Below are 115,343 nucleotides of genomic sequence, written 5' to 3'. Positions count from 1 at the left end.
AGGTGAACTGATCTACAGATTCGGGGGCAGTGAGAACTTTTTCTTAGGAACTCGTTACAACACCGTAACATCCGATGACCCATCAGGATCAGAGATTACCATTGACAGGTTCCAATTGGGCGGAGGTGTGTTCTTGACCAAGAACATTCTGGCCAAAATAGAATACGTAAACCAACAATACGACGGATACGATACCACAAGTATCTTCCACGAAGGGGAGTTCAAAGGACTTCTATTGGAAGCTGTCATCAGTTTCTAACCGATACAATTGATTTTAAAGGGCCTGGGACAGCAATGTCCTAGGTCTTTACCCTTAAAACTAGTATTTTAGTTATCATGTTGACCTCAATGCCACATATCACAAAAACTATATTCTTCGGATTACTTTTTTTTATCGGGCTAAGCTTCAACGACCCCGAAAGAGAAACCAAGGTTAGGGTAGCCCCGGAAAGCGAGGTGGTGATTTCGGGTACTACCAATGTAAATCAGTTTAGTTGCGTATACAATTTAGAGGAACTGGAAATGCCCATCAGATTGATCTACGATGAAAAAACCGAGCATATTGTCTTTAAAAATGCAGAACTGAAATTGGTGAACGATTGTTTTGATTGTGGCGGAAAGGCCATCAACAAAGATTTTAAGGAATTGCTCAAAACAGAACGGCATCCAAAGGTAAACTTGAGACTACTCTACGTAGACCCTCCTGCAGCAAATAAAGGAAGGGTAGATGTAGGTTTGGAAATAGAAATAGCAGGGGTTAAGCGTACTATTGAAACCCAGCTCTATTGTGAGCAAACAAAAAACATTCAGGTAAAGGGAACCTTGGAGCTAAAGTTGAGTGATTTTGAACTGGAAGCGCCCAAAAAAATGTTGGGCATGATCAAGGTAGACAACGAAATCAAGGTTAATTTGGCCATACAAATGAGCGAGATATAGAATTATCTGTTTTTTCTGGTAATGAAGAATCCGTTGAGTACATAATTACTTAACGGATTTTTTAGTTTTACCCATATTTCATAAAACCAATAATCAGTATCTTGTAACCACATAGAAACTAAAATTAACTTCAAACTTTAATGATGAAAAAAATACTAGTTACAAAAGGGATTCTTCCTCTGGTCTCAATGTTTTTTGCTACAACATTTTATGCTCAGGAGAGCTTTGGTGGACTTGCCCTTTATACCGTACGAGAAAATATGGGAGAAGATGCAAAGGCGACCTTGCAGAAAGTTGCTGATGCAGGTTATGCCTACATTGAAGCAGCAGGCTATGCAGATGGAAAATTTTATGGAATGACCCCGCAGGATTTTAAATCTTATGTGGAAAGTCTTGGACTGACTCCGGTAAGCACACACATGGGAGGTGTTACGTTGGAAAATGCGGATCAGCAGATAGCGGATACAAAGGCAGCTGGGTTTGAATATTTCACTATTCCGGTACCACCTATGGGCATGTTTACTTTTGATCCAGAGAACCGTACTATGGGTATGAAAGGCACCATGGAAGACTTTGCTGAAATTTTGACCACAATCGGGAAAAAATGTGAAGCAGCCGGTTTAAAACTGCTTTACCACAATCATGATTTTGAGTACAAGGACAATGAAGATGGAATAAAACCAATTGTTTATTTGTTGGAGAATACCGATTCAAAATATGTCAACTTTCAAATGGACCTGTATTGGGTAACCAGAGCGGAAGCAGACCCAGTATCCTATTTTGAAAAATATCCAGGACGCTTTAAATTATGGCACGTTAAAGATATGGACGAAGAAGGTAAATTTGCTCCAGTAGGTGAAGGTACCATCGATTTTAAAAGGATTTTGGATAAAAAGGATACCTCTGGAATGGAAAAGTATTTTGTTGAGCAAGATATGACTTGGGACAAAAAACCTTTGGAGGTTATCAAAATTAGCCATAAGGGGCTGAAAGAGATAGGTTTCAAATAAAAAATACGGTAACCGATTGTGATGTCATTTGATAAAAATGGCAAGAAATCAAAAAAATATTTTTTACAATCGGTTACATTAGTATCTTTGCACCCGCAAACTTTGGTCGCGTAGCTCAGCTGGATAGAGCATCTGCCTTCTAAGCAGACGGTCGAAGGTTCGAATCCTTCCGCGATCACTAAGAATAACAAGCCTTCACAGATGTGGGGGCTTTTTTTGTTTCTCCTTCCTGCAACATACCCGCAACATTTTACGTTTTGCGATTATGAACAGTTCAGAAGAATATCCACTTTCTTTCTTTGAGTATGTAGTCAACGAATCCAATATGGTTGAAGTTTTAAATAATCAACTTCAATATTATGGATTCATTACCTATAGTTTTGACTTGCCCAATAAGTGTATACATTACATGGAACAGAATGATAATGGGGAGTATGTGAATGGCGAAATCAGTATGGAAAGCCTTTTGTTGCCAGTTGTAAGAAGAAAATTCAATCAATCCAAAGAATTGATGTACTCAATCTTTTTGAAGAGTCGACGAGATACCAATAGAAACTTTTTATTATATCAATTCAATACTGTTCAATCAATTGTTTCAAAAAACAAAGAATTTATAAAGAACTTCCCACTATTTTTATTACCTCTGAGAGGTATCGTCGATTATATTAATCAAAGACTCAAAGAACCATCAGAAGAAGAATTTCTTTTGGATGAATCAGAAATTAGGGTCAATATTTCAGGTGATTTAAATGTTACCGATAAATCTGAGGACGAAATTATCCATGAGATTTTTGACTTTATGAAAGGGCGAAATGAAAAAAAAGAAGAGATTCTTAGCAATAATGATTTCAATACTTTGATTGAGTTAATTTCTCATCTAGTGCAAAAGGAAGAAGTACCAGAGGTAGACCATCAAATTTCCCCTAAAATTTCCAATGACCAACTACGTTTTTCTTTTTGGGTACTTCATGATAAACTGTACACATCAAAAAGGATTAGACCCTATTTTTACGATTTTGTCAAGGAAGTATTTTCAAATTTTAATAAAAGTGAAGTTTCTTCCATTAAAAAACAATTTGGAACTACTACAAGGGTAGTAAAGGACTCTTTTTTACCTCAAATTATCAGTAACTACCTATAGAAAGTCCAAAATCTTATTCTCCTACAAAGCTTCTACAATATTTGTAGATATCTACAGTGCATTGATTTCTCCTGCATAAAGTCATCATTAACATTTGCAGCAATTAATTCAGAGTTCTCCCCGGGATTCAAATGAGGGCTCTACTAAAATGTTATTAAGATGAATATAAATCATAAAAAGAAAGAAAATCTCCAACAAGTGCAGTTAATAGCGCATAAGGAGATTTTGAGTTTTAGAGAGGCACTGCAATACATGGACGTATCGCAATCTTTTTTATACAAGTTGACTTCAAAAAAGGCAATTGAATTTACCAAGCCCAATGGCGGTAAAATATACTTCAGGAAGTCGGACTTGGATAATTGGATGTTACAGAACGAATCCGGTAGTGCTAGAGTTTTACAAACGGAGGTATATAATCATTTAAAGAAAAATAAAAGATGAGAGAATCAAATATATCATGGACGGATTATACGTGGAATCCATGGATTGGTTGTAGGAAGGTATCTGCAGCATGTAAATTCTGTTATATGTACAGAACATTGGAAAGAAATGGAAGTAGCCCAGCACATGTCTTTAAAAACGTATCTCAATTCAATAAACCTTTATTTTTAAAATAGTTATGAGAATATTTACAGGTTCAATGACAGACTTTTTTATAGAAGAAGCTGATGAATGGAGGGATGATGCTTGGAGGATTATTAAAAGCTGTCCACAGCATGATTTTCAGATATTAACAAAGAGACCTGAACGTATACAACAATGCTTGCCCAAAGATTGGGGTAAAGAAAATTATTCAAATGTATGGTTAGGTGTTACTGTAGAAAGTCAAGATGAAGTGTTTAGAATTCATGAATTGGCAAAGGTTAAATGTGAACTTAGGTGGGTTTCATTTGAACCATTATTAGGACCAATTTACTTATCAAATGAAGAGCTAAATTCATTTCAATGGGCAGTTGTTGGTGGAGAATCAGGGAATCTTACAGGAAAATATCAATTTAGAAAAACGGAATTGGAATGGTATTTATCATTGATGTATCAAATCAGGGAGTCAGGTACAGCATTGTTTTTTAAGCAGTTTGGTTCATGGTATCATCATAATCAATTGAATTTGAAGGATTGGAAAGGCGAGAAATGGTGTCGAAATTTCCCAGATGTTTTTAAGGTTAGACAATTCCCTAGAAAATTGGAAGGAGGTGGTTATGGAATATAGTGGGATTAAGAATGAACTAATCCAACAGGAGGTATACGAAAGTTTACCTCCTGTTCTAAAGGCCGTAACGGAGCCTTTTACTGGTAGGGAGAAAGACATTGTTTTATTGTCATCTCTGGGTGTGTTGAGTGCATGTTTACCAAATGTTCACGGTCATTATGATGGAGATGTCGTATATCCAAACTTTTATGTTCTCATCATTGCTCCTCCTGCTTCTGGCAAGGGAGTAATGAATTATTCGAGAGATTTGATAGAACCTATTCATCAGAAGATACTAATGGATAGTAAAACTCAAATCTCAGCTATTGAGGCGGAAAATAAGAAGAATGGAAGAAGTAAGGACGGAGAAGTACAAGAAGTACCAGCATTGGAAGTTAAAATTGTTCCTGCCAATATCAGTACTGCTGAACTATACTCATTTCTTGGATCTTCCCGACATGGCATATTGATAATCGAGAGTGAAGCAGACACCATGGGCAATATGCTTAAAAATGACTGGAGTAACTATTCTGATGTTATGAGAAAGTCATTTCAACATGAACCTGTTTCATTAAGTAGGAAGATGGATCAGACATTTATAGATGTGAAAGAACCAAGACTGTCAATAGTTATGAGTGGAACACCCGACCAATTGCAGCCAGTTGTTCAATCCAAGGGAAATGGCTTGTTCTCTAGGTTTCTGCTATACACATTTGATGAGCTACAAGGGTTTAAAAATGTCTTTGATAGTAACACTCGCGGTTATAAAGATGTATTTGAACAATCATCAAGATTTGTGATGGAGAGATATGGAAGGTTATTTGAATTGGAAAATTCTGTTGAGGTAGAATTAACTCCTGAACAGCAAGAAACGATGTTGGAGAAGTTCACTAATATTTACGAGGATATTATTGAGAATCATCCCAATTCTTTTTTGCCCAATCTTAATCGACATGGACTTATTCTTTTCCGTCTATGTATGATCTTGACGTCTCTAAGGGAACAAGACCTCAGTTCAGACTCATGGATTTGCAATGATGAAGATTTCGATTGTGCATTGAAGATTACCATTAAGGTACTTCAACATGCTTTGATTGTTCACAACACCATTGATGAAGTGGGATTGTCCAAGGCGGATGACGACTTCTTATTTGGGCTAGGAATCCAGTTTACTAGACAAAAAGCCATAGAGTATGGCGAAAAGTTAGGTATCCCTCAAAGAACGGTTGATGACAAGCTAGTTCAATGGAGGAAAAAGAGGGTTGTGAAGAAAATAAGCCATGGTCTTTATAAGCGAACAACCAATTGAAATGTAAGTCTGTAATTTCTGCAGTTTCTGCAGTTTCAATTCAAACTGCCCCATATTTCTGTGGGGCAGTTATTCAAAAACTTTTAAAAATATGATAAAGGCAACAGTTAAATTTATACTTGACGGGAAACCTATGTCAGATGGAAGGCATGCGGTATGCCTAAGAATACTTAAAAATCGAAAGAAGAAGATAATCAGTCTTGGATTAAAATGCGAGAGACATCATTTCTTTAACGAGCGGTTTACCAAACAACATCCAGACTTTCAGGTAGAGAATGAAGTTCTATTAAATATGAAGTCGAGAGCGTTAAGAATAATCAGGGAGTATCAAATTGAAGGAGAGGACTTTTCTCTTCGCGATTTTGAGCAGCGTTTTAGGCCAGAACAAGACAGTTCTGACATTACAATTCATTCGTTCTGGACTGAGAAGATAAAGGATCTTGAAATCGCTGGTTCCGCAGGAAATGCAAGAGCATACCGTGATGTCAAGAATTCATTCTTTAAGTTTGAGACGAACACTCTACTTCGTTTTAAAGAACTTACCCCGGCTTTATTGGACAAGTATGAAACGTATCTACGCTCTAAGAATAACACCAACGGCGGTATATCATTGAAAATGCGAACGATAAGAGCTCTTTTTAACAGTGCAATTGCAAAGGATGTGATTTCTATTGAGTACTATCCATTTAAAGCGTACAAAATATCTAGATTGAAAAGCGTGCCTGAGAAACGTGCATTGAACTTGAAGGAGCTTTCACTTTTCAAAGAATTGGATACCAACGAGAATCCTCATCTTATTGATGCGAAAAACTATTTCCTTTTTAGCTTCTACACAAGAGGTATGAACTATATGGATATGCTGAAACTAAGATGGGACGATATTCGGAACGATCGGATAGTATATACAAGGTCCAAAACAGGTAAGCGTTTTGTGATTAAAGTTCTGCAACCTGTACAGGAGATTTTAGATTATTATAAATCACTCCCTAATAATACTGGCTATGTGTTTCCTTTATTGCTAAAAGAGAACATGACAGCAATGCAGATAGAACACAGAAAAGATAAAACGTTAAAGAAGTACAACCGTGACTTGAAAGAAATAGCAAAAATTCAAGGTATCAATACAAAAATAACAAGCTATGTTGCAAGACATTCGTATGCAACATTCCTGAAAGAAAAAAATGTTTCTACAGACAAGATATCTGAGTCAATGGGACATGCAAATTTGCAAGTTACCATGAATTATTTGAAGAGTTTTAGTAATGACGATATAGATGAAGCAAATGATAAACTTTTAGAACTATGAAAAACAACATGTTTAGCAGTAACCTTAATCCTGAGGACATGATAGGTAACATGAAGTACTATAATTTCTCTGAAGCTGCAAGTAAGCTCAACGTTGAGGGAGTTGGAAGGAATACTTTATTAAAAATTATGCGTGAAAAAGGAATCTTTGACAGATTTAATGTACCGACACCCGAGTGGGAGCACCACCCTTTTTTTAAGAATGTTGAGAATAAACATTTGACTCCATTAATATCAGAGCATGGTATTAATTATATCAGGAGAAATTTCTTCTAAACTTTAGTGACGGAGAGCGTTTAAGGCCAATTCAGCGATGAGTTGGCCTTTTTTTATGACCAACAATTAACAAACAATAGTAAATCAAATATTATGCAATTAAAACAAAGTAAAAGAGAGAACGTAAAACTACGTTTGGGAATTTCTGGGCCGAGTGGGTTCGGCAAGACATATAGTGCCTTACAGCTTGCTTATGGGCTTACTGGGGACTGGACCAAGATTGGTGTCATAGATACCGAAAACTCGTCTGTATCTCTCTATTCACACCTCGGCACATTCAATGTCCTTGACCTTTACCATCCTTATTCACCTGAACGTTACATAGAAGCTATTGGGGTTTGTGAGGAAGCTGGAATGGAGGTCGTAATAATTGATTCCATTACTCATGAATGGAATGGAACAGGAGGATGCCTACAGATACACGAACAGTTGGGGGGCAGGTTTCAAGATTGGGCCAAGGTCACACCAAGGCACCAATCATTTATTGATAAAATTCTTTCCTCCAAGTGCCACATTATAACAACAACTAGGCGGAAGGTTGACTATTCCTTGGATATGGGTGGCAACGGCAGGGCAAAAGTAGTGAAACACGGTACGAAAGAAATTACCCGAGAAGGGTTTGAGTACGAGTTGACCGTCAACTTTGAATTGGTAAATGACCAACACCTTGCGAAAGTATCAAAGGATCGTACTGGACTGTTCAATGGCAAACCAGAATTTGTGATAAACTCGGCAACGGGAAAAAAACTATTGCAATGGTGTCGTATCGAACCTTTACCATCAAAGAGTATAAATACAAGAATCAAGGAGTGCCTCTCTGTTTCAGAGTTGATGGGTTTGTACAAACAACATCCCAACTACCAGAAATCCCATCAGGCACAGTTCAATCAAAGGAAGTCTGAACTTGAGCAATTGTCCAACCCCAATAACTTTAGTCAAAATGGAACTAGTGTCAACCAATAGGCGAACCCGAACCGTGTCATCCGATAATTCCAACGAATCAGTTGAGTTAATAGGTATAGAGGTACAGGGCGATAGCCTGCAATATCAGCAGAAGCCATTCATTGAGGCCAATACACAGGAAGTCTCCATGTTGGAATTGAAGAACGATTGTATCATACCAGTATTTTCTAAGGACAATGAGCGGACTATCTCTCACCAGGAGTTTATCGAAGCTGCACTGGACAGTATTTGTTCAGCGTATCCGCAGCATAGTATCAATGCTCCTGAGATTCGAGTTAGTCATCAGATAAAAGGAAGAACTCCTGATGCCATTCACAAGCCAGCCAAGGAGTTACTTGATCATGAGCGAACGCAGTATTTTGAACGTATGGCATTCATCATACGGATTCCTTCCATTGTGGAGACAGTACATGGGAATCAGTTGTCTTTGATAGTCGGTGGTGTGCGTGCCTATAACCATGAGAATCTGTATTCCAAAAAGAGCATGGAACGGTTCAAGTTTTTCATTGGATTTCAGAACATGGTGTGCTGTAACCTTTGTGTATCAACAGATGGTTTTAAATCAGAAGTTAGGGTAGGTAGTTTTGCTGAACTAAAGAGTAGTATGATGGAACTTATCCAAACCTACCAAATGGAGCAACATTTATTGGCAATGAAGGAGTTTCCGAATTATGGTCTCTCTGAGTCACAATTTGCCCAACTGATAGGAAAATGCAGATTGTACAATTATTTGCCTAAAGGTACTCGACAAGGGCTTCCAGATTTGTTGCTCAATGATGGTCAAATTAGTTCAATGGCCAAGGACTATTATCTTGACGAGTCTTTTTGTAGGGGAGAGGATGGGAATATCAACCTTTGGAATGTATTCAATCTATTCACATCAGCAAATAAGTCATCTTACATAGATACGTTTCTTGATAGGAATACCAATGCATTCAATTTTACACTCGGCTTAAAAGAAGCCATTAGTGGTGATTCTGACTACTCTTGGTTTTTGAGTTGATGATTGGGCCACCTGAAATATGGTGGTCCAAAATTCATTGATAGTGGATGAAGAGTTACTCGTCTAACTTCCACAAAATAGGTTATAGAAATTTTCTAGGCTATCCATAGTTTTTTTATATCCGCCAAATCTGCCTAAATATTCGGGATGATAAAATTTGTTGTCTTCAAATTTATGTTTTAGGTAGGTATTTTGTCCGTTGGCGATAAACCCGAATATTTCTTGGGATAATTTTAATGTTTCACTGTTCAAATAACATTCATCAAACCAACCTAGATATACAGGCTTATCCCTGAACTTCGGAATTATATATGAGGGGTCTACATATAAATGCAAGCTATTATTTTCCTGCATTCCTTGACGGGCAAGCTCTATATTTTGATTCTTGATTTGATATAGATTGAACAATTGAATTACCCCATTTAATTCAACTTCTTTATTTAAGTAATATCCGTTAAAGATTCTAGGTAGCCAAGTTTCAATTGTTGGGTCTGTATTGAAGTAGTACCAGTGTTTTTTTGCTTCGATGTCATTTCCGACTAAAGATCTGACATTTTCAAAATCTGAACTTGAAATCGGGGAGACTGGGTTTGCACTACCAGGATTCTTCAAAACAGCAGAACCGATTAATTCCCATGAATCTCCAAATTGAATAATGGTTGTCTTTCGATAGCATAGACTTTGTTCTTCAAAATATTCTGCAAAAACTTTAATAGTATTCATGATATAAGAAATGATTCAGGTTTTAAGCCTCTAGCGGGTTACATTGCTCACATGTCGAGTGAAAATTTCTATCCTTCATCATTTGACATCAACTTATGTAACTCCTTTTTTTTAAGGTTCAGCTTTTTATTCAATTCAACCTTGCGATTAAACTGTTTGGATTTGGCCACAGAAGCTGATAGTTTTTTTATCTCATTTTTCAGTCGATGAATTTCTTGTTGATTAACAACAATGTTGGTTAAGCCTGTATCATGAAGGTCAGGATTATCCGTAAGTTGAACGCACAAATCCTTGAATACCACATCTAAACTTTCACTTAAGTTCAATTTAAATGGGTTGTTTTCAATTGACTCCCAGTCTGAAGAAAAAGTCCAATCAATGACTGCAATATCATCATTGGTGGGATGGGGGTGTTTGGAAGCAGTTGATATGTAAAATTCTTTCTTGTATTCTACCCAAAAAACAATATTATAGGGTATCGATTTATTGATGATTTCCAAAAGTGTTGAAACGTCAGACTTCATCTTTAGTTCTACCCTGAACAGTTGTATTTCTTGTATTTCATTAAAACCAAGGTTAATTGTTTCCGTGGATAATTTATGTGTCCATGTAATCCGCTGTATGCGGTCGGTGAAGAGTTTTTTTTGTTTGGTGTTGATATAGCTATCAAATGCGTTTTTAGGAACAACCCGGTTCACTACAGTACGAGAAGGAAGGTTGAAATAATTCATTACCGAATAATTAGAAAGGATACCAATTTAAAATCTTCGATGCCTTTTATTTTTTCTTTCAATGCAGTTGTACCTCCGGACTTAAAAAGACTTAGTACTTCCTTCTCTTCTTCTTTTTTAAGTATGGTACTTATTCCTTGCTTTAGCAGTGACGAATATTCATCCATTTGGTGGTAGTCGTCCGTTTCTTCTGCCAATTCTTTACATACATCCTCAATAGGTTCTGTACGATCTTTGGCCAACATACGCATAGCATCTAAAATTTTCTTTGACTCTACATGGTTCAATATTAAGTCGCCGTTCATTTTAATGTATACTAGGTAATATGGGTGAAGCCTATTTAGTTTGTTGATATTTACCGATGAGTTCACATTTTTCAAAACAAATATTACACCGCTCTGCAGTAGTTCAGTTGATTTTACAACAGCATGTAGTCCTTCTGGAATATTTTTGAGTTCGCCATATTGTTTTATCATATTGGATAAATCAACTCTGAAATCATTGAGCCCTAAATCCGTAATACTCACACCTTCTCTTAAATCCTCCAAATCAATAACTTCTTCCTGTAATCTTTGCAACTGTATTTTCCTGTACTCCAAGTCCTTTTCTTCCGTGTTAAGAATATTATCATCCCCCGTACTTGCCATGTTGCTTATCAACATTTTATTTTCAACACGCTGTTTTAAGTTGATGTAGTTGTCCAATGTTACATCTGGCCAGAAATTAACCATGGTTATACTTTCGTTTTTTGAACCAATTCTGTCAACCCTCCCAAATCGTTGAATGATACGGACCGGATTCCAATGGATATCATAATTTATAAGGTAATCACAATCTTGAAGGTTTTGCCCTTCTGAAATACAATCAGTAGCAATGAGCAAGTCGATGGAATCAGATATTGTCGGATACAGTTGCTCCTTATCTTTTGATATGGGAGAGAAACAAGTAAGTAATGCGTTCAGATCTGATGGAATATTTTTAGTAGTGGAAATTCTTCTGGACCCGGTAATTAAAGCTGTATTAATGCCGTAGGCAGACTTGAGATATTTGTGAATATTTTCGTAGAGATAATTGGCAGTATCCGCGAATGCAGTAAACACGATGGCCTTCTTATTGCCTGGATTGAAAGGAGTTTGAGCTTTCAGATTCAATAAGCCAATGAGCTTTTGAAGTTTTACATCTTTTTCTCCTCTAATATCAACAATACTGCCCCATAGATTGTCGAGTATTGCTAAATCTTCACCTAAATCTTCACGCCATCTAGTAGTATCTATATCAGCAATGTGGACTTTTATTTTCTTTCCGATGACTTGTTCCTCATCTGCCCAGTTTGATTCAAAATCATAGTTTTCGTCATCTAGAACTTTGTGTATGCCTTCATATTCATCTGAGGTGCCCTTATCTATTGTGGATAGGGTATCTTCTATTTGGTTGATAATACCTTCCAATGTGATCCTGAACGAGTCTACAGAGCTTTCCAAACGTTTCAGAAGGTTAATTCTCATCAGAATCCGAAGACTTTTTTCTCGGTCAACTTGTGACAACTTACCACCTGAACCGGAACGTACTTCCTTGTCATAAAGGTCTGCATATGCTTGAACTTTACTTGGAAGGATATAATTTAAAGGAGTATAAATAGATAGGTTTAAAAGCGTAAGTTTCTCTGCAATATCAACATAGGTCACATCATCAGATGATGTGAGAGGGCTTTGGATAGAAACTGGTTTGTTGCGGTTCGGAAATTTTCCGATGGCGGCTGTATCGTAGTATGTTGTGATATGTTTTCTTGACCTAGCTATAGTAAGCGAATCCAATATTTCAAAGAAGTCAAAATCCAGCATATCCAATAAGGATTCTGTCGTTCGATTTCCAGCATCTAACTTGCTCCAAATATTGAAAGCTTGTTGTGCTTTTCTGAAAATTTGGTCAACACCACTCTGTGTGTCAAGCTTACTATCAATGATGTCAGGATCTCCCTCATAAGCTAGTGCCAATTGATTTTTGAGATCATTGAATCTATTGTTAACTGGGGTGGCTGAGAGCATCATCACTTTAGTTTCAATACCCTCTTGAACCACTTTCCGTAGTAGGGCTTGGTATCTATTTTCTTTACCAACTACGGTGTTGTTGTTTCGGAAGTTGTGTGATTCATCAATAACAATCAAACCATAATTGCCCCAATTTACATTGGCCAATTCACGGCCATTGCTAATTCCACGTTCTCTACTTAAATCGGTATGAAATAGCACATCATATCTAAATCGGTCTGCTGCTAAAATGTTGTTTTTGTCATTATGGCGATAGGTGTTCCAGTTGGCCTCCAATTTTTTTGGACACAACACCAAAACATCCTTGTTGCGCATTTCGTAATATTTGATGACTCCAAGTGCGGAGAAGGTTTTACCGAGGCCAACTGAGTCTGCCAAGATGCAACCTTTGTATTTCTCCAACTTATTGATAGCCCCTATGACAGCATCTTGTTGAAAGTTATAGAGCTTCTTCCATACTACAGTGTCTTTGAAGCCAATCTGCTCATTGGGAATATTGTCCAGAGACAATTCTTCCAGGAAGTCATTGAATATGTTATATAAAGTTATGAAGTAGATGAATTCAGGACTATTCTCTTTGAATGCACTTTCGAAATAACTTTGAACTTTCTCGGTTACATCCTTTAAATCTTCCTTGTTATTCCAGACTTGGTTGAACCATTCTAAGTATGCCTTACTATCAGGGAAGTCTACCTTTTGAATCAACGTGGGAAAACCTTTCTTTGATGTATAGCCCAAATCAGAAGTAGTGAAGCTACTAACATTAGAATAGGAGGATGCAACTCCATCTTCCTGCTGCACATGAATCATCCCGTTTAAAGGTACATTACTGTGCTTGTTCGACTTAAAGGTTACTTTCTGCTTTACCCATTTTGAACATTCTTTGGCGATAGCTCGTTGGTTGAGTTGATTCATCAATCGAAGTTCAAATTCACCACCACACAACTCCGATTCTTTTATAATATGGGGAATATAGAATTTTCTGCTTTCCTTTTGGAACTTTTCCTCTATGAAGGTAGGAGAGCTAAATATGAACTTAAGCTCTTCTATCTTAGTGAGTTCCTTCCTGAGTGCTTCAAAAGCATAAATGGAAAATGTAGAGGCCGCAATGCTTAGCTTGCTCCCCTTTTTTATCGTTTCTTTTAAATCGTCTCCTAAAAGAGTGTTTACGTTATCGATTAGTTTCATTATCGTTTTTGCACGTTCCACGGAAAAAAGTTGTTACTCAGAACCTCCTTTTCCTTTTGACTAATTTCTTCAACGGTAGAGTGATTCATAATATATAGACCAATTTTGAATTCACCCTCTTCACGTAAAATCGTATTGATTTTAGAATTTATTCTACAGTTGGTTGATTGTCCGGTCTTATAAACATTGGCGGCAGTAATTTTACCATAATCATTAATTCTGGGGCCAAATTTGGTATTTGCACACCTTCCGACATAAACAGGTTTATTTTCGACAATATAGAAATACAGGCCTTTATCCCAGTGATGGCTGGTTGCTTTATAACTACAAAACGAAGAATCTCCATACTTGTTTAAAAACATCTTGTATACATTGTTTTTTTGCTTTTTGAGGTCTGATAACACAGTTCCAATTGGTCTTGAGAGCTGGTCATCCATTTCATGTAATTCAAAGGTCAGAGCCTTGTATTCCCTTTTTTCCAACATTTCCCCTAGACTTCGATTGGTCTTCATTTGGAATACATCTTTGCAGTCAATGGACAAAACACTTATTGTTAATTCCTCTAAAGACCAAATACCGTCGTGTAGGGCAATTTTCATTTGATCTATTTCAATTGTACGATGTCCATCAACTTATCGTAGCTACTTACTTTTTCAAATCTTACTTCTGCACCACTTATCTCTTTGAAGTGCTCTGTAGCACAATGGATTTTTAGTTTTTCTATTTCTCGCAAATCCATGTCTGAATCTGAACCCTTGGTTTCCGTAACAAAGTAAATATGACGTACCTTATCCTTGTCAAAAACAATGGCCCAATCCGGACTATACTTGGCAACCGGGGTGGACACATAAAAACTTTTCGGAAGCTTAGCATATACAATCACTTCTGTACTTGTTTCAAGAGCTGAAGCAAAGTCTGCCTCAATTTTGGAATCAGAAGTTAAAAAGTCATATATATGCTTTCTGAGCAATTCAGATTTTCGTAATGCGAACTTGTCATTTGTGAATACCGTCTTGGCATCATGTCTTTCTTCCGTTTTGTGGTAAACAATATTGTTGATGATCAGACTTGCTTTTACATCATTGATTAGTCTACTGCATTTGCCAATGAACTCTTCAGGATTTTTACGAATGAGTAGAAATTTCTCTTGTTTTATCTTTTTTAGTATTTCAACAATAGTTCGTCGAGTCAGATTGGTTCGTACTTCAATTTCTCCAACAATATCATATAGAGTGTTGGAGTAAAGGTCATTTTTGAGCTTAGTATATTGTCTCTTCGACTCTCTGACCAAGCTTCCTTCCTTCATTTCTTCAGCAGTACCGTCTTCCAATTCCCCGGTTTTGACCTCGTAGACACGATCACCGATATAAAGGTCAGCATCAATCTTGACCCTAGAATCCTCAATGAGTCGTTTGGAATCAAAATGGACCTCGTATATTGTCTTTAAGTTTATCCTTTCCCAAAGTTCCTGGAACTCTTTTTTCTTGAAATTTTTGTTTGTATTTAATACAACGGTTTCTCTCTCATCTTCTGGTTTAAATTCTTCTCCAGAGTATATTGATTCAAGAAGTCTGCAAATGTCTGCCCGATACTCTTCTAGATTGTCGGGTAGGGGTATATCCATTTTCTCTATTTGCTCTTTACCTTTAGCCGTAATCTTATCATCCTCATCCACTATATCGTTCTTGTAAAGCAACTTGTTTAACTTCTTGGATTCATCTTCATTTAGTCTGTGTTCCCTACCATGTTCGTTCTTTACAACTTTCCCTATAAAGTATTCAACTTCTGCTTTTTGCGGTCTATCTTTAAGTGTTTCAGCAATTTCTTTTTGAAGCCCTTTCGCAAATGACTCATAACTTTCCGAAGCAATGACCGTCAACTTGTTTATTTCGTGAACCCTTTCACCAACTAAATCAAAATCTTGACGTATTCCATGGTCATTAACACACAGTCGCATTCCACGGCCTACTTCTTGCCTTCTTCTTGTAAGACTGCCGCTTTCCGCATGTTTCAATGCACAAATTTGGAATACATTTGGATTATCCCATCCCTCTTTCAATGCAGAATGCGAGAAGATAAAGCGGGTAGGCTCCTCAAAACTTAAAAGCCTTTCTTTATCCTTCATGATGAGGTCATAAGCGGAGACATCTTCTGATTCTTCTTTACCTCTCTTGACTTTTGGATCTACAACCTTTCCTTTTTTGTCGATAGAAAAATAACCATTGTGTACATTGGAAACATCATCTCTTTTCAAATATTCTCCGTAGTGTGTAGGCATATAACCCTTGTGTACTTTGGATGGGTCGGTTTCTTTCAGATAATCGTTATACTCTTGTTCAAATAAGTCTAAAAATTCATTCTTAATGTTATTGTACTCTTCTTCAAATATTTGTGCATACTCACCCAAAACTTGTTCTCCTTCTTCGTTGTATATACGATACTTTTCAACTGTATCTATAAAGAACAGAGAAAGCACTTTTATACCTTGTCCAAAAAGTTGTTTTTCTTTTTGTAGATGCGAGAGAATACATTCACGAATCTGTACCCGCCGAAATGCATGTTCGTCCTTGTCGTTATGTATATCACCGGGATAGATGTCCTGACCATTGACTACTATCTTGTTGTGGTAACCGTTTATTTCCGTAACGGTTTGGTTTTTATATGCTGGCATGTTACCCGATTGCTCGTAGATGTTATAACCCTCAGATACCTTTACCCGTTTTTTAGATATGGTGCCAGATGAAGTGCGTTTTTCATGCTCGATGTATGCATAGGGTGGCTTTGTGGTACTTAAACTTATACTTTCCAGGTAAAGATACCCATTGGTACCAGTTGAACCTTTTAGGTTAACACCTTTAACCTGTATCTTCTTAACTAAGCGTTTATTATAAGCATCAAGGGCATCCAACCGATATACCTTGTTATACTCAACTTTATGTGTGGCCGAATATCGCAGAGTAAAAAGTGGGTTGAAGTCCTGCATGCTCTCTAAAGTCCTTGCTCCATCTACGGATTGGGGTTCATCTATAATCAATATTGGATTGGTCTGGGCAATAATTTCAATAGGTTTTCTTGTACCAAACTGATCCAACTCTTGGTAAATACGCCTGGCATCCTTTCCACGGGCATTAAATGCTTGAGTATTGATAATCATAACACTGATACGACTATCCGAAGCAAAGTTTTCAATGTCCTGTGGTCTGCCCGAATTGTAGATGAACGGATTAATTTTATGACCATAGAGTTCTTGGAAATGGTCCTGGGTTACCTGAAAGGATTTATATGCTCCTTCACGAATAGCAATGCTAGGTACAATTACTATAAACTTACTCCATCCGTATTTCTTGTGAAGTTCATACATGGTACGAATGTAGGTATACGTTTTACCTGTACCAGTCTCCATTTCAATGGTAAGGTTGTACCCCAATTTAACACCTTTGGGACGTTCTATTTGTGTGCTTTCATGTAAGTCGTTACCTCGTTGAACTTCTTGTATGTTCTTCAGAATTTGACTTTCCATAAGCTGAATGGAAGAATTTCGGTAACCAATTTCTTCTTCGATTTCAAAGTCTATAGTATGGGCACCGGTAGCGACCTGTTTGGCTTTCTTTATGAGCTCTTTACTACGTTCCAATGTGAAGCGGTTGGTCTTTAAGGGTTGCCCCTCAAAACTATCGACTACAGCATGAACCGCATTTACTTGAAAGCTCTGTTCTTTAAACTGTAGTTTCATGAAGTGATTTTTTTAGTTGATATGTAAGCTTGTTCAGGATGATTGAGCATATCGGGAAATTTATACCTCAATTCACCGGAATCAATCATTGTACTCAGATACTTTCTTTTTATATAGTCTTCTCTTTTTTCGAGCAATTCTGCAATTTCGGCTGCTTTAAAATATGATTCAGCACACATATCTGATACAATTCCTTTTATTAAAGATTCATCATGAACTCGTGCTCCCAATTGGCTTATCCGTTCTAGAATTTCTTGTGGTACACGGGCTTTGAGTGGTCTAGTTATTCCTGGAGGTGGTGTAGTTATTCCTGGGGGTGGTGTACTTAATTCTGGAGGTGGTGTACTTAATTCTGGAAGTGGTGTACTTGGGGCCTGTGGTAGTGTATTAAGTCTATTTCCAGGAACATAATAGGTAGCTCTTCCTTTACCCTTTGGGGAAAGCAATTCCTTTTTACTCAAATCCCTCAATTCTGCACTTGCCCGTAAAGTGTCAATATTGTTGGTCTGTCGGTAGGTTGAATTATCCACCGCTCCCATTTCTTTCACTAAAATTAAACCTCGCTTTTGATTTTCACTCAAACCATAAGAATCAAATCCACTAAGCCATTCAAGATCATCAGTTCCCAAGAAATGGTGTAATAACAAACGGGCTGTGAAGGTGTTTCTACTGTGATCACTTTCAAAAGTTGGGGGTAGAAGATTGGCTTTCTCCATGAGTTTACGCATGGTGTTGATGCCCGAACCCTTCGTTTCTGCCAAGTTGGTTTCATGAAAAACAGCTGCAATGTTTGGATTCCTGTTTTTTGAACCAGGTTCGCCCAAATGATCCTCTGGTTTAAGAGAAAAACCAGGGTTTTTGATTTCCAACCTATTGCCGTACCGTATAATTTGTATAGGTTGATGCTCCCTATAACTTCTATGAATTAGCGCATTCACGATTGCTTCACGCAATACTCTTGAAGGGAGGCCAACACTCTCTGCCTGTAATTCCCCTTCTGGTAATAGAAATCCTTTGGGTAGGTCATCTGTAATTTGACTAAAAACCCGTTGGACCATTTCCAACAATGATCCTCTCATATCAATAGTGGTAAAACGGTTATCCGGATCCTCCACCCATTCATTCCCGGGCACTCTAATATAATCTACCCTAACCATGGGCAGTAATCGACGATGTGCTATTCGACTGCCAAAGAGCAATAGCCCAGCATGGGTTGGGTAATATTTACCTTCAATCTTTTTTGCACATCCCAAACTGTACAACAAATCTTTATCATTGTATTGTAGCTCTTCTGCGTATGGATTAACCTTTTCACGTAGTTTTCTATACAGCGCTATACTATCTTCACTAATATCGTCCCAAGAAGCATCATGAACAATAGAACTATCGAAGGTTTCTTCTTTTTGGAAGAATATGAGAAGGTCATCATCGGTACAACGTTGATCACTACTACCGATTCTCCGATATGCACCTCTTGGTAAACCATCCTTTTGGAAGTAAATAGGTTTAGTTCCCTCAGCAGCTTCTGGAATAAAAACTTTTATGATGTTTTTTCCACCAATATTTTCTACATCTATCTGGGGACGTATCGCAGTATTGAACATACTTGCACACTGGCTGCTTAAATCCAGTTGGAGTTTATCTGGGTCTGATACCCCAGAATTAATATAAGATGGGAAAAGAGACTGTGTTTCTTCCTCTACACCTAATAAAATGTATCCACCTCCTAAACCAGGTTCATTACTGAAGGCACAGACAGTTTCCATTATGGACCTATCAATAGCCGATCCTTTTTTGGCCTCTATATAACTACATTCATCCGAATGATTAAGTTGATCAAGTAATTCTTTTATATCCATATCAAATCACCTTCATTTCCGTTTCTGGGCTCAACTGTTTTAAGAGTTGCTTTACATTGGTCTTTGCGGTATCATCTTTAAAACCATTGTCCTTGAAAACAATACGCAAAGGGGCATCTGCTGCAATGACCTTGGCAAAAGCTTCATCTATGCCGGTATCAAAACAAGCGTAGAGTGAATTTTCTTCAACTTTGAATACTTCTTTCCCAGCTATGGTAGCACGTTCTATTTTTAGTGAAAGTGGCAGCCCCCAATCCAACATTACTTGGGCCAATAAATCATCTGAGGTACGGTCCGGTTTTACATTGTCTGCCAACAAGTCGAGTTGCCCTTGGTCGTACTCTTGTGGAGTATAGAACACATCTTGCATGTTGCTGCTATCAACATGATATACTCGGAAACCATAGTCTATGTCTGCATTTGTTTCTTTTTTTATTGAACTGGCAGCTCTTTGAATTCTTTCTTTCCCTAAATCGGTAATTTTTTCATACCCTTCTTTCCTTGCTAGACTATTTTCTTCTGTATCAATTGGTATTTGGACTTGAATGTATTTTCTCTTTCCGTTATCCTTCGCATTTAAATTAAGAATTGCATGGGCACTAGAACCAGAACCAGAAAAGAAATCCAAAAGAATATCATCAGAATCCAACCTACAACATTCAGCTAAAAACTCTATTAATGATGTCGGCTTTGCAAAAGTGAAAGGGATGTCAATTTTTTTAAGTTCATGTGAAGCTTTCTGATTAATATGATTTTCAATAAAGTTATTGGGAGTTGCGGATGATTTGGCTATTACATCATTGAGATAAGTTTTCGTGAAAACATTCCATTTTGCAGGCTTGCCATCTTGATCCACAAGGTTTGAAGATTTAACTCTTTTTACAACTATTTCATCTTTTTTCTGCAAGTACGATGTATAAGACCATCTCCAGACTTTATCTCTATTTGATTGTGGAGTTATGAACGCTCCATCTTTTTTTTCTGTTGGAAATACATCTCCAGGAGGAATTACAAAGGATCCATCTGGACATTCGATAAAATATCTTTGATTAGGCCGAGGGTCAAGACTTGACATGTAAAGTCTTACTGATTGATATTTCTCACCTGCACGAGATCCGCTTTGATCTGTTTCTTGATACGCAGAATAATTAATTCCTCCAAAGAATGGAGTGCAATACTCACGTATTTTACAGTAAGTTAAGACATGGTCAAAATTTGGAGCCCAATAATCTCCTTTATTGTTTGCTTTCTTTGATATTCGTCCAGCTCCACCAATAAAGTTGATTTCACCAAAAATTTCGTTACAAATTGATCTTAAATTGTGAACCTCTTGTTCACCGATTGATATGAAAATTACACCATCGTCTGTTAATAAATTTCTCGCTAACTTCAGACGAGGATACATCATACTTAACCAGTCAGAGTGATAACGACCTGAAGTTTCTGGATTAGCTATTAGACGCTGATTATATTCATCTTTTTGTCCACTATCAATGAGTTCTTTTTGTAGTTCTTTAGTAAAGTTGTCTTTGTACACAAAATCGTTTCCCGTATTATAGGGAGGGTCTATGTATATCATCTTGATTTTACCTAGATAACTTTCTTGTAAAAGTTTTAAAACTTCTAAATTGTCGCCTTCTAGATATAGATTTTGGGTATTTTCAAAATCAGAGGAGCTTTTTCTTATTGGGCGGAGTGTTTTATTGAGTGGTAGATTGGCAGTCACAATGGCCTCACGTTTACCCGGCCACTCCAAACGATACCGTTCTTTGTTGCCTTCAACTACGGCATGGTTGAGTTCTTGCTTTAAAAGGTCAAAATCTATGGCCTTACCATCGGTTCCTTCGGTTACACAGTTGGGGAAGAGTGCTGCCAGTTTTTCAAAATTCTCATTCACTAAATCCGGAGAGGATAGGTCTAGCTTTTCAATGGATGACATAAGTATGTATCTGTTAATTAGTCAATTGTTGGTGTTCCGAAAAACTTGTAGGGGGATACAACGGAAATCAACTGTTAAAATAGAAATCTTATTCGGGTAGAGCAAACGAAGTCCTTACATATTTACCTTTTATTTCCCATGGGGGTATATATAATCTTTGTATATGGGTGGAACTTTTTGGGAGTGTTAGTTTCTTCGGTACTTGATTTGTTTTTCTTTTTTCTTGGGCCCTTGCCATACTTCTTCCGAACAAGCTCGTTTTTGCTGTATCTAACTTTGTTCGAAGATTTGATTCTTGGTGATTCGCGGGTTATAAGAATGCCAGCTTTAGCCAATGGCAAGACTTGTTCTGGAAGATTTTTTAGAATGTAAGCATTGAGAGCCTTACTTTTTCTAATCTTGGAAAGCTCATTTAATTGCTTTTTGTTCAATCCTTCTTTCTCAAGAATTCTGACAATACTTTTTTTATACGTTGAATCTTCACGTCCCTTCTTTAGAAGCTTTTTCTTTTTCGATTGTTTTGTTGGAGGATAGTCTTTGTGGTCTACATTTAATTCTTGCAATCGCAGCTTGAATGGAGTGAGTTCCGCTAGAAGTCGATCAACATCGATGGAAACTTCTTCTAACTTTTTCCTTTTGGTTGTACATATGTTTTCGATGCACGGAAAAATATTGAAACGCCCCTTACTGATAACTTTTATTAACGAAGGTTTTGGGAATCCTTGTTGAATCAAAAATTCTAAGGTGTCATTTTTTATTTTTTTGAAGGAATCCATATGATTGGGCGATACTATATAAAGCAACGTGACAGTACATTTTTAGTATAAGCACGGTAGATTATTCGATAAAACGCAAAAAAAATATAAAAAATTTTTTTAACCGCCTTTGTTTTTGCGCAAAGTACCCCCTCGCAATACCCCCACCTAATGCTCGCTGGGGAAATACCCCGCCCATCTTTAGATTAATAGCTTTTTTATTGTCAGGTAAATAAAATCAAGGTGATAGCTGATTGTTTTATTGGTACAAGGTGGCTTGGTCTAGAATGGGAATATTCAACTTCAAAAATCAAAAGAAATGGTTAGAATTATCGGTTACAGAGAACGGGAGAACGAAGAAGGAGAATCTTTCTTCCTCTTGGAACTTCAAGGCGGCATAGAGATGGTATTAAGCCAAACTACCAACAGATATTATGCCACTGCCAAGAGAGCGTTTATTTCCTCCACATTTGACGAGAATACCTGTGAAGCATTGATAGGAACAGAAATGCCGGGGAAGATCATCAAGGAAGAATGCGAGCCGTACCAGTACATTATCAAGGAGACTGGCGAGGAAATTACCTTGGCCCACAGATGGGTGTATCTCCCAGAAGGTGCTCCTGAACCCAAAAGAGAACCAAAGACTCCTGTAGAGGCCATAGAGGCCGATGTAAGTACCTTTAGTACCAATGGAGTACATGAACTTGTCTAATAAACAAAGGCATTGCCGTAGGGTAGTGCCTTTAATTTTTTTATGTAATTATGGAATTAGCAGAGATAATGATTTCCTATAAACCTAGGAAGTCCAGCTTAGTGAGACTTAACAATAGTCAACAAATTTATGAACTAGTATTAGGGCATTGGAACAAAGATACTTTGGAACTTCAGGAAGAAATGAAAGTGATACTATTGAACCGTTCCAACCAACTCTTGGGAATCTATGACTTGTCCAAAGGTGGAATATCTGGAACGTTTGTAGACGTGAAGCTTTTGTTGAGTGTGGCATTGAAGTGTGTAGCATCCCATATCATTGTGGTGCACAATCATCCAAGTGGCAACTTAAAGCCCAGTAAAGCAGACGTTGATATTACCAATAAGTTGAAAAAAGCGACAAGACAAGTTGATTTGCTCCTGTTGGACCATTTGATTGTTACCAAGGAAGCATATTACAGTTTTGCGGACCATGGAAAACTTTAAAACTTTTCATTTTGTTCTTAAACGTGAACGTACACTAAAGTTGAATATTTAGCGGTACATCAACGAATGAAAAATTGTTCAGATTAGTATTAATAGCGGAAACTAAAGTAGGTCAATGACCAATGCTTCTAGAGGTAAGTTCAGATTATCGGCAATTTTCTTTAGCGTATAAAGTGTTGGATTTGTCTTGCCCGCTTCCAACCGTGCCATATTGGACTTTTCAAAATCACAGGCAGCAGCAAGATCTTGTTGAGGAATATTGCGTTCCTCTCTGAGTTGCCTGATGCGTTGCCCTATGGCTATTTGTAAATTTTTCTTGTCGAGAGTCAAACTTGGATTATCATAAATGATAAAACAAAAGTGGACTTCAACCGTTCTTAGTTGGTAATCATTAATGATAACCAAAAGAACTAACAAACAGTAAACATAAATTATGAAACATATTTTTTTAGGATTAATAGCCATTTTAATGATGGTAGGATGTAGCAAGGATGAGACCGAATCTGATCTGAGCGAAACCGAGCAATGGTTGGTTGGTACTTGGAATACCAGCGAAGATTTTACAGGCAACAGTTATACATACAATGAGGATGGAACTGCAATCTATGAGAACAACCACAATGGGGATATAACCATGTACGAGGGTGTTTGGGAAATCATTGATGATAATGTATTGATTGAATTCTACCCCGATTCTGATGAGAGCTATGAGAATTGGCAGGAGAACCCAACACTCAAAAGTTATATCGAGTTCACAGATGATTATACTCTTCATACGTCTGATTTTTATGATAATTCAAGTACAAGTACCAAGTACAAAGAATGTGACCCATGTCCACCAAGAGCCCAAGAATACACCATAAATTTTAGTGGCTTTGGGAGTCCAGTTGAGCAATACCCATTGGAGATCACATATTATTTTGATGGCGAAAATGGAGACTTGGTCTCAGCTACAGTGAACTCCACTACCAATACGGACATCATAGAATCCAATACTTTGACTTCTTATGATAAGATTGGGTTCAAATATCAAACAAGCCCGGAAAGTCAAGCTGAAATTAATACGGTAGAGGTACGTGACAAGAACGATGAAGTCATTTTTTCAAGTAGTGATTTGTCCGTTGATATTGATCAGACCTTCATATATGATATATCTGACGACAGTTATTCAATCAATTGATAAATGCCTGAAGTAATCATGGAAGTTTACATATGATGATATAAATAAAAATGAAAAACATGAAGAAGATTTTTAACAACCTCGGAAATGGGGTACTTATATCTATTTTTGGACTAGTAGTTATCATTTTCCCAATCACTGCGTTGATAACACACATCTGGACAGTAGTTATTGCTTTTAAAGAAGGGGGATTTATTAGTGGAGCAATATCCTTTTTTATCCCTGTCATTTCGGAAATTTATTGGATGTTCAAGATGTTCGGAGTAAATAACCTATATGCCTACATCGTATTGGCACATCTTATACTGGCACTTCCATATTCACTCTTCTCTAATCGAAGCTAGTGTATTGGTGGTCAAGATTGATAACATTGCAGAATGGCTAGCTGCCAAAACAACGGAAATAAATCGACTTGTTGAAATAACATCTTGCTTTAAATGGAGGAGATGGAACTCGGATAAATCTATGCATGTCTTTCCATGTGTTTGCCCTCAACGAGAGAATCCTTGTGCCAGCATTGAGTTGTATCATCGTGTGTGGTCCGTTGAGAGAATGCTTAATAATGAGCAGACCTGCATAGAAGCAATTTTAGACCATGATGAGGTAAAGAAGGGTAAAGTTACTGCAGAGCATTGGTTAAAGCTTTACAGCACTCTCTTTGAGGATGTAGTAGTGTTGCAAGAAACGTTCTCGGTTACTCAGACAAAATATCCTGAGAGGACTATTGAGGTGATATTGCCCAAGGATGAGATTAGACATCTGATATACTTCAAAGAACTTTATATTGATGCAATGCAATGATGTTCTAATTTGAAAACTGCAGAAACTGCAGAAGCTGCAATGTTACATATATTGATTTGATTGATGTTTTTGACTGCAACATTCCTGCAACAAATTGGATGAACATTGAAAATCGATGAAAAAAGAAGAAAAACCCAAAAGTTGTAATTACTTCAAAATCAAAACAATGAAAATAAATGTAAAGTATTGAAAATCAATCAGTAGGGCCTTCTAAGCAGACGGTCGAAGGTTCGAATCCTTCCGCGATCACAAGTAAAAACAAGGCCTTGGAGAGTTTAACTTTCTGAGGCCTATTTTTTTGCAAACAATTTGCAAATTGGAGTGAAAGGTTTTTATTGCAACATGACTGATTTTGATGAAGAAGTTGTATCAATGCTTTCAGGGAAGTACTTTTAATTTAAGCTTCTCTTTTTGATAACTCCTCTTCGAATCACAATAAAAAGCAGATAGTAATTTACTGGAGATTCCCCTTATATCGATAGGCTCGTTTATTTCCGATAGATTGGATGAAGTACCCATATTAAACCTACTACATAGCCATAGCCAAACAAACTTTCCAATCTTTTTATGGATTACTTTGAGGTAAATTGTATGGCTATGAATTAAACGTGATGTTTTATGGAAGGTCAACCAAAGGTCATATCCGATAAGCATGGAAAACGTTTACATTATTATTTTCGGAAAGCCCCCAACTTTAACATTTTTAAACACTTATTAATTAGTTGTTTATGATGTTTCCTAAGATTTATTTAAAATTAATCTAATTAAAAGTTGCGACAAAAAATGGTTCGCTATAAATTCGCAGCCTATTATTTAGAATAGATATAAATAAATTCAAAATGAATAAAAGTTACTTGCTATATTTCTTTTTGCTGGGAGCATTCAGCATAACCTTTGGCCAAAATTCTTCCATTCAGGGAAAAGTTATCTCCGATACAGGAGTGCCGATTGCGAATGCCAACGTTATTATATTAAACTCTAATATTGGTACAATTACAGATGACAATGGTGCTTATAGCATAGATAATATTACATCGGGCAACTATATTACCCAAGCTTCCTATATTGGCTATGAAACTATTGAAAACTCAATCATATTAAAGGAAGGAATTGCCTTAGAGCTGAATTTTACTTTAAGTGAATCGACTACACAATTGCAAGGAGTTGAGATAATCGGTAGAAAGGAAAGAAACTATAAAAACACAACTTCTTTTGTAGCCACAAAATCAGCCACCAAACTCGTTGATGTGCCACAGGCAGTGAGTTACGTGACAAAAGAAGTCATACTGGACCAAGCAGCGTTTACGGTTAATGATGTAGTTAAGAACGTTAGTGGTGTTAACCAGTTTTCATTTTATAATGATTTGACGATGAGGGGTTTTCGTGTTCAAGGACAACGAAACAATAGTATACTTTTAAATGGCTCTCGAATGATGACCAGTTTTTGGAGCCAACAGATCATTCCACACGTTGAGCGTGTTGAAGTTATCAAAGGTCCAGCATCTGCTTTGTTTGGAAACGCCTCTCCCGGAGGAACCATAAACACAGTTACCAAGAAGCCTTTGGAAACAACCAAACAATCCATTAGTGCCAGTATGGGCAGCTTCAACACTTTTAGATTATTGTCCGACTTTACAGGACCGATGACCAAGGACAACAAACTACTGTATCGTTTAAATATCGGGTATCAAAATACGGATGGTTTTAGGGACTTGCAATTCAACAAGAATATAGTTGTAGCCCCTTCATTTTCCTTTATTCCAAACGAAAAGACTCGTTTGAACTTTGATGTGGTCTATCAGGACAACAAAGGGCGTTTGGATCGTGGACAGGCAGTTTTTGGAGACGGTGACCTTTACTCAACACCAATAACTACATCTTTAAGCGCAGAAAATGACTATCTGAACGAACAAAACTTAAATGTTACATTATCGTTCCAGCATAAGTTCAATGAAAACATAAGTTTTAACAGTACCTATCTGAACTCCTCCTATGATGAAGACCTATTGGAGCATAGAACCGCCAATAACTTTTTAGCACTTGGTGATGGTTCTTTTGATATTACCCAAGTGGCTATGAGGGTGTTTATTCGTAAGCGATCATGGAACAACCAGAACTTTACGAACTACCTCAATTTTGATTATGACCTTGGTGACATAAAAAACAAGCTTTTGGTGGGGTACGATTATTTTCAACAAGAGCTTGAACCTGGGGGGTCGCAATTAGAAGCAAACGCTTATCTTTTGCAGAATGGAACCGCGACCAATTCGTTCAATGTAGTAAATATTGATAATTATGTACTTGATGACGATGGGAACCCTGTAGCCAATGTAGCTCCTTTTGATTTAACCTCTACGAACGGAAATGCCATGAGGGACATGAGCAATTACGTTTATTCCATTAGAAATTATGATAGATATAAACAAACCGGGAATGGTATTTACCTACAAAACCAGTTCAGCTACAAAAAGTTTAATCTATTGGTAGGCCTTCGGTACGATGATTTTACCGATTACTTAAATTACAATACCAATGCGGAAGAAAAAGTAAGGCAGGACACTTTTTTACCGAGAGTAGGTATGGTTTATAAAGCTACATCAAATGTAAACTTCTATGGTACTTGGGTAAAGGGATATCAACCCCAAACTGCGACCGAGGTAAATAATCCCGAAGCTGGAGGACCTTTTGATCCTTTGACCAGTGAATTGTTCGAAGCCGGAGTAAAATCCGAGTGGTTCAACAAAAGGCTGAGTGCTACTTTAGCAGTGTATACCCTAAACCAAAAAGGGGCCTTGTACAATGCCAATGATTCCAGCAACTCCGATTTATTACAACAGGTTGGGGAAGAAAAATCGGAAAGTGTGGAGGTTGATGTTTATGGACAGATTATGCCCAATTGGAGTGTTATTATGAACTACGCCTACAATCATGCATATTTTACCGAAGCGGATGAATCCACAATCGCTATTTTTGGCAATCAAAAACCAAATGCACCCAGAAATACCTTCAATTTTTGGACGAAATATATCATTGACCGAGGCGATTTTAACGGTCTGGGCTTTGGACTTGGTTATGATTATGTGGGGGAACGAAACGGTTCCATTGTAAGGGACCCGGAGTTGATCCCTGTTTTTCCAAGCTATGGATTGGTCAATACAGCTGTTTATTATCAGGTTGATAAATTTCAGATACAATTGAACGTTAATAATGTGTTCGACAAGACCCATTGGGTAGGAGGATATGATTTCTTGAGAGCTTTCCCTGGGAGACCCCGTAATATTATGGCAACAGTCTCATATACATTTTAGAATTGAAATTATCAAAAAAGAAACTATTTAAAATCCACAGTTGGATTGGAACCAAGTTGAGCATACTATTTTTTATAGTATGCTTTTCTGGTACTATTGCAACCCTTGGCCATGAGCTGGACTGGCTGTTTATATCAGAAATAAGGGCAAAGCCACAAAAGGAGTTTGCTTCTAGAAATACAATTCTCGCCAACCTTAAAAAGCAATATCCAGATGGTCAGGTTTCTTATTGGATGCGTACGGAGGAACCCTACTTGTGCGACATAATCTACATGAAGGACAACGGCAGACAGACCTATGTCTTTGCAAATCCATATACAGGAAAAATTCAAGGGAATGCCAACCTCACTTTTCAACGCTTTTTCAGAGACCTGCACTACTTTTTATTCATGCCTTTTTATCAGTTTGGGTATTTCATCGTGTTGAGCTTTGCCTTTCTACTTTTAATTTCCTTTTTAACGGCTTTGTTCTTCTATAAAAAATGGTGGCGAAAACTGTTTGTACTTGAAGTAAAAAAAGGGCCGCTAGTGTTTTTTAGAAGCCTTCATAGATTGATCGGGTTATGGTCGATTCCGTTTTCCATATTGTTTTCGATTACGGGAATATGGTATTTTATAGAGCGTTCAAACATTGCCGATGTCCGAGCAAAAGTCAATCCCAAACTACCCAAGTTGGAAAACTACACAGTCACGGATAGTGTGAACCTCGCTTATGATATTGATTATGATAAGGTTGTCAATGTAGCACAAAAAGCAATTCCGCATTTAAGGGTGGAAGACATGAACATACCTACTGATTATGAAAGCCCTGTTTATCTAAGGGGCAAATCAGATGTGCCATTAGTTCGGCAGCGTGCCAATAGGGTTTATGTAAATCCATATACTTATGAAGTGACCGAGGTTCAAAATGCTCGAACAATAAGTAAAACTATGTGGGTCAATGATATCGCCGACCCGCTGCATTTCGGATATTGGGGAGGATTGGTAACCAAGATTATATGGTTTTTTATGGGCTTGGGGATATCATCTTTAGTGCTATCGGGTATATGGATTACCTTAAAGCGAAGAGCACATCAAAGGAAGAAGCAGCACAAACCCATTTTGGGCAAATGGAAATTCATAAACTGGGGCATATATATCTTTATAATGGCCAGTATGTATGTACAATTGATTGGTCTTTATCATACCTCAATTACCGGTATGGTCGTTATAAGCTGCGGTTGGATATTGTTTTTATTGCTTACCTACTATGTTTTTGTTTACCGTCTGAACAAGATTGTAAATACAGGGCAGAATAAAATGTGATATTCTGGTTTTATATAATGATTCCTAATTTTCTACGAATCACTATCATTTTTCAGTTAATCAATCTGGCAGGCACTTTATTAAGCTTTTGACCCTATCAGAAAGAAAACCTTTTATCTTTCAACGACACTTAAATACCATTCGTCTACACTAAACTTTGTTTGGGCTAAGGATTGCATTTTTGCACATGTGAAATTCTTTTTTTTGTAATCAGCTAAAATTGGATAAAAATGTACATTTTATTTATCGAGGACGACGCCATCGAAACCATGAAGTTCCAACGCACAATGTCCAAGTTGGAAACCAAGCATAGTTTGATAGAAGCCAAAAATGGGGAGGAAGCTTTGGCATATTTGGAGTCGGGAAAATCTTTGCCAGACATAATTTTGCTCGATCTTAATATGCCCCGGATGAACGGGATAGAATTTTTGGGCATTCTTAAACAGCACGATAAAATAAAATACTTGCCCACCATCGTTCTTACAACGTCCGAGAATAGGGACGATTTGTTGGAATGCTACAAAATCGGTATTGCAGGATATGTTATTAAGCCCCTTAAATACGAAGATTACGAGACCAAGCTAAAAACGGTTATCGAGTACTGGGACATCAACGAACTGGTAAAAGCCTAGTTAAAAACGCAATTTCACAACAAAACTTACCTGTTTGGTAAACGTTTTCCTACTTTTGAATCATATAAGCCAGATTATGAAGGGAATAGTATTTACCGAGTTTTTGGAAATGGTCGAGGATCAGTTTGGATTGGAGACCGTGGATGCCATTATTGAAGCTTCAGACTTGCCCTCTGAAGGAATCTATACCTCCGTTGGAACTTATGATTTCAATGAAATGGTAATTCTGTTGCAAAGTCTGAGCGAAAGGACCAACATAGCCATAGATGATTTACTGTATGCCTTTGGTCATTACCTTTTTGTGAGTTTGGGAAAAGCCCATCCAGATGTGATCAAAAGTTATACTTCCCCCATAGGATTACTGTACTCTATAGAAGATCATATTCATGTACATGTAAAAAAATTATATCCGGATGCAGAGTTGCCCACCTTTAAAATCCTGGACAAAACGGATACCTCCATCTCCATGGTATATGTTTCTTCCCGTGGACTTTACCGTTTGGCACACGGTTTAATAGAAAAGTGTTTCGAACACTTCAACACCTCTTCCAAGGTATCCTTTGAATTGCTGAAAAACGATGGAACCGAAGTAAAATTTGATGTAGTGCAAGATGGAGAGTAACGAGGTTAAAGTGTTAAAAAGAGCTCTGGAACGCCAAAAGAAGGCGAGGGCACAAGCGGAGAAAATCCTTGAAGATAAGTCCAAGGAACTTTATGATACGGCAGAACACCTAAAACGGGCCAATGTACTGCTCGAAAATCTATTGAATGAAAGGACTGATGAAGTAAATGCCGCTTTCCTTAATATAATTGATCCTTATGTGGTAATGGATTTGGACTTCAACGTTATCCGAAGCAATGAATCCGCCAAAGAATTTTTGAAGTTTAATCGTTTAAAAAACGAAGTCAACCTTTCCCGTTACGTTCATCCAGATTTTGCTCAATACACGGCAGAATCCATCCAATCCTTACTGGAAACAGGTATTTTAAAAAATTATAGGGCCAAGATTGTTTTACCGGACAACCAACAAAAATATGTGCAGATCAATGCCAGCCTTATCTATGACCGTAAAGCCAATCCCATTGCTGCTCAAGGTATTATCCGAGACATTACTCAGGAAAAAGATGTTGAAAGTTTGCTTAAAAATCAACAAGAACAATTAAAAGAATCTCAGGATAGGTTGGCCACCTTGATAAAAAACCTCGAAATGGCCGTACTGCTCGAAGATGAAAACCGAAAAATTGCACTTACGAACAAAAAATTCTGTGATATGTTCGGTATCCAAGCCAATCCAGAGGATATGATCGGCGCGGACTGTGCAAATGCAGCAGAAGAATCCAAGGACTATTTTAAGGACCCGGAACAATTCATTGATCGCATAACCGAAATTTTGAAAAATCAAGAAACAGTTCTATCTGATGAATTGCAGATGACAGATGGCAGAATTTTGGAGCGCGATTACATACCGCTATTCAACGATGGCGTTTACAAAGGCCATTTATGGAGCTATCGGGATGTTACACTCACCAAAACCTTTAGACAAAACCTACAGGCTGAAAAAGACAAGTACAGCGGAATTATTGCAAATATGAACCTTGGTTTGATCGAGGTCGATTTAAATGGCCAAATTCAAACTGTAAACCGAAGTTTTTGCAACATAAGCGGTTTTGAAATGAAAGAACTTGTGGGCAGTGTTGTCCATGAATTGAGAACCGCCAATAACAAACAGATAATCGATGATAAGGACATAGCACAACTGAAAAAGGGTCAGGACTCTCATCAAATGGCTGTATTTAACAAGAAAGGCGAACAGCGTCACTGGTTGGTGAGCTCCGCACCGCGTTTTGATGAAGCTCAGCGGGCAATCGGTTCTATCGGCATCCATTTGGATATTACCGAACACATAAAATTACAGCTCGAAAAGGAAAAACTATTGTCCAAATTGGAACAGAGCAACGAGAGCTTAAAGGAATATGCTTATGTAGTGTCCCACGATTTAAAGTCTCCTTTGAGAAGTATTGAGGCCTTGGCAAGTTGGTTGAGCAACGATTATGGGGATTCTTTGGACGACGCAGGCAAGGAATACCTCAAGCTAATCCAAGATAAGATTGAATCCATGGAAAACTTGATCAGTGGAATTTTGGCGTATTCCACGGCCAATACTTCTGAACTTAAAAATACAGAAATAGATTTACACGATGTGGTTTCGGAAATTGAGGAAAGTATCTACATTCCTGAAAACGTAAAGGTGATTGCCCCTGAAAAATTGCCCACGATTATTGCCGATAGAACAAAAATGCATCAATTGTTCCAAAATATTATTTCCAATGCAGTTGTGCATATTGAAAAAGAAAATGGAAAAGTCGAAGTGCTTTATCAGGATAAACATGGCTTTTGGGAGTTTTGCATTAAGGATAATGGTGTAGGTATTCCTAAAAAATACCATAAAAAGATATTTGAAATTTTTCAATCTGCTTCAGACGATAAAAAATCAACAGGGATAGGCCTATCCATAGTAAAAAAGATTATTGATCGTTATAATGGTGAGGTATGGGTGGAAAGTGAAGAGGGTAAAGGAACCGATTTCTATTTCACCCTTGAAAAACAAACATTAAATTCCAATCTACATGAAGATATTGCAAGCCAAAAAGTTATCTAATTCCAAATTTGAATTTGCCTCGGAAAGGATAGATCTAAAAGAACCATTGGTTTTGGTCTTTGGCAATAGATTTATGCTTCAGGACGAGGGGTTGTTTCAAGAAGTAAGGGAACTGTTTCCCGACGGCCATCTTGTTTTTGGGTCAACCTCCGGTGAGATAATGGGGGAGAAGGTCTTGGATGGTACAGTCGTGCTTACAGCTATTGAGTTTGAAAAAGGACACTTTATGGTAAAGAGTAAAAATGTTTCCGAATTTCAACATAACGATGATGCGTTGGGCAGGTGTCTCTCCAAGGAATTTCCAAAAGAGCAATTAAAGCACATTTTTGTAGTATCCGAAGGAAGCACCGTAAATGGGAGCGACCTTATTACAGGTATGGAATATGGAGGTAACGGTAGTATTGGACTGTCCGGGGGGCTTTGTGGGGACGGTGACCGTTTTGAAAAGACGTTGGCTTCCTATAATCAATCTCCAAAAGAAGGAGAAGTTGTTGCCATAGGTTTCTATGGCGAATCGCTCGAGATCAGTTGCGCAAACTTCGGAGGTTGGATACCGTTTGGTCCAGAACGGATGATAACAAAATCAAGAAACAATATTCTGTTCGAACTCGACGGCAAACCTGCTCTTGACCTTTACAAACGTTATTTGGGCGACAAGGCCAGCGAATTGCCAAAATCGGCACTTTTATATCCCTTAAGTGTAAGAACGGATGGAGGTGCCGCCATTGTAAGAACCATATTAAACATAGATGAAGAAAGGAACGCAATGATTTTGGCCGGAGATGTACCGCAAGGATCTAAAGTACAATTGATGATGGCCACTGTGGACGATATTGCCAGCGGTGCACGGTCAGCAGCGAAACTCGCAGTTCAAGGTCGCAATACCGAGTCGCAATTGGCCATTCTGATCAGTTGTGTGGGCCGAAAACTGGTAATGGACCAGCGTACCGAGGAAGAAATAGAGGAAGTGAGCCAGATTGTAGGTAAGCATGTTCCCATATCAGGGTTTTATTCTTACGGTGAAATGGCACCTTTTGCGGGTCATCGCTCTTGCAAGCTCCACAATCAAACTATGACACTAACTTTATTTAGCGAATAATGCACAGCCTGCTCAAAAGACAGCTCAACAAATACTTGCCCGAAGCCTTATGTAATGAAAGCTCTCTGGAAGAACTTTTTGAGGCAATAGGAAAGTCTTACGAGCATTATGATGAAAAATTGTCCATGCTTCAAAGGGCCACGGCAATTAGTTCCGACGAACTTTATGACGCCAATCGGGAATTGGAAAAAGAGGCCGCCCGGCAAAAAAAAGTGCTCAATTCATTGGAAAATGCATTGACCGCATTGCAATCAAACTTTGAGACCCAAGAGGTCACAAAGAATATCGTAGACGAGAACTTTGATGCGGAAAAGTTGGCCAGACAGATTAAGGAGTTGGCTCAGCGTGCATCCGAAATGGGAATAGAGAAGGATGGCCTTTTAAAGGATTTGGCCCGTCAGAATGAATCCTTGAACAGTTACGCACATGTTGTATCCCACGATTTAAAGTCGCCCATTAGGAATATTAGTGCCTTGATTGCCTGGATCGAGGAGGATGAAAGGGATACACTTTCTGAGCAGAGTCAACAAAACCTTTCCCTTGCTCTTCAAAATTTGGAGAAAATGGACAAGCTCATAACGGGAATCTTAAAGCATGCCACACTTGGAAACAAAAACTCATCAAATGTAGAATTCAATTTGGAAGAGCTTTTAGGCGATATTCAACAAAACATTTTTGTACCTAACAACGTTTCTTTCCAATTTCAAGAAAACCTTCCAAAGCTTTGTTTTGATAAATATAAAATTGAACAATTGTTCATGAACTTGATGACCAACGCAGTAAAGGCATTGGAAAACAAAAAGAAGGGAACAGTTCGAATCGATTTCAAGGATAAGGGTGATAACTGGTATTTTGCCGTAGCGGACAATGGAAAGGGAATCCCGGAGGAACACCAAACGGACATATTTGAAATGTTCAACAAACTAGAAAATGATGAAATGGCCACGGGTATCGGTTTGGCATTGGTAAAAAAAATTGTAGGGCTATACGGGGGTAAGGTTTGGGTGGAAAGTTTAGAAGGATTGGGCACTACATTTCATTTTACACTAAAAAAACAAGAACAATGAAAGAGACTCCAAACCTAACTTACATTGACAATCTAGCTGATGGTGATGAAGCTTTTCGCCAAAAATTCATTGGTATCTTAAAGGAGGAGTTTCCTGCGGAAAAAAATGAGTACCTAACAGCGATGGAAAGTTCTTTATTTAGGGGAGCGTCCGAGCTCGTACACAAGATAAAGCACAAACTCAACGTTCTAGGTATACAAAATGCTTACACTTTGGCCGTTCAGCACGAAAACGAACTGCGAAATGGTGAGCATTCCTTAAAACAAGAATTTTTGTCGGTCCTGGAAACAGTGGAACAATACCTAAAAACCATTTAAAAATGAATTGTATTATAGTTGATGACGAAGCGGCAGCCAGAGCAATAGTGTCTCAATTATGCTCCAAGGCTCCTGAATTGAATGTTATGGAGGAATTTGATAGTGCCATAGAGGCCATCAAATTTTTGAACGAATATAAAGTGGACCTTATTTTCTTGGACATCCATATGCCTGGATTTACGGGGATTGATTTTATTCAAACACTCAAAAACCCACCCAAAATTGTAATGACCACTTCCGATACGGAATTTGCCATCGCATCATATGAATACGAAGCGATCGTGGATTATTTGGTTAAGCCCATCACTCAAGAAAGATTTGATAAATGTGTACAGAAAGTCTTAAAAGGCAAGTCATCTGGTTCAAAAACTTCTAGCGGATTTCCTACCGACCAAGAGAATGCCTCGGGAGAAGATCTCTATATAAATATAGACCGCAGGCTCATCAAACTAAAATATACCGAGATATTGCTTATTGAAGCCAAGGGAGATTATATCAATATCAAAACACAATCCAAGGATTATTTGGTACACACCACCTTGAAGAAAATTTTGGACAAACTCCCTGACGACAAGTTTTTACAGATTCATAGGTCTTTTGTGATCAACTTTAATAAAATTATTGATATTGAGGATAATAGCGTATTGATCGAAAAGAGCGTTGTCCCGATCAGCAGGTCCAATAGACCGGAATTAATGCGAAGGTTGAACCTTCTTTAAAAATTCAACACAACAATCTTTTAGCTTATCTACACTTTTTTTCGCTCACCGTTTCATCTAAATTCACTAAGGCAAAGAGAGCTAGTTTTGTGCCAGTGTTAATCATAAAACTTATACCATGAAACAGGTGATGTGTTTAAATTGGTTCTTAAAACATTGATATTCTTACACCTAGGTGTTCTTTATATAGTTGTTATAGGAACAGTTCATCATTATGGATTGATGTAATTGCAAATAGTTATTGGATATGATACGAAACACCTTTCGGGGTGTTTTTTTATGCTTGTCCTTTTCTAATATCCATCCGTCTATAGAAAATTTTGATTCACCGAAGCTACTCCATTTTTGGAGCAGGAAATCAGCAATTTTGAACCATATTCTAAACCTACAATTATGAAACAATTATTACTTCTATTGGCAACCATGCTTACTTTTTCCTGGGCAAGTGCCCAAGAGTATAATTATAAGTTTTTGGGAGACTATACATCTGATGGAACCCCACTATACCTGGATGGTAAGGACGATGTATCACAGGAAACCTTGGATATGATCAACAATGCATTGCCGGAAGGATATCCAGTGCCCGATTACAATCCTCAATATATTACTTCCGGCTATGATACTGATGTTATATTAGTGGAAGATGCAGAAGTCTGGGTCACCTTTGTGGCTGAAGGTGCAGGTTACAAAAACGTATTGGGCTATTATACCTATCAAACCGACCAACCTTTAACAGGAACACCCCAACAAGAGGACATTACCATAATTTTTCCAAACGTATCCGCTTTGTACAGCGGTGGAAGTTTGGAGACCGGACACCGAGTGAAAATAGGTGATTTCAAGGCAGGAACGGGTATTGGATGGGTTTTATTGGCCAATGGATGGAAGGGATATGTAACTTCAGGTCATTGGCAACTGTTCTCCAATCCTGATTTTAATCCTGAAGCAGAAGAATCTTTGAGGTATCACAATGTGTTGTTGAACGACCCGGACAACGAGCGAATTATTTTAGGTTTTGAGGACATTCGAAGGGATTACGCGAGTTGTGATAATGATTTTAATGATGCACTTTTCTACATAACCGCAAGTCCTTACACAGCGGTAAAAACAACCAATTATAATAAAATTACCGACCACGCTCCCGTAACTTCTGGGAACGATGGGGGGCTGGAAAGCAACGGTGACCTCGCTAGCTTGATCGCAAAGCGAAATTTTGACCGAAACAAGGCTAATACTTTTAAGAATAAGCGTGCCTTGCAAAGCAAGTACGATAAAAAGACCTACAAGTCCCTTATGGCCAAATCGGGTAATTTGGATGGTTATTTTCCCAGCATTGGAATGTTTGGCACAGAAACGTCTTATGTTTCAAGTCCAGAGGATTTGCTCAACATTACCAATGCCGATGAGGTATTCGGAATAGATTATTACCAAGATGGCGATAGGGTCTCTGCCGCTTTGGCTTTGAATACAAAGGGTGAGGTGTACAATCACACCAAGACCATTTGCGATAGGCTCAATGATTCCAAATTGAAAGATTTACGGACCATTCAATTGCATGGTCATAGATTAGTGTATTCCGAACTGGAAAGGGCCAATGGCAATGTGGAGTACGCAGTTGTATTTTCGGTACGCGAAGAAGGCTCCCAACGCAGCCTGTATAGTCGTTGGAACTTGGATGAATACCCCGCAGGCGATTATATGAATTTTCAGGTTTGGGGAAACAGTATGGGGCAGGTGAGTACGGTGGTCAATGAAATCCTTATGAATCTCGAGCAAGAAGGCCCTTTGCAAATCAATAATGTTGATAATGTTCTTCCTACTGTCTTTATCCAAAATGGATATTATCAAAACGGAAAATTGCATTTGAATATCATTAATAAGAGCAACGCGAGCTGGCTGTTGCTAGATGGAAATTATAAAACGACCGAACAGCAAACGCTTCAAAATTTAAATAAATACATCGATTTAAGCGGGGAATGGGAGCAGCAGATTACAGTGGATTCAGGTCATCTGTTCGATATGGGATTGTCTATTATCGCGGAAAATTCATATCAGCACGATGCCATTTACCTGGCCGACGGTCCATGGGGTGTTGATTTAAACGCTCAAGTAGATAGCTTGGAGGTTTTTGAGGTAACTCCCCACGAAGCTTGGGAAGTTGACGGTCATGCCGTGGAACGTGGTGTTGTGGTTCAAGGAGAAGTGAAGGAAACAGTAAATGTATTCAGAAATGTTTTGGCTGGAGACCTTCAATTGCCCATTGGGGATTATCAATACCTACAGTTCAACCTTGTCAATGATGTCCCCGTAGAAATAAGTTTGGTGACCGATACTACGAGCGATTGGTCCGAACGTTTACGTTATGCCGTGGAACCCAATACTGAGGCAAAGACAATTAGCTTGGCATTTTCAGAATTCGAAGGTAAATACATTGGTTTTGATCAATTGCGTAGCATAGTCATTTCTATACAGGGCGATTATGAAAATTATCAACCTTTTGAATTGAAAGTGGATAAGGTGGCTTTGACCAAGTCGGCCATGGACCAACCATCTCAAGAGGAAATTGGTATAGTAGAAAATGAATTGGAGCCAGATGAAGAGGCAATTACCACATTTGATGAAGTGGATACAGTTTTGACCCTCAAAAGTTACCCTAACCCTTTTGTTAATTACACCGACATTTCCATTCCTGAAAAAACAGATGAAGTATACGTGCGTGTGGTCAACTTAAGCGGTCAGGTGGTTTATGCAGATACCCAAGCTCCAACAGGTTACGAGAACAGCATTCGTTTGGAGCTGGGCCATCTGCCCAAGGGCATGTACCTCTACCGCATTGGCGATGTGGTCCATAATAAGACGTATAGTGGGAAAATAATACGACAGTAATTGTGGTTTTTATAGGTTGTTGTTTTTTTGATGAAGGCTCCCCTTTTAAGGGGAGTTTTTTATGTATAAATCTGAAATAGAGCATACTGTTCGAATTAAATACCTGTAAATTGGAACAATCTTTGATATTGGAAACCAAATACCAAACCATGACAATAAAAAAGCAGCTGCTTGTCATCTTCTCGATTGCCAATACGAGTGTCATCTCATATTCTCAGACCAATACAACTATTGATCAAAGAATTGAACAGGTTGAAAATAGCCTTGCCCCCTTAGTCCTTAGAAAAGACCAATCTCTATGGAAGCTTAAGGACCGAATGCACAAATACAACACGAAGGGACTTAGCATTGCTGTAATTCATGACTATATAATTGAATGGGCCAAAGGATATGGAGAAACTGGTAACCCAATAAAACCAGATATTACTGAACAGACAGTTTTTCAAGCCGCTTCTATGAGTAAGTTCGTTAATGCAGTGGCAATGATGAGGCTGAAGGAATTAAATAAAATTGATTTGGATAAGGATATCAATCAGTATTTGACATCTTGGAAATTCCCATATAATATAGACTTTGGTGAAGAGCCAATTACTTTACGTCAACTGTTGAACCATACAGCAGGGTTATCCGTTCATGGTTTTAGAGGATACTGGAACTCGGAGCATCTTCCAAGCATTGTTCAAATTTTGAATGGTATAAAGCCATCGAATTCTGAAAAAGTTGTACAGATTTTACCAGCGAATAGCGAATTCAAATACTCAGGGGGAGGTGTCACTATATCCCAACTTATCATTTCGGATAATTCCAAAGTTGCCTATGAGCGCTTTGTAAATGAAAACGTATTCACTCCTTTGGGAATGGACCAATCCTTTTACTCGATAGAATTGGATAAATATCCTGAAGAATTGGCTTTTGCTCATTCTGAAAGAGGTAAACTTTTGAGTAATAATTACAATATCTATCCAGAGTCGGCAGCAGCGGGCTTATGGACAACGCCAACTGATTTAGGAAGGTTGATCATCGATTTTCAAATGTGCCTCTCTTCTGGTAATGGTAAAATACTAGCAAAGGATTCGGCGACTGAGATAATAGAACCAACACTTGAGGGAAGCATTTCGGCACTAGGCCTTTTTCGTGAAATAAAAAATGAAACATTGTATCTGCAGCATTCCGGTGCCAATAGGGGATTTAGGGGCAAATTCATCTTTAGCGCTGATAATGGAAATGGGGTTGTCGTTATGTCCAATGGCACAAATACGGAGATTATTGAAGAAATCATTAGAAGCGTAGGGTTGGTATACGAGTGGCCTGGTTTTGAGACCTTAACAGTTTCAACCACTGTAGAGCTCAATGATATTGACTTGAGAAAATATGCCGGAACTTATATAAAAGGGAATAGAGCGATTGAGGTACGTTTAAAAAGGAACAAGTTGCTCCTAGAAGAAAAAGGTAAATGGAAATCAAACCTAACCTCTTTGAACGGTACTACTTTCGTAGTCGACATTGTAAAACCTCTAGCAACTATTGAATTTGTTAAGGATTCTGATGGAAAAGTTGTTAAATGTATCATGGAGCAAGGTGATAAAACAGCGTGGGTGAAACAGCATTGAAGCATAGCTTTTCCTTTATTGGGGTACAAATGTAAAAAGCCTGATTCATTTTGATCAGGCTTTTATTGTATTGCTAAAATTGATTTATCTGCTTGCGACCTTATCAAAGAAAAACGGTTGTTTTTTTAACGACCATTTCAGCTGAAGGCCTATTTCGGTAAACTGGAAGCCAGCAGCTGTGGCCGAAGCAATATTGCTGTACTTGCCATAAAAACCACCGCTTAATCTTTTGGAGAATTGATGTTTCACGTTCATTTCCACTCGAAATATGGAGGTCATGTCGCCATCTTCTACCTGTTGTAGTCCCGTAGCCGCATTGATACGGTAGGTAGAATTTGAAGCAAACTTACCGCCCAGTTCAGCGAAAATCTCTCCGGCCTGGTATTTCTCCGGACTAAAATAAATGGTAGATACTTGCTCGGCAAAACTCAAATATTGGTAATTGAGTCCAAACTTTAATGTGGGCTTTCGCAATGCCGTATAGTACAAAGAGGTAAACAAGAGGTCGCGTTGGTTGTCATCGCTCTGTTGGGTATGGATGAGTTGCGTATACCAGCCCAAACCGACATTGGAACCCAAATTATAGTTGAGTCCATAGTGTTGCATCACAATTTCACGCTCAATCAAATCCGTATTAAAGTTTTGTACCTCTCGCTGATAGCCCAATTCTAAATTTTGCAAGCGATACGGTTCTGTGACCAACTTGGCGTTCAAAATAGGTTGGGTATATGCGTTTCCGTCGAATTGTGCATTGTTCATACCAGCTACACCAACTACCTTTAGTTTTGGAATCAAAGCATAAGTAAGTCCAACCGTGGCTGTATGTGTGTTTGCCTTCGCTGAAGTTGCCGCATTTTCCGTTAAACGATATTGGTAATTTACGGAAGATTGAAACTTGGCGGATACCGGCAAGTTCACAGTGGTGTTGGTGGCATAGGCCAAGTTATTCCCGTTATCAAAACTATAGGACGCCGTTTCTTGCACATACGGACTGTATTGCCCATTGATTTTTTCAATAAGCCCTTGTGCATCTTTTTGATTTTCAAAAATATCCAAGGTCTTGTATGTAGCTGCATAGGCTTCATCTATACGGCCCAATGCCAAAAGTGCATTGGCCTTGCCCAGATTTCCATCAAAAGAAGTGCTGTCCGAAGCTAAGATTGCATTATAATGTGCTAGACTCTTTTTTATGTTCCCCGTGTACATTCCCAAGGTGGCCCTTAAGGCCAAGACCCAATTTCTATCTCCATATTGAGAGGAAAGACTATTGATGTACTTTTTTGCGGTTACAAACTTGCGGTTCCAGATGAGGGCTTGCGCATACCGTTCGTAAGTTTTCTCTCTAAGTTCGCTATCTGAAATTGAGGAAACTTTGTTTTTAGCCAAAACGGAAACTTTGAGGGCCTCTTTGTCCTTTTCCCCAATATGTTCTGCCAATGCGATTCCGTTCAATGCCACAATGGAGTCCTTGGCATTTATGGCCAATCTGCGATAGGTCGCTTTGGCACTATCGACTTCTTTGGTGATCAAAAACACATTGGCCAAGTTCAGTAAAGTTTCCCTGTCGTTTTCAAAATCATTGAAAATGGTTTTCAATTTGATTTTGGCCCCATCATAATCTTGAGTCTGTACCAAAGTGTTGGCCAAACCAAGGTTCATATATTTTTTGGAAATCAGGGCGCTTGGATTCCCAGGTTGAAGCAACAAGGCTTTCTCAATCCAAGTCAAAGCCTCATCATATTTTTGAAGATTACTCAATGTATTGGCGTACCCTAATATCGCACCGAACTTGTTTGGGTAATCCTCAACAAGGCCCGCATACAATTTTTCGGCTGCCTTATATTGTTTTCCCCATAAAAAGGATTCATAGTAATTGATACGAACCTCATAATCGTCTGGGTGCTGCGTCATCAAAACATTAAATAAGGTGTTCGCTTTGTTCGGGTTCCCGTTAAGACCTACTGCACGACCGTAGCAGATTTGTGCTGTCTTATTGTCTGGATGGTCTTTAAGGAAATCGTCAAAGAAGATTTCAGCTTTGGAAAAATCTCCTTTCTCCAAAAGTTGGAACCCCTCATCCATGGGCGACTGGGCAAAAACTCCGTTGGCGGCAATCCCTAAAATGATGATGTTGATAAAGCGTTTCATAGGTTAAGCTTTTAAGGTTTTTTCGATGATGTAAAGTTAAATCGACCTCCTCCGCAACCGAAGGGCGAAGTATTCCATTCATCTACAGTAATCCGCCATCCATCTATACCCACCAATTTAAGACGTCAAACCATTGGATATTTGCTGCAACAAGTCAAATAATCTTAACCTATAAAACTAAAAATCATGGCTTTACAAATTACAGAATGCGCAGGGATGTTCTCGGTTCATGGCAACTTGTACAGCAGCAACATCATCATTCTAGAACGACACATGAGTCGGTTCATCAATACAAAAAATAAGGTAGTGTTGAATTTGGGACGCGTTGGACAGCTTGATGAAACAGCTGCTCATATGTTGCAACAGATGCATAAAAGAGCAATGAAAATCAAAGCTCATTTTACCATTATTGGACAGGAGAATGCCAATATACTTTCGGTAATGAGTCAAACAAAAACCTCAAACATTCTGAGCCATGACCGTGTTTAGTGTAGTTAAAAAAAGAGTTTCCCCTCAGCAGCTCTTTATGTTGAGTGCCCTATTGGTAAATGGGGGGAATTACATCTATAATTTGCTTTTGGGACGTATTTTGGGTCCAGAGGCATTTGCGGATGCCGCCCTATTGGTTACTTTATTGTTGGTCCTTTCCTTTTTAGGGATGACCTTTCAATTGGTAACGGCCAAGTTCGTAGCGGCGCTGCCGCAAGAGCAATGGGAATCATTTAGAAACCGTATCGGTGTTTTAGCCCTCGTGATTGGTTGTGTTTTGGGAGCTGCAGTATTTTTTGCCGCACCTTTTCTGCAAAATATATTACAAACGGAAAATCCTCTGATGTTCCAAATTTTTGGAATAGGAGTGCCACTTTACTTTGTAATGAGCGTAAATCGAGGACAATACCAAGGTGAGGAATCGTTTGCTAAACTTTCTATTTCCTATCAATCCGAAATGTGGGGCAGGTTGCTCATCACGCTTTTGGCCTTTTTGATTGTTCGAGATCATTTTGGAGTGTTGGTATCCTTTGGAATCCTGGGTTCCTTGGCTTTGGGCCTTTTTCCTTTTAAAAAGTTGCGATTTAACGTTGCCAGAACTACTTCGCCGGATTTGGAATGGGGTAAAGTACGCACCTTTATGTTGATTACGGCTTGTTACGAGCTTACCCAGATTATCATCAACAATAGTGATATTATTTTGGTAAAGCACTTTTTTCAAGCACAAGAAGCCGGGCTATATGCTTCCTTGGCCCTGATTGGCCGGGTGGTCTATTTTGTGGCCTGGATGTTTGTGATGTTGTTGTTGCCTACCGTGGTCCGACTCAAAAAAGAAGGAAAGCCTACAGGACATATCCTTTTTAAATATGTGGGATATATTGGACTGTTGTCCTCGGTCATCGTAGTGGTTTGTGCGACGTTCCCTGAATTGATCATTACCCTGCTTTTTGGAGATGCCTATTTGTCCATGGCCTCGTTGCTTTGGCAATATGCCTTGGCGACCTCTCTGTTTGCAGTCGCAAATATCTTCACGTATTACTTTTTGTCTTTAGATCAATACAGGCCCATTTGGTTTTCAGCAATCTTGGGCGTGTCACAGATAGTTTTGATTGTGTTTTTTCATAGTAGTCTGGCCCTAGTGGTGCAGCTACAGATTTTGGTGATGTTGGTTTTGCTTGCCGTTCAAATACTCTATTTTTTATCTCACAGAAGATAGAGTTCCCCTATAATAGAGGGCAAGCGCTGGGCTGGAGAACACTCGTTGTTTTCCGGCCCTTTTTTATAGGTTTTACCTAATCGTCGCATCATTTCCATTCGTCTACACTTTTTGTTCAACCGTCTTTTAATCTCCTTTTTTACAGGGTTTTGTGCGGATATTTGTATCACTAAAATCTTATAGAACAAAAACTTAACCTTATGAAACTAGCAATTGTAACAGCGTATCCACCAAGTAAAGTAACCCTTACCGAATATGGATACCATCTGGTAAAACATTTTAGGCTTCAAGATGAAGTGAGCGAAATTGTACTGCTTACCGATGTGACCAAAGCACCAAAGGATTTATCCTTCGAAGAAGAAGGCTGTCCCATTACCGTAAAAGAATGTTGGAGCTTTAACGACCTTAAAAATCTGTACAAAGTGGCCAAGGCCATCAAACAAGAAAAACCGGATGCGGTTTTGTTCAATCTTCAGTTTTTGAAGTTTGGCGATAAAAAGGTTCCTGCCGCGCTTGGACTTTTATTGCCTTTTGTTTGCAGAATGATGCGCATCCCCACCATCTCCTTATTGCATAATATTTTGGAGCAGGTAGACTTGGAAAATGCAGGAATCACCCAGAACGGATTCCTTCAAAAAATATACAACTTTATCGGCACCACATTAACACGTTTTGTATTGGCTTCCGATGTATTGGCAGTAACCATTAGCAAGTACAAGACCATATTGGAAGAAAAATATAAAGTGAAGAATGTTGCTTTGGTGCCTCACGGTTCTTTTGAAACACCACCTGCACCAAATTATGATTTGCCAGTGGGGCCCATGCAAGTGATGGCCTTTGGAAAATTTGGAACCTACAAAAAGGTGGAGCCTTTGATTGAAGCCGTCGAAGTTTTGCGTTACAAATCCGATTTGAACATCGAAATTGTGATTGCAGGAACGGATAGTCCCAACACCCCAGGGTATTTGGACAGCATGAAAGAGATCTACAGCCATGTTGGAAACCTTCGTTTTACGGGCTATGTGGCCGAGGAAGATGTGCCTAGAATATTCGGGGACAGTGCCGTGGTGGTTTTCCCGTACACCTCAACAACGGGAAGCTCCGGGGTGTTGCACCAAGCAGGTAGTTATGGTAAGGCAGTGGTGTTGCCCGATTTGGGAGACCTTGGCATCTTGGTCAGGGAGGAAGGCTACCGCGGAGAGTTCTTTGAGCCGGAAAATGTGGAGTCATTGGCCAAAGCTTTGGAAAGCATATTGACGAACGAGAACTATCGAATCCATTTAGGAAAACAGAATTACAAAGCAGCTTGTTCGCTGCCCATGTCCAAAATCACGGAAATGTACCTAGACCATTTTAATGCAATACGATCAAAAAAAGGATTGAAACAACCCAAGGCCCAAAAACTCCAACGTATTGAAAAAACTAGTATCGCATAGGTTTTAGGTTAAGTGTGAAGAGGGGGCAACTTTAGTTAGTTGTCCCCTTTCTTTTTCCATCGATTATACGATAGGCAGGTTTTTCTTTGCCCTCGGAATCTATCAGTCCAAAATACTTTTGTGGCGCCTTTCGCCATGGTTTCCGCCCCACTACGGAACTCGGAACGGTTTCAAAATCGTACAAAGTCCATATAAAATAGGGGAGTTGTTCCTTTGTAAGAATGGTTTGCATTTTTTCGTAATAGCTGGCTTGGGCATCTTCGGAATTGGAGAACAGGTTCCAAATGCCGCTATAGCTTGATTTTCCATACTCTTCCAAAACCAAAGGTTTGTCGTAGACGGAATCCTTCAAAGCCAAGAAACGCTCAGTAAAATTTTCAGGTGCTTCGTAATAATGAAAGGAAACAAAATCCATTTCGTTGGCCAAATGCACAGCTGCTTCTGGAGTGGACCATCCAATGGTAACGGGATGAATGCTATCGTTTTGTTTGATTTGTTTCGCCATTTCTGAAAGCCAACCTAGGACATTATCCTTACCGCGGCTTTCAAAATCCAAGTCAGGCTCGTTTTTAATATCCCAGCCCAACAAGGCTTCATGAGATTTCAATCGAGAAACTATAGTTTCAGCATGTCGATGGGTCAATGTCCAATCCATGAGATCATAATTCCCATAAAAGTCGAATAGGGTCACTAGCACTTTGAGATTATGTTCTTTAGCGATATCTAATAGTTTTTCCAGTTGAGCCAACATTTCTTCTTTCACCGAGGCACCTCCAAAAACCTCGAAGGGTACAAACACACGGACCGAATGGAGCCCCATTGTATTTATTGTCCTGAAATCTTTTTGGATATAGGATTCATCAAAAGTTCTCCCGAACATATTCCAAGGGTTATCCTTTGGATAATAGTTGATGCCCCTCCATTTTTTGGTATCAAAAGAAAGCTGTTTAGGTTCATTTTCGGTTTCATCCGGATTGGGAATCTTCACCATTTGACGGATTCGCCAAAAGCCGTCCTCCAACATCAAAATCACTTGATAGCTGTGCAATGTCCGTTGTTGATGTACTAAGGTCCCATCGATGTAGACTTTTTCAAACTGGACCACATTGTGATCCGTCAGCACGGCCAATTTCCCATCCAAACTGTAGAACTCGAGTTGGGGATGATGTGATAGCGTAGTTGTCGCAATCCTTACATGGTTATCCTGATTGTTTTGGACCAAGTTGTTGACCTGCTTTCTCGCATCTTCGGTGTAATAATCCGCTATGCCCAATTGATCATAGGAGTTCAAGGCGATATTTTTTACATACCAAGCATTCAGGTAATCTTTTTCAAGTTCCCCAAGGGCTTGTTTGGATATTTTTCTTCCTCGTTGGCCTTCGATGGTCCAGATTATTTTGGGTTGGTAGGCCTGTTCTATGGTGCCACCTATGTGAAGAATGGCGGATTTGTCCGCCCCGGTATTCAAAAAGGACCAAGCAGCTGCCAATCCATAAATGATTCCAGCATTTACGGCCAAAAAGCTCAAGAGGAGCAACGCACGATATAAATTCTTCTTTGCCATCACTCTATGGTACCTTCTATTCTTTTTTCAATTCCTGCCACCGTGATTATCATGGTATTTTCGTGGGCATTCATGTTTTCGGGCAATTCAAACTTGCCCATTCCTTTTCTTGAAGTTGTCTCTTGTGTGAGCAACAATTCCCCATCAGGACCTTTTATTTCTAGATAAATGCCCATCCCGTCGGGAATCCATTGTTTCATATAGCTAAGAATAGGTCCAACGGTAATTGTTCTTCCGTTTTCTGAAACATGAACAGTATAATCCCTGACCGCCGCCTCAAAGTCCAGTTCCAAGCTATTACTTTGTGATAGACCACTAATGTGCGCTTTTACTTTCCATTGTGTCGGTGCTTCTGGATGAAGCATTTTCCCGACTGCAATCCCGTTCAAGGTCTGACCGTAAGTTTGATATTGGTTTCCAGAACTGTCTTCGACCACAAAATTGACCATCGTACCGTCTGCAATCGTATTTCCGTTACGATCTTTAACAGTGGATGTGGTAAAGGAAACAATCTGGTTGCCATCGGCGAAGTGGTGCTGTCGTTCCATCGTGATGTTGAAATCCGCCGATTTTGTCGGTAGCACACTTACCGTAAATTCCTTGGACACTTGATTTTCTATACTTGTGCCCAAGAACAATTCGCCAATCTCGCTATGTCCTCCCACGTAGGCATGGGCAATCATACCTTGTATGGGCATTGATGTATTATTTTGGACATTTTTGAATTTCTCGGTAAGTTCGATAATTGTTCTATCAGGCAATGGATTTCCAAAGGTGTCCTGAGGAAGCGACACAATCATTGCTTCATCTTGATTGTCGGCAAAGATGCTGGTAGGACCAATATAGGATTCCATGGATTCTGACAATGTTTTGCTGGGAAGAATATTTATGCTCCCTTCAGCCACCTTGGTTTTTTGATAATGCAAACTCCAATGGGCCAAACCACTTTTTTGGGTTATGGTTTGGGGTAGGGTAAAGGTCAGGTCCGTGTTTGTGGAATCTGGCTGCAATGCTATGGTTCCCCAGCCATTTTGTATCAATAACAACTGTTTTGCTGTCTTTCCATCAAATTTGAAGACAATGGAGTCGTCGGCAGTAAATTCTCTTTCTGTCGAAATGAGTTTTATGGCATTGGGGATTTTTTCAGAAGGAACATCAGCGGATTTGGAACAACCCAATGCACCTAAAACTATCAACCATATGTAATGCTTACACCTCATTTATTTGGGGTTTCCAATGTAATTGTTCAACTCCACCTGAAAATACGAAAAGCCATCCCCATTGTAAGGACGCATCATTTCCCATTTAAGCTGCTCATTTCTATCGGAAAAGTACCGTTCCGCAATTTCAGCATTGGGCAGGCCGTTCACGTAGCAGTTTTCCAATCCCTCCGCAATGATTTCCAGTTCGCTCAAATCCAACAGCGGCATTTCAAAAGTTTGCTTCCGTTGAATGCGGATGCCATCCAACGTAAAATGATGTTCCAACCATAAAATTTCTCCAGCTTCAGTATAGTACGAGGTCAAGATTTGAGGAATGGTCACCTCTTGTGTACCGAAATTGAACAATGTCCCTCTTAAGATATCTTGATTCATATGCCATTCTTGGAGTGCCACGGATTTGTAGAGGTCGGTCGTTGCCACATTACCTGCACATTGTAGATCAAAAGTGACGGGTTGTTCCGCCAAACTGATTGGTGTAAACTGGTCGGGATCAAAAGTGGGGGGTAAGGTGTCTTTAGTGGACGACCAGGCAATTCCCTCAAAATCTATGCGGAACGATGTGGTTTCCTTGGGCATGAGTTTATGCTTTGAGTGGAACTTGACATCGTGCTGGGCCAACTGTTTGTCGTTTTCGTTGTATAGGGTCCCTTTTATGGAAATATCCGCGGGTACATTGTCAATATTCTGAAGCTCACCGACAATACTGTAACTGCCTTTATATTTGACCAATTTGGCAGATAATACCTCCAAAAGCGGTTGGCGTAAAATATCCTCATGATACGTTTGTTGTGTAGTGATGCGCCTTCGTCCATGATTGTAATATTGGGTCTGGTTGGAAGCAATCAACTGGTTGGGTGGAATATCGTTGTCCACTTTTTTTGGTTTGATGTACCATTGCCCGTTCTTTTTGATGACCGTATGTTGATAGGTGCGGTCTACTTTCTCCAAGGGGGTGATCCATTTGGTGGCCACTTCCATTTCTATTGTATTATTGGTTTCCTTGGTCTTTGTTATGCCAATGGAATCCATCTTGGCGTAAGAGCTCAATAAACCGTCTGTGACCGATACTTCCAACATATATTGGGATAGGCTCACGTCGGCATCAGGATCCAAATAGGAGTGTGCCCGTTCAAATTCCATAAAATCCAGCGCGTCATAATAGGATTTGACCACATTCTCGGCACTGATCTGGGTGGCATTGTCCAAGTAAAAATGATAGATGCCAAAAACGAAAATTCCGATCATTTCGATGGCCCAAGCTCCATTGATGAAGGAAAGGCCCCTGGAAATACCGTTGAATTTTGGTGCGTGGTAGAAGTAATCGTCCACTTTGTTGGATTTTCCTTTGAGTTTCCAATACCATGGCAGTTGAATATTGATGATAAAAGCCAATAGCAAAGTCCCTACAGGAATCAATCCCCACATGAGCTTCAAGAAGTTGGGCACGTCTTCTTTGGGAATCACCTTGGGCAAAGGGGAAATATTGAGGCGCTCCCAGACCATAATACCATTTTCCAGTTGCTGTAAACGTTGCCATCCGCAGAAATAGAGAATAGGGTCGTAGAACTTATCGTTGGAAAATATGTACTTGAGATTGTATTTCTCCGGAACGGTCAAAAATTGTTGTAGGGAACCAATACCCTCCACACCCCTAAACTTTGAATTTTCCAGTCGTTCAATGGCCCTTGTGGTCAGCTCGGGCAACCTTCGGGCCGAATGATAGTTGCCATCCACCGTCATGGCCTTGGTCTGCGCGGAGAGCCATGCCATTTGATCTCCGAACCCCAAGGGCAAATAACGCCATTGATCATGTTGATCTTGGTTCAGGAAATTGACAATGGGCAGCATATTGATCCGTTGTGGTTGCGAAGGCCTAAAATAGTTGAGGCTCATGGCAAATATAGCCGCGGCGATGAAGGATATACCCAATCCACCGGCCAGCACATAGTGTAATGGTTTTTTAAACGCTTTAAGGAGTTGTTCCCTAATGTCGCCTTCCACCAAACGATACACAAACTCTCCAAATAGGGGCAAAGACATAATGGTGGCCCATAGCGTGAAACGGTCGAGTGTAAGGATGTTAAAGGCCGTGTCGCCCAACAGCATTTTAGGTAGGGGGGTGGTGCCACCGGTTCCCAATAATGTCAACATGGAAAACGATAGTCCAAAAAACAACAAACGCTTGCTGTAAAAACGGTAAAATAGGTAGGGTAGGATAAACAATAATATCCCCCAGGGAATCAAAAAGAACACTAATCCCGAGGAGGTAACTTCCAGAAAGTTGTCACGAGATCCATGCGGAATCGGAACTTGGGTAATCGGGTTTCTTTTGGAGTTGACCCAATACGGTAATATGCAACCTACAATGGCCACCAAGGAGCCGCCTCCAAATATGACAATGCGCCCAAAAAGACGTTTGAATTGTTGCAGAAATACTTTGAAAGTAATCTTGGTATTGATTTCTACCGCTTCCTTAGAAGCATCCATAATTACAAGTCCAATCAACGGGAAGATAAAAAAGACCATCCCAAAAATCGGTGTCACATGATGAGATGTAACCGTTACCGCAATCATGGAAAGCGAGGAAATCAGTTTAAATTTTCGTCCCGTCTTTATCCACATGTAAATCTCGGGAAGCGCATGCATTAAGATGGAGATACCCATCAAACTAGGTAATTGACCAAAAATGTGAAGTGTTTCCAAAAACATGGAGGAGAATGCCGCAAGAAGAGCGGTATAGCCCGCTATTTTTCGATTTCCTGAAATGACCAGCGCAAATCGATACGCTCCGGTAATGAACAGGGCGATGATGAGCAAAGCCATGGTAAACATTCCAAACTTTAATCCACCGATATACGAAAGCAATGCGATACATTGATGAACCAATGGCGGATACCCCTGTACAGTGAAACCGGTATACCAGCGATAATCCCAAGGCTCGAACCAACTATCAGCATAGTGGTCTGCAAAGAATAGGTGAATGAGCGCATCATAGGTGGTTTCCAACGTAAAAAAGATGGTCGCCCCGTGAAAAATGAGCCCAAAAACCAATGCAATGGCCAAGGTAATGTTGGTTTGTTTTTTCATGAATATCTATCAGGAAATATAACAGTTTAAAGGTCTAAATATTGTCGGAAAACCAATGAACTGTCCATCGCTTCAGTTTTACCATTCGTCTACACTTAATTGATTTCCAACTTTTTTGAGCGTTGGGGAACATCAATTGGTGATAGATTTGCTTCAAGTTTGATCAATAACATAAAACCTTAACCTATGAAAATTTTAGCAATTGATGATCAACAGTTAATACTGTTATCCGTACAGAGAAAACTTAAAGAGATTGGCTATTTGGTAAAAACGGCCTCTAGCGGCAAAGAAGGTATTGAAATCTTTAAGGAGTTTAAGCCTAATTTAGTGGTCATGGACATGAATATGCCCGAGATGACCGGGTTGGAAGTTATTGATCAGCTCAAGGAAATTGATATGAACGTACCTATTATGGTCATGTCCGGTAACAATGATGAAAGTGTAATTTTGAATGGTTTTGAACTGGGTATCGTGGATTACATGAAGAAACCGATTGGTTTGGATGAAATGGTGGCTCGGGTAAAGCGTACTATTGGCGCTCCAATTTTGGAGAAACGTTCGGTAAAGAAGGAGACACAATTGATTCAAAAGCATTGTGTGGGTGTTGTCATCCCTTGTTATAATGAAGAAGACCGTTTGAGTGGCAAAGAGTTTCAAGATTTTGCCAGACGCCATCCAGGATATCACTTATGCTTTGTGAATGATGGCAGTACAGACAATACATTGGAGGTTCTACAGGAAATCAGAAAGGGGAACGAAGATAGCATCAGTATATACAACTGTGAGAAGAATGGTGGTAAAGCAGAAGCGGTGAGACAGGGAATTATTCACTTGGCCAAAGATGGTCAGTTTGATTATATGGGGTATTTGGATGCAGACCTTTCCACGGATTTTACGGATTTTGATGAATTGGTACGAACCATTGAAGGGTCACAATTCGATATTGTGAGCGGATCCCGAATCAGTCGAATGGGAGCCGACATCACAAAAGAGTCTGCAAGAAAAATCATCAGTAAGACCATCAACTTAATCATCCAAAAAATCTTGGGAATGCCCTTTAAGGATACGCAATGTGGAGCAAAGGTAATGCGACCTACTACTGTGACCTCTGTTTTTGACAAACCTTTTAAGACACGATGGTTGTTCGATGTGGAGATTTTCATCAGAATGGGAAAAAAATATGGAAAAGAAAAGGCTACTTCCCTTATTTGCGAGCAACCCTTAAAGCGCTGGATCCATGCTGATGGCTCAAAATTGTCCATGAAGGATTCCATTAAGATCATTTGGCAATTGGGTCAGTTGTCGTTTAAATACAGATGAACGATTTGCTTGTAGTGGTTTCTAATTCGGTTAGAAATAAAAGTGTGTGCAGGGAAAAACCCAATAAAATTCAGGGTTTAGCGGATGTCCAAATCCTTACACGACGATATGAAAAATAAAGGCCTTAAAGATTAAATCCTTTAAGGCCTTTTTTATTGCTTACATGAATTTTGCTATAAAAAGCTCAATTTATCTTTCTGTACACAGAGACTTCACCTGCTACGTCCTATATGTGTACATCTTCTAATTAATCTTACCAATAATGACGATAGCCTATTAAATTCTACATAGATATCGGGCTATATGATACTATAAAAGACAGTACTTACTTCACAACGCTCAACATGAACTATTCTATCCTCTCCATCTTAAATTGGTAAAACCCTTTTTACCTGTCATCACTAACATCAAATTAGAGCTTGATAATTCAAACTACAAGCAATTAAACTTGATAGAGTTAAACTTATAATCAATAGGATGTCCTAAAATCATGTCTCTTGTTTACATTGGGTACTTATTATTGGGAGCAGGTAATCCGTTCAAGACAAAAGTAGTCACCGAATAAAATTATTCCCAGTAATTGAACTGATTCAGGTCCAAATATTAAAGGAAGATTAGAGTACCTAATATTTTTCGAAAAGACTAAAAAGTCTTTTTAATTCTATCTATGACAAAATTTTTTAAACCATTGGTTTGTAGGAGAATGGTGTTGTTCTTCGGGTCTATGTTATTTGCATCGTGCGCTACACTCAAGCTACAGCAAAGCGATGAAATTGTAAATAAGAATAGTGGTAAAGAGCCCAGTTATACTTTTTTTATAGCGGGGGGGATGGGAAACATTTCTGCAATGGACAATAGTCCTATTCTGGAAAGTTTAGGTAATCAATTAAGCCAAGCTTCCGAAAATAGCACTTTAATTTTTACAGGTGACAATGTTACGGATGGAACGGATAGTTGGGATTTGGATAGGCAACTGTTGGACAAGCACATTGGTCTGACCAAAAACTACAAGGGCAGCACCATTCTGATTCCTGGAAATAATGAATGGAAATCAGAAAACGTAGAGAATATAGAAGAGTTTGAAAACTATATAAAGGACCTGAATTTGGAAAGCGTAGATTTTTTTCCAGAAAATGCATGTCCAATAGAACGGATAGAACTAAGTGACAAATTGATTTTAATCTTAGTGGACTCCAACTGGTTTGTGTCCAATTGGTCCAAGGTTAAGAATATTAATAAAAAGTGTACGGATATTGTAACAAGGCAAAGATTTGTTCAGGAACTTGAAGATGCCATAGATGACAACTTGGACAAAAACATTGTAATAGCGATGCACCATCCCGTTTTCAGTAATGGACAATATGCCGGCCACAAAACTTTTGGCGACCATATGAAACCCCTTCCAGTTTTGGGAACGCTAAATGAGGGCCTAAAAGACCTAGCAGCTTTTGATCCAGAACATTTAAATTCAAGACGCTATAATTATCTCAGGGTATTTGTTACCACTCAGGCGCAGAAATCAGAAAGGATAACCATTGTTTCGGGCCATGAGGAAAACCTACAATACCTAGTAGCCAAAAATGTGCGTCAAATCATCAGCGGAGCGTTGGCTTCAAAATCGGCGACCTATCTTTCCAAGGATGAATTGGTGTCCCTTGGTGGTTCTCTGCCTTTCGAAGGCAAATTTGCACATGGAACCCTGGGTTATGCAAAACTGGAATATTTTAAAGATGGTTCTTCCCAAACCACCTTCTATAGTTTTGATGGGGATGAAAACACCACTACCATGGATGTTCTGCCAAAATTTCCTGAGAAAAAACCCATCATCAAGATAGATTCAGACCTTCCCAAAGAAGTTTCGGAAAAGGTTTTGGATGATCCTGATGCATATTATAAATCAGGATTTTATGAGTTTTTGTGGGGAGAGCGGTACCGTTCTTATTTTGGAAAAAAGGTGACCGCACCTACTGTAAATTTAGATACACTCTATGGAGGGGTGAAAGTCACCAAAGAAGGTGGGGGCCATCAATCCTTTTCTTTGCGCCTCGAAGATAAGGATGGAGGTGAATATGCAATGAGATCGTTACGAAAAAGTGCATTAAAGTTTCTAAAGTTCAAACTCCCGGGAATAGCTTATAACGAAGACAAATATCGTGATTCGTGGCCGGAGGAATTGGTTTCGGATTTTTTTTCCACGGCACACCCCTTTATGCAGTTAGTTGTAGACCCTTTGGCACGAGCGGTAGAGGTAAACCATTCCGACACCAAATTATATTATGTTCCAAAGCAGGAAACATTGGGTGATTTTAATGAGGACTATGGTGACGAACTTTATTTTATAGAAAGGCGTCCATCCGAAGAGCAGGAAAATTACAAAGGGTATAGAAGAACCATCGATGAAAATGGTAAGGTTACCGACATTGAAAGCACTACGGGTATGCTGGAGAAAATCAAAGAGGATGAGGAATACGTCGTTGATCAAAAGGCCTATATACGAGCAAGGATCTTTGATATGCTCATTGGAGACTGGGACCGCCACCAAGATCAGTGGAGATGGGTAGAGTATGAAGGAGAGGACGGAATAAAAGAATTTATGCCCATTCCAAGGGATAGGGACAATATTTTTCCGCGTTTTGATGGATTTGCCCTTAAACTGATCAAACTGTTCGTGCCAAATTCCAGAAGATGGCAAACCTTTGATGATGACATCGACGATATTAAATGGCTCAATTTATCAGGCAGCCAACTTGATAAAGTTCTTGTAACAAATTTGGGAATAGAATCTTGGGTGGAAGAGGCAAAATACATTCAAAGTAATTTGGGGGAACAAGAAATTGAAGATGCCTTTAAATACCTTCCAATGGAAGTACGGGACAGTGTCTCCGATTTCATAAAAGAATCACTTAAGTTGAGGTTGGAAAAGCTTGATGATTGGGCGTTGGCATATGGTACCTATTTAAACAAGGTGGTAATCGTAAGAGGTACGGAGAAGGATGATAAATTTGAGTTCGCAAGGCAGGATGATGGCAAAACCATCGTTGTTGTTAATCGGATTCTTTCGGATGAACCCGATCAAGAAATTTATCGGAGGACTTTGGATAAATCAACAACCCATGAAGTTTGGGCGTACGGACTTGGAGATGATGATGTATTTGAGATAACAGGTGATGGGGACAAATACATCAAGATAAAAATAGTTGGGGGGTATGGGAGAGACCAGTACCATATACAAAACAAGAAAAAAGTTACCGTTTATGACTGGAAACATGAAGAGTCGGATTTTAAGAAAGAGAAACCCAAAACACAGCTCACCAATTTATATCAAAGCAATACCCTTCATTGGAAGTATTTTACACCAAACAACAATATACTAGCTCCCAACCTTGGCTTTAGGTCGGATGATAATGTGTTTTTAGGCCTCACGGAACAATACACCAAGAATGGCCTAAATGGTGCTCCTTACAAACAACAGCATACGTTCAGGGCCAATTATTACTTCTCTTTCGGCGCTTTTGAACTACAATATGATGGGGTGTTCGCCAATGTAGTACCAGGGTGGAACTTTGAAACTGGAGCTTACTATAGCAACGACAGGTATGTAAAAAACTTTTTCGGTTATGGCAACGAAACCGTCAACCAAGAAAATCAATTGGATATTGATTTTTACAGAGGACGTGTTCGTCAATTTAAATCGTACGTTGGCTTGGCCTACTACCATCTAAGACCAAGATTGATTTTTGAATCTTATGAGGTAAAACAAATGGATGATCGCTTCTTCAATTTACAGAATCTGAATCCAGAGGCATTTGCATCTCAAAACTATATAGGTGCGGAAGTCACAGGACATTACGATAGGGACAATGCAGGGGATTTCCCGACCAAAGCAATGTATTTTGGGCTCACTGTTGGGTACAAAGCCAACCTTGGCATTGAAGAAAATAGATTTGGCTACGCTTCCGTAAAAGCTGGTTTTGATCATAAACTGATTCCATCGGGCGACTTGGTATTCTCCACTATTGCGGAATATAGGACCAACATAGGTGATAATGAATACTTTTTCTACCATGCTCCCTCCATTGGCGGGGACAATGGTTTACGTGGTTTTAGGGACCAGAGATTTACGGGACGGTCCTATTTTTATCAGAACACCGACCTTAAATTTCGAATAAAGGAATATGTTACCGCATTCACGCCCGTGACCTTCGGTGTTTTTGGTGGGTTCGATTATGGGAGAGTATGGGTGCAAAACGATACCTCCCATACATGGCATACATCCCAAGGTGGGGGATTGTGGATTGGAAGTTTAAAGGAGTTGACTCTGAAATTGGGATACTTCAATTCCAAAGAAAACAATTTGTTCCAGGTAAGTTTAAGTGTTCCTTTTTAAATTCATGAACAGCATTTGGCAAATATCACTTTCTTCATTTCATTGTTCTGGGAGGGATTAAAATGCTAAATGTGACCAATTTGAAAAGTATATGAAATTTAGAAGAAAGACTATAAAATCTAGTTTAAAGCAGTTAGTTTCCAACGTGCAGGAGTGGCTCGCCCCAATATTGGACAAATACCGCCACAAGGGAGCCTATTTTGTAACCGCATTGATCGCACTGGTTCTGATTGTTTTGGGAATCAATGTTTTTGTTGAGCTTACCGAGACACTTAAAACAGAGTATTTAGGCACGATAGATAGCCAAATAACCCAATTCGTTTTTTCATTTCGTTCATCAACACTCACCGATTTTTTCATTTTTGTCACTAACATAGGAGATGTGAACGGTTATCTGGTTATTCTTGCCTTAATGGTACTGGCCACCGCATTTATTTATAAAAAATGGAAGTATGTTGGCCAGATATTTTTGGTCCTTTTATTGGCAACTACCTCAAATATGGTACTTAAACGTTTTATTGATAGGGCACGACCGGATTTGGAACATATAGTAACTGTAGAGACACTGAGTTATCCAAGTGGACATGCCATGAGCGCTATGGCCTTTTATGGTTTTCTAATTTATCTCCTCCACAAATTTAGGATAAAACCTTTGGTGAAAAATATACTTATAGTGCTCGTGTCACTTCTTATTTTGAGTATAGGGGTCAGTCGCATTTATTTAGGAGTACACTTTCCTTCCGATATTTTAGGTGGATTTATAGCAGGAGCAATTTGGGTGTTCTTCTGTATCCTATTGTTCAATTTGATGGAATTGTTTCGGAAAGATTCCAATACCTGATTTTTGTCATCAACTTTTTGATAATCAGTACTTCATCGGTTTGAATCAATAATCCAAGTTATCGAGCAAAGATAAATAGCAAAACTGTATTAGTTTAATGTTGCATGATTGAAAATCGATCAAGCGTAAAACATAAAATTAATATGCAGATAGTTTTTGAATATGACAATGTCGCCCAAAGCGACCGTTTGGAACAGATAGCTAAGGAAAAATTGGAGAAAGTTTCGAACAAATACGACATGGTAATCAGGGCAGATGTCTTTTTTAAGGAAGAGAACACTTCTTCCGACCAAGTAGGGAAGATATGTGGCATTCGATTGAGCCTTCCGGGCCCGCGTTTGTTTGCTGATTCAAGCAAAGAAAATTTTGTAAATGCCATCGGTGAATCCGTAGAAAATCTAGAAAGACAACTACGAAAGCAAAAGGAAAAAATGAATCAATAATAACCCTAAAAGTAAATTGCACTATGAAATTGAAAGATAAAAAAATAGCGATTTTAGCCTCAGATGGCTTTGAAAAATCAGAATTATTCGAACCCTTAAATGCTTTGAAAGAAGAGGGCGCAGAAGTACATGTTGTATCCCCCGAGAGCGGTTCCATTAAAAGTTGGGACAAAAAGGATTGGGGAGAAAGTGTTTTGGTAGATATTACCATTAGCAATGCCAATCCAGAAGATTATGATAGCTTGGTACTCCCGGGCGGAGTCATAAACCCTGATACACTTAGAATCAATGAGGATGCAATCGCATTTATAAAATCCTTTTTTAAAAATAGTAAGCCAGTTGCCGCAATTTGCCATGCACCTTGGCTATTGATAAGTGCCGGTGTTATTGAAAATAGAAAGGTGACATCGTATAAAAGTATTAAGGATGATGTGATTAATGCAGGCGCCCATTGGGAAGATAAGGAGGTGGTGGTAGACCATGGCTTGGTGACGAGTAGAAATCCTAACGATCTACCTGCATTTATTTCCAAAATTATCGAGGAGACATTGGAAGGTAAGCACAAAGACCAAACTGTGGATGCCTGATCCAAGTAAACAACAGATTAAAAGTAAAAGCCCCGAAATTGGGGCTTTTTTAATACATCATTTATTTCTTCGGCAAAGGACTAGTCCAAACAGTCAAAACATTTGGAAAGTTTCTCACTAAGCTCTAAATCTTCGGAGCCGTTGAGCACTACCGGCTCCAATTCACGTTCGTCCAGAATCTGCTTAAAGATTTTGGCATATTCCACAATGCCCTCCCTGCGCGCGATCAATTTTGTTTTTATTTCTTCTCCGTTCAATTCATAGATGTTTTCTGGCCATACCCGAAAGGCGTTATTTATTACAGAATCGTTAAGTGTTTCTTGTAAAAGCTTTGCTTGTTCGATAAAGGTTTCCTCTGGGACCGATTTTAGAAAGTACACATCGAACGCCTGCACCAAACCGGGCATATGCTCAATATCCTCTTCGTATGATTGCACTTCTGGTAGAAAAAGTTCATTTGATATAATATAAGGGATTACACCGTCTTGTTTGAAAAAAGCATTGTCCCTGTCGCCTGCTATGGGGTGTGCTATCCATTTATCTTCTTTTTCCTCTATGGCCCAGCCCCATTGTTTGGCATGCCGGTCCCAGTCCCCAATAATCAGGTCAAAAAGCCTGGCACGTACAATTTCGGGATAGTCCAAGATAATCGGTTTGCCTTCGCTTTTCCATTCTTGAATGTCATCGGTATCAGCAAGTTCCCTTACATTGGTATAATCCGTCCAGTTTACATCCCCTTCTGTTTCATACTCTAAAAAGAACAAACGATTACCGTATTTGTCGTTATGTTTTCCCAATGTGGATTGCTCCGGCACAAAATATACCTTAGGATGTGTGTGTATTATCTTTGCCGCTTCTGACAGCTCTGCCACGACCAATGCCGAATAGGGGTGCTGGGCAGAAATACCATCCACCACGATGTTTTCCAAGCCCAACTTCTCGGCTGCTTCGGGAATCAATTTGGAGGGATCCTTGGTAATGGAACGTAAGGAATACCGGACTCCGTTGTTATCGGCCAGTTCCAATGAGTGGGTCTGCATGCCACCCCCTTGTTCAATCACTTTTAAGCCTCCAAGCAAAGTATCGAGATAAATGATAGGTACACGGATAGGAGCACTCCATGCATCCCTGTATTGCTCTCCTTGCATTATTTTTTTTAACCAATCACCTTCATAAAGAGTGTTCGCGGCAACCACGACCGAATCATATTGTGTAAAATCCGTTTCTTTTACCTCGGAAATGTCAAGTATTTCACAGGTTTTGAATTTTTCCGAAGTGCTGTTTACCGAAATATAGGTGAGGCCTACCAATCCAATTAGCAAGACGATTGCCAACATTACTATTTTTTTCATATTGAAATAGTTTGTTTTTTATGTGTAGATATAATGGTTAAATACCTACTTAAGATATTGTGGTTTTACATTAAGGAATGCTTCTAAAACATTCAATTGTAATCCAAAAGAGTAGTTTTTTTAAGATGTAAAGTTGATATTGGTTATTTTTTATAGATGATAGTTTCAGTTGTCGGGATTGCTGTCTTGCTCCCCCGTTTTTTCATCTTCACTCACAGTAAGATAATGGTCGGTTTGTCCAAGACCAACTATCTTAATTATGTTCACCACAGTATTGTACAACATAAGAATCACCACGATTAATGCAGCGCTAAGAATACTGGATATAGCCAAACTAGAGTAGTAAATAACGCTATACCAATTACTGGGTACATTCTCTGATTCTGTTATAGGTAGATTGAACAGAACAAAGGATATCAATGCGGCTATAAAAACCACGGTATCAAATTTTGCAATCTGAAGGACGTGTAGATAATGGTCGTTCTTAAGTTTTGATTTAGTTCCAGAACTCAGTCCTAACAAAGTCAATAACAAGGTCAATGTGGTTGCAGATGCGAGAACTATGGTATTGCAAAGCATATTCAGCCCCGAAAGAGATTTGTTTATGAGAACCTTGGCTTCGTAACCACTAAGTTCTCCCAACATAAAGGATCCAAATAAAATTACTATCAACGATATAAACCCGCCTGTGATGGCCCTTTTAGTATAAGTACTCAGTTTTAAATTCATTGGTTGTTGATTGTACTGCTAAAAGTAAGGCCTTTGACACTAGTTGATTAACGCTATTAGGATTAACATTGATTCGGATAGCATTCACCTTGATGGAAGGGTTAGATTATCTTTTCAAAAAAAAGAGAACTATGCATACTGGCCCGACATTAATATGTATTCCCGATATAAGTGGATTTACCCGTTTTATGGGGGAGATAGACTTTGAATTGAGCACCAAGATTATTCCATCACTGTTGAACAAGATTATATATTCCAACGAAATTGGGCTTAAAATATCTGAAATAGAGGGGGACGCTGTACTTTTTTATCGTACTGGTGAGCTCCCGAGCTTAAAGGATTTAATTGACCAGTGTATTTATTTTTACACCGAATTTTATAAGCAGATGAATGTACTGCGCAGTATGAATAATGGACATAAAGGTGTGGACAAGATACCCGAGCTCTTAGGACTTAAAATAATTCTTCATTATGGTGAGGAGGTAGGTCTGGTGCCCATTGGAAAGAACATCAAATTAATGGGGGAGGATATTATTGTGGCACATAGGCTCTTAAAAAATACCATCCCTACGGATGAATATATCTTGTTCTCAAGGGATATTCTTTCGAGCTATAGTCAAGAGGACAGGCAAGAACTTCAGATGGGAACAAACTTAATATCGGGTAATATCCAAGTGGACCATTTGGGTCAAATCGATTTCAAATATATTGATCTATTGCCCTTCCGTCCTGATATGTAGTTAGTTTCACGAGATTCTGCCATTTGCGAGCATTGAGATCAATAGAGTCCAAAAGATGATTGTTTGCATCAACCCACCCTGGATTTTCATGGTAATTTTAAATTGAACGCCAAACGGTAGGCAAAATAGTTACCGCAAAATTTACTAGTATGAACAAAGATATCAAAGAGGTAGAGGGTCATCTGAACGAAATTGTTCAAAAAAATGAGGATGCCATCAAAGGATATAAAAAGGCAGCCGAAAATGCCAAAGAAGTTGGACTTCAAAATTATTTTAAAAACAAGGCAAGAGAACGTAGAAATTTTCTAAATGAGCTCAAAGCCGCAACACCGGTCCTAGATCTGGACAAAGGTATGGATGGGAGCGCCAAAGGAGCAATGCACCGAGCATGGATGGATATGAAAGCTTTCTTTTCCGGTGATAATGATGAGTCCATGCTGGAAGAAGCCATTCGAGGGGATAAAGCAGCAGTAGAAAAGTACAACGAGGTTTTGGCCGATACACACTTGCCAATCAACTCTGCAAATGTTATAAGAAAACAACGGGATTGGATTGTGCAAGACTTGGAAGCCAATAAAAAACTGGAAGATGTAATGTAGTTAATTACAAGCCTTACAAAGTAAAGCCGGTCGTATGCCGGCTTTTTTAATGCCCAAATTCGGGAATAACCCAGCACACCATTTCATTTGAAATATGTGCTAAACCTTAGGTTTAGGAGTAACAGCGTCTATAATCTCTTGCTCCATTCCAAAATAATGTAGGGCAATGGCAAAAGCCAGCACGGATAGTATAATTCCCACCATAAAAATGGTATAGGTCCATCGTAACAATTGGTATTTTGATTGTAATACTTTTCCCAGATAGTATAAATCAAGCGTTAGTGAGTCGTAGATAGTTTCTTTACTCTCAATGATGTCCCTTATTTTTTCTTTGAATGCTTGTGATTCCAAGGCGTGGAAATTACCAAAAAACAAGTGGTTGGCATTTTTGGCCTGTATATCTCCTTCAACAACAGCCTTGTTCTCTATTTTGGGTCGTGTGGCCAAAACAGACATGATTATGGAAGCTATGCTGAATACGACAAAGATTACCGTTGGATATATTAAATAAGAATTAGAAGGCACACCGAGTTTGGGAATCAAATTAGCTAAGAGCAAGGATATAATAATTGCATTGACGGATAATAGGATGTTGGCCTTGGTATCTGCTATATCACTTAGCTTTAAATGATTTCTTAGCTGGGTCCTGTACATAGATTGAATTGCTCTTTCCGGGCTTTGGTTCTTTAGTTTTACCTTAAGCTTTTCTTTTTGCTTGGTCTTGACGATTTTTGCCGCTTTCTTAATTAAGGATATTATATTGTCCTCCTTTTGGGCTTGCCAATTTTCCAAAGCATAAACCGTATAATATCTATGATCGGTCCTTAGTATTTCTATATGATTTTTATACCATTGGTTCTGAGAAGGAGGATTTTGACCTAAGTTATCCATTTCCATACGTTCTAACTCCAATAATTCACTAAGATTGTTGGAAGCATAACGGAATGTTCTAATATCTTTTATCGTGCCCTCTTCAATTGTATTCGGAGCTTCGCTGTTCCATGCGGCCCCTACTAACAAAACAATTCTTTCAACCTTATCATTGCCGTAGTCCTGATCATGTAAAAACTGTCGGACAATTTTTTGACTTTTTTCAACATGATTTTCATATCCTTTCGAAAAACCGGCATACAGAAACCATGATGCGACCATCACTTCCTCTTCTTCAATCCTCTCATTCGAACCTTCAATCAGTTCTTCTGCCGTGCCTACGGTATTTTTGGTCAAACTAAGGTTATGGAACAAATAGTTGTTGCTTATCTGTTCCGACATTAGCTGAGAAATAAAAGTTCTACAATGCTTTAAAATCGTTGTCATTTATGATGGTGGTTATTTACGGTTGCTTCAATAGTATTGTAGTCAGTACTTTGACCTGAAAAAGATATAGTTAATGACAATATTAAATTGGCTTAAATGATTGAAAAAGTAACTCAAAAAAGTTACGGCTCTGAAAGGCTTCTTACAATCTGTACTTATTATTTTGGATTCTTTAAACTTCTTCAATATATGGCTTAAGGGTTATCCTGGCAGGTTCCAATAAAGTCACTTCCTTCCAGATTCACTAACAGGTCGCCCTGAGTAACTTTCCCCAGTATAGTTGTCAATAAAATACAAGTTTCCCTTTCGCCAACAGGGGCTTGGGTTACATATACTTCAGTTCCATCAACAGCAAAATATAGAGGAATCCTGTCCATTTAAAAAACCGTTTCCCGCCATTCATTTTTTACTTTGAAGCTTTCATTGATTGTTTCCTAGAAGATTTTTCGGGTTAACAGGTATTGGTTCCTATTTTTGGATTAGGATAATTGTCGGATTGATCCTCGGTAGTGTTGTCCAAGCAAGCAAAATCCTTTTCAACCAACAGCGAAAGCTGTTTTCCGTTGGGTAAATCCATTGTGCCGCTAAAACCAACCTTATCCGAAATGTCCCATCCCGATTGTTTCTTATCGTCCAGATATAGGGTAATGGTATTTTCCTCATAAGAGGCCTCTAGGCTATCAATGCCTTTCTTTGCTTTTAGTACATAACTGAAAACACTGTGACCAAAATCTGTGGTTTCCTTGTACAACCCTGTTTTGCAAAAGGTTTCCACTTCGGTTTTCGTCAATCTGTACCGTATCGAATTTCCTTTTATCCTAATCTTCATACGTCTCTTTTTTTTTGCTTTTTTGTCTCGTTCAAATTGTAATTGATGGTAACACGTGTTCCGTCACCGGGGCTGGAGTTGATGAACAATCTACCGTTTATGTAGCTAATGCGCTCCCTCATAAAAAATACGCCCATTCCACCCTCACTGTTGTTTTTTGGAGGACGTTCCAAAATAGTCGGGTCAAAACCTTTGCCATCATCATCTATGACCACGCTCAACAAATTGTCCGTATGGTTTATGGAGACCAAAATATAATTGGCATCCGCATATTTAATGGCGTTGTTCACGGCTTCTTGTGTAACCCTATAAATATTGGTTTCCGCCAACGAGTCAAAACGGATGTTCTGTTCAGCCTTGTTCTCGAACAAAATGTTCTTTCCCGTTAATTTACCCAATTCCGAAGTCATTTTTTGCAAAGCGGGAAAAATACCGTGGTCGCCCAATTCCGGAGGGGTAAGATTAAAGGTAGCGGTGCGTACGCCTTTGATCAGATCAGAAGTAAGCTCTTTTAGATAAGCTATTTTTTCTTTGGTGCGCTCCTTTTGGTCCAAGTTGATGGATTCGATATTGAACCTTAATGCCGTAAGCATTTGCCCAATGCCATCATGGATGTCCTTGGCGATACGTTTTCGTTCCTCTTCCTGGCCCTCCACGATAAGACTTGCCTGCAATTGTTTCTGGTGCATGCGATCTTCATAATTTTGAAGCGTAAGTTGTTCCACCTTTTCTTGGTTGTTCTTGCGCTCAGTTATATCTGAACATAACAGCAAAACACTTTGTTTTAGGCTTGTTTGGTGCATGGGAACAATGGACATGTCCAACCACAATTTGTTGCCCGCCTTGGTCTTTATTTCAATTTCCTCCGTTCTGATGCTCTTTCTGGGTTTCGTCAAAATCTCTCCAAGATATTGCCGTTGTCCTTCATCGGTGGTCAATATTTCGGAAAGATGGGTGTTGGGGGGAATGTTGGATTCATCCAAAAGCGTCAAGAATTTTTTACTGATAAAAACAACGGTACCATCGCTGCGGCCACTGGCAAAGAGAGCGGCATGGTCGATAACAAAGTTCAGTTCTTTCAGTTCTTGGAGCGAGCGTTCCTTTTCTTCGAATATTTTTTTGATTTCCTCGGCGTCCTGCTCCGATTGTAACTGGCTTTTGACCAGATTACGTATGGTTTCCTTGATCTGAACGGACAACGGCCTGAAGATGAACAGGACCTCCAAAACCAAAATCAATAGAGAAAAACACAACAACAGGTATTCTTTGGCCTTTAGCTTTTGTAACCGTTCTTTACTGATGGCATCAAATTCATTGACAATGGTGTCCATTTTTTCTAAAAAGGGCCCTTCGTTGGCCAATAGGACATCCAATGCCTTTCCAGATGTATCTTTTTGGGAAAGCATGGTTTTTATAGCATTTACCATGGAATTGTAATGTATGGAAAGCTCATCAAAATGTTCCAGAACGGATATATTGTCCTCTTTGGGAAGTCCAATACTGTCGTTGCCCATTTGAAGCCCTTCGTGGGATGTCTTCCAGATATAAAGCGTACTGTTCAGTTCTTTTAAAAGCTCCTGTCGCTGGTTTTCCTGTAGATTTTCTTGGTTGAGCAACAAGGCCTCCTTGACCAATTTCTGGCTATAGGCACGTTGTCGCCCCGCCACATTGATTACCCGGGAGTCGTCCAGTTGGGAGTTGAGGTGCTGTTGGATAAGAATTTGGGCTATGATAATGGTAAGGGCAATGGCCGATAGTGCCAATACATACCACTTTCGGATCCTCAAGAAGGTTGAGGTCTCCAATGTTTGCTGCTGATTGCTCCTTTTCATTTGTTTGTCCGCTCCCATTTTGGGCATTAGTTGGATAGGGCTTTGGAGACCAGTTCCATTCCTCTTTCCGAAAAAGCCAGGGCCAAGGCCGCTTCATGGCCTTTTTGTGACATTTTTACCCAAGTTTTTTGCAAAATGGAGCTAATTTTATCGTCATCGTGCTTTGTGAGGAACGGCTCGTAATAAAACTTTAAAAAGACCAAGCAAATAACATCTTCCAATGTTTGGGTCTCCTGATCTTTTTTCAATTGTTTTTTGAGCAATAGAAACGATACCCTATCAATAGTATCTTCATCGTAGCCTACTTTCCGTAATATATTGCTCGCTTTTTCCGCGTGGAATTTTTTGAGTTCTTGCCTCCATTTCAGGTAGCCGACCCGATTCATTTCATAGGATTCCCTAGGTATTTCCCACCTGCAAATATGCTGGCAACGTGCCGTTAATTGCAATGCCTCCGAAGCATCCGGTTCAAATTCATTTAGAATATCGGTCATACGCTGTGCGTACAATAGCTCTTTCGGATATGATCTTCCTTCAAAGCTTTCCTTGTTGGGGTCTTGGGCATTGGCCTGATCAAACAGTTTGAACGCTTCCAGAAGTTTTTCGGATTTGGCCATATTCATTGGTTTTTCTTAAAACTATTCAGAAAAACCAATATACACAAAGCCATTTTCCACTTTTACGGGAAAAGTAGCGATCGAGGGCAGGTCTCCGTTGAGATTTTCCCCAGTTTCCAAAGAGAATGTTCTTTTGTGCATGGGACAGGCCACTTTGGCAATACCTTCGGAATCCCCTAACATCCCCCGCGATAATACCATTTCCATTTTATGGGGGCATAGGTTTTGACAGGCATACCATTTTTGTTTTCGTTTAAAATGATATAGCGCAATCTGTTTGTTCTTATATTTTACGCATGCCCCCCCGTTTTCCGGTATGTCATGTTCTTGGCAAGCTTTGAACCAAACCGTTACCTTGTCCAAAGCAACCGGGCTGTATTGTTGAAATAATGCTTCCATAGTGTTTATAATTTAGTTGGTCCATGGTTCTGGCATTTTCTGTTCCCTCATGGGAACAAAGACCAAATTATCGTCCCTGTCATCCGTATTGACAAAATGCTTGAAACGCCTACCGATTTCTTCATTTTCCACAGCTTGCTTCCATTCGCATTCATATTTGTCCACAAGGCCCTGCATGTCAGTTTCGAGTTCCTCGGCAATGTTCAAACTGTCTTCGATGACAATTTTTTTGAGTTGCTCCATGCCACCTTCCAGTTTTTCCAGCCAAGCGGCAGTGCGCATTAGTGGTGCGGCGGTCCGGATATAATACATTAAAAAGCGGTCCAGGTATTTGATGACCGTTTCATTGTCTATTTGTTCCGCCAATAATTGGGCGTGTTTAGGTGTGGCACCACCATTTCCGCATACATAGAGGTTCCAACCGCCTTCCACTGCGATTACCCCAAAATCCTTTCCGCGGGCCTCGGCACATTCACGGATACATCCCGATACGCCCCCTTTTAGTTTATGGGGGGACCGAATCCCTTTATAGCGTTCCTCCAGGGCAATGGCAAAGCTCACGCTCTCGTCCATGCCATATCGACACCATGTGGAGCCTACGCAACTTTTTACGGTACGTAAGGATTTCCCATAGGCATGGCCACTCTCAAAACCAGCATCGATCAGTTTTTTCCAAATGGCGGGAAGATCGTTCAGTTCGGCACCAAATAAGTCAATGCGCTGGCCTCCCGTGATTTTGGTATACAAACCGTATTGTTTGGCCACATCTCCCAGCACGATCAGTTTATCGGGGGTTATTTCGCCACCGGGTATCCTTGGAACTACCGAATAGGAGCCATTTCGTTGGATATTGGCCAAAAAACGATCATTGGAGTCCTGTATTATGTCTTCTTTGTTGGCCGTATGGTTATAAATGGTGGCAAAAATGGAGGCTAGTGCAGGTTTACACACCTCGCATCCATCACCTTGTCCACATTTGTCAAGAGCTTCATCATAACTTGTGATGCCCTTTACCTTGATGATGCCATAGAGTTCTTGTCGGGTATATTCAAAATGTTCGCAAATGACATCTTTCACCTTTTTACCCATGGATTTTAGCGTCTCATTGACCAACTCCACCACCATGGGCTTGCATCCTCCACAACCTGTAGTGGCTTTGGTGCAGCTTATAATATCTTTAAGGGATTTGGATTCGCCATTCAAAAGAGAGGAGCAGATGTTTCCTTTGGAAACACTTTCACAGGAACAGATTTGGGCAGTATCGGGCAAATCTATGGCACTGCCAAAGGCAGAGCCTTCCCCACCACGTGCCCCTACGATCAATTCTTCGGCATTATCGGGCAAAGCGATACCGTTCAAGTACATCTGGTGCAAAATATTGTAGTCCTTGGCATCCCCAACGAGAATCCCTCCCAAGAGCGTTTTTCCATCATGGCTTACATTGATTCTCTTGTAGAGGTATTTTGTCTTGTTTTCAAAAATGATGGACAACCCCTTTTCCACGGGCATATATGGAATACCAAAACTGGCTACGTCCACACCCATTAATTTAAGTTTTGTGGACATATCCATATGCTCTGGCATAATGACCTCTTGATTGCCCATTATCTGGTTCACGGCAACATCGGCCATTTCATAACCGGGAGCGACAAGACCATATATCATTTGGTTGTACAGGGCCACTTCGCCAATGGCGAATATATCTTTAGTGGATGTTCGCATTCTATTGTCAACGATGATTCCACCTCTTGTTCCCATTTCCAGTCCGCAGGTTTTACCAAGCTCATCCCGGGGGCGTATCCCTGCCGAAATGATGAGCATATCCACATCCAGTCGGTCATCCTCCCCAAACTCCATTCCTTCTATTACCTTGTCGCCCAAGATTTTATTGGTTGCCTTGCTCAAATGTACCTGTATTCCCATATCCTCCAGTTTTAACTGGAGCACATTACTACTTCGGGTATCCAATTGTCGGGGCATCAGTTTGGGAGCGAATTCCACTACGTGGGCTTCCAGGCCCATGTCCAAAACAGCCTTTCCTGCTTCGAGCCCCAAGAGGCCTCCTCCTAAAATAGCTGCTTTTCCGTTGGGTTTAATGGCTTTGATTTGTGAAGCATAGGCCATCATTTCCTCTAAATCTTCTATGGTTCTGTAGACAAAGACACCTTCTTTTTCAACCCCGGAAATAGGAGGCACAAAAGGAACGGAACCTGTAGCCAAGACCAAATAATCATAGGTATAGGATTTGCCCGAAGCGGTATGGATCTCCTTATTCTCTTTTTTAATATCTGACACCCGCTGCCCTGTAATAAGTTCAATGTTATTTTCTTTGTACCAAGAGGCAGGTGCAAGTTCCAAAGCATTTGCATTTTGATTTTCAAAATATGCACTGAGGTGAACCCTATCATATGCAGGTCTGGGTTCTTCACCGAACACAATAAGCTTATATTCATCGCTGGAGGATTTAGCTACAAATTTTTCACAAAACTTATATCCCACCATTCCGTTGCCCACTACAATTACAGTTTTCATATATATATGATTTTGAAATACAAACCAAAACTAAGTATAATTACGTATATAATTAATAATTATTTAAAAATAAATACGTATTCTTGTTGTGGAATCCATAAAAATCAAAACAAATAATTATAATGAAGCAATATAAGAAAGAGGCAAGAGTAACTTTGGTTGGTGCAGGTCCAGGCTCGTCAGACCTTATTACTGTTAGGGGATTGCGCGCTTTGAAGCGGGCTGATGTTGTTCTGTACGATGCATTAACGGATGCTGATTTACTAACCGAAGCTCCAAGGCACATTCCGAATATATACGTAGGAAAACGGTGTGGGAAACATAGCTTTAATCAAGATGAGATCAATGCCCTTATCGTAGAAAATGCATTTAGGTATGGTCATGTGGTCCGGCTAAAAGGAGGTGATCCATTTGTATTTGGTAGAGGAATGGAGGAAGTCGAATATGCGGAATCTTTTGGAATCCCTGTGGAGGTGGTACCAGGTGTTTCCAATGCCATAGCTGTGCCTGCAAGTCAAGGGATACCTGTAACCAAAAGAGGAGTGAGCAACAGTTTTTGGGTAGTGACCGCGACTACAAAAGAAGGTGGGCTCTCCAAGGATTTTCAATTAGCTGCGCAATCTTCCGGAACACTGGTCATTTTGATGGGAGTCCGTAAGTTGGTGGAAATAGCCAAGGAAATAGGAAAGTATAGAAAAAGCTACACACCACTTGCCGTTGTTCAAAATGGAACTTTGCCAAACGAGAATTGTATTACGGGCACCTTAAATGATGCTGTCCATATGTCCAGCGAATTGGATTTATCATGCCCCGGAATAATTATCGTGGGTGATGTGGTGGCCGACCATCCATCATTTTTTGAAGATGCCATCCAAAGAGTGGTAGGAATGGAACTCTAAAGCCATACCTTATTATAGTATAGCTTCCTGTTGTGTTCAATGCCTATTTTCAAATTATCAGTAGCAGAAGGCTCATTTTTATGATGTCATAATATGACAAGGTTTCTTCAGTATATTTCATAAAAATACGTAGAAAACAGATGTAAAATTCAATAAATACGTATAAATACTTAGATTTGATTATCTAATCAATTAATCTAAGTATTATGAAAGCCACACGATTAAATCTATTGAATCTTAAAAGTATACCCATTAGAACGTTTTGGATTTCTGCCATTGCTTTCTTCATTTGCTTTTTTGCATGGTTTGGAATTGTTCCTTTTATGCCTGATGTTGTTAAGGATTTGGGATTGACTCCATCGCAAAAATGGAATTCTATAATTTTAGCCGTTACGGGTACTGTTTTTGCCCGATTGCTTATTGGTAAGTTGTGCGATAGGTTTGGGCCGAGATTGTGCTACACTTGGTTATTGATTATTGGGTCTATTCCCGTAATCTTGATAGGTTTGGTCCAAACACCCTTACAGTTCTTGTTATGTAGATTTCTTATCGGATTCATAGGGGCTTCCTTTGTTATTACCCAATTCCATACTTCCATTATGTTCGCTCCCAACATTGTGGGTACTGCAAATGCTACATCGGCCGGTTGGGGAAATCTTGGTGGTGGTGCCAACAGATTGGGAATGCCTTTGATTGCTGCTGCCGTGGTAAGTTTTGGTGTTGCCGATGAAATTGCATGGCGTTACTCCATGGTTATTGCTGGAATAGTTTGTTTTTTAATGGGGCTTGTTTACTACTTCTTTACCCAGGATACCCCAGAGGGCAATTTTGCAGAATTGCGGAAAACAGGAAACATGCCGGTTTTGAAGAAGGATAAAATATCTTTTCTAAGTACCTTGAAAGATTACCGCGTTTGGATTCTGTTTTTGGTGTATGCCGCTTGTTTTGGTATGGAGCTTACCGTTTATGGTACCATGGACGATTATCTACAAAACACCTTTGGCTTGGAGAGGATTACGGCAGGGAACATTGTTTTGTCCTTTGCCCTGATGAATATTTTTGCTCGTACCTTGGGCGGCTTTTTCGGAGATCGTTTCGGAAAGTTAAAAGGGCTTCGTGGAAGGGTTTTGTTCCTGACTTTTATTTTGATGGCCGAAGGCGTTATGCTCTCCGTGTTCTCATTGACCACAAGTCTTGCAGTGGGAATCATCTTTTTGGTGGCTTTTAGTCTAACTGTTCAAATGGCCGAGGGTGCAACATTTTCTGTTGTTCCCTTTATCAACAAAAAAGCTATTGGTTCCATCTCGGGAATCGTTGGGGCAGGGGGGAATGTTGGTGCATTTTTGGCCGCACTTTTATTAAAATCTAAATCGGCAATAGCTGAAAGCATGGCTATAAAGGCTAATGAGGGGTTAGGTGAAGAAGCGGTAAAAGCGGCACAAGCTGCAGCTGCTTCAAGTGCCGTATCCAACGGATATTTTATTATTGGAATTTTTGTGGTCGTAGCGGCCATCAGTGCATTTGCCATTAAATTCTCTACCGTGGATGAAGAAGCCGTACTTCAAGAAATGGAAGGTAAAATGGCCATGTCGACCGTGGAAAGTTAGAACCCTGGGTTTTCCTTATAATTCAACCAAACAGTAAACAATATGAAGTTTTTCAATAAGAAAAGGCTATTGGTGTACCTATGCCTTATGGGAATACATTTTTCCTTTGCCCAATTTATTGTGGACGGGCAGTTTAGACCAAGAACAGAGTATAGAAATGGCTTTGGAAATTTAATTTCAGATGCTTCCGACCCTGGTTTTGCGACCGCTACGCGTGTTCGCTTGAATACGGATTACCAAACCGAAAAGTATAGGTTCTACTTGAGTCTTCAGGATGTTTTTGTATGGGGTGAAAACCGTCAATTACAGCCTGAGGATGAAAACAATTCATTTGCTGTTTTCGAAGCTTGGGCCCAACTTGATCTCGGTTCCGGCTGGTCCGCAAAATTGGGTAGACAAGTACTTTCCTATGATGACCAGAGGATATTGGGCGAAGTGGACTGGACCCAACAGGCCAGAAATCATGATGCAGCCCTGATACAGTATTCTAAAGATAATTTGGTTATCGATGCTGCCTTTGCCTTTAATCAGGACTTTGATAATCCAAGTGGTTTTCAATCTATAGGAAATACCTATAATACCCTGGGCTTTTTTAGTTATAAGACCATGCAGATGCTCTACCTAAAACAAAAATGGGAAAGTTTTGCAACAAGTCTGTTGATGCTCAATAATGGCTTTCAAAATTTTGATGGGAATGATATTGCAAATGGTGTAAGTAATTTGCAGACATTGGGTGCGCACTTTGCGTATAAAAAAGGAGATTTTGGATTGGCCGTGAATGCATTTTTACAAACAGGGGAAAGACAAGGGGAGTTGGATGTGAAAGGGGCATATTTGTTAGGGTTTGATGCCAATTACAAGGCATCGAACACTTTTGGTCTAGGGGCTGGATTTGAAATCATAAGTGGAAATGACGGCCAAGCTGAAGGTGAGACAAGTGCTTTTTTCCCTTTATATGGCACCAATCATAAATTCAATGGTTTTATGGATTATTTCTATGTGGGAAATCATGCCAATTCCATTGGATTGTTTGATGTCCATATCAGTACCAATATAAAATTAGGAGAAAAATCTAGCCTCTTGGCCAAGGTTTTAAATTTTAAGGGAGCGCAGGACCTGCCCGGTGGAGAAAACTCTTTGGGAACCGAAGTCGATTTGGTGTTCACCCAAAAATTCAATGGTTACGCACTAAAAGTGGGATATTCCCAATTGTTTCCTGCAGATGGCATGTATGAACTTAAGGGCGTGGCCGAGACAGATGCCGCCAGTGCCCAAAATTGGGCGTGGGCCATGTTGGTCATCAAACCAAAGTTGTTCTCAACGAACAAATAAAATTAATAAGTAGAGTTGGTTGGAGTTAAGGCTGTTCCATTTGTTGAATGGAGCAGCTTTTTTTATGTTCTACGTATTTCAATAATTCGATTATTTTTGTGCAATGCAAAATTCGGAACAAAAAGCGATCATTACCATTGTTTTGGCCGACGACCATTCCTTGGTCAGGGATGGCATACGTGCCTTGTTGGAAGAAGAACCAGATTTGGATGTGATTGGAGAAGTGTCCAATGGTTTGGATGCCCTCAAAATGGTAGATGAAAAGTCACCGGACATTTTGATCATCGATATCCGAATGCCGGAATTGGGAGGTATCGAGACCGTTGAGCGTCTTAATGCCAAAGGCAAATCCAATACCAAATGCATCATTCTTTCCATGCACGATTCCGAGGAGTATATTCTAAAATCCGTACAGGCAGGCGCCAACGGTTACCTCTTAAAGGATACGGGCAAGGCGGAGTTTGTAAAAGCAATTCACATGGTTCAAGAAGGTGGTAAATATTTTAGTGGGGATATTTCCAATGTACTGGTAAACAATTTATTTAGCTCTGATAAAATAACAAATCAACCATCGTCCAAAACTAATAAAAACAATCCTTTTGAGTTGACCAACAAAGAGCTTCAAGTATTGGAATTGGTCTTGGCCGGATATACGAACAAAGAGATTTCAGAGAAACTACAGAATAGTAAACGTACCATCGAGACACATCGTTTCAACCTGATGAAGAAGATGGAAGTGAAAAACTTGATAGATCTTTCCAAAAAGGCAAACAAATACAATTTAGTCTAGGTTTCATTTTTTCAACCTTTTGCCACAATTTTTATCATTCTCTCGATTTAGGGCATCACTTTTATTAAATTATCACTACGTATTTATACGTAAATTTTTAATTTTCAACATCGAAAAAATACGGTGTTGCCAGAATGCAGAAAAAAGATACACATAAAACTATTTGCTCGTATTGCGGAGTGGGGTGCGGCATCGAGGTTTCCAAAGATGCCAAGGGCATATTGTCCGTTAAAGGGGATGAGGATTACCCCGTGAACAAGGGAATGCTGTGCACCAAAGGAAAAACGTTGAATTACGTCGCCCAAGATACCAAGGATAGAATACTTTATCCAGAAATGCGATGGAGTAGAAATCATCCCATGCAGCAGGTTACTTGGGATATTACATTTAAAAGGGCAGCTGCCGTTTTTGGAAGTATCATGGAGAAATATGGCCCAGACAGTGTTGGGCTGTATGTGTCCGGGCAATGCCTTACCGAGGAATATTATTTGGCCAATAAGCTGACCAAGGGCTTTTTGGGAACTAATAATATTGACACCAACTCCAGGCTTTGCATGAGTTCTGCCGTGGTGGGCTACAAGAAAACCATGGGCAACGATGCTGTTCCCATTGCTTATGCCGATATAGAGTTGGCAGATTGTTTTTTGATCGCCGGCGCCAACCCCGCGTGGTGCCACCCCATTTTGTTTCGAAGAATTGAAAAGCACAAAGAGCAAAACCCCAAGGTTAAATTGATTGTAGTGGACCCCCGTAAGACACAGACGTGTGCCTTGGCTGACCTGCACTTACAAATTTTGCCGGGTACCGATGTGATTCTTTTCAATGCCATGGCCAGATGGTTGATAGAAAAAAAGAAGATTGACAAATCATTCATACAAAAACACACCTCTAATTTTGAAGCATGTAAGCAAATGGCTTTTGAACTTTCCATTCGCAAGGCTGCAGAAAAATGTGGAATAACCACCGAGGAAATTCGTAAGGCCGCTAAGATGATTTCAGATGCCAAAGGATTCATTAGCATGTGGACCATGGGATTGAACCAAAGCGTTATTGGGGTGGATAAAAATGTTTCGCTATTAAACCTTTCTTTATTGACGGGACAGATTGGCAAGCCAGGTTCCGGGCCCTTTTCGTTAACGGGCCAGCCCAATGCCATGGGGGGGCGTGAAGTAGGGGGTATGGCCAGTTTGTTGGCGGCCCATCGCGACTTGGGCAACCCTAGGCACAGGGAAGAAGTCCGGCAATTTTGGGGTGGCAAGGAAATCAATGGCGAGCCCGGTCTCACGGCAACGGAAATGTTCGATGCGCTGGAGTCTGGAAAAATGAAGGCCATATGGATTATCTGCACCAATCCCATTGTGAGTTTGCCCAATGCCAAAAAAGTAGAAAAAGCTCTCGAAAAGGCCAATTTTGTGATTGTTCAAGATATTTCCCATAATTCGGAGACCACGAAATATGCGGATTTGTTGTTGCCGGCAGCAGGTTGGTTGGAAAAAGAAGGCACCATGACCAATTCCGAGCGTCGGATAAGTTATCTGCCCAAGGTCATTGCTGCTCCCGGTGAGGCCTTGCCGGATGCAGAAATCTTGTGGAGGTTTGCCCAAGAAATGGGGTATGGCGGTTTTGACTACAACAATGTCTCGGAAGTTTATGATGAATATTGCTTGATGACTAAGGGAACCAATATTGACATTTCTGGACTATCCCACGAACGTCTAAAAAAAGAAGGAAGCTTTCAATGGCCTGTACCTTCGCCCGAACATAAGGGAACACCGAGGCTTTTCCAAGATCAAAAATATTTCACTGCAAATGGGAAAGTACATTTCAATGCACCCAGAAACCTGTACAACAAATCAGAAGTCACAACAACGGACTTTCCATTGGTGCTCAATACAGGAAGGGTCAGGGATCAATGGCATACTCGCACAAAAACGGGAAAAGTAAAACGATTATTGACCCATATCCCATCTCCTTTCCTTGAAATGAACAAGGTAGATGCATATGTGCGCAATCTTAAAGAGGGCGATATTGCAGTGGTAAAGAGCAGGCGGGGCAATGTTAGGGTCAAGGTAAAAATCAATTATGATATTCGCGAAAGGGTAGTTTTTCTTCCTATGCACTGGGGCAAAATCCTGAACAATGATTTTAGTCGGGCCAACAACCTTACCAATGATATTGTAGACCCCGTATCCAAAGAACCCGATTTTAAATACTGTGCCGTTCAGGTTGAAAAATACAAAAAGCCCCTGCAAAAAATAGTTGTTGTTGGAGCTGGGGCGGCAGCTTACCGTTTTATCCAAACCTATCGGGAAAAGAATAGAACGGATGAAATCCATGTGTTTTCCAAAGAGGAACATCCTTTTTACAACCGTGTCTTGCTCCCGGAATATGTGAATGAAGAACTGTCTTGGGAAGCCCTTCAAAAATTGAAGCAAGGGGAACTGGAAAAGCTCAAGGTCACATTGTACCCTAACAATGGTGTCAAAGACATCGATGCCAAAGAAAAAAAGGTAACCGATGATTTGGGAAGCACACACAATTACGACCTTTTGATATTGGCAACGGGGAGTCGCGCTTTTGTGCCAAATGAGGTACGGATGGACCTGCCAGGAAGATTTACGATGCGGGAAAGGGGCGATGCGGACCGACTCAAAGACTATTTGTCCAAAACGGAACTCCCAGCAAGTGAACAGCACGTGGTCATTGTGGGAGGAGGTTTGCTCGGTCTCGAACTCGCAGCAGCACTTAAAAAAATCAATATAAATATCAGCATAATACAACGTGCTCCCAGGTTAATGGAACGCCAGTTGGACCCCGTTTCCAGTAAATTATTGGCCGAAGATGTTTCCGAAAGGGGAATTCAATTGTTTTTTGACAATGAGGTAAGCACCATTTTTGAGGAAGAGGAATCTCAATATACTTTGATGGTCAATCTAAAGACAGGCCGGACCCTCCGGTGTAATGCCATTGTTTATGCTATCGGAACCAGACCCAACATATCTTTGGCAACAAGTGCCGGGTTGGAGACCCGAAGAGGCGTTTTGGTGGATCCTTATCTCAAAACGAGCGATCCGTCCATCTTTGCATTGGGAGAGATTGCCGAGTTCGAAAATGCACTCTACGGCATTACCTCGGCCGCGGAACAACAGGCCGATGTAGCAGCAAATTACATTCTAGGGGATTTAGGGAGCATTTATGGAGGTTCCGTATTGATGAACATTTTAAAGTTTGAAAACCTTGACCTATGCAGCATTGGAATGGTCAATGCTCCAAAGGACGATTCTTCCTATGAAGAGATATTGTTAATGGATGTGAGCAAACGGTTCTACAAAAAGTGCATTGTGAAAGATGACACCTTGAAAGGAGCTATTTTGATGGGCGACAAGAATGAGTTCGCAGAGTTTAAGCGGCTCATTGAAGAAGAAATAGAGCTCTCCGAAAAAAGAGAGGAATTGCTACGGGGTACATCAACAATGGAACCACTTAAAGGGAGTTTGGTCTGTTCTTGCAGCCAAGTGGGGGATGGGAACATCAAAGATGCCATAGCGGGCGGATGTACGGATTTTTCGCAACTGTGTTCTCAAACAGGTGCAGGATTAGGCTGTGGAAGTTGTAAGCCCGAGGTGCAAGCTATATTGAACGGACAATTAAAAACAACACTGGTTTAAGATCATGAACGACGATTTGCACAGGATATTGATAAGTGGTGGCATTACCTCTCCGGGCGAGCTCAAGGACAGTGTAGCCATGCTCGAAGCGGCAGGGTTGTCGGAAGTTTACTTTGGCTCAAGGCAGGACCTGCTTTTTCCCCTTGACAATAAGCATAAGGGACAGTTGGAAAAAACATCAAAATATAAAACTGATATTGTTGCTGACAGGTCGTATCAAAACATTGTTTGTTCTTATGTATCGGCAGATATTTTTGATGGAACCCATTGGCTCAAAGGTTCCACTTACCTGTACCTCTTGGAGCAGTTTGATTTTGTACCAAGATTGAAGATTAATATTACCGATCCAAAACAACGCTTGGTGCCCATTTTTAGTGGAAACCTCAATTTTGTGGCATCCGAAGACGAAGATTACTGGTATTTAAACATACTATTGCCCCATTGGAAAAAGAGTGCCTATTATCCAGTACTGATTTATAGTTGGGACATTGTTTCGGTCTGTAGGGCCGTAGAGGAAGTGTACCATGCCATGGACAATGTAGATCAGCTCTTTGCCCTATTGAATCAAAAACTGCAGGCAAATAACAACAAGACCATAAAGAAAGAACTACAAATACCATTTGTTACTTTTCCATACTACGAAGGGATGAACCGTATGGGCATAGATCAATATTGGTTGGGGCTTTATTGGCGTAATAATCGTTATGATCTGCAGTTTTTAAAGGAATTCTGTGGATTTTGCTTGGACAATAGTATAGGGAAAATATGTATCACACCTTGGAAATCATTTATTGTAAAGGGGATTTCCAAGGAAAGTCGGCCTGAGTTGGAAAGGTTCCTTGGTCAAAAGGGAATCAATGTACGGCATTCCCAATTGGAAATGAACTGGCATTTGCCCGTGGATGATCAAGAAGCTTTGGAACTAAAACAATATTTAGTCAATAATTTTGATCAGAACGATATCAGCACTTACGGACTCACCTTTGGTATTAGTAAAGATGTAGGTAAACAATCCCATTTTTCATCCATAGTCATTGAGAAGAATCCAACCACTCAAATAGGATTGGATTTTGAAGTAAAACCTACCTATAATGTATGCCATTTTAAAGATTTTGACCCCAATACGAGGCAGTATTTGATCTATGCACAAGATGTAGATAAAAAGGAATTGCCCAATCTTTTGATTGAATTGAGCAAAGCATACTTCCAGCAACTCGGGCAAGAGAAGAATACAATAATAAAAAAGAAAGATACAAAGGAGCGAGAACCCAAACAGGTCTATCAATGCCAAAAATGCTTGACGGTATATGATTATGAAGTGGGTGATTCAAAATTTGGTATCGAGCCCAATACAAAATTTACGGATGTACCCGAGGAGTACACCTGCTCTGTGTGTGGTTCAGAAAAGATGGTTTTTGAACCTGTGGAAATGTAAGCGGTCAATCGGGGTTTTGCTTTGGTTTTCTGAATATTATAAAAGAGGAAATAAATTTCTGGGAAGGAATGGATTTTTGTAATAAAAGCCAGAGTTGGATAATTTGAAAAAATACATTGCTCAAAAAAGTATCAATTCAACTTTTGTCCTTCATAAGTCTGGATAAGGTTTCCGGTCTTATGGCTAGATAGGAAGCGAGGTGTTTTCTCGGAATCCTGTCCATAATTTGGGGTTTCATGTTCGCCATAAAAAATTCAAGCCTTTTGCGTGCATTTGGAATTCTGGCCAGGTATACCCTTTGCTCTGCCAATATGTAATATTCTTCGAGCAAAATACGATTGATGTGCCTCATTTCTGGGAAATGGTTTAGGCAATATTTGTAATCCTCATATTTCAGGTAATCGCAATACGTATTTTCAAGGCTCTGTATGTACTCCTCGCTTCTTTGATTTCTAAAGAAGCCAGTTATAGATGTAAACACTTCATTTTCAGAATCAATCCAAGTGGTGATTTCCGACGAATCACTTACAAAATAACCACGAACCATTCCTTTTTTGATCAGATATAGACAATCACAGATTTCACCGGCCTTATTGATGAACTCATTTTTTTCAAAGGAACGACTGTTGATTTTCAGAGTAAGGTAATTCTTTAACTCTGGGCTCAAAGGGTAAATGGAATTGAGAAAGGAAAGGATGTAAAGGTTTTTCTTGGGATTTTCTTTGGTGAGCATTCAAAAAATGGTTTGGTTTTCAGTGATTTTAGGTGGCGCAAAACTAATGTATTGTACTTTAATTATTTTTTTGTTGGGGTTAAAATCACAGATAAACGATAAAACGTTTTTGATGTAAAATTTTGATTAAAAAAAGGTCCCCAATTATTTGGGGACCTTAAAATATATTGCTCGACTATCTATTTATATGCTTGGGTTCTTTCATCATCAATTACTCCACTCCAATCCAGCCCGAAAGCAAAATCGTAGGAGTTGCCGTTAGTGTCGGTATACAGGTCCATATCCCGTGGAACATCTTCAAACTGTTGCTCAACGGTCAACATATTTTTGGGCATTTGAAATGGTAGCAAAGCAGAAGGTTCTACTTTGCCCGAAACTATGTCCATTAGGGCTTGGTCCTGAACGCCCATGTGTACCAATATAGCGTCAGCAGACGATTCAATTTCCGCAAAGACCAGGGGTTTGGCGACTCTCACTATGACTACAACAGGTTTGTCTCCCATCTTTCTTTTTGTATCGGTCACCAAACTCATATCGGAAATGTTTATGGATGTGGTCGTTTTACCATTGTAGGAGCGGTTGTCCACACCTTCTTCCAGCGGACTTCCAGCCGCTATGCTCTGCTCTCTTGCATTGGTTGCGGTGTAAGTGCCATATTGTAAGCTTATGGGAACGTAACCATTGCCACCATTTTCGGTGTCAGCGACATCGTAACCTACCCCACCATTTGGGTTTTCAATACCAACAAGGGCAAAATCAGCTTCATCAGGGGTGTCCACTACCTCAAAATACTTGGCAACAACTTCCATATTGAAAGGATGTTCAGTGCGCTCTTTGGTAGCTACCCCGAACCAATTTACTGTGGGGGCTACATAACGCTGGGGCACATAGACTTTTTTCTTGTTCTCCACAGGAAGTGTTTTTTCATTGTTTTTAAGCATCACTATGGATTTGAGCTGTGCATTGTAACCTGCCGCCATAAACTCTGAATTGCCAACGATGTTTTCCGTTTGTGCCACATCCAAATAAGGGTTTTCAAAAAGTCCGGTTCTAAATATGTTTTTCAGCAGGCGGACAGCAGAAGTTTCAAAACGCTTCCGCATGTATTCTTCTCCATGTTCCTCAACCCCCATCTGATAGGCTTCTATAACTGGGCCCATATCGTTGTTACCCCCAAATTGGTCACAACCGGCTTCGATAATTTTATAATGTCTTTCGGCAACGCTCAAATTTTCCACACCCCATGGCTTGCCCCTAAACTCATATACATTGGGAGCATCGCCTGTGATACCCCAATCGGTACAGACGACACCATCATAACCATACTTTCCACGCAGAAGGTCTGTAATCAAATATTTGTTGTAGGCATTCCCAACGTTTTCCCCGTTTTTGCTATCCTGATTATAAGAAATGGTATAATAGGGCATTACGGCAGTTGCCATTTTGGTTGGCCCTTTTAAGGCAAATGCACCTTCCGTAAAGGGCTTTAAATGATCTTCCAGATTTTTTCCGGGATAAACGGCATAGGACCCATAACCAAAATGTCCGTCACGACCACCTTCTTCAGGTCCGCCACCTGGCCAGTGTTTTACCATGGCATTGACACTTTGCATGCCCCAATCGCCGTTTTCCGATGCTTGAAAGCCTTCCACATAGGCACGGGCCATATCGGCCGCTAGCTTTGGGTCTTCTCCCATAGTGCCATCAAAACGAGACCAACGAGGCTCGGTCGCAAGGTCAATTTGAGGGGAAAGTGCGGTTGCTATGCCCAATGCTCGATATTCTTGAGAAGCGATTTCCCCGAACTGTTGCATTAAAGATGGATCAAAACTAGCTGCCAGTCCCAATGTACTGGGCCACATGGAAATTTTTCCGCCCGCACCCGCATTGAATTCTGCATAGGAATCACTGCCATGTCTAGGGTCGGAGCTGGTATTTATAGGAATGCCCAACCCAATACTCTCAACCATAGTTTGGGCATTATTGTTCCATTGCGCAGATATTCCCGGTGATTCAACGCTGGTAATCAAAACATGGCGTAAATTATCTTCGAGCAAAAATTTCTTCTGTGCATCAGAAAGGTCACTAGGTTTAGCACCACTTTCTTTATAAGGCTTTCCATTGTATGTTACAGCTCCAAAAAAGCTATTCCCTCCCCCGGGGATGGATTGGTGTGCGCTGTATAACATTAATCCAGCTATTTGCTCCACACTCATTTTGGAAGCAAGGTCTTTGGCTCTTTCATCTGCCGAGAGTCTCCAGTCTTCATAAGGATCAAGCGTGCCATTTTTGTTCAGGTCTTTAAATGCCATCTGGTCAACGGTCAAAATTGAGACTCCAGAACTTGGGCTATAGCCAAGGGTTGCTCCATCTTCATTTTTTACAAGGTTGAAACCTTCCTTGGTTTCTTCTGTAAACTTGGGGCTACAGCCCACAAAAATTGTTGCTAGGAACAAGCTGCCCAGTTTGAGGTTTTGTTTTAAAGTATGCATATTGTTATTTAGTTTTTATGTGCTGCTAAATCAGAATATTGAAAGTTAAGAAAGTAGATTTATAACAAAAAGAAACAAGTTCAATTCTTGGAACAGCCAATAGCCTGATTTTCTATGTATTCAAGGTTTATTTGAAAGTTAATTAATTTCAATGATTACACGCTGGTATCTTGTCAAAGCAGGAAAACCAGTATCCGTACCTTCTATGATCACATGATATTTTTCACCGGTTTTAGCCGTTTTAGGAACTTGTATTTTAGCTCTGTCCTGGTTCAATTCAATTTGTACAGCGCCGTCTCCCGCCTCCGAGTAGGGCCAAGCTTTAAAATAAACTGGATGGCCATCTACATCCTCGCAGGAAATGTTCAGCGTAAGTGTTCCACCAGCTGTTGAGGTTATGGTATTCCCCTCCGCTACGTTAATTTTTGGTGGGTGGTTTGCTTCTGAAAATGGTTTGATGCACCAATCCGCCCTAGCAGCGAAATCCAATTGCATAGGTTTGATCCATCTGGTCTGCGGATAGCTTTTGTCCATTTCTCCTGTTTCTGGATTTAGGTCGGAAGCAGCATCCCCGTCTTCGTATCTGTATGGATTTTCTTTTGATTGCACAAAACGACCGCTCCAACCGCCTCTTGACGGGTCTTCATAGTTGTCCAATCCCACATCTACCAAATGCAGGAATGCTGGGGAGTCTCCTTCAGAGATAAAATCATATTTTGAAAAACTGCCCCTCTCTGTATCTACAATTTTTGAGATATCACCTTCAAAATGGTTGGGGTCGCCCTCTTGTTTCTGTCCATCCCCGTAGGAATAGTATTTTTTGAAAAGTGGACCATGGTCATTAATGATATTTGGGCCCATAAAACTACCTTCTAGAAAAGGCTGCTGGCTTTTTGGAACCACTCTTTTCCAAGGGTAGGCAAAGCACCAAAATTGATTCGCATTATAGAATACACGGATTTTGGGCCAATTGGGGCCGATATACTTTTTGTAGGTGGCATCTTGGTCCATTATGGTATAAATAATGGCCTTTTTGGATACCTTTTCTTTGATTTCTTCCCAATTCTTATGGTTTGAATAATCTTCCTCAATAGATTTTAGGGCACGGGCAATGGTATTGGTTCCTCCCCAAGCTTGAAGAAATATTTCCCGCGGGTCATCATCCATCAATTTTTGGGCAATCCATTCGGAACCTTCGGTCCGTTGGTCCATTTCTCCTTCAAAATCGATGTTGCCCACCTTCACCAATGACAAAAGCTTTTCTGCTGAAGGATAATTTTTATCGTGCAGCAGTAGATTGGGGTGAACTTTGCCATATTCGCTCAATAATTCTTCCATCCAAGTGGTACCGGGCCACCTTAATTCGCTTCGCTCCCCATACATGTTACGGGTCATTTCCATTTCCGATACCATGGTGGTGCCTTTGCCATCTCCCTTCCAGTGCCACATGGAACTGGAGTAGATCAGTCCTTCGGTATCGAATTCGTTGGTGTACATCAAAAAGCGGATAAAGGTATCCACATCGTCGATTTCACCATCTGTGGTCACAATGGTCCGTTTATTGTTTTGTTGGGCCTGGCATATGGTGCATAAACAAATACAGAAGAGTAGGAGGCTGATATTTTTCATAATATGTTCAAGTGACATCGTTTGACACAACTTTTTAAGTTTTTTAAATGGATTCGTAAGGATGCTTCCATGGCCCTCTATACGTATTCTTCAATAAACTCGAAGCTTCGGCATCATTGATTATCATCCTTTCTTGAGGATTGTAGGCCAAGGGTCGTTCCAATTTCATGGACAGGTTGGCCAAGATGCAACTAGCCGTTGAAATATGTCCTTGCAGCACATCGGCAACCGGAAGCCTATCATTTTCTATGGAGTCCAATAGGTCCAACATGTGTCCTCGGGTAGCAGGTGCGGTATGCAACTCTATATCCTTTTCTTTTAAATCTTCGGGATACTTTTCACGTTCGTAGACTACTTCCTTTTTTATGGTTTTTCCATCTCCGTTAGGAATAAATTCATACTGATGAACACTTCCTTTAAACGTACCTTTTTCACCATAAATGAAAAATGCCCATGGATAATCTGGGTCCGTCGGATTTCCCCAGCTACGATGCTGCCATACACAGTTTAGTTCATCAAATTCAAAAATGGCTGTTTGGGTGTCGGAAATATTGGCGATGGAATCCTTTTGAACATAGATTCCCCCGGTGGAGCTTACCTTTTTGGGCCAACCAAGGTCAAGCATCCAACGTACTGCATCCAACATGTGAACACACATATCGCCAACGATGCCATTGCCATATTCCATAAAGGCGCGCCAACTTCGGTGGGGCAACCCAATGTAGGGGCGGAGTGGGGCAGGTCCCGACCAAAAATCATAATCAAAATAATCTGGAACCTCTTGTACGGGAGGGTTGGCGTTCCACCGCATGTGATAGTAACAACACATTTCTACATGGGATATTTTTCCCAATAGTCCGGCATCGATGATATTTTTCTTGCCCTCTATCAAATGTGGTGTACTTCTACGTTGCGTACCTACTTGTACTTTTTTCCCAAGTTTCCGTGCAGTGCTCAAAATGGCTTCGCCTTCCAAAACATCTAAACTGATGGGTTTTTGCAGATAAAGGTGCGCACCAGCTTCCATAGCTTCTATGGCCTGTAATGCATGCCAATGGTCTGGAGAACCTATCAGAACGATATCCAAGTCCTTTTCAGCGAGCATTTTACGATAATCATGATATAGGCGTGGTCTTTTTTTCGATGCCTGACGTTGGGCGACCAATTGGGCAGCTTCCTCGAGATGTTTTTTATCCACATCACAAAGTGATACCACTTCTACATTGGTAACTTGGATGAGTTTGAAGAGGTCACTTTTACCGTACCAGCCACAACCAATAAGCCCAACTCTCCATTTTTTTGGGGAATGAATCAAATCCAGACCATAGGCACCAAATGTTGAGAGTGCCAGAGCTGCCGTGGAACTTGCTAAAAACTTTCTTCGGTTGATATAAAAGGGTTTGGAGTCCATATTACAGACTCCATTTGTTGCCTACCTCACTTAAGGGAATACAACCATTATATCCTCCTGGTATGGGATCATAACTCAAAACATTTTCACCGATTTCTTGCGAAGTGAAATAGCCCCAGAGCGCAGTTGATTTTAAGGAACGATAAAAACCTACAGGTTCAGGTTTGCCCACTGTGGTTCCCCACACGCCGCTTCCAAATTGTCCTGAATTCTCTTCCGCTTTTTGTAAAACCTTGATTTGGTCCGATTCGGATAGGTTTACAAAGCTGTCGCCAAAATCAGAAATGCAATCTTGATTGAATTTTTCAATTTCTTTCCTTACATGTTCCTGAGCATCGGTGTCATAAAGATTGGCGTAAACCTTATCGATGAATATATCCGTTTTTACATCGAGTGCTCCCGGAGTTTCGGTTCGTGGCAATATCATATCCACGATTTTGGAGACGAATGCTGCTTCATCTATAGTCAAAAATATGGGTTGCCAATCCATTCGGGCCTCATTTTTACATGATTGTAACAATGATAGCAAGGACGGGCCTGAAACGGCCAACGCGGCCATACTTCCTGTAAATTTTAAAGCTTTTCTACGGTCCATGAGATTAAATGTTGAGTTTTTTAAGTTCTTCTACAGCATGATTAGCGGCTCGTGCCGTGAGTGCCATATAGGTCAAAGATGGGTTTACGCAGGAGTTGGAGGTCATACAGGCCCCATCGGTAACAAATACGTTTTTCACCGAATGAATCTGGTTGGTGCCGTTCAAAACGGAAGTTTTTGGGTCTCGCCCCATCCTAGCGGTACCCATTTCATGAACACCATATCCAGGTTCGTGTTCGTTATCAAAACCAATGATATCCTTTACACCGGCTTTTTCCAACATTTCCACGGCATCTTCCTGAATTTGTTTGTTTTGGGCCAATTCGTTTTCCTTATATTCGGCATCAATGGATAGGGTAGGCTGCCCCCATTTATCTGTAACTTCTTTGTTGAGAAAAACCTTATTGTCATGATAGGGCAAACATTCTGCAAATCCTGTAATGAAAAATTCCCAAGGTCCGGGTTTCATGATACTGTCCTTGTAGTCGCCACCGAATTCCTTGCGGTTGGCAGCTTCACTATTGCCCATTCGGTATCCTCCACCTTGAAAACCAAAACCTCGAAGGAACTTGTCGGTTTTTGATTTTTCATCAATGTTCCAGTAGCGCGGAATATAAATGCCGTTGGGTCTACGCCCACTATAATATTTATCTTCATAGCCTTCAACTTTTCCTAAGGCCCCAACACGATAAGTATGGTCCATAAGGTTGTGGCCCAGTTCTCCGCTATCATTACCCATACCATTCGGGAAACGGTCTGAGGTTGAATTCAGTAGAATTTGAGTTGTACTCAACGTTGAGGCGTTACAGAAAATAATCTTTGCCTTGAACTCAATGTCCTCATTGGTCTCGGCATCAATAATGCGCACCCCGGATGCTTTTCCTGTACTTTCATCGTACATTATGGATTGTACAATGGAATACGGTCTAAAAGTAAGGTTTCCTGTTGCGTTCGCTGCTGGAAGCGTTACGGCATTACTGCTAAAATATGCACCGTACGGGCAACCTCGACTGCATCGGTTTCGATATTGACATTGCCCCCTTCCGTTCAGGGGCTGGGTCAAGTGGGCAACCCTACCAATAATCATATGTCTACCAGGGAAATCCCTTTCAATACGTTTTTTGATATCTTTTTCTACACAATTCAATTCCATGGGAGGGAGAAAGTGGCTATCCGGCAGTTGTGGCAAGCCAAGAGCCTCTCCGCTGATTCCTGCAAATTTTTCCACGTAGCTGTACCATGGCTCGAGGTCTTTATAGCGAATGGGCCAATCCACCCCATGTCCATCTTTTGCATTTGCCTCAAAGTCCATTTCGCTCCAACGGTAGGTTTGTTTTCCCCAAAGTAGGGAGCGACCTCCCATTTGGTGTCCCCGTATCCAAAGAAATGGCTTAACCTCCGTATATGGGTTTTCTTTGTCGTTGGCAAAAAAATGTTCGGTGTCCTGACCTATAAACCCAGACCTTATAGCTTTATAATGTTTTTCCTTTTGTTCCGGTGTAAGGCCGCCGCGAAGTTCCAAATCCCATGGGTCCAAATTAGCGGTGGTATAGTCACTTGGATGTTCTACCACGGGGCCACGTTCAAGAACTAAGGTTTTTAATCCCTTCTCACAAAGTTCTTTGGCTGCCCAACCTCCACTTATACCTGAGCCTATTACAATGGCATCATATGTTTGTTTTGGGTCGGCATCAATATTAAAATTTGGCATTTTGGTATTTAGTTTAGCTTTTAAAGGTTATAATTTTTGCTCAATTCTAATGGACGTTGTGCAATGGGTTATAGCTTTTCAATTTTTTCTTTATCAAAGCTATAAAGGTAAGGTGCTTTGTTGGCCGCTCCGGTATAGAGTTTTTCATGCCTTATAAGGATGTCCATACTTAGAATTTTGCGTTGAAAAGTAGTCCGTCGAAGTTTTTTGTCCAAAATGGCCTCGTATACTTTTCGTAATTCTTTCATGGTGAATTTTTCGGGCAACAGATTGGTCCCAATAGGTTTTTTACCAAGGTCGGTCCTGATGGCCTCCAATGCTTTTTTTACGATTTCCTCGTGGTCCATCATCAAAGGAGGAAGGTTATTGATGCTATACCAATTTATGGAATCGGAGAACTTGTTAGGTGTTGGGCGAACCTCATTGTAATTGATCAAAGAGTAATACCCTACGGTAATGAACCTATCCAATACCCAGTGATCATCCGGCATCTCATAGCCCAGGCCCTTGGCAATCCTTTTAGATGGTTCAGGATTGGACCTGTTCAGCTTTCCAAACGTATGGAACTGCTCCAAGTGAATTGTTTTGAGACCTGTACGCCTCATAATGCCCTTTTTGGCAGCATCCAATAAGTTTTCATCTCTTCTAATGTAGCCACCAGGTAATGCAAATAAACCTGTATTCTGGTATTCGAGCACCAAAATTTTTAGTTCTTCCCCTGTGAAACCAAAGATTACGGTATCAAAAGAAACGTTGGTTAGGTATTTGTTTTCTGAAGGCAACATATTGTAAACATCGCAAAATTTACACTAAAAAAATATAAAAGTAAAAAAACAGGGGCATTATTGTATCAAATTGATACAATATAAAGGGGAGATACTGAAATAATTACTGAACATGAACTATAATTTAGTCGGGAGCTTATTCTTTATCTAATGTTTGCTAACATTTTTCAGACTGGAGGAGAGATATATTATAATTGTAACATAGAAGGACTAATTTGTTTGTTTTTTGTTTTCTGAGCAGAAGAATATTTCATTGCCATAATTGCCATCCCGCTCTACGTCCAGTATAATTAACGTTTTTTTAGGATTACCAGATTTATATTTTGAAAGTATAGATTTTGTCATATTCAATATTTACTGTTAAAATATTGCCAATTATAAAAAAATAACTATTATTGTTCCTGATTGAGACAATATGCACGGTCGAGATCATTAGAAATAACTAAACTAAATAGACTATCTATGAATCAAAACAGAATTCAAGTTTTGACAAGGTTGTCTGGTGCCCTAAAGGCTTTTCAGACATTCTTTTTGTCAATGACAATGATGTTGGTGGGTGGATCTGCGTTTGCAGCGGCCCCGGACTCGGGTGATGCTACTTCGCCCCCTTACCAATTAACCATAACGGGTACGGTTGTGGATAATTTTGGAACACCTTTGCCAGGTACCAATGTTATTGTAAAAGGTACCACTAATGGAACTCAGGCAGATTTTGATGGAAACTATTCCATTACTGCAGCTTCAGATGCTACTCTAATCTTTTCTTATGTAGGGTTTAAAACCATAGAAATTCCGGTAAACGGTAATTCTACTGTGGATGTGACCATGCAGGAAGATGCCGCTGCCTTGGATGAGGTGGTTGTAACAGGTTATGGTACGCAGACCAGAGGTGAATTGACAGGTTCCGTAGGAACGGTTGATGTTGCTGAAGCAACCAAAACACCTGTGGTAAACGCAGCAGAGGCCTTACAAGGTAGGGTTTCGGGTGTTACCATCACAAACAACGGTTCTCCAGGTGCCTCACCTGTAGTACGCATCAGGGGGTATGGAACAGGTAACAGTAACGACCCATTATATATTATAGATGGGGTACAAACAGATGATCCAGGGGTTTTGAACTCGATAAATCCTGCAGACATCGCACAGATGAACGTACTTAAGGATGGTGCAGCCGCCATTTATGGTGCAAGAGCATCGAATGGTGTTGTGATTATCACTACAAAAAGTGGTGGGTATAACCTAGATACAGCAAAAGTGTCCTTGGATATGTATACTGGTTTTTCAGCACCTACCAATGTGCCAGAGTTGTTGAACGCTCAGCAACTAGGGGAAGTTTTTTGGCAAAGTATGTTGAATGACGGTAACACACCATCCCATATACAATATGGTAATGGTCCTAACCCAGTAGTTCCTTCTACGATACAAGGTGACGTTCCAGTTACCATGAACGTAAGACCGAACGGAACGGATTGGTTGGATGAAATTTATAGGACTGCAATAACTCAGAATGCTTCCATTACGTTAGAGAATGGTAATGAAAAATCTAAGTTCCTTTTTTCTGCTGGATATTTGAACCGTCAAGGTATCCAGATCCACACAGGGTTTAAAAGAGGAAATGTGCGGTTGAACTCTGAATTTAAGATTGGTGAGAAACTTAGGATCGGTGAGCACGTCAATATCTCTTTTGATAGAAGAAGCGGTGGACAATCTTGGTTCAACTTCGCTACAAGAATGTCTCCTTTGGTCCCTGTATACGATGCTGAGGGTAATTTTGCAGGTAGTTATAGTAATGCCAACGGACTTGCAAACCCAAACAATCCTGTAGCTGAGGCCACTCGTCAAAAGGATGATTTCAATAAGACCTTTAGGGTGTTTGGTGATATCTATGCTACATTGGATATTATAGATGGTCTTCAATTCAAAACATCTATTGGCGGATCAATCCGGGCTTATAATGATAGACGTTTTAGGGCATTGATTCCCGAGTCTCCAGAGCCACTTTCAACAAATACGTTGACCGAGGCGGAACAAGATAATTATGAGTGGGTATGGACCAATACCTTAAACTTCAATAAGTCTTTTGGAGACCATAGCATTAATGCATTGGTAGGTATCGAAGCTTTGGATAATCATGGTAAGGGAAAGGAAATTTCAAGAACTGATTATTTTTTCGAAACACCTGATTATTACTTATTGAGTAATGGTGGTGGTGCACCCAACGTTGCATATGCATACGATAACGCATCTTCATTGTTCTCCGTTTTTGGTACGGTGAACTATGACTACGATGGCAAATATCTTTTGACCGCTACGGTACGTCGAGATGAATCTTCAAGATTTGTTGGAGACAATAAGAGCGATATATTCCCTTCGTTCAGTGCAGGTTGGGTCGTGAGCAACGAAAGTTTCTGGCCTACCGACTCATTTATGAGCCGTGTGAAATTGAAAGGTTCTTGGGGACAATTGGGTAACCAAACCTTGCCGGTCAATAACCCTACTGTCAACTTCTCCATCTTAAGTGAGCAATATGCCAATTATGCCTATAATGGTAGTGCAGCGGGTATTACGCAAGGAGCGATTTTATCAGCGGCAGGGAACCCAAATTTAAGATGGGAGACTTCTGAAACTACCAACTTTGGTATAGAACTTGGTTTCTTTGATAACAGGTTGAACCTTTCTGCAGAATACTTTACTATCACAACCAAAGATTTGATCAACCAAGACGCAAGTTTGTATAGTTCAACAGCGCTTGATGCTGCTCCTCCATACGTAAACCTCGGTTCTATTAGGAACAAAGGTGTGGATGCAACATTAAGTTATGGAGACCGTACAGATTCCGGTTTCACATATGGAATTGATGTAAACTTCTCCAGTTATAAAAACGAAGTACTTGATTTGATCAGTGCTTTCCAGACCGGTTTCGGTGGCTTTAGAAACACAGGAACTGTAACCAGGACTCAGGAAGGTCAACCATTATCCTCTTTCTATGGTAGAATAGTAGATGGAATATTTGCTTCTGAAGCAGAAGTGGCCAGTGCTGCTAATCAAGGTTTTGCAACCGATGCTGATGGTGTTGGAAGGTTCAGATATAGAGATTTGAACAATGACGGTACCATTGATGACGATGATAGAACCTTTATTGGTTCACCTCACCCTGATTTCACTTACGGTGTAAACCTAACTTTTGGTTATAAAGGATTCGATATGTCCGCTTTCTTCCAAGGATCACAAGGAAACGATATATTTAACAACGACAAGGTGTATACTGATTTCCCTACGTTCCCAAATGCCAATAGAAGTACAAGAGTATTGGATTCATGGACACCGGACAATTTGGATGCTGAATTGCCAGCGTTGAGCTGGAGTATTTCAAACGGGGAAAGTGATGCGAACTCTTTCTTTGTGGAGGATGGTTCTTACATGAGATTAAAGAACTTGCAAATTGGATATACTTTTAATGAAGATGTTTCCGGTTATTTGGGAATGGACAGCGTTCGTCTATATCTTCAAGGGACTAACTTGTTCACTATCACAGGTTATGATGGAGTGGATCCAGAACTACAGCCTAGATTTGTAAATGGAGCGGTGGATAACCTTACTATTGGGGTTTCTGACAACAACTACCCTCTAGCTTCAATTTATTCCTTCGGAGTTAATCTAAAATTTTAAAAAATGAAAAAGAAGATAATATTTTCAACATTGGTTGCAGGACTCTTGCTATGGGCCTGTAGTGAGGAATTCACCGAAAAACCGGCCACGGGCAATATTCCTACCGAGGATTTGCAAACAGCTGTTGGTGTTAACCTAAAATTGACCGCCGCATACTCTGCTATGGACGGCGAGCGTGTGAACAGACAAGGAGAGGGAGTTGCTGCTGGAGGTGATAACTGGTGGTCCGATGTGGCCTCCGATGATGCCCACAGGGGAAGTAACGATGGGGACAACGATTTCCTTCGTCAAATAGAGATGTATGAGTGGGCGACCAGTAACCCTTGGTTTTTGGGAAGATGGAGCGCAATCTTTGGAGGTGTAAACCGTGCCAATGCAGTGCTAGATTTAATTAACCAAATTCCTGATGGGGACTTTACCCAACAGCAGGGAGAGGCCCTTTTCCTAAGGGGATACTTTAATTTCGAACTTCAGAAATTTTATGGTAACGTACCGTTTATTTCTGTAGAGAACTTGGTCAATGAAGAATACAATCAACCTAACCCTGGCCCTATTTGGACAGAGATTGAGCAGGACTTTACTGATGCAATTGCACTACTAGGAGATGATATTATAGTTGGCAGAGCGAATGCTTGGGTGGCCAAGGCATTTTTGGGAAAGGCATACTTATATCAAGGTAAATATGAGCAGGCTTTACCTCTATTTAATGATGTTATTAATAATGGACCGTATGCTCTGAACGAAGAGTTTGTAGCCAATTTTAACGCAGCAGGAGAGAATGGTCCTGAATCTCTTTTCGCCATTCAGTTTGCTTCCGATAGTGGCCGCTCTTTCAACGGAAACGGTGCAGGTACGCTGAACTTTTTAAATGGTGGGCCATTGGGTACTTGTTGTGGTTTCTTTCAGCCAACACAAGATTTAACCAATGCCTTTCAAACAGATGGTTCTGGACTTCCTTTATTGGATACCTATGCTGCAACCGATGTAGCGAGCGATTATGGAATCAACAGTGATGAGCCATTTACACCCCATACTGGACCATTAGATCCACGTATAGATTACACGATTGGTAGAAGAGGAATCGATTATAACGGTTTTGGCGCAAATCCAGGTAAATCTTGGATAAGGGCAAACTTTACTGATATCTCTGGCCCCTATTTGCCTAAAAAGAATATGTACCAAGCCTCTGAGGTGGGTGATAACCGCGGTATTGGTGGTTGGGGTTCTGATTGGTCCGGTATCAATTACAACATTATGCGTTTTGCGGATGTATTGCTAATGGCAGCTGAAGCTGCAGTTGAACAAGCAAGTCCAGACCTTCCAATGGCTTTGGATTATGTGAACAGAGTTCGTAACAGAGCAAAGAACATGAGCTACGTACAAGCGCTTGATGCCAACGACAACCCAATACCAGATACTGATGCGGCAAACTATCAAATTGAACCTTATGCAGCTTTTCCAGATCAAGTATTTGCTAGAAAAGCCGTACGTTTTGAGCGTCGCTTGGAATTTGGTATGGAAGGACATAGATTGTTCGACCTAAGAAGATGGGGCAACGCAGAAACAGTACTTAATACCTATGTGGCGAACGAAGGTGAAGATATCGACCAGGCCAATTACGCTAATAGGTTTAGTGACTATGTGTCGCCAAAGCACGATCTTTTTCCAATTCCTATCAATGCTATTGATCAAAGTGGTGGTGTTTTGGAACAGAACACAGGATATTGATAAAATATTGAGTAGATCTGAGTTAGTTTAATTTAATTCGAGTAGAGAGATAGGTTGTCAATTTTATTGGCAACCTATTTTAATTAGGGACAAACCTTATTAATTAAAAATTAATTCGTTTTTAATCAATATTAATCATAGATAGGTAAGATGGAAAAATCGAATTTGTATTTTTAGTAATTGGGTATATCCATCAACATAAACACATCAAATTTTCAATGGAACGGAGACAAATGCTTTAAATCCGTCGAAATTTCATCAAAATTGTTGTTAATCATCAAAACTTAAGCACAGTGACTAAAGGTTATATTTTAATTGCACTTTCATTATTACTGGTTGCTTCTTGCTCAAAGAAAAAAGAGGACACTTTATTCTCTAAAATTTCTTCCGATCACTCTGGTATATCATTCAATAATAAGATAGTTGAGACCGACAGCTTTAATATTCTTACCAGTGAGTATATCTTCAATGGAGGTGGTGTAGCAGTCGGCGATTTTAATAATGATGGCAAGCCTGATCTTTTTTTTACAGGAAATCAGGTCACCAATAAACTCTACCTTAACCAAGGAGATTTCAAGTTCAAGGATGTTTCTGCTGCATCAGGTGTCGAGGCATTGGATAAATGGAAGACAGGGGCATCGGTAATCGATATCAATAATGATTCACTTCTTGACATTTATGTCTGCGCGGCGATGTATGAAAGTCCTGAAGAGAAGGCCAATATATTGTACATCAACCAAGGTGTGGATGATAATGGAGTCCCTATTTTTAAAGAAATGGCAAAAGAATATGGCGTGGCTGATACGGGTAACAGCATGAACGCTGCATTTATTGATTACAACAAAGATGGTCTCTTGGATCTTTATGTGCTTAATAATGTAGACATACATATTTTGCCTGCCAATTACAGAGAAAAAATAACCGATGGTTCGTCTTTAAGTAACGACCGTCTATATCGTAACAATGGCGACAATACCTTTACCGATGTAACATTGGAGGCTGGCATTACCATTGAAGGTTATGGACTGGGTGTTGCCGTATCCGACCTCAATTACGATGGATGGCCCGATATTTATGTAAGCAATGATTACTTGAGCAACGATATCCTCTATATAAACAATGGAGATGGAACGTTTACCGATAAGATAGGGGAATATGTAAAACACCAAAGTAAATTTTCCATGGGTTCCGATGTTGCCGACTTTAATAACGATGGTTACTTGGATATTCTCACTTTGGATATGCTCGGTGAAACAAATTATAGATTAAAGACTACCATCAAGGCAACAAATTATAACGATTACTACATGAACGACAAGTATGGTTACGACTATCAGTATATGCGTAACATGCTTCAAATGGGCCAGGGGCCCAATATGCCCTATAGCGAAATAGGTCTTATGGCAGGAGTTGCAAAAACGGATTGGAGCTGGTCACCATTGTTTGTCGACGCCGATAACGATGGTCGAAAAGACTTATTGATCACCAATGGTTTTCCAAGGGACATCACCGACCTTGATTTTGGCGAGTTCAATTTTAATGTTCAAAAATATTTGAGCACGGCCCAAATCTTGGATTCCATTCCAGTGGTGAAAATACCAAACTATGCTTACCGTAATGAAGGCAATGGACAATTTAAAGATGTGGGCAAGGAATGGGGGCTGAACATACCATCGTTTTCAAATGGGGCAGCATTTGTCGATTTGGACGGTGATGGCGATTTGGACTATGTGGTGAGCAACATTAATGATGAAGCGTTCCTGTTCAAGAATAATTTGGAAAGTAAGCAAACAGGAACCAACAATTACCTGCAACTAAACCTAAAAGGGCCAAAATCCAATACCGCAGGTCTTGGAACAAAAGTGGCGGTTCGGTTTGCAGATGGAACTTTCCAGTATTATGAGCATCAGTTGAATAGGGGGTACCTATCCACTGTGGAAAGTATAGCACACTTTGGTCTTGGACCGCAAAAAACAATAGAATCGCTCGAAGTGTTATGGCCCGATGGGAGATATCAAACAATAAAAAATATAGAGGTCAATCAAAAGTTGACCATTGATCATAGCGAGTCCAAATCCATAGACCGACAAGAGCTGGCATTTCCTTTGGCTCCTAAACAAACCAAGCCAATATATCAGGAAATTTCTGACCAGATTGGTGTTGACTACGTTCACAAAGAGATGGATAAGGCCGATTTTTATGTGCAGCCAACCCTTCCGCACAAACTGACCCAAAATGGCCCAAGTTTAGCAAAGGGCGATATAAATGGTGATGGTTTTGAGGACTTTATCGTTGGAAGCTCATCTGGGTACTCACCTATGATTTTTACCCAAAATTCAGATGGGAGTTTTACAGGAAAACCTTTGTTCGAAGATGAAGGTAACAAAAAGCGGGAGGAAACAAGTATTTCCCTTTTTGATCTGGACAACGATGGTGACCTGGATATATACATGGTGGCGGGTAGTAATGAGTTCGATTTGGACTCACCGTACTATCAAGATTACCTTATGATCAATCAAGGAAATGGAAAATTCGAAAGATCAACGGATAAATTGCCAAAAATAAATTCAAGTGGTTCCGTAGTGGAAGCGGAGGATTTTGATGGTGACGGCTACGTGGATTTATTTATAGGTGGGCGTACTCCTTTTTCCCAATATCCAAAACCAGATGATTGCTATCTATTGAAAAATGAAAAAGGAAAACTGGTCGATGTGACCGATGCCTACAGTAAAGAACTTAGAAAACCAGGGATGGTCACCGATGCTAAATGGGCCGATTTAAACAATGATAATCTAAAGGATTTGATTTTGGTGGGAGAGTTTATGCCCGTGACCGTTTTTATAAATAAAAAAGACTCTTTTCAAAGGATGGATCAAACCGGGATGCAACAACTTTCTGGATGGTGGGAATGCGTGTTGGCCCAAGATTTTGATAATGACGGAGATGTGGATTTGATTGCTGGAAACTTAGGAAAAAACAATTTGTACCAGCCATCACAGGAAAGGCCCGTTACCATGTTAGCTAAAGACTTTGATAATAATGGAGCCATTGACCCTATAATGTTCGCTTACTTTAAAGGCAATTTTGGCGATACCGTTTACAACCCCTATCCAGTTAATTTTTGGGGTGACCTAATAGGACAAAGTCCCCTGTTCAGGAAAAAATTCAACTATTTTAGGGAGTATGCCAAAACTACCAAGGACAACCTGTTCACTCCAGAACAGCTCGAAGGAGCAGATGAGCTCATGGCGAACCATGACCAAACCACCTATTTTGAAAATGATGGAACTGGACAATTTAAAATGGGAAAACTTCCTTGGGAGACACAATCGGCACCAATCAAATGTATGATAACCACTAATACAGGAAACACTGCGACCGACATTCTAATGATAGGGAACGATTTTGGCAATGAGGCTTTCATTGGAAGGTATGATGCTTTCAATGGAGGAATATTGTTAGGCGATAACACAGGAGGTTTTGAATTTAAGAATGCCGAGGAAAGTGGTTTTAAGGTTACCGGAGACGCTAAGGATATGGTACAGGTGGAAAGAGCTGGAGGGGGAGACCCTTACATTGTGGTAACACAAAATAGGGGCAAGGCTTTGGTATTTACCAAAACAAAATAACTTTTTAGTCGAAACTAGATAAACATGGTTTACTCTTTTGAGTGAGCAAACCATGTTTAGTTATATGCTATTTGCTAAGGCCTGCTTGAGCCAATGTAATCAATAAGGCTAGTTGAATAGACTCATCTCCTTCCTCATCGTTCAAGTACCATTCGTGTAGGGAATGGGCCCCACCACCTTGTCCGCCTCGACCAATGCAGACCGCGGGTATTCCTTTGGCAACAGGGATGTTGATGTTGGTGGAACCACGACCCAGTCTAGGGGTTTCTCCAAAGAACTTGGTGGCTGCCATGGTTCTCTGGACCAAGGGCAGGGAAGCTGGCAATTCTCCCGATGGCCTGTCGCCAATTTTAATAAGTTCGTAAGTAACTCTCCCTCGCACACCGCTGGCATTATACGCTGCAATTGCTTTTTTCACGGATTCCTTGAAAATGATTTCGATTTCATCAAGATTTTTAGGGTCAATGGCTCGCATATCCACTTCCATCCACGATTCAAACGGAATTGAATTGACGGAAGTTCCTCCACCGATCCTGCCCACATTGAAGCTTGTTTTAGTAACGTCGCCAGAAGTATATTCCCAAGCATTTTTTGAAAAGATATCAATGGCTTTGCCCAAAGCATGGTGAGGATTGGCCAGTCCAAAAGCCCCCCAAGAATGGCCACCTTTTCCCTTGATGAGCAATTTATACCTTTTGGAACCCAATCCCGCATTGCTAATTCTGCCGAGACTACCGCCATCTATGGCAATCCAGGAATCAATATCTAGTCCAGATTCGTTAAACATATATTTCATACCACGGAGGTCACCGAGACCTTCTTCGCCGACAGAGCCAACAATGAGCAGGTCTTTTTCGGTTTTTATTCCAGATTTGTTCATGGCCTTTAGCATACTGATCAACATCGCAAGACCTCTGGTATCATCTCCGATTCCGGGCGCTTTAAGTGTATCTCCGACCTTTTTTACCGTAACATCCGTTCCTTCTGGAAAAACAACATCCAAGTGAGCGTCCACACCAAGATAGCCTGGCTCACCGGAAGTTCCTTTTCGTAATCCGATTACATTTCCGACTTTATCCGTCCACAGGCTATCCACTCCGGCTTCTTCCAACATCTTGGCAAAAACTTTGCCTCTTTCGTCTTCCATAAATGGAGGGGCCAACACTTCTGTCAAGGTGATCAAGTCTTGAGTCGTTTGTTGTTTTTGAGATTTTATAATGTCAAAAGCTTTTTCGACCTCTTTTTTCTTAGTCAAGCGTTCTACTTCTTTGGAATACTTTTTTTCGATTTCTTGAGCCATCATTGTATGGCCAAATAAAGCAAACGTCAAAACTAGGCCTAAGGTGATTTGTTTCATAATTGAAGTTTTAGTGGTTCGTTTCAAAGGGTAAACTTTAGAGTTTTGATTGTGATGTGTCCATGCTTCTTAGTTTGGCAAATGCCTTTTGGAGTCTTTTGGTTGTTTTGCCAATATTGTCGTTTTCATAAAATTGATGCTCACCTAATATGGCAATGGATGCAATCTGGGTCGTGGTACCTGTAAAAAATGCTTCGTCCATGTGTTTAATTTCGTCTTTGGCAATAGGTCTTTCGATTACTGAAATATCAAGATTTTGACAAAGTTCCAGTACAATCATCCTAGTAATACCGTTCAAAATATGATTGTCAGCAGGATGAGTGATTACGGTTCCATTCTTTACAAAAAAGATGTTGGTGTGCGAGCCCTCCGAAATCATACCATCACGTACCAACGCAGCTTCATCGGCCAAATGGTCCATTGCTGCTTCATTGGCCATAATATTTCCCAGCAGGGAGATGGATTTAATATCACATCGATGCCATCTAAAATCTGGCTCCAAGATAGCTTTTATATGTTTTAGGTTGATGGTGGGAAGCACATAGGGAAGCGCATACATCATCACGCTTGCAGGAACATCTTTTGGGTAGGAGTGTTTCCTTGGAGCTGTCCCACGGGTTACTTGCATATAGATCAAACAAGATTTTTCCGTGAGACCCGAGGCTTTGAGAAGTGGTTCCAATGCATCATCAATATTTTTGACATCGTAGGATATACCGATTTTATTCAAATTGTCCTGTAATCGGTCCAAGTGGGCCTTTTTGTAGAATATACCGTTCTCCAATTGTACCATAACTTCGTAAATGCCGTCTCCGAACAAAAAACCTCGATCAAAAACTGATATTTTGGCATCTTCGGCAGATACGATTTCTCCATTCAAAAAGACTTTTTCGGGAAAATTTCCTTTTGGCAGCATGCAAGGTTGGTTTTTAACGTAAAGAAAACATTTGGTATCCCCCTACGTATTTGTAATGTGTGAAGGTAGTGGATATTTGCCAAAAGTAAAACCAAGTGCCCATTATCTATGGATACTTGGTTTTGACTAGGGGAATTATGAGGATTGACCTTTAAAAATTTCAAAATCATATCCATGGCCACAATTGGATTACCGCTTACATTATCTTTGGACGTTCTCCATATTTTCATTTTTTTCAACAATGATAAAATCCGAACGTCTATTGAGCAAATGTTCTTGCTCACTGCACTTGACACCGTTGGAGCATCTATTTTTCAATCGATATTCCCCATAACCGTCGGCACTTACAATTCTGCCATGATCTATACCCTTGGATATTAGATATCTCATGGTCGATTTGGCCCTATCGTCCGATAGTTTAAAATTATATTGGTCACTACCTCTAGAATCGGTATGGGATTCGATTTTTATTTTGATGCCTGGAAACTCCCTCATGGCGTAGAGCACTTTTTCCAGCTCTATTTCCGCTCTAGGGGTGATATCTGATTTGTCATATTCAAAATAAATGGGGTTCACCTTAATTTTTTCAACGTCTCCTTCCTTTACAACTAGGCTTTCAAAAGGAGTGAGGTAGATCATATTTTCCTCGGAGGGTTCTTGAGGGTTTTCTCCGGTAATGATGCTTACTTCCTCTTTAGTGAAACGGGGTTTAGAGAATACAAGTTTATTCTCTTTGTTACAAGGCAGCGTAATGTTGAAGTAGCCATTACCATCCGTTTGAAGCGCACTTACAAATCCAGTTGCGCCATCGTAAAGTTCAATTTTGGAAAGAGGTATGGGATCCCCTGTATTTTTGTTCAAGACATAGCCGGAATATACTAGGCAGTCCACTGGTTTGGCTTTATTTATCTGGTAAATGTCGTCATCCCCAGCGCCTCCGAATCGGTTGGATGCAAAAAAGCCAAGGTCCTTTTTAGCATTGTAGATAAGGGAAAAGTCATCCATGTTTCCATTGATGGGCTCACCCAAATTACTAGGCAAATCAAACTTGTTTTCTGATAAAATAGTGGAGCCAAAAACATCCAACCCACCAAGGCCATAATGCCCATCAGAAGCAAAATAAAGCGTATCACCATCTACAAAGGGGAACATTTCACGCCCCTTGGTATTTATCTGTTTCCCCAAATTTTTTGGTGGCGATATGGCATCCCCTTCCATTCCAATTTCTACCACATAAATATCACTGTGCCCATATCCGCCGGGCATATTGGAGGTAAAGTATAGGAATTTACCGTCCGAACTTATTGCAGGATGGCCGCAGGAATAATCTTTACTATTGAACGATAGTGATGTAACCTCAATAAGCTTGTTCTGATAAATACTACCTTTTAAGATTTGCATATTGGATAGACCATCGTTGTTGGCGTTCAACTTGTTCTTTTTAATGTAGTTTCGGGTAAAATATACGGTCTGTGACCCCGGAGCGAAGGCTACATTGGAGTCGTGGAAATCTGAGTCCATGTTGTCCAAGAACTTTTCTGGAACATAATCAGCAACGTTCGGGTTGGTCAGGTACACATCCAGATAAGGTTGATTGTTCCAAGGATATATCTTACCGCTGGACCTTAAAGTGTCCCTTGCCGATGCAAAAACTAGCATATCGTTGAACATTGCCGGGGCGAAGTCGGATTTTTTACTGTTAAAGTCCAATTTTTTGATTTCGAACTTTGGATTTTCCTCCTTAAGACTTTCCAATTGTTCCTTTTGTGCCAGAATCATATTCAACCTATCTTGATCGGAAGAATAAAAGTCCTTGAGCAACTGATCCGCTTTTTGGGGTTCCATACTGGCTTTTAAACATTGTACAAGTTTTATAATGTTGCTTTCGCCCACATTTTGTCCTTGCATGGCATGGAGTTTCATGTACCAATCCTTTGCATTTTGGTACTCGCTCATATTAAAATGGGCATCGGCCAATCGCTGGATAACGTGAATGGAAGTTTTTCTGTCTTCGGAAGCAAGATCGTTGTAAAGTGTAATTGCTTTTTCAAACTTGAACTCATCGAAGTATTGATCGGCCCTATCCAATTTGCTCTGGGCGAGGCCCGCTATTGAGTAACCGAGAACTATAAGTAGTATTATTTTTTTCATGATGCGATTTTTTAAAAGAATCGGGGTGATAATGCTCTTTTGTTCCTATCAAAAACAGTGAACTTAAGAATGATTTCATGGGACCCATCATTATAGTTTTCGAGTCCTGTCAAAGAGTAATCATAGGCATAGCCAATAAAGAACTTGCTGCCCAAATGAAAACCGGCCAATGCACTTAGCGCATCGTCGTATCTGTAGGCCAGACCAAGGTTCACTTTTTCCTGAATCAAGAAGTTGGCCGAGATGTCCACTGTTAGGGGTGCCCCTGCTATATGTTTTGTAAGCAGTGCTGGTTTGAACTTTAAGGATGGGGATAGGTCAAACACATAGCCTCCCATAAAATAATATTGACTTTTTCTATCGGTTACTTCACGGTCATCATCATTGTATATTTCTGAGTTCAGAAAGTTATCTGTCGAAGCTCCCAAATACCAATGGTCGCTATAAAAGAATGCCCCAAACCCAACGATGGGCCTTGTCTTGTTCAGGTTTTCGCTAAAAACAGGGTCCAAATCGTCATTAAAGACCCCTTTGGACCAGTCAATGCTCAGGATATCGGCACCTGCATTGATTCCAAGGGATAGTTTTGTGCTTGCCCCGGTGGTAAGTTCATAAGCAAAATGTCCGTTTACGCGAACATTGTTGGATGCTCCGATATTATCGTTGATCGCTGTTAATCCGAGCCCTATTTTTTCACCAGTCCTTCCCTGAACGGTAAAGGATTGGGTTTCCGGGGCCCCGTCCAAACCTACCCATTGCGAGCGGTACAGGACATTTGCCTCGAAGTTGGCAGATGTACCGGTATATCCGGAATTGAGTACAGTGGTATTGTACATGTACTGTGTGTACTGTGGGGCTTGCTGTGCTGTTGTGCCAAAGTGAGCCAAGACTATGCACAGAGAAGCAACCATTTTATATTGAATGTTCTTTATCATAATTGATGGAATTGATTTTTAATATTGGGACTACCTGGCGAGTTGTAACCAGCCTACAAGGTTACGGTCCAGTTCTGGAATGTTGATTACATAATAATATGTTCCAGAAGGAAGATGGTCTCCTTTGTTCAGGATTCCGTTCACATTTGCTATACCGTCCCAAGTGTTGCGATAATCGACCGCTTTGAACACAGTATTTCCATTCCTGTTAAAAACTTCAATGGTATTGGAGTAGTCTTCAATGCATTCAATTTCAAAGAAATCGTTGAAGCCGTCATTGTTGGGCGAAAACTCATTGTATACCCGTAGGCAAAACTCCTCATCCAATACCTCTCCACATTCTATGGTCGCAATATCCAATTGAAATGAATCTGTAGATGTACAAGAAACAGGATCGTCGTATGCTACACTGATGGAATTATTATCAAGGCTGTTCCAAGTAACGGATACAAAATCATCGGATGTGCCGCCACCATCAACAACAGTGCCTCCGGTAACCGTCCATGTGTAATTCTGTTTTCCACTTTCGGTGGTATAGGTGTACTCTTCATTCAAGCACGTATCCTCGGATTGGCCGCTAACGGTAATTGGTTCCCCTTCTTCCACCAGCACGGATACTTCCAATAACGATGTACTTTCGCAGCCTTCTGGACTTACATTGGAAACGAAATAGGATTCTTGGTCTACAAGTGGTGTGGATGGGTCAAGAAGATTATTTCCTTCGGCATCCGAATAGAACAGGACACTGGATTCGTTGACTTGAAGGTCAGCCAGTGTTGCATTTTCACTTGCACAAAAAGTTTGTTCAGTTTCGCTAGTGGTTGGAGCCGGGGGATCAATAAGGTTTACTGAAATGCCTACACGCACCAGTACTTCAATGGGAACATCCAAGATTCCAGCAAAGTATACTTCGCCGTCAACCAAGGGTGTGCTAAGGTCTAGGGCAAGGTCAGCATCAAGACTATCAAAGAAGAGTACATCGTTCACATTGACCACTAAATCCAGTAGGGTGGGATTGTCCGATGCACAGAATGTCTGAACCAAATCATCGATGATCAAATCAGGGATGTCGATTTCGATGCCCCCGGTCAGTGTACACAGGCCAGCATCCACAAATACATCAATGGTGCTATTGGCATCCAAGGATAGGTCTATACCGTTCACGTCTACACTGAAATCCAGATTTGTATCCAAGACGCCATTAAAGCTCTGTCCGTTTACGTTTAGGATAATGGCATCGCCAGGACTGGCATCGCCACTTATACTTCCAGAGACATTAAATGTAGGGTCCAGTTGAAAAATATCCGCCAGTATATCCAGAGTGATTTCTGGTGTGGCATCTATGGAGATACTTGCTCCCGAGTCCACAATTTCCACTGTTGTGGATTGTAGATCTCCAGCAGGATTTTCACAGCCTGCGGATGATTCGGTCACTCGTACAAAATAGTTGTATGGGCTACCAGCTTCATCTAGTCCGGTAATAGTGAGTGATCCATCTTGGGGGTCAATGGAATAGTTGACCGAACCAACGGTAAGTCCATCGGTAATTTCACTGGTCGCATTGACATCGAAAAACCAAGTGTATGTTCCATCAATATCGCTTGACGGGATCAGTACCACATCGTTGGATGAACATATAGGTGATTCATCTCCAGAAATGTCTATATCGGCGGCTGTAGGAATATCCACGACATTTACCTCTACTGGAATTCTTGGTGACTCTTCTGGACACGCTGGATCTGCAGAAGCAACAAAATAGGTAGTGCTGGAAGTTAAAACAGGGGTTGTGTATGGATCACCTGAATTTACCGTAGCCAAAAGTGTACCACCAGTCTGTGCATTGTACCATCTTAATTCAGCTCCACCAACCGTTGTGGCGACCAAATCAACAGATTCTCCTGAACAGATGCTCACGTCTTGGGAATCGGCATCCAAATCGGGCAATGCAGGAGCACGAAAAACCTCATATAGATTGATGGATTGTGCAATGTCAACATTCAATAGCGACGATAGGCGAAGTGTAATTCGATTGGCCTGACCAGTGGGATCTATGGGTATGGTAGCGACTTGACCTCCTTCCAAAAGCCCTAAAAGGTCCAAATCCAGTAATGAGGAAAGGCTTCCGTTAAAGGTAGGTGAGTTAGAACCATTTTGTGCAATAACCTGTATGTTGTTTGCCAATCCCAAGCTCAATAGTGATGGATCAATGGCGAGTTGGATATAAAAATTGTCACCAGACTGGGAAAGGGATTCGAAATATATAGTTTGTTCAATGCTCGCAGCTACACCGAGAACACCGAGACCTATTTCGGAAGCTGTATTTGGGTCACCATCTATGGCCAAGTGTGAATCTGTGACACCGGCCCCTCCCAATCCCAATAGGTCCAAGGAAAGACCGCTCCCATCAAAGGAGGTGTAGCTTGGTGTTCCGCATACATTGGGGTCACTACCGGAAAAAGCTCCGAATACATCCAAAGCCCGAGTGTTGAACAAACCAAGGATAGCACCTATTTGGTTATCGATCCTGACGCGGTTATAATCCGCACTAGGGGATATGGCCAGAAAAAAATCGTTGTTGGCATCCGTTACGACTCTAAGTTGATCTGACGAAAAAGCATTGTTACTTCCTGATGATTCCTGTAGTAACATGGCGCCATTGTTACTTATGGTTACCGTAAATTCTTGATTTCCTATAAGGACCGTTCCTAGGACATCAGCCAATAGTCCCCCTAAACTACCTCCCAAAAGCGAAGGCAGTAGGTCATCTTCTGTATCAATTTTAACAAACGATTGTGTATTCGATGGTAATGTAGATGGGAATTCTAACTCTAAATGTCCATCATAAGCTCCTGCACCAAGAGCAAGGCCTGAGCTTGCCCTGATAGTGGCTTGGGTAGAAAGGTTCCCGTCAATTGCATTAGCAGAATTGTCAACTTCATTTTCGCTATTGACGGTTGTCGCGAAGGTTTGTGCTCCTACTGTCCAATTAATAGACAAGATTAAAATAGTAAATAAGCACTTTTTTAAGCAAAGTAATACTTGATCCATAAAAAAATGTTTTAATTATTGTTTAAAACGTAATTATATGTCAAATATTTTAAATTGTAGGAAAAAACTCGTTATTAAATAGGAAAAATGAATAAATAACTGATATTCAACGTTTTCGTGTAAATACGCATAAAATCTGGTAATACAGGGAAATCAGATATTAAATATTTTGATAAAAAATATGTAGGAAAATATTTTTAATAAAGAAGGAGTTAGACTATCTGTAAAACATTTGGGTGAAGTAAAAAACACCTTTGTCATTTAATTTTGCACTTACCGCAGTGAACTTATAATTACCCTCAATTGCTTTACGGTGCGAATCACTTTTTAGCCAGGCATTGACCACACCTTTAGCCGTAACAAAATTTCGTCCAACAATTTCTGATACGTAGTTGGCTTTGGCCGCTATGGTAAGGTCAGAGGATCTTCGGTCAAAATTATCATGACTGATTTTATTTTTATCAATCATATCCATGGTGTGCTCAATAGCAAAATCGTAGGCAATTTTGTCAAATTCAAGTGTACTCAAACCAATTGAATCCCTATGCTGGTTGACAAGGTCAAGAATCTCCATCTCCATGGGTGATAATTGAGATTCGTAGTGAAAAGTTTCTACATCCTCTACAGAATCTGTGGAGCAAGAAACAACAAAAGTAAACACCATTAAAACACCTAATATTCTGCTAAATCCTTTCATAATCTTAAAATTCGGGTGCAAAAGTATTGAGTAATAAATGCTTGGCAATATGGTTTTTAAGGAGTTTTTTGAACAGTTTTTATTTGACGTTGAATTGCGTTAAGCTATTCTTAAACCGGTATTTCATCGGTTGATCATAGCCTTATGACCAAATTGTAAAAGCTGTGTTTTGAATTGTGGAAAACTTTGATTTTTTATTCAGTTTTTGCGTACTTCACAACTTAAATACTACTTCTATGGTCATTTTTGTTGATATGGATGAGGTTATTGCAGATGCTTATACCGCCCATCTGGAAATTTACAATCAGGAGTTTAACGCCCAAGTAAAAATTGAGGACTGTTTTGGTAAGGAATTTTGGCAAACCGTTCCCGAAATTCATCAAGAATCCATTAAAGGCCATACAAGGCGCGATGGATTTTTTGCCGGTTTAAAGGTGATGCCCGACAGTCAAGAAGTACTCGAAGAATTGAGCAAGAAACACGAGGTATATATAGCATCCGCAGCGATGGAGTTTCCACAATCTTTACGGGAAAAATCGGATTGGCTGGATGCACATTTTCCATTTATTCCATGGCAAAATAGAATACTGTGTGGTAACAAACATATTTTAAAAGGCGATGTCCTTATAGATGATAGAAGCAAAAACCTTGATTTTTTTGATGGTAGGTCAATTATGTTTACCTCTCCACATAATACCAATGTCACATCATTTGAGAGAGCGGATACTTGGAAGGATATAGCGGAGAAACTTTTGTAAATTGCAATTACAATGCAAAACAAACTATCCCGGTTTTTTATTTTTTTCGCAGTATTGATGCTTCAGGCCTGTGCCGGACAATCCCATTTAGTTCAAGATGAGCTGGAAACCGTTACCAAAGAACATTTAAAATACTACCTCTACTATCCTGAGGATTATTTTAAATCCGAAAACAAAGAATTCGGCCTATTGCTCTTTCTTCATGGAGGAGGTGAGTCGGGCAGGAATGTTGAGGAAATCAAAGATACTGGCCCGCCCAAAATGTTGGTTGAAGGCAAACAATTTCCATTTTTAATACTTGCCCCACAGAACCCACATGCACAAAAGTGGTGGAATACCGATGCGGTCGTCCAATTGTTGGATTCTGTAACGCAAGCCAACCGGGTGGATAAGAACAGGATTTATTTAACAGGATTGAGTAGGGGAGGTAGTGCCTCTTGGGAGCTGGCGACCCAATACCCCGAAAAGTTTGCCGCCATGGCGGTGGTCTGCGGCATGACGCCCCTGCCTTACGCCCATTGGATAGACAAAGAAATGCCCATATGGGTTTTCCATGGGGATAAAGACGATGTAATCAATGTGGAGGAGTCCGATAAGATGGTCGATAAGTTACGTGAAATGGGATACGATGTTCGCTATACAAGATATAAGGGCGTTGGCCATAATGCATGGGACAGAGCATACACCACAGATTCATTGTATACATGGTTGGCCAGCAAAAAACGAACTAAATAAACCCTATGAAATATTCAATTGTTTTATTCTCAATTCTTCTTACCATAAGTTGTAATCAAAGAAAAAAGACCGATCAAAACAATACTGCGGAAGTTGAGACGGGAATCGTTATGGATTCTATGTCCAAAGATTCTATCATAAAGGTTGACAAGCCCAAACTAGAAACCTTTGAAGGGCTGCCAGATACCACTTTTGTAAGGCTCGCTGACTTTAGCGAGGATTTTGCCTATGATATGCGCTATGCGACAGAGAATAATTTCCTAAAGGCCAAAGTTTACGATTGTGCCGAGTGTTTCACCCGGGTAAAAACAGCAAAAGCATTGATACAGGCCAACAAGGATTTTATGGAAAAAGGTGTCAAAATCAAATTTTATGATTGCTACCGACCCAACTCCGTACAATACAAAATGTGGGAAATAGTGCCCAATCCTCAATATGTTGCCAATCCTGATAAGGGCTCTATTCACAATAAGGGTGGGGCCGTGGACATTACGTTAGTGGACATGGACGGCAAAGAACTGGATATGGGGACTGACTTTGATTACTTTGGAAAAAGGGCCTATCACGATAACATGGATTTACCACAAGATATATTAGACAACCGGAAACTACTTAAGGAAACCATGGAAGCACATGGTTTTTGGTCCATAAGAACCGAGTGGTGGCATTACAATCTATCCGCAGCCTCCAATGATCCAGTGGCCAATTTTAAATGGGAATGTAATCAATAACCATTTCAACTTTATAAAAACACTTAAAAAATCAACCTTAGTTATAATATTAATTTCAGTTGGAATGTCGGCACAAGATACCATAATGCCACTTTGGCCAAAATCCATACCTAATCAACATCAATCTAATGGAGAAGAGGTGATAAGTAAATCTGATGATGGTATTCTTTGGGTGACAAACGTTCAAGAACCTACATTGGAAGTGTACCTTCCTTCAAAAAGAAACATGACCGGACAGGCAGTGATTATTTTCCCAGGGGGCGGATACGCTGGTCTTGCATATGATTGGGAAGGAACCGATATAGCCAAAGTGTTGACGACAAAGGGGATAGCTGGCATTGTGGTAAAATACCGATTGCCCGGGTCCAAATCCATTTCCGAAGGTAAACATGTTGTCCCATTACAGGATGCGCAACGCGCTATTAGATTGGTCAGGTCCAAATCCGATGAGTGGAACATCGATTCCAAAAAAATTGGAATAATGGGATTTTCTGCTGGCGGGCATTTGGCCTCAACTTTGGGGACACACTATAATGAAAGTGTTTACAAAAGGCAGGATGAAGTTGATGATTTATCCGCCCGTCCAGATTTCATGGCGTTGATTTACCCTGTGATTACGTTAGGGGAGCCAAGTACCCATACAGGTTCCAGGGTTTCGCTGCTGGGTGAGGATGCAGCTGATGAATCAGTGAATTATTTATCCAACGAAAAACATGTGCAAGCTAATACTCCGCCTACTTTTTTACTGCATGCAATGGATGATGGTGCGGTTCCCGTGGAAAATTCCATCATGTTTTTTGACGCTTTGAGGGAGCACAATGTTCCGACTACCATGCATGTGTACCCAACAGGTGGCCATGGGTTTTCTCTTGCATTGAAGGACCAAAAGTTGAAAGGTTGGATAGACCTCTTTTTTGATTGGGTGGCCAATCTGGACTAGTCCTGTATTTTTTCGCAATTCAATACTAACAATGAATCATCGATGGATTTGGTGAAGAAAAGGTATCTGTTCCCACCATCCTTTATTTTATGTTTTTTACGGATTTCGGCCACTGATATGGGAAAATTACGTGTCGTAATATTTGCTTTGGCCACGTCCATTGATTTAACTGATTTTTTTGAGTAAGGCAGTGCTTTGATGATTTTAAATCTTCTGCCGGGAAAGTCGATGATTTTATCCGACGAGTACAAATGGGAATGAGGATGTAATTTGGCAAGGTTGTAGCTTTTTCCAACAGATTTGAACCCTCCTGATTTTAAAATTGCGGCATTGGGCTCATACAAGTAGGATGATGGTTTGCCAAAATCAGCTTGGGAATCTTGCTCTTGCTCCAGTTTAAAATCGAAGGTCTCTTCCTGTACCGGGGTTGCGTTAATGGTTCTTATTTTGATACTTCCATGGTACTCCTTTTCCAAAACAAACAAAAGTTCCTTTACTTCATTTTGAACGGCGACCACATGAACTTCCTTCACAAAATTCAATTCTTCAACACCCAATTTTATATCCAAAAGCGGAGAAGTTTTTACCAGTATATTTTGGGTTTTTTGAAAAAGTAAGGGGAGATGTTCGGGTAGGTTGGGCAGACAATCTTCCAACAAAAATACTTTTCCTTTTGCATCATTTCTTCGAGAAGGATCTACGTATATCCAATCAAAATTATAGGAGGAATTTTTTAAGAATTCAATACCGTCCTCAGCCAGACATTCAATATTTTTTTGTCCTAAAACTTTAAAATTATGGTGTGCAATTTCACTCAAATCCTTGTTGATTTCGCAGTGAAAAATGGTGGTGATTCTTTTGGAAAAAAAGTAGCTGTCAACACCAAACCCTCCGGTAACATCCAAGAGTGATTTTCCATCTGTTAACCTAGCTTTATATGTTGCGGTTGTCTCTGAGCTGGTTTGCTCAATATTCAGTTTGTTCGGATAATAAATGTTGGCCGTTCGGAACCACGTAGGGAGTTTGTTCTTGCACTTTTTCTTAGCTTCAATCTGCTCGGCTAGCTCTTTTTGCAGAATTCCTTCAAAAATAGGTTTCGCCAGTAAAACTGACACGATGTCAGTTGAAATATTTTTTAGTATAAATTCCTGTGGACCAGTATTTAAAATTAGTTTATTCAAACTAAAACTATAGGTTTTTAGTTAGTTTTTTAACAAAGGAGTTTTCGGCTAAAAACTCCTTCAAAATTACTTTGATCGCTGTATATCCAGGAACAGCAACAACCATTCCCACCACGCCAAAAAGAAGTCCGGCGATGATAATGATCAAGAAGATTTCCAACGGATGCGATTTAACACTTGTGGAAAAAATAAAGGGTTGGGAGAAGAAATTATCGATCAATTGTCCCACGGTCAAACCTATTAAAACATACATCGCTTTCGGGAGAATTACGGTGCTGAAATCGGCATCGATAAAAGTGGTCATTGTTAAAAGAACCATAGTTACCCCGCCTATGATCGGACCTATGTATGGAATGATGTTGAAAAGGGCACAGAGGAACGCGATCACGATTGCGTTTTCAACGCCTACAATCAACAGCGAAATAGTGTAGATTACAAAGAGAATGAACAGTTGTAATAGGATACCGGCAAAATATCTTGAAAGTAAATTATTGATCTTGTCAACGGATTTTACCAGATTACTTTCCTTGTCATCGGGAACAAAAGTCAGAATACCGTTTTGCATCAATTTACTGTCCTTTAAAAAAAAGAAAGAGATGAAGAGCACTGAAAATAGGCCAATGCTAAAATTGCTCAAAACATTGACTATGGAATTGATGAAGTTGGGAATAAACTTTAGATCCAGTCCCTTGAGCACGTTTTCTTCAATCTTGGATTCGTCAAGCATATTGTTCACACTTCGTGTGGATGCTCCAAAATAATCCAATGTTTGAAGGTACAGCGAATTAAGATCGTTTTTGAGCGTTTCCATATCCAATAGGGAAAGGTTTTTGCTCTGTTCGGCAACAAGCGGGATAAATAGCGCAAGTATTCCCAAGAAAAGGAACAACATAAATATCATGGTGATCACGACCGCAAATGTGTTGGGAAATTTCAGCCTGTCCCTCAAAAACCTGACAACAGGGCGCCCCAGCAAGGCTATTACGGCCGCTATGGCCAAATAGGCCAATACGGACTGTATTTTATAAAAGAACCAGCAAATGAGTACTGCACCTACCATTATGGCTACTGCCCTCAATATTCCGTTGGCTATTGTTTTTGAGTTCATTGATCAACCTTTAAATACATATTCGATTATGTTTGACCCCATTTGAAGAGCCTTTGTCCTAACTTCTTCAGGGTCGTTATGTACGGTAGGATCTTCCCAGCCATCACCAAGATCGGATTCGTAGGTATACAGCAAAACAAGTCGTCCCTTTTCAAAGATGCCGAACGCCTGTGGACGCTTGCCGTCGTGTTCATGGATTTTAGGCAATCCATCGGGAAAAGTGAACTTTTGAGAAAAAATGGGATGGTCTACCCCAAGCTCTTCCAATTGCCTGTCCGGAAATAGTTTTTCCAGTTCCCTTTTTAAATAGGGTTCCATACCGTAGTTGTCATCAATATGCAGAAACCCACCGGATAAAAGATAGGTCCGTAAATTTTGGACTTCATCATCATTAAAAAACACATTTCCATGGCCGGTCATGTGCAAAAAGGGATATTTGAATATGGAAACGCTTCCTGCCTCAACAGTTTCGGGTTGCACATCTATTTTGGTGTCTATGTTGGTGTTGCAAAACTCAATCAGGTTGGGTAGTGCCGTGGGGTTCGAATACCAATCGCCACCACCTCCGTATTTGAGAATGGCTATTTGCTGACCAATGGACATATTTAATGCAAATAGTACCAGCAAAACCATAAAAATGAAATTCTTTTTCATGAAGAGTGGTTAACCGACCCTAAAAATAGGACAATCATTTGTAAAAAAATGAAGTGTTTCTCTTTAGTTGTTGATAATCGCAACGGTAGTACAAGCCACAATGGCAGCAGTCTCGGTACGGAGTCTATTTTGGCCTAAGGAAATGGGGACATAGCCCTTTTCTTTGGACAAATCGATTTCTTCCTTTGAGAAGTCACCTTCGGGACCGATAAGTATGGTGACATCGTTATCAGCGATAACTCTTCGTTTTAATTCCATCTTTTCCCCGTTCTGGCAATGTGCAATGAACTTGAAGCCCACAGAAATATTTGTTTCCATGAATTCTTTATAAGAAATGGGTGGATTGATCTTGGGTAAAATGGTTTGCAAAGATTGTTTCATGGCCGATTGCAGCACTCTTTCCATCCGTTCCAGTTTGATGGTCTTTCTTTCGGAATGGTCACAAATGATAGGAGTGATCTCATCCACGCCAATTTCCGTAGCCTTTTCCAAAAACCATTCGTAGCGGTCGTTCATTTTTGTCGGGGCTACCGCCATGTGCAGTTTGTATCTCTTGGGAATGGTCCTACTTTCCGAAATAATGCGCACCTTGCACCTTTTTTGGTTCGCCTCCAAAATCTCTGCCTCGAAGAGGTAGCCTTTGCCATTGGTGATTTGGACTGTATCCCCTTCGGATTTTCTGAGCACCTTTACAATGTGTTTACTCTCGTCCGGAGGAAAAACAAATTGCTTGGCGCTATTGTCCAATTTGGCATTGTAAAAAAGTTGCATAGCTAAGGTTTAAATTAGTTAGCTGCCTATGGCATATCTTGCTTTGGCGGCAATATTTTGTTGGGTAAATTCCCCTTTATTGAATTTGAGGTAGCCCACAATACCGATCATGGCGGCATTGTCCGTGCAATACTCAAATTTAGGAATAAAGGTTTGCCAGCCCAAGTTTTCCTCAGCATCTCTTAATCTCCCACGGATTCCTGAATTGGCGGCAACTCCGCCACCAATGGCAATTTGGGTTATATTGGTCTGCTCAACAGCGATTTGAAGCTTTTCCATTAGTATTTCCAAAATGGTATACTGTACCGAGGCGCAAATATCGTTTATGTTCTCTGTCACAAAATCAGGGTTCTTTTGGGACTCGCGTTGCAAAAAGTAAAGAATACTGGTTTTTAATCCGCTAAAACTGAAATTTAGACCATCGACCTTTGGTTTGGGAAAGGTAAAGGCGGTCGGATTTCCCAGCTTCGCATATTTGTCGATGAGTGGGCCTCCCGGATAGGGCAGTCCCATTAATTTGGCACTTTTATCAAAAGCCTCACCAACTGCATCGTCCAAGGTCTCACCCAAAACCTCCATGGTAAAATGGTCGGTCACCTTTACAATTTGTGTGTGTCCACCGCTAATGGTCATGGCCAAAAAAGGAAAAGAAGGAGCCCTCTGCGCCTCATCT

Annotated in this window: 90 protein-coding genes and 1 tRNA gene (2 of these 91 running past the window's edge); 51 read left to right on the top strand and 40 right to left on the bottom strand. The window is 40.1% G+C overall.

Annotation, left to right across the window (positions count from 1 at the left end; genetic code table 11):
- The 13 genes from GUA46_RS14030 to GUA46_RS13970 all read left to right on the top strand — a co-directional run.
- Positions 1–259: the final stretch of a hypothetical protein gene (locus GUA46_RS14030; protein ID WP_176621012.1), read on the top strand. It extends 1,004 nt beyond the left edge of the window; 259 of the gene's 1,263 nt are visible here — the last part of the coding sequence; its start codon lies off the left edge, out of view; its stop codon occupies positions 257–259.
- An 89-nt stretch (positions 260–348) separates the two neighbouring features.
- The gene (locus GUA46_RS14025) at positions 349–936 is read left to right on the top strand and encodes a YceI family protein (RefSeq protein ID WP_176621011.1); all 588 of its coding nucleotides are present in this window, start codon (positions 349–351) and stop codon (positions 934–936) included.
- A 143-nt stretch (positions 937–1,079) separates the two neighbouring features.
- Positions 1,080–1,946 carry a sugar phosphate isomerase/epimerase family protein gene (locus tag GUA46_RS14020; RefSeq protein ID WP_176621010.1) on the top strand — a complete coding sequence of 289 codons (867 nt, stop codon included), beginning with the start codon at positions 1,080–1,082 and terminating at the stop codon, positions 1,944–1,946.
- 104 nt (positions 1,947–2,050) lie between these two features.
- A tRNA-Arg gene (locus tag GUA46_RS14015) sits at positions 2,051–2,124 on the top strand.
- 87 nt (positions 2,125–2,211) lie between these two features.
- On the top strand, positions 2,212–3,087 hold the full coding sequence (locus GUA46_RS14010; protein ID WP_176621009.1) for a hypothetical protein: 876 nt from the start codon (positions 2,212–2,214) through the stop codon (positions 3,085–3,087).
- 159 nt (positions 3,088–3,246) lie between these two features.
- Positions 3,247–3,528 (top strand): helix-turn-helix domain-containing protein, encoded by a 282-nt coding sequence (locus GUA46_RS14005; RefSeq protein WP_176621008.1) that lies wholly within the window; start codon positions 3,247–3,249, stop codon positions 3,526–3,528.
- Positions 3,525–3,704 carry a DUF5131 family protein gene (locus GUA46_RS16970; protein WP_127139941.1) on the top strand — a complete coding sequence of 60 codons (180 nt, stop codon included), beginning with the start codon at positions 3,525–3,527 and terminating at the stop codon, positions 3,702–3,704. The genes GUA46_RS14005 and GUA46_RS16970 overlap by 4 nt, the downstream gene beginning before the upstream one ends.
- Positions 3,705–3,706: 2 nt before the next feature.
- A complete protein-coding gene (locus GUA46_RS13995) occupies positions 3,707–4,297 on the top strand; it encodes a DUF5131 family protein (protein WP_176621007.1) in 591 nt (196 codons plus the stop codon).
- Positions 4,287–5,585 (top strand): DUF3987 domain-containing protein, encoded by a 1,299-nt coding sequence (locus tag GUA46_RS13990; RefSeq protein WP_176621006.1) that lies wholly within the window; start codon positions 4,287–4,289, stop codon positions 5,583–5,585. The genes GUA46_RS13995 and GUA46_RS13990 overlap by 11 nt, the downstream gene beginning before the upstream one ends.
- A 91-nt stretch (positions 5,586–5,676) precedes the next feature.
- Positions 5,677–6,891, top strand: coding sequence for a site-specific integrase (locus tag GUA46_RS13985; protein ID WP_176621005.1), 1,215 nt, complete (start codon positions 5,677–5,679; stop codon positions 6,889–6,891).
- Positions 6,888–7,166 (top strand): hypothetical protein, encoded by a 279-nt coding sequence (locus GUA46_RS13980; RefSeq protein ID WP_176621004.1) that lies wholly within the window; start codon positions 6,888–6,890, stop codon positions 7,164–7,166. The genes GUA46_RS13985 and GUA46_RS13980 overlap by 4 nt, the downstream gene beginning before the upstream one ends.
- 93 nt (positions 7,167–7,259) lie before the next feature.
- Positions 7,260–8,129 carry an AAA family ATPase gene (locus GUA46_RS13975; protein WP_176621003.1) on the top strand — a complete coding sequence of 290 codons (870 nt, stop codon included), beginning with the start codon at positions 7,260–7,262 and terminating at the stop codon, positions 8,127–8,129.
- Positions 8,107–9,132, top strand: a complete 1,026-nt coding sequence (locus tag GUA46_RS13970; RefSeq protein WP_176621002.1) for a DUF3871 family protein — start codon at positions 8,107–8,109, stop codon at positions 9,130–9,132. Before GUA46_RS13975 ends, GUA46_RS13970 begins: the two co-directional genes overlap by 23 nt.
- Positions 9,133–9,195: 63 nt before the next feature.
- Here GUA46_RS13970 and GUA46_RS13965 read toward each other — a convergent pair whose 3' ends face one another.
- From GUA46_RS13965 to GUA46_RS13930, 8 genes are all read right to left on the bottom strand, one after another.
- A complete protein-coding gene (locus GUA46_RS13965; RefSeq protein ID WP_176621001.1) occupies positions 9,196–9,855 on the bottom strand; it encodes a hypothetical protein in 660 nt (219 codons plus the stop codon).
- Between the two features lie 68 nt (positions 9,856–9,923).
- Positions 9,924–10,586: a DUF4391 domain-containing protein gene (locus GUA46_RS13960; protein WP_176621000.1), complete on the bottom strand. Its 663-nt coding sequence runs from the start codon at positions 10,584–10,586 to the stop codon at positions 9,924–9,926.
- Complete coding sequence (locus GUA46_RS13955) at positions 10,586–13,822, bottom strand: helicase-related protein (RefSeq protein ID WP_176620999.1); 3,237 nt, start codon at positions 13,820–13,822, stop codon at positions 10,586–10,588. Before GUA46_RS13955 ends, GUA46_RS13960 begins: the two co-directional genes overlap by 1 nt.
- Positions 13,822–14,421, bottom strand: coding sequence for a GIY-YIG nuclease family protein (locus GUA46_RS13950; protein ID WP_176620998.1), 600 nt, complete (start codon positions 14,419–14,421; stop codon positions 13,822–13,824). Before GUA46_RS13950 ends, GUA46_RS13955 begins: the two co-directional genes overlap by 1 nt.
- A gap of 5 nt (positions 14,422–14,426) precedes the next feature.
- On the bottom strand, positions 14,427–17,555 hold the full coding sequence (locus tag GUA46_RS13945) for a type III restriction-modification system endonuclease (RefSeq protein ID WP_176620997.1): 3,129 nt from the start codon (positions 17,553–17,555) through the stop codon (positions 14,427–14,429).
- Positions 17,552–19,414, bottom strand: a complete 1,863-nt coding sequence (locus tag GUA46_RS13940) for an ATP-binding protein (RefSeq protein WP_176620996.1) — start codon at positions 19,412–19,414, stop codon at positions 17,552–17,554. The genes GUA46_RS13945 and GUA46_RS13940 overlap by 4 nt, the downstream gene beginning before the upstream one ends.
- 1 nt (position 19,415) lies before the next feature.
- Complete coding sequence (locus GUA46_RS13935) at positions 19,416–21,353, bottom strand: site-specific DNA-methyltransferase (RefSeq protein WP_176620995.1); 1,938 nt, start codon at positions 21,351–21,353, stop codon at positions 19,416–19,418.
- Between the two features lie 122 nt (positions 21,354–21,475).
- Complete coding sequence (locus GUA46_RS13930; protein ID WP_176620994.1) at positions 21,476–22,129, bottom strand: hypothetical protein; 654 nt, start codon at positions 22,127–22,129, stop codon at positions 21,476–21,478.
- Positions 22,130–22,427: 298 nt separating this feature from the next.
- On the opposite strand from GUA46_RS13930, the gene GUA46_RS13925 reads away from it, so the two are divergent.
- Together GUA46_RS13925 and GUA46_RS13920 are read left to right on the top strand one after the other, a co-directional pair.
- Positions 22,428–22,820, top strand: coding sequence for a hypothetical protein (locus GUA46_RS13925; protein ID WP_176620993.1), 393 nt, complete (start codon positions 22,428–22,430; stop codon positions 22,818–22,820).
- A gap of 50 nt (positions 22,821–22,870) precedes the next feature.
- On the top strand, positions 22,871–23,305 hold the full coding sequence (locus GUA46_RS13920; RefSeq protein ID WP_176620992.1) for a JAB domain-containing protein: 435 nt from the start codon (positions 22,871–22,873) through the stop codon (positions 23,303–23,305).
- A 102-nt stretch (positions 23,306–23,407) separates the two neighbouring features.
- On the opposite strand, the gene GUA46_RS16850 is transcribed toward GUA46_RS13920, so the two are convergent.
- Positions 23,408–23,635: a helix-turn-helix domain-containing protein gene (locus GUA46_RS16850; RefSeq protein ID WP_127139956.1), complete on the bottom strand. Its 228-nt coding sequence runs from the start codon at positions 23,633–23,635 to the stop codon at positions 23,408–23,410.
- A 103-nt stretch (positions 23,636–23,738) separates the two neighbouring features.
- Between GUA46_RS16850 and GUA46_RS13910 the strand changes: the two genes are divergently transcribed.
- The 13 genes from GUA46_RS13910 (at position 23,739) to GUA46_RS13850 (ending at position 40,888) form a co-directional block, all read left to right on the top strand.
- Positions 23,739–24,485: a putative periplasmic lipoprotein gene (locus tag GUA46_RS13910; protein ID WP_176620990.1), complete on the top strand. Its 747-nt coding sequence runs from the start codon at positions 23,739–23,741 to the stop codon at positions 24,483–24,485.
- Positions 24,486–24,761: 276 nt separating this feature from the next.
- The gene (locus GUA46_RS13905) at positions 24,762–25,286 is read left to right on the top strand and encodes a hypothetical protein (RefSeq protein WP_176620989.1); all 525 of its coding nucleotides are present in this window, start codon (positions 24,762–24,764) and stop codon (positions 25,284–25,286) included.
- Positions 25,287–26,125: 839 nt separating this feature from the next.
- Positions 26,126–28,594 carry a TonB-dependent receptor gene (locus GUA46_RS13900; RefSeq protein ID WP_176620988.1) on the top strand — a complete coding sequence of 823 codons (2,469 nt, stop codon included), beginning with the start codon at positions 26,126–26,128 and terminating at the stop codon, positions 28,592–28,594.
- 2 nt (positions 28,595–28,596) lie between these two features.
- Positions 28,597–29,898 (top strand): PepSY-associated TM helix domain-containing protein, encoded by a 1,302-nt coding sequence (locus tag GUA46_RS13895; RefSeq protein WP_176620987.1) that lies wholly within the window; start codon positions 28,597–28,599, stop codon positions 29,896–29,898.
- Positions 29,899–30,128: 230 nt separating this feature from the next.
- Positions 30,129–30,530 carry a response regulator gene (locus GUA46_RS13890; RefSeq protein WP_176620986.1) on the top strand — a complete coding sequence of 134 codons (402 nt, stop codon included), beginning with the start codon at positions 30,129–30,131 and terminating at the stop codon, positions 30,528–30,530.
- Positions 30,531–30,606: 76 nt separating this feature from the next.
- The gene (locus tag GUA46_RS13885; protein ID WP_176620985.1) at positions 30,607–31,152 is read left to right on the top strand and encodes a heme NO-binding domain-containing protein; all 546 of its coding nucleotides are present in this window, start codon (positions 30,607–30,609) and stop codon (positions 31,150–31,152) included.
- On the top strand, positions 31,142–33,190 hold the full coding sequence (locus GUA46_RS13880) for a PAS domain-containing sensor histidine kinase (RefSeq protein WP_176620984.1): 2,049 nt from the start codon (positions 31,142–31,144) through the stop codon (positions 33,188–33,190). The genes GUA46_RS13885 and GUA46_RS13880 overlap by 11 nt, the downstream gene beginning before the upstream one ends.
- Positions 33,159–34,289, top strand: coding sequence for an FIST signal transduction protein (locus GUA46_RS13875; RefSeq protein ID WP_176620983.1), 1,131 nt, complete (start codon positions 33,159–33,161; stop codon positions 34,287–34,289). The genes GUA46_RS13880 and GUA46_RS13875 overlap by 32 nt, the downstream gene beginning before the upstream one ends.
- Complete coding sequence (locus GUA46_RS13870; protein WP_108244321.1) at positions 34,289–35,356, top strand: sensor histidine kinase; 1,068 nt, start codon at positions 34,289–34,291, stop codon at positions 35,354–35,356. The genes GUA46_RS13875 and GUA46_RS13870 overlap by 1 nt, the downstream gene beginning before the upstream one ends.
- The gene (locus GUA46_RS13865; protein WP_108244320.1) at positions 35,353–35,673 is read left to right on the top strand and encodes a histidine kinase; all 321 of its coding nucleotides are present in this window, start codon (positions 35,353–35,355) and stop codon (positions 35,671–35,673) included. The genes GUA46_RS13870 and GUA46_RS13865 overlap by 4 nt, the downstream gene beginning before the upstream one ends.
- A 2-nt stretch (positions 35,674–35,675) precedes the next feature.
- Positions 35,676–36,392: a LytR/AlgR family response regulator transcription factor gene (locus tag GUA46_RS13860; protein ID WP_176620982.1), complete on the top strand. Its 717-nt coding sequence runs from the start codon at positions 35,676–35,678 to the stop codon at positions 36,390–36,392.
- A gap of 393 nt (positions 36,393–36,785) precedes the next feature.
- Complete coding sequence (locus GUA46_RS13855) at positions 36,786–39,278, top strand: DUF4114 domain-containing protein (RefSeq protein WP_176620981.1); 2,493 nt, start codon at positions 36,786–36,788, stop codon at positions 39,276–39,278.
- A 149-nt stretch (positions 39,279–39,427) separates the two neighbouring features.
- Positions 39,428–40,888 carry a serine hydrolase gene (locus GUA46_RS13850; protein ID WP_176620980.1) on the top strand — a complete coding sequence of 487 codons (1,461 nt, stop codon included), beginning with the start codon at positions 39,428–39,430 and terminating at the stop codon, positions 40,886–40,888.
- 84 nt (positions 40,889–40,972) lie between these two features.
- Here GUA46_RS13850 and GUA46_RS13845 read toward each other — a convergent pair whose 3' ends face one another.
- A complete protein-coding gene (locus GUA46_RS13845; protein WP_176620979.1) occupies positions 40,973–43,036 on the bottom strand; it encodes a tetratricopeptide repeat protein in 2,064 nt (687 codons plus the stop codon).
- 186 nt (positions 43,037–43,222) lie between these two features.
- Here GUA46_RS13845 and GUA46_RS13840 point away from each other — a divergent pair, with 186 nt between their 5' ends.
- The 3 genes from GUA46_RS13840 to GUA46_RS13830 all read left to right on the top strand — a co-directional run bounded on the left by GUA46_RS13840 (position 43,223) and on the right by GUA46_RS13830 (position 46,177).
- Positions 43,223–43,525, top strand: coding sequence for an STAS domain-containing protein (locus tag GUA46_RS13840; protein WP_176620978.1), 303 nt, complete (start codon positions 43,223–43,225; stop codon positions 43,523–43,525).
- Positions 43,512–44,741: an MATE family efflux transporter gene (locus GUA46_RS13835; RefSeq protein WP_176620977.1), complete on the top strand. Its 1,230-nt coding sequence runs from the start codon at positions 43,512–43,514 to the stop codon at positions 44,739–44,741. The genes GUA46_RS13840 and GUA46_RS13835 overlap by 14 nt, the downstream gene beginning before the upstream one ends.
- A 200-nt stretch (positions 44,742–44,941) precedes the next feature.
- Complete coding sequence (locus GUA46_RS13830; protein WP_176620976.1) at positions 44,942–46,177, top strand: glycosyltransferase; 1,236 nt, start codon at positions 44,942–44,944, stop codon at positions 46,175–46,177.
- Positions 46,178–46,208: 31 nt separating this feature from the next.
- On the opposite strand, the gene GUA46_RS13825 is transcribed toward GUA46_RS13830, so the two are convergent.
- From GUA46_RS13825 to GUA46_RS13815, 3 genes are read right to left on the bottom strand one after another with little or no spacing between them, the layout of a single operon-like run.
- Positions 46,209–47,741, bottom strand: coding sequence for a cellulase family glycosylhydrolase (locus GUA46_RS13825; RefSeq protein WP_218109562.1), 1,533 nt, complete (start codon positions 47,739–47,741; stop codon positions 46,209–46,211).
- Positions 47,741–48,961: a hypothetical protein gene (locus GUA46_RS13820; protein WP_176620974.1), complete on the bottom strand. Its 1,221-nt coding sequence runs from the start codon at positions 48,959–48,961 to the stop codon at positions 47,741–47,743. The genes GUA46_RS13825 and GUA46_RS13820 overlap by 1 nt, the downstream gene beginning before the upstream one ends.
- Positions 48,962–52,051, bottom strand: coding sequence for a hypothetical protein (locus GUA46_RS13815; protein WP_176620973.1), 3,090 nt, complete (start codon positions 52,049–52,051; stop codon positions 48,962–48,964).
- Between the two features lie 186 nt (positions 52,052–52,237).
- On the opposite strand from GUA46_RS13815, the gene GUA46_RS13810 reads away from it, so the two are divergent.
- The 5 genes from GUA46_RS13810 to GUA46_RS13790 all read left to right on the top strand — a co-directional run bounded on the left by GUA46_RS13810 (position 52,238) and on the right by GUA46_RS13790 (position 59,629).
- Positions 52,238–53,371 carry a response regulator gene (locus GUA46_RS13810; RefSeq protein WP_176620972.1) on the top strand — a complete coding sequence of 378 codons (1,134 nt, stop codon included), beginning with the start codon at positions 52,238–52,240 and terminating at the stop codon, positions 53,369–53,371.
- Between the two features lie 667 nt (positions 53,372–54,038).
- Complete coding sequence (locus GUA46_RS13805) at positions 54,039–57,758, top strand: metallophosphoesterase (RefSeq protein ID WP_229418516.1); 3,720 nt, start codon at positions 54,039–54,041, stop codon at positions 57,756–57,758.
- A 91-nt stretch (positions 57,759–57,849) separates the two neighbouring features.
- Positions 57,850–58,599, top strand: coding sequence for a phosphatase PAP2 family protein (locus tag GUA46_RS13800; protein ID WP_108244308.1), 750 nt, complete (start codon positions 57,850–57,852; stop codon positions 58,597–58,599).
- A gap of 143 nt (positions 58,600–58,742) precedes the next feature.
- Complete coding sequence (gene hpf / locus GUA46_RS13795; protein WP_108244446.1) at positions 58,743–59,042, top strand: ribosome hibernation-promoting factor, HPF/YfiA family; 300 nt, start codon at positions 58,743–58,745, stop codon at positions 59,040–59,042.
- 23 nt (positions 59,043–59,065) lie between these two features.
- Positions 59,066–59,629 (top strand): type 1 glutamine amidotransferase domain-containing protein, encoded by a 564-nt coding sequence (locus GUA46_RS13790; protein WP_176620971.1) that lies wholly within the window; start codon positions 59,066–59,068, stop codon positions 59,627–59,629.
- Positions 59,630–59,709: 80 nt separating this feature from the next.
- Here the strand turns inward: GUA46_RS13790 and GUA46_RS13785 are convergent, their stop codons facing one another.
- Both GUA46_RS13785 and GUA46_RS13780 read right to left on the bottom strand, forming a co-directional pair.
- Positions 59,710–60,981, bottom strand: a complete 1,272-nt coding sequence (locus tag GUA46_RS13785; protein WP_229418515.1) for a hypothetical protein — start codon at positions 60,979–60,981, stop codon at positions 59,710–59,712.
- Between the two features lie 165 nt (positions 60,982–61,146).
- Positions 61,147–61,710 (bottom strand): hypothetical protein, encoded by a 564-nt coding sequence (locus GUA46_RS13780; RefSeq protein ID WP_176620970.1) that lies wholly within the window; start codon positions 61,708–61,710, stop codon positions 61,147–61,149.
- Between the two features lie 131 nt (positions 61,711–61,841).
- Between GUA46_RS13780 and GUA46_RS13775 the strand changes: the two genes are divergently transcribed.
- Complete coding sequence (locus GUA46_RS13775; RefSeq protein WP_176620969.1) at positions 61,842–62,450, top strand: DUF2652 domain-containing protein; 609 nt, start codon at positions 61,842–61,844, stop codon at positions 62,448–62,450.
- A gap of 149 nt (positions 62,451–62,599) precedes the next feature.
- Positions 62,600–63,049, top strand: coding sequence for a ferritin-like domain-containing protein (locus GUA46_RS13770; protein ID WP_108244305.1), 450 nt, complete (start codon positions 62,600–62,602; stop codon positions 63,047–63,049).
- A gap of 99 nt (positions 63,050–63,148) precedes the next feature.
- Here the strand turns inward: GUA46_RS13770 and GUA46_RS13765 are convergent, their stop codons facing one another.
- The 7 genes from GUA46_RS13765 to nirB form a co-directional block, all read right to left on the bottom strand.
- Positions 63,149–64,321, bottom strand: coding sequence for a Pycsar system effector family protein (locus GUA46_RS13765; RefSeq protein WP_176620968.1), 1,173 nt, complete (start codon positions 64,319–64,321; stop codon positions 63,149–63,151).
- A 239-nt stretch (positions 64,322–64,560) separates the two neighbouring features.
- Positions 64,561–64,743, bottom strand: a complete 183-nt coding sequence (locus GUA46_RS13760; protein ID WP_108244303.1) for a hypothetical protein — start codon at positions 64,741–64,743, stop codon at positions 64,561–64,563.
- A gap of 74 nt (positions 64,744–64,817) precedes the next feature.
- Positions 64,818–65,195, bottom strand: coding sequence for a DUF7009 family protein (locus GUA46_RS13755; protein WP_176620967.1), 378 nt, complete (start codon positions 65,193–65,195; stop codon positions 64,818–64,820).
- Positions 65,192–67,045 carry a PAS domain-containing sensor histidine kinase gene (locus GUA46_RS13750; RefSeq protein WP_229418514.1) on the bottom strand — a complete coding sequence of 618 codons (1,854 nt, stop codon included), beginning with the start codon at positions 67,043–67,045 and terminating at the stop codon, positions 65,192–65,194. Before GUA46_RS13750 ends, GUA46_RS13755 begins: the two co-directional genes overlap by 4 nt.
- Positions 67,046–67,053: 8 nt before the next feature.
- On the bottom strand, positions 67,054–67,644 hold the full coding sequence (locus GUA46_RS13745; protein WP_176620966.1) for a DUF4202 domain-containing protein: 591 nt from the start codon (positions 67,642–67,644) through the stop codon (positions 67,054–67,056).
- 21 nt (positions 67,645–67,665) lie between these two features.
- Complete coding sequence (nirD, locus tag GUA46_RS13740) at positions 67,666–68,043, bottom strand: nitrite reductase small subunit NirD (protein WP_176620965.1); 378 nt, start codon at positions 68,041–68,043, stop codon at positions 67,666–67,668.
- A 12-nt stretch (positions 68,044–68,055) separates the two neighbouring features.
- Positions 68,056–70,575 (bottom strand): nitrite reductase large subunit NirB, encoded by a 2,520-nt coding sequence (gene nirB, locus GUA46_RS13735; protein WP_176620964.1) that lies wholly within the window; start codon positions 70,573–70,575, stop codon positions 68,056–68,058.
- Positions 70,576–70,697: 122 nt separating this feature from the next.
- Between nirB and cobA the strand changes: the two genes are divergently transcribed.
- The 6 genes from cobA (at position 70,698) to GUA46_RS13705 (ending at position 80,306) form a co-directional block, all read left to right on the top strand.
- Complete coding sequence (cobA, locus tag GUA46_RS13730) at positions 70,698–71,474, top strand: uroporphyrinogen-III C-methyltransferase (protein ID WP_176620963.1); 777 nt, start codon at positions 70,698–70,700, stop codon at positions 71,472–71,474.
- Positions 71,475–71,680: 206 nt separating this feature from the next.
- Positions 71,681–73,081: an MFS transporter gene (locus tag GUA46_RS13725; RefSeq protein ID WP_176620962.1), complete on the top strand. Its 1,401-nt coding sequence runs from the start codon at positions 71,681–71,683 to the stop codon at positions 73,079–73,081.
- A 42-nt stretch (positions 73,082–73,123) separates the two neighbouring features.
- The gene (locus GUA46_RS13720; protein ID WP_176620961.1) at positions 73,124–74,413 is read left to right on the top strand and encodes an alginate export family protein; all 1,290 of its coding nucleotides are present in this window, start codon (positions 73,124–73,126) and stop codon (positions 74,411–74,413) included.
- A 103-nt stretch (positions 74,414–74,516) separates the two neighbouring features.
- Positions 74,517–75,203, top strand: a complete 687-nt coding sequence (locus GUA46_RS13715; protein WP_176620960.1) for a response regulator transcription factor — start codon at positions 74,517–74,519, stop codon at positions 75,201–75,203.
- Between the two features lie 134 nt (positions 75,204–75,337).
- The gene (locus GUA46_RS13710) at positions 75,338–78,871 is read left to right on the top strand and encodes a nitrate reductase (protein WP_176620959.1); all 3,534 of its coding nucleotides are present in this window, start codon (positions 75,338–75,340) and stop codon (positions 78,869–78,871) included.
- Positions 78,872–78,875: 4 nt separating this feature from the next.
- A complete protein-coding gene (locus GUA46_RS13705) occupies positions 78,876–80,306 on the top strand; it encodes a rubredoxin (protein ID WP_176620958.1) in 1,431 nt (476 codons plus the stop codon).
- Between the two features lie 136 nt (positions 80,307–80,442).
- On the opposite strand, the gene GUA46_RS13700 is transcribed toward GUA46_RS13705, so the two are convergent.
- The 7 genes from GUA46_RS13700 to GUA46_RS13670 form a co-directional block, all read right to left on the bottom strand.
- Positions 80,443–81,039, bottom strand: coding sequence for a Crp/Fnr family transcriptional regulator (locus GUA46_RS13700; protein WP_176620957.1), 597 nt, complete (start codon positions 81,037–81,039; stop codon positions 80,443–80,445).
- Positions 81,040–81,218: 179 nt separating this feature from the next.
- Positions 81,219–83,531 (bottom strand): glycoside hydrolase family 3 protein, encoded by a 2,313-nt coding sequence (locus GUA46_RS13695; RefSeq protein ID WP_176620956.1) that lies wholly within the window; start codon positions 83,529–83,531, stop codon positions 81,219–81,221.
- Positions 83,532–83,669: 138 nt separating this feature from the next.
- Positions 83,670–85,160 carry a DUF1593 domain-containing protein gene (locus GUA46_RS13690; protein ID WP_176620955.1) on the bottom strand — a complete coding sequence of 497 codons (1,491 nt, stop codon included), beginning with the start codon at positions 85,158–85,160 and terminating at the stop codon, positions 83,670–83,672.
- A gap of 43 nt (positions 85,161–85,203) precedes the next feature.
- Positions 85,204–86,571 (bottom strand): Gfo/Idh/MocA family protein, encoded by a 1,368-nt coding sequence (locus GUA46_RS13685; protein ID WP_176620954.1) that lies wholly within the window; start codon positions 86,569–86,571, stop codon positions 85,204–85,206.
- A gap of 1 nt (position 86,572) precedes the next feature.
- On the bottom strand, positions 86,573–87,166 hold the full coding sequence (locus GUA46_RS13680; protein WP_176620953.1) for a gluconate 2-dehydrogenase subunit 3 family protein: 594 nt from the start codon (positions 87,164–87,166) through the stop codon (positions 86,573–86,575).
- 4 nt (positions 87,167–87,170) lie between these two features.
- Positions 87,171–88,877 carry a GMC oxidoreductase gene (locus GUA46_RS13675; RefSeq protein WP_176620952.1) on the bottom strand — a complete coding sequence of 569 codons (1,707 nt, stop codon included), beginning with the start codon at positions 88,875–88,877 and terminating at the stop codon, positions 87,171–87,173.
- Between the two features lie 68 nt (positions 88,878–88,945).
- Complete coding sequence (locus GUA46_RS13670) at positions 88,946–89,662, bottom strand: NUDIX hydrolase (protein ID WP_108244287.1); 717 nt, start codon at positions 89,660–89,662, stop codon at positions 88,946–88,948.
- Between the two features lie 462 nt (positions 89,663–90,124).
- Here GUA46_RS13670 and GUA46_RS13665 point away from each other — a divergent pair, with 462 nt between their 5' ends.
- From GUA46_RS13665 to GUA46_RS13655, 3 genes are all read left to right on the top strand, one after another.
- Positions 90,125–93,331, top strand: coding sequence for a SusC/RagA family TonB-linked outer membrane protein (locus tag GUA46_RS13665; protein ID WP_176620951.1), 3,207 nt, complete (start codon positions 90,125–90,127; stop codon positions 93,329–93,331).
- A 3-nt stretch (positions 93,332–93,334) separates the two neighbouring features.
- Complete coding sequence (locus tag GUA46_RS13660) at positions 93,335–95,059, top strand: RagB/SusD family nutrient uptake outer membrane protein (RefSeq protein ID WP_176620950.1); 1,725 nt, start codon at positions 93,335–93,337, stop codon at positions 95,057–95,059.
- A gap of 293 nt (positions 95,060–95,352) precedes the next feature.
- The gene (locus GUA46_RS13655; protein WP_313790872.1) at positions 95,353–98,688 is read left to right on the top strand and encodes a VCBS repeat-containing protein; all 3,336 of its coding nucleotides are present in this window, start codon (positions 95,353–95,355) and stop codon (positions 98,686–98,688) included.
- Between the two features lie 67 nt (positions 98,689–98,755).
- On the opposite strand, the gene GUA46_RS13650 is transcribed toward GUA46_RS13655, so the two are convergent.
- The 6 genes from GUA46_RS13650 to GUA46_RS13625 form a co-directional block, all read right to left on the bottom strand.
- Entirely contained in the window at positions 98,756–100,045 is a 1,290-nt protein-coding gene (locus GUA46_RS13650) for a M20/M25/M40 family metallo-hydrolase (RefSeq protein ID WP_176620949.1), read from the bottom strand.
- Between the two features lie 37 nt (positions 100,046–100,082).
- Positions 100,083–100,961 carry an aminotransferase class IV gene (locus tag GUA46_RS13645; RefSeq protein ID WP_176620948.1) on the bottom strand — a complete coding sequence of 293 codons (879 nt, stop codon included), beginning with the start codon at positions 100,959–100,961 and terminating at the stop codon, positions 100,083–100,085.
- A gap of 201 nt (positions 100,962–101,162) precedes the next feature.
- Positions 101,163–103,112, bottom strand: a complete 1,950-nt coding sequence (locus GUA46_RS13640; RefSeq protein WP_176620947.1) for an OmpA family protein — start codon at positions 103,110–103,112, stop codon at positions 101,163–101,165.
- Between the two features lie 11 nt (positions 103,113–103,123).
- Positions 103,124–104,047, bottom strand: coding sequence for a PorP/SprF family type IX secretion system membrane protein (locus GUA46_RS13635; protein WP_176620946.1), 924 nt, complete (start codon positions 104,045–104,047; stop codon positions 103,124–103,126).
- Between the two features lie 30 nt (positions 104,048–104,077).
- Complete coding sequence (locus GUA46_RS13630) at positions 104,078–107,044, bottom strand: Ig-like domain-containing protein (protein WP_229418513.1); 2,967 nt, start codon at positions 107,042–107,044, stop codon at positions 104,078–104,080.
- Between the two features lie 268 nt (positions 107,045–107,312).
- On the bottom strand, positions 107,313–107,792 hold the full coding sequence (locus GUA46_RS13625) for a CAP domain-containing protein (RefSeq protein ID WP_108244279.1): 480 nt from the start codon (positions 107,790–107,792) through the stop codon (positions 107,313–107,315).
- 236 nt (positions 107,793–108,028) lie between these two features.
- Here GUA46_RS13625 and GUA46_RS13620 point away from each other — a divergent pair, with 236 nt between their 5' ends.
- The 4 genes from GUA46_RS13620 (at position 108,029) to GUA46_RS13605 (ending at position 110,956) form a co-directional block, all read left to right on the top strand.
- Positions 108,029–108,550: a 5' nucleotidase, NT5C type gene (locus GUA46_RS13620; RefSeq protein WP_176620944.1), complete on the top strand. Its 522-nt coding sequence runs from the start codon at positions 108,029–108,031 to the stop codon at positions 108,548–108,550.
- A gap of 12 nt (positions 108,551–108,562) precedes the next feature.
- The gene (locus GUA46_RS13615) at positions 108,563–109,285 is read left to right on the top strand and encodes a carboxylesterase family protein (protein WP_108244277.1); all 723 of its coding nucleotides are present in this window, start codon (positions 108,563–108,565) and stop codon (positions 109,283–109,285) included.
- A 5-nt stretch (positions 109,286–109,290) separates the two neighbouring features.
- On the top strand, positions 109,291–110,016 hold the full coding sequence (locus tag GUA46_RS13610; protein WP_176620943.1) for a M15 family metallopeptidase: 726 nt from the start codon (positions 109,291–109,293) through the stop codon (positions 110,014–110,016).
- A gap of 64 nt (positions 110,017–110,080) precedes the next feature.
- Complete coding sequence (locus tag GUA46_RS13605) at positions 110,081–110,956, top strand: alpha/beta hydrolase (RefSeq protein WP_229418512.1); 876 nt, start codon at positions 110,081–110,083, stop codon at positions 110,954–110,956.
- On the opposite strand, the gene GUA46_RS13600 is transcribed toward GUA46_RS13605, so the two are convergent.
- From GUA46_RS13600 to tsaD, 5 genes are all read right to left on the bottom strand, one after another.
- On the bottom strand, positions 110,953–112,071 hold the full coding sequence (locus tag GUA46_RS13600) for a THUMP-like domain-containing protein (protein ID WP_313790871.1): 1,119 nt from the start codon (positions 112,069–112,071) through the stop codon (positions 110,953–110,955). The two genes, GUA46_RS13605 and GUA46_RS13600, sit on opposite strands and share 4 nt — an antisense overlap.
- Before the next feature lie 73 nt (positions 112,072–112,144).
- On the bottom strand, positions 112,145–113,245 hold the full coding sequence (locus GUA46_RS13595; RefSeq protein WP_176620941.1) for an AI-2E family transporter: 1,101 nt from the start codon (positions 113,243–113,245) through the stop codon (positions 112,145–112,147).
- Positions 113,246–113,248: 3 nt separating this feature from the next.
- Positions 113,249–113,899, bottom strand: coding sequence for a DUF4159 domain-containing protein (locus GUA46_RS13590; protein ID WP_176620940.1), 651 nt, complete (start codon positions 113,897–113,899; stop codon positions 113,249–113,251).
- A 63-nt stretch (positions 113,900–113,962) separates the two neighbouring features.
- Complete coding sequence (locus GUA46_RS13585; protein ID WP_176620939.1) at positions 113,963–114,670, bottom strand: 16S rRNA (uracil(1498)-N(3))-methyltransferase; 708 nt, start codon at positions 114,668–114,670, stop codon at positions 113,963–113,965.
- Positions 114,671–114,688: 18 nt separating this feature from the next.
- Positions 114,689–115,343, bottom strand: the 3' portion of a protein-coding gene (gene tsaD, locus GUA46_RS13580) for a tRNA (adenosine(37)-N6)-threonylcarbamoyltransferase complex transferase subunit TsaD (RefSeq protein WP_176620938.1). Its footprint extends 374 nt past the window's final position; 655 of the gene's 1,029 nt are visible here — the last part of the coding sequence; its start codon lies off the right edge, out of view — the gene reads right to left on this strand; the stop codon is at positions 114,689–114,691.

This window comes from Flagellimonas chongwuensis (genome assembly GCF_013376415.1).
GTDB lineage: Bacteria > Bacteroidota > Bacteroidia > Flavobacteriales > Flavobacteriaceae > Flagellimonas > Flagellimonas chongwuensis.
Note: the sequence above shows the minus strand (reverse complement) of the source record. Positions and strands in the feature narration are given on the sequence as shown.

Coding starts and splice junctions, on each gene's coding strand:
- GUA46_RS14025 (WP_176621011.1), top strand. CDS start 349: ATGCCACATATCACAAAAACTATATTCTTCGGATTACTTTTTTTTATC.
- GUA46_RS14020 (WP_176621010.1), top strand. CDS start 1,080: ATGAAAAAAATACTAGTTACAAAAGGGATTCTTCCTCTGGTCTCAATG.
- GUA46_RS14010 (WP_176621009.1), top strand. CDS start 2,212: ATGAACAGTTCAGAAGAATATCCACTTTCTTTCTTTGAGTATGTAGTC.
- GUA46_RS14005 (WP_176621008.1), top strand. CDS start 3,247: ATGAATATAAATCATAAAAAGAAAGAAAATCTCCAACAAGTGCAGTTA.
- GUA46_RS16970 (WP_127139941.1), top strand. CDS start 3,525: ATGAGAGAATCAAATATATCATGGACGGATTATACGTGGAATCCATGG.
- GUA46_RS13995 (WP_176621007.1), top strand. CDS start 3,707: ATGAGAATATTTACAGGTTCAATGACAGACTTTTTTATAGAAGAAGCT.
- GUA46_RS13990 (WP_176621006.1), top strand. CDS start 4,287: ATGGAATATAGTGGGATTAAGAATGAACTAATCCAACAGGAGGTATAC.
- GUA46_RS13985 (WP_176621005.1), top strand. CDS start 5,677: ATGATAAAGGCAACAGTTAAATTTATACTTGACGGGAAACCTATGTCA.
- GUA46_RS13980 (WP_176621004.1), top strand. CDS start 6,888: ATGAAAAACAACATGTTTAGCAGTAACCTTAATCCTGAGGACATGATA.
- GUA46_RS13975 (WP_176621003.1), top strand. CDS start 7,260: ATGCAATTAAAACAAAGTAAAAGAGAGAACGTAAAACTACGTTTGGGA.
- GUA46_RS13970 (WP_176621002.1), top strand. CDS start 8,107: ATGGAACTAGTGTCAACCAATAGGCGAACCCGAACCGTGTCATCCGAT.
- GUA46_RS13965 (WP_176621001.1), bottom strand. CDS start 9,855: ATGAATACTATTAAAGTTTTTGCAGAATATTTTGAAGAACAAAGTCTA.
- GUA46_RS13960 (WP_176621000.1), bottom strand. CDS start 10,586: ATGAATTATTTCAACCTTCCTTCTCGTACTGTAGTGAACCGGGTTGTT.
- GUA46_RS13955 (WP_176620999.1), bottom strand. CDS start 13,822: ATGAAACTAATCGATAACGTAAACACTCTTTTAGGAGACGATTTAAAA.
- GUA46_RS13950 (WP_176620998.1), bottom strand. CDS start 14,421: ATGAAAATTGCCCTACACGACGGTATTTGGTCTTTAGAGGAATTAACA.
- GUA46_RS13945 (WP_176620997.1), bottom strand. CDS start 17,555: ATGAAACTACAGTTTAAAGAACAGAGCTTTCAAGTAAATGCGGTTCAT.
- GUA46_RS13940 (WP_176620996.1), bottom strand. CDS start 19,414: ATGGATATAAAAGAATTACTTGATCAACTTAATCATTCGGATGAATGT.
- GUA46_RS13935 (WP_176620995.1), bottom strand. CDS start 21,353: ATGTCATCCATTGAAAAGCTAGACCTATCCTCTCCGGATTTAGTGAAT.
- GUA46_RS13930 (WP_176620994.1), bottom strand. CDS start 22,129: ATGGATTCCTTCAAAAAAATAAAAAATGACACCTTAGAATTTTTGATT.
- GUA46_RS13925 (WP_176620993.1), top strand. CDS start 22,428: ATGGTTAGAATTATCGGTTACAGAGAACGGGAGAACGAAGAAGGAGAA.
- GUA46_RS13920 (WP_176620992.1), top strand. CDS start 22,871: ATGGAATTAGCAGAGATAATGATTTCCTATAAACCTAGGAAGTCCAGC.
- GUA46_RS13910 (WP_176620990.1), top strand. CDS start 23,739: ATGAAACATATTTTTTTAGGATTAATAGCCATTTTAATGATGGTAGGA.
- GUA46_RS13905 (WP_176620989.1), top strand. CDS start 24,762: ATGCCTACATCGTATTGGCACATCTTATACTGGCACTTCCATATTCAC.
- GUA46_RS13900 (WP_176620988.1), top strand. CDS start 26,126: ATGAATAAAAGTTACTTGCTATATTTCTTTTTGCTGGGAGCATTCAGC.
- GUA46_RS13890 (WP_176620986.1), top strand. CDS start 30,129: ATGTACATTTTATTTATCGAGGACGACGCCATCGAAACCATGAAGTTC.
- GUA46_RS13885 (WP_176620985.1), top strand. CDS start 30,607: ATGAAGGGAATAGTATTTACCGAGTTTTTGGAAATGGTCGAGGATCAG.
- GUA46_RS13880 (WP_176620984.1), top strand. CDS start 31,142: ATGGAGAGTAACGAGGTTAAAGTGTTAAAAAGAGCTCTGGAACGCCAA.
- GUA46_RS13875 (WP_176620983.1), top strand. CDS start 33,159: ATGAAGATATTGCAAGCCAAAAAGTTATCTAATTCCAAATTTGAATTT.
- GUA46_RS13870 (WP_108244321.1), top strand. CDS start 34,289: ATGCACAGCCTGCTCAAAAGACAGCTCAACAAATACTTGCCCGAAGCC.
- GUA46_RS13865 (WP_108244320.1), top strand. CDS start 35,353: ATGAAAGAGACTCCAAACCTAACTTACATTGACAATCTAGCTGATGGT.
- GUA46_RS13860 (WP_176620982.1), top strand. CDS start 35,676: ATGAATTGTATTATAGTTGATGACGAAGCGGCAGCCAGAGCAATAGTG.
- GUA46_RS13855 (WP_176620981.1), top strand. CDS start 36,786: ATGAAACAATTATTACTTCTATTGGCAACCATGCTTACTTTTTCCTGG.
- GUA46_RS13850 (WP_176620980.1), top strand. CDS start 39,428: ATGACAATAAAAAAGCAGCTGCTTGTCATCTTCTCGATTGCCAATACG.
- GUA46_RS13845 (WP_176620979.1), bottom strand. CDS start 43,036: ATGAAACGCTTTATCAACATCATCATTTTAGGGATTGCCGCCAACGGA.
- GUA46_RS13840 (WP_176620978.1), top strand. CDS start 43,223: ATGGCTTTACAAATTACAGAATGCGCAGGGATGTTCTCGGTTCATGGC.
- GUA46_RS13835 (WP_176620977.1), top strand. CDS start 43,512: ATGACCGTGTTTAGTGTAGTTAAAAAAAGAGTTTCCCCTCAGCAGCTC.
- GUA46_RS13830 (WP_176620976.1), top strand. CDS start 44,942: ATGAAACTAGCAATTGTAACAGCGTATCCACCAAGTAAAGTAACCCTT.
- GUA46_RS13825 (WP_218109562.1), bottom strand. CDS start 47,741: ATGGCAAAGAAGAATTTATATCGTGCGTTGCTCCTCTTGAGCTTTTTG.
- GUA46_RS13820 (WP_176620974.1), bottom strand. CDS start 48,961: ATGAGGTGTAAGCATTACATATGGTTGATAGTTTTAGGTGCATTGGGT.
- GUA46_RS13815 (WP_176620973.1), bottom strand. CDS start 52,051: ATGAAAAAACAAACCAACATTACCTTGGCCATTGCATTGGTTTTTGGG.
- GUA46_RS13810 (WP_176620972.1), top strand. CDS start 52,238: ATGAAAATTTTAGCAATTGATGATCAACAGTTAATACTGTTATCCGTA.
- GUA46_RS13805 (WP_229418516.1), top strand. CDS start 54,039: ATGACAAAATTTTTTAAACCATTGGTTTGTAGGAGAATGGTGTTGTTC.
- GUA46_RS13800 (WP_108244308.1), top strand. CDS start 57,850: ATGAAATTTAGAAGAAAGACTATAAAATCTAGTTTAAAGCAGTTAGTT.
- hpf (WP_108244446.1), top strand. CDS start 58,743: ATGCAGATAGTTTTTGAATATGACAATGTCGCCCAAAGCGACCGTTTG.
- GUA46_RS13790 (WP_176620971.1), top strand. CDS start 59,066: ATGAAATTGAAAGATAAAAAAATAGCGATTTTAGCCTCAGATGGCTTT.
- GUA46_RS13785 (WP_229418515.1), bottom strand. CDS start 60,981: ATGAAAAAAATAGTAATGTTGGCAATCGTCTTGCTAATTGGATTGGTA.
- GUA46_RS13780 (WP_176620970.1), bottom strand. CDS start 61,710: ATGAATTTAAAACTGAGTACTTATACTAAAAGGGCCATCACAGGCGGG.
- GUA46_RS13775 (WP_176620969.1), top strand. CDS start 61,842: ATGCATACTGGCCCGACATTAATATGTATTCCCGATATAAGTGGATTT.
- GUA46_RS13770 (WP_108244305.1), top strand. CDS start 62,600: ATGAACAAAGATATCAAAGAGGTAGAGGGTCATCTGAACGAAATTGTT.
- GUA46_RS13765 (WP_176620968.1), bottom strand. CDS start 64,321: ATGTCGGAACAGATAAGCAACAACTATTTGTTCCATAACCTTAGTTTG.
- GUA46_RS13760 (WP_108244303.1), bottom strand. CDS start 64,743: ATGGACAGGATTCCTCTATATTTTGCTGTTGATGGAACTGAAGTATAT.
- GUA46_RS13755 (WP_176620967.1), bottom strand. CDS start 65,195: ATGAAGATTAGGATAAAAGGAAATTCGATACGGTACAGATTGACGAAA.
- GUA46_RS13750 (WP_229418514.1), bottom strand. CDS start 67,045: ATGGGAGCGGACAAACAAATGAAAAGGAGCAATCAGCAGCAAACATTG.
- GUA46_RS13745 (WP_176620966.1), bottom strand. CDS start 67,644: ATGGCCAAATCCGAAAAACTTCTGGAAGCGTTCAAACTGTTTGATCAG.
- nirD (WP_176620965.1), bottom strand. CDS start 68,043: ATGGAAGCATTATTTCAACAATACAGCCCGGTTGCTTTGGACAAGGTA.
- nirB (WP_176620964.1), bottom strand. CDS start 70,575: ATGAAAACTGTAATTGTAGTGGGCAACGGAATGGTGGGATATAAGTTT.
- cobA (WP_176620963.1), top strand. CDS start 70,698: ATGAAGCAATATAAGAAAGAGGCAAGAGTAACTTTGGTTGGTGCAGGT.
- GUA46_RS13725 (WP_176620962.1), top strand. CDS start 71,681: ATGAAAGCCACACGATTAAATCTATTGAATCTTAAAAGTATACCCATT.
- GUA46_RS13720 (WP_176620961.1), top strand. CDS start 73,124: ATGAAGTTTTTCAATAAGAAAAGGCTATTGGTGTACCTATGCCTTATG.
- GUA46_RS13715 (WP_176620960.1), top strand. CDS start 74,517: ATGCAAAATTCGGAACAAAAAGCGATCATTACCATTGTTTTGGCCGAC.
- GUA46_RS13710 (WP_176620959.1), top strand. CDS start 75,338: ATGCAGAAAAAAGATACACATAAAACTATTTGCTCGTATTGCGGAGTG.
- GUA46_RS13705 (WP_176620958.1), top strand. CDS start 78,876: ATGAACGACGATTTGCACAGGATATTGATAAGTGGTGGCATTACCTCT.
- GUA46_RS13700 (WP_176620957.1), bottom strand. CDS start 81,039: ATGCTCACCAAAGAAAATCCCAAGAAAAACCTTTACATCCTTTCCTTT.
- GUA46_RS13695 (WP_176620956.1), bottom strand. CDS start 83,531: ATGCATACTTTAAAACAAAACCTCAAACTGGGCAGCTTGTTCCTAGCA.
- GUA46_RS13690 (WP_176620955.1), bottom strand. CDS start 85,160: ATGAAAAATATCAGCCTCCTACTCTTCTGTATTTGTTTATGCACCATA.
- GUA46_RS13685 (WP_176620954.1), bottom strand. CDS start 86,571: ATGGACTCCAAACCCTTTTATATCAACCGAAGAAAGTTTTTAGCAAGT.
- GUA46_RS13680 (WP_176620953.1), bottom strand. CDS start 87,166: ATGGACCGTAGAAAAGCTTTAAAATTTACAGGAAGTATGGCCGCGTTG.
- GUA46_RS13675 (WP_176620952.1), bottom strand. CDS start 88,877: ATGCCAAATTTTAATATTGATGCCGACCCAAAACAAACATATGATGCC.
- GUA46_RS13670 (WP_108244287.1), bottom strand. CDS start 89,662: ATGTTGCCTTCAGAAAACAAATACCTAACCAACGTTTCTTTTGATACC.
- GUA46_RS13665 (WP_176620951.1), top strand. CDS start 90,125: ATGAATCAAAACAGAATTCAAGTTTTGACAAGGTTGTCTGGTGCCCTA.
- GUA46_RS13660 (WP_176620950.1), top strand. CDS start 93,335: ATGAAAAAGAAGATAATATTTTCAACATTGGTTGCAGGACTCTTGCTA.
- GUA46_RS13650 (WP_176620949.1), bottom strand. CDS start 100,045: ATGAAACAAATCACCTTAGGCCTAGTTTTGACGTTTGCTTTATTTGGC.
- GUA46_RS13645 (WP_176620948.1), bottom strand. CDS start 100,961: ATGCTGCCAAAAGGAAATTTTCCCGAAAAAGTCTTTTTGAATGGAGAA.
- GUA46_RS13640 (WP_176620947.1), bottom strand. CDS start 103,112: ATGAAAAAAATAATACTACTTATAGTTCTCGGTTACTCAATAGCGGGC.
- GUA46_RS13635 (WP_176620946.1), bottom strand. CDS start 104,047: ATGATAAAGAACATTCAATATAAAATGGTTGCTTCTCTGTGCATAGTC.
- GUA46_RS13625 (WP_108244279.1), bottom strand. CDS start 107,792: ATGAAAGGATTTAGCAGAATATTAGGTGTTTTAATGGTGTTTACTTTT.
- GUA46_RS13620 (WP_176620944.1), top strand. CDS start 108,029: ATGGTCATTTTTGTTGATATGGATGAGGTTATTGCAGATGCTTATACC.
- GUA46_RS13615 (WP_108244277.1), top strand. CDS start 108,563: ATGCAAAACAAACTATCCCGGTTTTTTATTTTTTTCGCAGTATTGATG.
- GUA46_RS13610 (WP_176620943.1), top strand. CDS start 109,291: ATGAAATATTCAATTGTTTTATTCTCAATTCTTCTTACCATAAGTTGT.
- GUA46_RS13605 (WP_229418512.1), top strand. CDS start 110,081: ATGTCGGCACAAGATACCATAATGCCACTTTGGCCAAAATCCATACCT.
- GUA46_RS13595 (WP_176620941.1), bottom strand. CDS start 113,245: ATGAACTCAAAAACAATAGCCAACGGAATATTGAGGGCAGTAGCCATA.
- GUA46_RS13590 (WP_176620940.1), bottom strand. CDS start 113,899: ATGAAAAAGAATTTCATTTTTATGGTTTTGCTGGTACTATTTGCATTA.
- GUA46_RS13585 (WP_176620939.1), bottom strand. CDS start 114,670: ATGCAACTTTTTTACAATGCCAAATTGGACAATAGCGCCAAGCAATTT.